Origin of the sequence: Rahnella sp. ATs2 (assembly GCF_051851855.1) — a bacterium.
Lineage (GTDB): Bacteria > Pseudomonadota > Gammaproteobacteria > Enterobacterales > Enterobacteriaceae > Rahnella > Rahnella variigena.
This window is the reverse complement of record NZ_JBLYPL010000002.1, coordinates 1-114,202: the sequence shown is the minus strand read 5'-3', so window position 1 is coordinate 114,202 and position 114,202 is coordinate 1. Positions and strand designations below refer to the sequence as shown.

Annotated in this window: 105 protein-coding genes, 6 tRNA genes and 4 pseudogenes (1 of these 115 cut by a window edge); 48 read left to right on the top strand and 67 right to left on the bottom strand. The window is 53.0% G+C overall.

The window, feature by feature from the left end; genetic code table 11:
• The 12 genes from ACJY2G_RS02225 to mdtD all read right to left on the bottom strand — a co-directional run.
• On the bottom strand, positions 1-918 hold the 5' portion of the coding sequence (locus tag ACJY2G_RS02225; RefSeq protein ID WP_430320342.1) for an MFS transporter. The gene continues 372 nt to the left of window position 1, outside the view; the window shows 918 of its 1,290 coding nt (coding positions 1-918); it begins with the start codon at positions 916-918; the stop codon falls past the left edge of the window.
• A gap of 122 nt (positions 919-1,040) precedes the next feature.
• A complete protein-coding gene (locus ACJY2G_RS02220) occupies positions 1,041-2,054 on the bottom strand; it encodes a Zn-dependent oxidoreductase (protein ID WP_430320343.1) in 1,014 nt (337 codons plus the stop codon).
• A gap of 10 nt (positions 2,055-2,064) precedes the next feature.
• Positions 2,065-3,279, bottom strand: coding sequence for a D-mannonate dehydratase ManD (manD, locus tag ACJY2G_RS02215; RefSeq protein WP_430320344.1), 1,215 nt, complete (start codon positions 3,277-3,279; stop codon positions 2,065-2,067).
• A 290-nt stretch (positions 3,280-3,569) separates the two neighbouring features.
• Complete coding sequence (locus tag ACJY2G_RS02210) at positions 3,570-4,097, bottom strand: hypothetical protein (protein WP_120161577.1); 528 nt, start codon at positions 4,095-4,097, stop codon at positions 3,570-3,572.
• A 201-nt stretch (positions 4,098-4,298) separates the two neighbouring features.
• Positions 4,299-5,312, bottom strand: a complete 1,014-nt coding sequence (gene yiaK, locus ACJY2G_RS02205) for a 3-dehydro-L-gulonate 2-dehydrogenase (protein ID WP_430320345.1) — start codon at positions 5,310-5,312, stop codon at positions 4,299-4,301.
• Positions 5,299-6,861 carry an MFS transporter gene (locus tag ACJY2G_RS02200; RefSeq protein WP_439291147.1) on the bottom strand — a complete coding sequence of 521 codons (1,563 nt, stop codon included), beginning with the start codon at positions 6,859-6,861 and terminating at the stop codon, positions 5,299-5,301. The genes yiaK and ACJY2G_RS02200 overlap by 14 nt, the downstream gene beginning before the upstream one ends.
• 241 nt (positions 6,862-7,102) lie before the next feature.
• Positions 7,103-7,993 (bottom strand): lipid kinase YegS, encoded by an 891-nt coding sequence (gene yegS / locus ACJY2G_RS02195; RefSeq protein WP_279918986.1) that lies wholly within the window; start codon positions 7,991-7,993, stop codon positions 7,103-7,105.
• A 386-nt stretch (positions 7,994-8,379) separates the two neighbouring features.
• Positions 8,380-9,765, bottom strand: a complete 1,386-nt coding sequence (trhP, locus tag ACJY2G_RS02190) for a prephenate-dependent tRNA uridine(34) hydroxylase TrhP (RefSeq protein ID WP_113876006.1) — start codon at positions 9,763-9,765, stop codon at positions 8,380-8,382.
• Between the two features lie 190 nt (positions 9,766-9,955).
• Positions 9,956-10,294: a YegP family protein gene (locus ACJY2G_RS02185; protein WP_112288965.1), complete on the bottom strand. Its 339-nt coding sequence runs from the start codon at positions 10,292-10,294 to the stop codon at positions 9,956-9,958.
• 217 nt (positions 10,295-10,511) lie between these two features.
• Positions 10,512-11,231: a two-component system response regulator BaeR gene (baeR, locus tag ACJY2G_RS02180; protein WP_112288895.1), complete on the bottom strand. Its 720-nt coding sequence runs from the start codon at positions 11,229-11,231 to the stop codon at positions 10,512-10,514.
• On the bottom strand, positions 11,232-12,617 hold the full coding sequence (baeS, locus tag ACJY2G_RS02175; RefSeq protein ID WP_112288894.1) for a two-component system sensor histidine kinase BaeS: 1,386 nt from the start codon (positions 12,615-12,617) through the stop codon (positions 11,232-11,234).
• Positions 12,614-14,089 (bottom strand): multidrug transporter subunit MdtD, encoded by a 1,476-nt coding sequence (gene mdtD, locus ACJY2G_RS02170; protein ID WP_113876008.1) that lies wholly within the window; start codon positions 14,087-14,089, stop codon positions 12,614-12,616. Before mdtD ends, baeS begins: the two co-directional genes overlap by 4 nt.
• Positions 14,090-14,351: 262 nt before the next feature.
• Here mdtD and ACJY2G_RS02165 point away from each other — a divergent pair, with 262 nt between their 5' ends.
• The gene (locus ACJY2G_RS02165; protein WP_113876009.1) at positions 14,352-15,305 is read left to right on the top strand and encodes an aldo/keto reductase; all 954 of its coding nucleotides are present in this window, start codon (positions 14,352-14,354) and stop codon (positions 15,303-15,305) included.
• A gap of 75 nt (positions 15,306-15,380) precedes the next feature.
• Here ACJY2G_RS02165 and yegD read toward each other — a convergent pair whose 3' ends face one another.
• The 3 genes from yegD to tal all read right to left on the bottom strand — a co-directional run bounded on the left by yegD (position 15,381) and on the right by tal (position 19,926).
• Positions 15,381-16,733: a molecular chaperone gene (gene yegD, locus ACJY2G_RS02160; RefSeq protein WP_112288891.1), complete on the bottom strand. Its 1,353-nt coding sequence runs from the start codon at positions 16,731-16,733 to the stop codon at positions 15,381-15,383.
• A gap of 138 nt (positions 16,734-16,871) precedes the next feature.
• A complete protein-coding gene (gene tkt, locus ACJY2G_RS02155) occupies positions 16,872-18,866 on the bottom strand; it encodes a transketolase (RefSeq protein WP_112288890.1) in 1,995 nt (664 codons plus the stop codon).
• A gap of 109 nt (positions 18,867-18,975) precedes the next feature.
• Positions 18,976-19,926: a transaldolase gene (gene tal / locus ACJY2G_RS02150; protein WP_120161592.1), complete on the bottom strand. Its 951-nt coding sequence runs from the start codon at positions 19,924-19,926 to the stop codon at positions 18,976-18,978.
• A 386-nt stretch (positions 19,927-20,312) separates the two neighbouring features.
• Here tal and maeB point away from each other — a divergent pair, with 386 nt between their 5' ends.
• On the top strand, positions 20,313-22,592 hold the full coding sequence (gene maeB, locus ACJY2G_RS02145) for an NADP-dependent oxaloacetate-decarboxylating malate dehydrogenase (protein ID WP_113876010.1): 2,280 nt from the start codon (positions 20,313-20,315) through the stop codon (positions 22,590-22,592).
• An 89-nt stretch (positions 22,593-22,681) separates the two neighbouring features.
• Here maeB and uriH read toward each other — a convergent pair whose 3' ends face one another.
• The 4 genes from uriH to amiA form a co-directional block, all read right to left on the bottom strand.
• A complete protein-coding gene (gene uriH / locus ACJY2G_RS02140; protein ID WP_439291143.1) occupies positions 22,682-23,629 on the bottom strand; it encodes a uridine-preferring nucleoside hydrolase UriH in 948 nt (315 codons plus the stop codon).
• Between the two features lie 54 nt (positions 23,630-23,683).
• Entirely contained in the window at positions 23,684-24,133 is a 450-nt protein-coding gene (locus ACJY2G_RS02135) for a YaiI/YqxD family protein (protein ID WP_112288886.1), read from the bottom strand.
• Complete coding sequence (gene hemF / locus ACJY2G_RS02130) at positions 24,133-25,083, bottom strand: oxygen-dependent coproporphyrinogen oxidase (protein WP_430320349.1); 951 nt, start codon at positions 25,081-25,083, stop codon at positions 24,133-24,135. Before hemF ends, ACJY2G_RS02135 begins: the two co-directional genes overlap by 1 nt.
• A 134-nt stretch (positions 25,084-25,217) precedes the next feature.
• Positions 25,218-26,102: an N-acetylmuramoyl-L-alanine amidase AmiA gene (gene amiA, locus ACJY2G_RS02125; protein ID WP_120131685.1), complete on the bottom strand. Its 885-nt coding sequence runs from the start codon at positions 26,100-26,102 to the stop codon at positions 25,218-25,220.
• A gap of 275 nt (positions 26,103-26,377) precedes the next feature.
• Here amiA and ACJY2G_RS02120 point away from each other — a divergent pair, with 275 nt between their 5' ends.
• On the top strand, positions 26,378-26,803 hold the full coding sequence (locus ACJY2G_RS02120; RefSeq protein ID WP_013574419.1) for a GNAT family acetyltransferase: 426 nt from the start codon (positions 26,378-26,380) through the stop codon (positions 26,801-26,803).
• Between the two features lie 72 nt (positions 26,804-26,875).
• Here ACJY2G_RS02120 and ACJY2G_RS02115 read toward each other — a convergent pair whose 3' ends face one another.
• The gene (locus tag ACJY2G_RS02115) at positions 26,876-27,274 is read right to left on the bottom strand and encodes a YgiW/YdeI family stress tolerance OB fold protein (protein ID WP_181955542.1); all 399 of its coding nucleotides are present in this window, start codon (positions 27,272-27,274) and stop codon (positions 26,876-26,878) included.
• A gap of 203 nt (positions 27,275-27,477) precedes the next feature.
• Between ACJY2G_RS02115 and ACJY2G_RS02110 the strand changes: the two genes are divergently transcribed.
• The 10 genes from ACJY2G_RS02110 to ACJY2G_RS02065 all read left to right on the top strand — a co-directional run bounded on the left by ACJY2G_RS02110 (position 27,478) and on the right by ACJY2G_RS02065 (position 37,001).
• The gene (locus ACJY2G_RS02110) at positions 27,478-27,921 is read left to right on the top strand and encodes a DUF2919 domain-containing protein (protein ID WP_430320350.1); all 444 of its coding nucleotides are present in this window, start codon (positions 27,478-27,480) and stop codon (positions 27,919-27,921) included.
• Between the two features lie 144 nt (positions 27,922-28,065).
• On the top strand, positions 28,066-28,695 hold the full coding sequence (locus ACJY2G_RS02105) for an RpoE-regulated lipoprotein (RefSeq protein WP_430320351.1): 630 nt from the start codon (positions 28,066-28,068) through the stop codon (positions 28,693-28,695).
• A 105-nt stretch (positions 28,696-28,800) separates the two neighbouring features.
• A complete protein-coding gene (locus tag ACJY2G_RS02100) occupies positions 28,801-29,700 on the top strand; it encodes a Dyp-type peroxidase (RefSeq protein ID WP_112290696.1) in 900 nt (299 codons plus the stop codon).
• Between the two features lie 211 nt (positions 29,701-29,911).
• On the top strand, positions 29,912-30,934 hold the full coding sequence (gene cysP / locus ACJY2G_RS02095; protein ID WP_120161606.1) for a thiosulfate ABC transporter substrate-binding protein CysP: 1,023 nt from the start codon (positions 29,912-29,914) through the stop codon (positions 30,932-30,934).
• Positions 30,934-31,764, top strand: coding sequence for a sulfate/thiosulfate ABC transporter permease CysT (cysT, locus tag ACJY2G_RS02090; protein ID WP_112290699.1), 831 nt, complete (start codon positions 30,934-30,936; stop codon positions 31,762-31,764). The genes cysP and cysT overlap by 1 nt, the downstream gene beginning before the upstream one ends.
• Positions 31,764-32,639: a sulfate/thiosulfate ABC transporter permease CysW gene (gene cysW / locus ACJY2G_RS02085; RefSeq protein WP_430320353.1), complete on the top strand. Its 876-nt coding sequence runs from the start codon at positions 31,764-31,766 to the stop codon at positions 32,637-32,639. Before cysT ends, cysW begins: the two co-directional genes overlap by 1 nt.
• Positions 32,629-33,723: a sulfate/thiosulfate ABC transporter ATP-binding protein CysA gene (gene cysA, locus ACJY2G_RS02080; protein ID WP_430320354.1), complete on the top strand. Its 1,095-nt coding sequence runs from the start codon at positions 32,629-32,631 to the stop codon at positions 33,721-33,723. The genes cysW and cysA overlap by 11 nt, the downstream gene beginning before the upstream one ends.
• A 115-nt stretch (positions 33,724-33,838) precedes the next feature.
• Positions 33,839-34,723, top strand: a complete 885-nt coding sequence (gene cysM, locus ACJY2G_RS02075) for a cysteine synthase CysM (protein WP_430320355.1) — start codon at positions 33,839-33,841, stop codon at positions 34,721-34,723.
• A gap of 258 nt (positions 34,724-34,981) precedes the next feature.
• Entirely contained in the window at positions 34,982-35,665 is a 684-nt protein-coding gene (locus tag ACJY2G_RS02070; protein ID WP_101076260.1) for a response regulator transcription factor, read from the top strand.
• Between the two features lie 4 nt (positions 35,666-35,669).
• Entirely contained in the window at positions 35,670-37,001 is a 1,332-nt protein-coding gene (locus ACJY2G_RS02065) for a HAMP domain-containing sensor histidine kinase (protein ID WP_181955541.1), read from the top strand.
• A 191-nt stretch (positions 37,002-37,192) separates the two neighbouring features.
• On the opposite strand, the gene crr is transcribed toward ACJY2G_RS02065, so the two are convergent.
• From crr to cysZ, 5 genes and pseudogenes are all read right to left on the bottom strand, one after another.
• Positions 37,193-37,702 (bottom strand): PTS glucose transporter subunit IIA, encoded by a 510-nt coding sequence (gene crr / locus ACJY2G_RS02060; RefSeq protein WP_112290707.1) that lies wholly within the window; start codon positions 37,700-37,702, stop codon positions 37,193-37,195.
• A pseudogene (gene ptsI, locus ACJY2G_RS02055) lies at positions 37,681-39,478 on the bottom strand (phosphoenolpyruvate-protein phosphotransferase PtsI). Before ptsI ends, crr begins: the two are co-directional and overlap by 22 nt.
• A gap of 50 nt (positions 39,479-39,528) precedes the next feature.
• The gene (gene ptsH, locus ACJY2G_RS02050) at positions 39,529-39,786 is read right to left on the bottom strand and encodes a phosphocarrier protein Hpr (RefSeq protein ID WP_013574433.1); all 258 of its coding nucleotides are present in this window, start codon (positions 39,784-39,786) and stop codon (positions 39,529-39,531) included.
• A 401-nt stretch (positions 39,787-40,187) separates the two neighbouring features.
• A complete protein-coding gene (cysK, locus tag ACJY2G_RS02045; protein WP_112290710.1) occupies positions 40,188-41,153 on the bottom strand; it encodes a cysteine synthase A in 966 nt (321 codons plus the stop codon).
• A 210-nt stretch (positions 41,154-41,363) separates the two neighbouring features.
• The gene (cysZ, locus tag ACJY2G_RS02040; protein ID WP_430320356.1) at positions 41,364-42,149 is read right to left on the bottom strand and encodes a sulfate transporter CysZ; all 786 of its coding nucleotides are present in this window, start codon (positions 42,147-42,149) and stop codon (positions 41,364-41,366) included.
• Positions 42,150-42,372: 223 nt separating this feature from the next.
• Here cysZ and zipA point away from each other — a divergent pair, with 223 nt between their 5' ends.
• The 3 genes from zipA (at position 42,373) to ACJY2G_RS02025 (ending at position 45,710) form a co-directional block, all read left to right on the top strand.
• Entirely contained in the window at positions 42,373-43,371 is a 999-nt protein-coding gene (zipA, locus tag ACJY2G_RS02035) for a cell division protein ZipA (protein WP_430320357.1), read from the top strand.
• Between the two features lie 71 nt (positions 43,372-43,442).
• Complete coding sequence (gene ligA / locus ACJY2G_RS02030) at positions 43,443-45,464, top strand: NAD-dependent DNA ligase LigA (protein ID WP_430320358.1); 2,022 nt, start codon at positions 43,443-43,445, stop codon at positions 45,462-45,464.
• 3 nt (positions 45,465-45,467) lie between these two features.
• A complete protein-coding gene (locus tag ACJY2G_RS02025; RefSeq protein WP_112290716.1) occupies positions 45,468-45,710 on the top strand; it encodes a DUF3820 family protein in 243 nt (80 codons plus the stop codon).
• Between the two features lie 79 nt (positions 45,711-45,789).
• On the opposite strand, the gene ACJY2G_RS02020 is transcribed toward ACJY2G_RS02025, so the two are convergent.
• Entirely contained in the window at positions 45,790-46,779 is a 990-nt protein-coding gene (locus ACJY2G_RS02020) for a bile acid:sodium symporter family protein (RefSeq protein ID WP_113876022.1), read from the bottom strand.
• A 97-nt stretch (positions 46,780-46,876) separates the two neighbouring features.
• Here ACJY2G_RS02020 and ACJY2G_RS02015 point away from each other — a divergent pair, with 97 nt between their 5' ends.
• On the top strand, positions 46,877-47,803 hold the full coding sequence (locus ACJY2G_RS02015; RefSeq protein ID WP_120161617.1) for a LysR family transcriptional regulator: 927 nt from the start codon (positions 46,877-46,879) through the stop codon (positions 47,801-47,803).
• 47 nt (positions 47,804-47,850) lie between these two features.
• On the opposite strand, the gene ACJY2G_RS02010 is transcribed toward ACJY2G_RS02015, so the two are convergent.
• Together ACJY2G_RS02010 and ACJY2G_RS02005 are read right to left on the bottom strand one after the other, a co-directional pair.
• Entirely contained in the window at positions 47,851-48,192 is a 342-nt protein-coding gene (locus ACJY2G_RS02010; protein ID WP_112290722.1) for a FlxA-like family protein, read from the bottom strand.
• A 97-nt stretch (positions 48,193-48,289) separates the two neighbouring features.
• Positions 48,290-48,865 (bottom strand): nucleotidyltransferase family protein, encoded by a 576-nt coding sequence (locus ACJY2G_RS02005; protein ID WP_113876246.1) that lies wholly within the window; start codon positions 48,863-48,865, stop codon positions 48,290-48,292.
• Positions 48,866-49,235: 370 nt separating this feature from the next.
• Between ACJY2G_RS02005 and ACJY2G_RS02000 the strand changes: the two genes are divergently transcribed.
• Complete coding sequence (locus ACJY2G_RS02000) at positions 49,236-50,618, top strand: ethanolamine ammonia-lyase subunit EutB (RefSeq protein WP_430320359.1); 1,383 nt, start codon at positions 49,236-49,238, stop codon at positions 50,616-50,618.
• A gap of 11 nt (positions 50,619-50,629) precedes the next feature.
• Complete coding sequence (eutC, locus tag ACJY2G_RS01995; RefSeq protein ID WP_113876025.1) at positions 50,630-51,439, top strand: ethanolamine ammonia-lyase subunit EutC; 810 nt, start codon at positions 50,630-50,632, stop codon at positions 51,437-51,439.
• A 101-nt stretch (positions 51,440-51,540) separates the two neighbouring features.
• Here the strand turns inward: eutC and ACJY2G_RS01990 are convergent.
• The 4 genes from ACJY2G_RS01990 to ACJY2G_RS01975 all read right to left on the bottom strand — a co-directional run bounded on the left by ACJY2G_RS01990 (position 51,541) and on the right by ACJY2G_RS01975 (position 51,940).
• Positions 51,541-51,616, bottom strand: a tRNA-Lys gene (locus ACJY2G_RS01990).
• A 7-nt stretch (positions 51,617-51,623) separates the two neighbouring features.
• A tRNA-Val gene (locus ACJY2G_RS01985) sits at positions 51,624-51,699 on the bottom strand.
• Between the two features lie 43 nt (positions 51,700-51,742).
• Positions 51,743-51,818: transfer RNA gene (locus tag ACJY2G_RS01980), tRNA-Val, on the bottom strand.
• A gap of 46 nt (positions 51,819-51,864) precedes the next feature.
• Positions 51,865-51,940, bottom strand: a tRNA-Val gene (locus ACJY2G_RS01975).
• 263 nt (positions 51,941-52,203) lie between these two features.
• Here ACJY2G_RS01975 and gltX point away from each other — a divergent pair.
• Complete coding sequence (gene gltX, locus ACJY2G_RS01970; RefSeq protein WP_120161621.1) at positions 52,204-53,622, top strand: glutamate--tRNA ligase; 1,419 nt, start codon at positions 52,204-52,206, stop codon at positions 53,620-53,622.
• Between the two features lie 88 nt (positions 53,623-53,710).
• On the opposite strand, the gene ACJY2G_RS01965 is transcribed toward gltX, so the two are convergent.
• On the bottom strand, positions 53,711-54,502 hold the full coding sequence (locus ACJY2G_RS01965; RefSeq protein WP_113876956.1) for a formate/nitrite transporter family protein: 792 nt from the start codon (positions 54,500-54,502) through the stop codon (positions 53,711-53,713).
• 353 nt (positions 54,503-54,855) lie between these two features.
• Between ACJY2G_RS01965 and ACJY2G_RS01960 the strand changes: the two genes are divergently transcribed.
• Together ACJY2G_RS01960 and ACJY2G_RS01955 are read left to right on the top strand one after the other, a co-directional pair.
• Positions 54,856-54,931: transfer RNA gene (locus ACJY2G_RS01960), tRNA-Ala, on the top strand.
• A gap of 75 nt (positions 54,932-55,006) precedes the next feature.
• Positions 55,007-55,082, top strand: a tRNA-Ala gene (locus ACJY2G_RS01955).
• Between the two features lie 138 nt (positions 55,083-55,220).
• On the opposite strand, the gene ACJY2G_RS01950 is transcribed toward ACJY2G_RS01955, so the two are convergent.
• On the bottom strand, positions 55,221-56,408 hold the full coding sequence (locus ACJY2G_RS01950; protein ID WP_112290733.1) for a NupC/NupG family nucleoside CNT transporter: 1,188 nt from the start codon (positions 56,406-56,408) through the stop codon (positions 55,221-55,223).
• 416 nt (positions 56,409-56,824) lie between these two features.
• On the opposite strand from ACJY2G_RS01950, the gene ACJY2G_RS01945 reads away from it, so the two are divergent.
• Positions 56,825-58,054, top strand: coding sequence for an Nramp family divalent metal transporter (locus tag ACJY2G_RS01945; RefSeq protein WP_120161626.1), 1,230 nt, complete (start codon positions 56,825-56,827; stop codon positions 58,052-58,054).
• Positions 58,055-58,128: 74 nt separating this feature from the next.
• Here the strand turns inward: ACJY2G_RS01945 and ACJY2G_RS01940 are convergent, their stop codons facing one another.
• Complete coding sequence (locus ACJY2G_RS01940) at positions 58,129-58,560, bottom strand: DUF2502 domain-containing protein (RefSeq protein ID WP_430320360.1); 432 nt, start codon at positions 58,558-58,560, stop codon at positions 58,129-58,131.
• A gap of 159 nt (positions 58,561-58,719) precedes the next feature.
• Complete coding sequence (mgrA, locus tag ACJY2G_RS01935) at positions 58,720-59,709, bottom strand: L-glyceraldehyde 3-phosphate reductase (protein ID WP_113876960.1); 990 nt, start codon at positions 59,707-59,709, stop codon at positions 58,720-58,722.
• Between the two features lie 328 nt (positions 59,710-60,037).
• Here mgrA and ACJY2G_RS01930 point away from each other — a divergent pair, with 328 nt between their 5' ends.
• Positions 60,038-61,696, top strand: a complete 1,659-nt coding sequence (locus tag ACJY2G_RS01930; protein WP_439291134.1) for an alpha-keto acid decarboxylase family protein — start codon at positions 60,038-60,040, stop codon at positions 61,694-61,696.
• On the opposite strand, the gene ACJY2G_RS01925 is transcribed toward ACJY2G_RS01930, so the two are convergent.
• On the bottom strand, positions 61,685-62,572 hold the full coding sequence (locus tag ACJY2G_RS01925; RefSeq protein ID WP_430320361.1) for a LysR family transcriptional regulator: 888 nt from the start codon (positions 62,570-62,572) through the stop codon (positions 61,685-61,687). The two genes, ACJY2G_RS01930 and ACJY2G_RS01925, sit on opposite strands and share 12 nt — an antisense overlap.
• Before the next feature lie 143 nt (positions 62,573-62,715).
• Between ACJY2G_RS01925 and ACJY2G_RS01920 the strand changes: the two genes are divergently transcribed.
• Both ACJY2G_RS01920 and ACJY2G_RS01915 read left to right on the top strand, forming a co-directional pair.
• Positions 62,716-63,189: a multidrug/biocide efflux PACE transporter gene (locus ACJY2G_RS01920; protein WP_120161630.1), complete on the top strand. Its 474-nt coding sequence runs from the start codon at positions 62,716-62,718 to the stop codon at positions 63,187-63,189.
• 105 nt (positions 63,190-63,294) lie between these two features.
• Complete coding sequence (locus tag ACJY2G_RS01915) at positions 63,295-63,993, top strand: aspartate/glutamate racemase family protein (RefSeq protein ID WP_430320362.1); 699 nt, start codon at positions 63,295-63,297, stop codon at positions 63,991-63,993.
• Here the strand turns inward: ACJY2G_RS01915 and ACJY2G_RS01910 are convergent.
• Entirely contained in the window at positions 63,990-65,252 is a 1,263-nt protein-coding gene (locus ACJY2G_RS01910; RefSeq protein ID WP_439291131.1) for an ion channel protein, read from the bottom strand. The two genes, ACJY2G_RS01915 and ACJY2G_RS01910, sit on opposite strands and share 4 nt — an antisense overlap.
• 303 nt (positions 65,253-65,555) lie before the next feature.
• Between ACJY2G_RS01910 and glk the strand changes: the two genes are divergently transcribed.
• Positions 65,556-66,521 carry a glucokinase gene (glk, locus tag ACJY2G_RS01905; RefSeq protein WP_120161635.1) on the top strand — a complete coding sequence of 322 codons (966 nt, stop codon included), beginning with the start codon at positions 65,556-65,558 and terminating at the stop codon, positions 66,519-66,521.
• A gap of 165 nt (positions 66,522-66,686) precedes the next feature.
• On the opposite strand, the gene uraH is transcribed toward glk, so the two are convergent.
• The 4 genes and pseudogenes from uraH to ACJY2G_RS01885 all read right to left on the bottom strand — a co-directional run bounded on the left by uraH (position 66,687) and on the right by ACJY2G_RS01885 (position 69,891).
• Entirely contained in the window at positions 66,687-67,094 is a 408-nt protein-coding gene (gene uraH, locus ACJY2G_RS01900) for a hydroxyisourate hydrolase (protein WP_112290748.1), read from the bottom strand.
• A 228-nt stretch (positions 67,095-67,322) separates the two neighbouring features.
• Positions 67,323-67,649 (bottom strand): annotated as a pseudogene (locus ACJY2G_RS01895) (LytTR family DNA-binding domain-containing protein); the annotation flags it as partial.
• 86 nt (positions 67,650-67,735) lie between these two features.
• Positions 67,736-68,093, bottom strand: a pseudogene (locus ACJY2G_RS01890) (response regulator); the annotation flags it as partial.
• A gap of 64 nt (positions 68,094-68,157) precedes the next feature.
• Positions 68,158-69,891 (bottom strand): sensor histidine kinase, encoded by a 1,734-nt coding sequence (locus tag ACJY2G_RS01885; RefSeq protein ID WP_120161639.1) that lies wholly within the window; start codon positions 69,889-69,891, stop codon positions 68,158-68,160.
• Between the two features lie 113 nt (positions 69,892-70,004).
• On the opposite strand from ACJY2G_RS01885, the gene ACJY2G_RS01880 reads away from it, so the two are divergent.
• The 3 genes from ACJY2G_RS01880 to ACJY2G_RS01870 all read left to right on the top strand — a co-directional run bounded on the left by ACJY2G_RS01880 (position 70,005) and on the right by ACJY2G_RS01870 (position 72,604).
• Positions 70,005-70,541 (top strand): GNAT family N-acetyltransferase, encoded by a 537-nt coding sequence (locus ACJY2G_RS01880; RefSeq protein WP_430320363.1) that lies wholly within the window; start codon positions 70,005-70,007, stop codon positions 70,539-70,541.
• Between the two features lie 115 nt (positions 70,542-70,656).
• Positions 70,657-71,916 (top strand): alanine transaminase, encoded by a 1,260-nt coding sequence (gene alaC / locus ACJY2G_RS01875; protein ID WP_439291128.1) that lies wholly within the window; start codon positions 70,657-70,659, stop codon positions 71,914-71,916.
• Between the two features lie 169 nt (positions 71,917-72,085).
• Complete coding sequence (locus tag ACJY2G_RS01870) at positions 72,086-72,604, top strand: cytochrome b (RefSeq protein WP_430320365.1); 519 nt, start codon at positions 72,086-72,088, stop codon at positions 72,602-72,604.
• A 45-nt stretch (positions 72,605-72,649) separates the two neighbouring features.
• Here ACJY2G_RS01870 and ACJY2G_RS01865 read toward each other — a convergent pair whose 3' ends face one another.
• Entirely contained in the window at positions 72,650-74,287 is a 1,638-nt protein-coding gene (locus ACJY2G_RS01865; RefSeq protein ID WP_430320366.1) for a DUF4153 domain-containing protein, read from the bottom strand.
• A 356-nt stretch (positions 74,288-74,643) separates the two neighbouring features.
• Between ACJY2G_RS01865 and ACJY2G_RS01860 the strand changes: the two genes are divergently transcribed.
• Positions 74,644-75,102, top strand: a complete 459-nt coding sequence (locus ACJY2G_RS01860; RefSeq protein WP_112290768.1) for a nuclear transport factor 2 family protein — start codon at positions 74,644-74,646, stop codon at positions 75,100-75,102.
• Positions 75,103-75,172: 70 nt separating this feature from the next.
• Here the strand turns inward: ACJY2G_RS01860 and csgG are convergent, their stop codons facing one another.
• Genes csgG through csgD form a run of 4 tightly spaced genes read right to left on the bottom strand, consistent with a single transcriptional unit; the run spans position 75,173 to position 77,542 of the window.
• A complete protein-coding gene (csgG, locus tag ACJY2G_RS01855) occupies positions 75,173-76,006 on the bottom strand; it encodes a curli production assembly/transport protein CsgG (protein ID WP_113876971.1) in 834 nt (277 codons plus the stop codon).
• A 32-nt stretch (positions 76,007-76,038) separates the two neighbouring features.
• Positions 76,039-76,431, bottom strand: a complete 393-nt coding sequence (gene csgF, locus ACJY2G_RS01850) for a curli production assembly/transport protein CsgF (RefSeq protein WP_120161714.1) — start codon at positions 76,429-76,431, stop codon at positions 76,039-76,041.
• Positions 76,432-76,491: 60 nt separating this feature from the next.
• Positions 76,492-76,911: a curli production assembly/transport protein CsgE gene (csgE, locus tag ACJY2G_RS01845; RefSeq protein ID WP_430320367.1), complete on the bottom strand. Its 420-nt coding sequence runs from the start codon at positions 76,909-76,911 to the stop codon at positions 76,492-76,494.
• Entirely contained in the window at positions 76,892-77,542 is a 651-nt protein-coding gene (gene csgD, locus ACJY2G_RS01840; RefSeq protein WP_120161646.1) for a biofilm master transcriptional regulator CsgD, read from the bottom strand. Before csgD ends, csgE begins: the two co-directional genes overlap by 20 nt.
• Positions 77,543-78,414: 872 nt before the next feature.
• Here csgD and ACJY2G_RS01835 point away from each other — a divergent pair.
• The 3 genes from ACJY2G_RS01835 to csgC all read left to right on the top strand — a co-directional run bounded on the left by ACJY2G_RS01835 (position 78,415) and on the right by csgC (position 79,973).
• Complete coding sequence (locus ACJY2G_RS01835; protein WP_120161648.1) at positions 78,415-78,903, top strand: curlin; 489 nt, start codon at positions 78,415-78,417, stop codon at positions 78,901-78,903.
• A 171-nt stretch (positions 78,904-79,074) separates the two neighbouring features.
• Positions 79,075-79,554, top strand: a complete 480-nt coding sequence (csgA, locus tag ACJY2G_RS01830; protein WP_113876974.1) for a curli major subunit CsgA — start codon at positions 79,075-79,077, stop codon at positions 79,552-79,554.
• Positions 79,555-79,643: 89 nt separating this feature from the next.
• Positions 79,644-79,973, top strand: a complete 330-nt coding sequence (csgC, locus tag ACJY2G_RS01825) for a curli assembly chaperone CsgC (RefSeq protein ID WP_113876975.1) — start codon at positions 79,644-79,646, stop codon at positions 79,971-79,973.
• Positions 79,974-79,985: 12 nt separating this feature from the next.
• Here the strand turns inward: csgC and ACJY2G_RS01820 are convergent, their stop codons facing one another.
• From ACJY2G_RS01820 to hycA, 13 genes are all read right to left on the bottom strand, one after another.
• A complete protein-coding gene (locus ACJY2G_RS01820; protein WP_120161650.1) occupies positions 79,986-81,011 on the bottom strand; it encodes a HoxN/HupN/NixA family nickel/cobalt transporter in 1,026 nt (341 codons plus the stop codon).
• A complete protein-coding gene (hypF, locus tag ACJY2G_RS01815) occupies positions 81,004-83,334 on the bottom strand; it encodes a carbamoyltransferase HypF (RefSeq protein WP_430320368.1) in 2,331 nt (776 codons plus the stop codon). Before hypF ends, ACJY2G_RS01820 begins: the two co-directional genes overlap by 8 nt.
• 251 nt (positions 83,335-83,585) lie before the next feature.
• Positions 83,586-85,757, bottom strand: coding sequence for a formate dehydrogenase subunit alpha (gene fdhF / locus ACJY2G_RS01810; protein ID WP_439291124.1), 2,172 nt, complete (start codon positions 85,755-85,757; stop codon positions 83,586-83,588).
• 23 nt (positions 85,758-85,780) lie between these two features.
• Positions 85,781-86,326, bottom strand: coding sequence for an electron transport protein HydN (gene hydN / locus ACJY2G_RS01805; protein ID WP_112290053.1), 546 nt, complete (start codon positions 86,324-86,326; stop codon positions 85,781-85,783).
• Positions 86,327-86,493: 167 nt separating this feature from the next.
• Positions 86,494-86,985 (bottom strand): hydrogenase maturation peptidase HycI, encoded by a 492-nt coding sequence (hycI, locus tag ACJY2G_RS01800; protein WP_430320369.1) that lies wholly within the window; start codon positions 86,983-86,985, stop codon positions 86,494-86,496.
• Positions 86,978-87,457: a formate hydrogenlyase maturation HycH family protein gene (locus tag ACJY2G_RS01795; protein ID WP_113876980.1), complete on the bottom strand. Its 480-nt coding sequence runs from the start codon at positions 87,455-87,457 to the stop codon at positions 86,978-86,980. Before ACJY2G_RS01795 ends, hycI begins: the two co-directional genes overlap by 8 nt.
• Positions 87,457-88,254: an NADH-quinone oxidoreductase subunit B family protein gene (locus ACJY2G_RS01790; protein WP_113876981.1), complete on the bottom strand. Its 798-nt coding sequence runs from the start codon at positions 88,252-88,254 to the stop codon at positions 87,457-87,459. The genes ACJY2G_RS01795 and ACJY2G_RS01790 overlap by 1 nt, the downstream gene beginning before the upstream one ends.
• The gene (locus ACJY2G_RS01785; protein ID WP_120161658.1) at positions 88,254-88,808 is read right to left on the bottom strand and encodes a formate hydrogenlyase complex iron-sulfur subunit; all 555 of its coding nucleotides are present in this window, start codon (positions 88,806-88,808) and stop codon (positions 88,254-88,256) included. The genes ACJY2G_RS01790 and ACJY2G_RS01785 overlap by 1 nt, the downstream gene beginning before the upstream one ends.
• Positions 88,809-88,823: 15 nt before the next feature.
• Positions 88,824-90,548, bottom strand: coding sequence for a hydrogenase large subunit (locus tag ACJY2G_RS01780; protein WP_113876983.1), 1,725 nt, complete (start codon positions 90,546-90,548; stop codon positions 88,824-88,826).
• 44 nt (positions 90,549-90,592) lie between these two features.
• Entirely contained in the window at positions 90,593-91,546 is a 954-nt protein-coding gene (locus ACJY2G_RS01775) for a respiratory chain complex I subunit 1 family protein (RefSeq protein ID WP_430320370.1), read from the bottom strand.
• Positions 91,547-91,556: 10 nt separating this feature from the next.
• Entirely contained in the window at positions 91,557-93,461 is a 1,905-nt protein-coding gene (locus ACJY2G_RS01770) for a proton-conducting transporter transmembrane domain-containing protein (protein ID WP_439291122.1), read from the bottom strand.
• Positions 93,461-94,069 (bottom strand): 4Fe-4S dicluster domain-containing protein, encoded by a 609-nt coding sequence (locus tag ACJY2G_RS01765; protein WP_430320392.1) that lies wholly within the window; start codon positions 94,067-94,069, stop codon positions 93,461-93,463. The genes ACJY2G_RS01770 and ACJY2G_RS01765 overlap by 1 nt, the downstream gene beginning before the upstream one ends.
• 170 nt (positions 94,070-94,239) lie before the next feature.
• Complete coding sequence (hycA, locus tag ACJY2G_RS01760) at positions 94,240-94,710, bottom strand: formate hydrogenlyase regulator HycA (RefSeq protein WP_113876986.1); 471 nt, start codon at positions 94,708-94,710, stop codon at positions 94,240-94,242.
• Positions 94,711-95,038: 328 nt separating this feature from the next.
• On the opposite strand from hycA, the gene hypA reads away from it, so the two are divergent.
• From hypA to flhA, 6 genes are all read left to right on the top strand, one after another.
• Positions 95,039-95,383 carry a hydrogenase maturation nickel metallochaperone HypA gene (gene hypA / locus ACJY2G_RS01755; RefSeq protein ID WP_430320371.1) on the top strand — a complete coding sequence of 115 codons (345 nt, stop codon included), beginning with the start codon at positions 95,039-95,041 and terminating at the stop codon, positions 95,381-95,383.
• A gap of 29 nt (positions 95,384-95,412) precedes the next feature.
• Positions 95,413-96,207: a hydrogenase nickel incorporation protein HypB gene (gene hypB / locus ACJY2G_RS01750; protein ID WP_430320372.1), complete on the top strand. Its 795-nt coding sequence runs from the start codon at positions 95,413-95,415 to the stop codon at positions 96,205-96,207.
• The gene (hypC, locus tag ACJY2G_RS01745) at positions 96,198-96,476 is read left to right on the top strand and encodes a HypC/HybG/HupF family hydrogenase formation chaperone (protein ID WP_120161670.1); all 279 of its coding nucleotides are present in this window, start codon (positions 96,198-96,200) and stop codon (positions 96,474-96,476) included. The genes hypB and hypC overlap by 10 nt, the downstream gene beginning before the upstream one ends.
• Positions 96,476-97,633, top strand: a complete 1,158-nt coding sequence (gene hypD / locus ACJY2G_RS01740) for a hydrogenase formation protein HypD (RefSeq protein WP_430320373.1) — start codon at positions 96,476-96,478, stop codon at positions 97,631-97,633. Before hypC ends, hypD begins: the two co-directional genes overlap by 1 nt.
• Positions 97,626-98,648 carry a hydrogenase expression/formation protein HypE gene (gene hypE, locus ACJY2G_RS01735; RefSeq protein WP_430320374.1) on the top strand — a complete coding sequence of 341 codons (1,023 nt, stop codon included), beginning with the start codon at positions 97,626-97,628 and terminating at the stop codon, positions 98,646-98,648. The genes hypD and hypE overlap by 8 nt, the downstream gene beginning before the upstream one ends.
• Positions 98,649-98,753: 105 nt before the next feature.
• Positions 98,754-100,838 carry a formate hydrogenlyase transcriptional activator FlhA gene (gene flhA, locus ACJY2G_RS01730; protein ID WP_430320375.1) on the top strand — a complete coding sequence of 695 codons (2,085 nt, stop codon included), beginning with the start codon at positions 98,754-98,756 and terminating at the stop codon, positions 100,836-100,838.
• A 1-nt stretch (position 100,839) separates the two neighbouring features.
• On the opposite strand, the gene ACJY2G_RS01725 is transcribed toward flhA, so the two are convergent.
• The 3 genes from ACJY2G_RS01725 to ACJY2G_RS01715 are packed head-to-tail and all read right to left on the bottom strand — an operon-like array spanning position 100,840 to position 102,142.
• Positions 100,840-101,385, bottom strand: coding sequence for a DUF4865 family protein (locus tag ACJY2G_RS01725; protein ID WP_430320376.1), 546 nt, complete (start codon positions 101,383-101,385; stop codon positions 100,840-100,842).
• Complete coding sequence (locus ACJY2G_RS01720) at positions 101,382-101,789, bottom strand: tautomerase family protein (RefSeq protein ID WP_120161675.1); 408 nt, start codon at positions 101,787-101,789, stop codon at positions 101,382-101,384. The genes ACJY2G_RS01725 and ACJY2G_RS01720 overlap by 4 nt, the downstream gene beginning before the upstream one ends.
• A gap of 29 nt (positions 101,790-101,818) precedes the next feature.
• Positions 101,819-102,142, bottom strand: coding sequence for a carboxymuconolactone decarboxylase family protein (locus ACJY2G_RS01715; protein ID WP_120161676.1), 324 nt, complete (start codon positions 102,140-102,142; stop codon positions 101,819-101,821).
• 105 nt (positions 102,143-102,247) lie between these two features.
• Here ACJY2G_RS01715 and ACJY2G_RS01710 point away from each other — a divergent pair, with 105 nt between their 5' ends.
• Positions 102,248-103,129: a LysR substrate-binding domain-containing protein gene (locus ACJY2G_RS01710; protein WP_430320377.1), complete on the top strand. Its 882-nt coding sequence runs from the start codon at positions 102,248-102,250 to the stop codon at positions 103,127-103,129.
• Between the two features lie 26 nt (positions 103,130-103,155).
• On the opposite strand, the gene ACJY2G_RS01705 is transcribed toward ACJY2G_RS01710, so the two are convergent.
• A complete protein-coding gene (locus ACJY2G_RS01705; RefSeq protein ID WP_112290086.1) occupies positions 103,156-103,356 on the bottom strand; it encodes a DNA polymerase III subunit theta in 201 nt (66 codons plus the stop codon).
• A gap of 153 nt (positions 103,357-103,509) precedes the next feature.
• Here ACJY2G_RS01705 and yghX point away from each other — a divergent pair.
• A pseudogene (yghX, locus tag ACJY2G_RS01700) lies at positions 103,510-104,416 on the top strand (YghX family hydrolase).
• Between the two features lie 91 nt (positions 104,417-104,507).
• Here yghX and yghU read toward each other — a convergent pair.
• On the bottom strand, positions 104,508-105,353 hold the full coding sequence (yghU, locus tag ACJY2G_RS01695) for a glutathione-dependent disulfide-bond oxidoreductase (protein ID WP_120161679.1): 846 nt from the start codon (positions 105,351-105,353) through the stop codon (positions 104,508-104,510).
• A gap of 94 nt (positions 105,354-105,447) precedes the next feature.
• Positions 105,448-106,509, bottom strand: a complete 1,062-nt coding sequence (locus ACJY2G_RS01690) for a LacI family DNA-binding transcriptional regulator (RefSeq protein WP_120161680.1) — start codon at positions 106,507-106,509, stop codon at positions 105,448-105,450.
• A gap of 284 nt (positions 106,510-106,793) precedes the next feature.
• Here ACJY2G_RS01690 and ACJY2G_RS01685 point away from each other — a divergent pair, with 284 nt between their 5' ends.
• The 4 genes from ACJY2G_RS01685 to ACJY2G_RS01670 are packed head-to-tail and all read left to right on the top strand — an operon-like array spanning position 106,794 to position 111,655.
• The gene (locus ACJY2G_RS01685) at positions 106,794-107,969 is read left to right on the top strand and encodes a Gfo/Idh/MocA family protein (RefSeq protein ID WP_430320379.1); all 1,176 of its coding nucleotides are present in this window, start codon (positions 106,794-106,796) and stop codon (positions 107,967-107,969) included.
• 2 nt (positions 107,970-107,971) lie between these two features.
• On the top strand, positions 107,972-109,039 hold the full coding sequence (locus ACJY2G_RS01680) for a Gfo/Idh/MocA family protein (protein ID WP_430320380.1): 1,068 nt from the start codon (positions 107,972-107,974) through the stop codon (positions 109,037-109,039).
• Positions 109,040-109,053: 14 nt separating this feature from the next.
• The gene (locus ACJY2G_RS01675; RefSeq protein ID WP_430320381.1) at positions 109,054-110,076 is read left to right on the top strand and encodes a Gfo/Idh/MocA family protein; all 1,023 of its coding nucleotides are present in this window, start codon (positions 109,054-109,056) and stop codon (positions 110,074-110,076) included.
• Positions 110,077-110,116: 40 nt separating this feature from the next.
• On the top strand, positions 110,117-111,655 hold the full coding sequence (locus ACJY2G_RS01670; protein WP_430320382.1) for an MFS transporter: 1,539 nt from the start codon (positions 110,117-110,119) through the stop codon (positions 111,653-111,655).
• A 43-nt stretch (positions 111,656-111,698) separates the two neighbouring features.
• On the opposite strand, the gene ACJY2G_RS01665 is transcribed toward ACJY2G_RS01670, so the two are convergent.
• Entirely contained in the window at positions 111,699-112,226 is a 528-nt protein-coding gene (locus ACJY2G_RS01665; protein ID WP_430320383.1) for an N-acetyltransferase family protein, read from the bottom strand.
• 97 nt (positions 112,227-112,323) lie between these two features.
• Here ACJY2G_RS01665 and ACJY2G_RS01660 point away from each other — a divergent pair, with 97 nt between their 5' ends.
• Together ACJY2G_RS01660 and nlpA are read left to right on the top strand one after the other, a co-directional pair.
• The gene (locus tag ACJY2G_RS01660; protein ID WP_430320384.1) at positions 112,324-113,202 is read left to right on the top strand and encodes a LysR family transcriptional regulator; all 879 of its coding nucleotides are present in this window, start codon (positions 112,324-112,326) and stop codon (positions 113,200-113,202) included.
• 135 nt (positions 113,203-113,337) lie between these two features.
• Positions 113,338-114,156, top strand: a complete 819-nt coding sequence (gene nlpA / locus ACJY2G_RS01655; protein ID WP_120161687.1) for a lipoprotein NlpA — start codon at positions 113,338-113,340, stop codon at positions 114,154-114,156.
• The last annotated feature ends 46 nt before the right edge of the window (positions 114,157-114,202 follow it).

Below are 114,202 nucleotides of genomic sequence, written 5' to 3'. Positions count from 1 at the left end.
TATAATTTTACGTGACAGTAATAAACGGCCAGTGATATTAAAAATCTTATCTGAAATATATCCGCCCAGTGCCAGACCGACGAATCCGACAATCCATGGAATAACCGTTGTCAGGCTCATTTCTTTAATGTTAAGACCATGCGCCTGTACCAGATATGCCGGGAACCAGCTGAGAAAGAAGAATAAAATATAGTTGTAGCAGAAGAAGGCAAAAGCCGTCACCAGGATAATCGGCTGGCGTAAATAATAGCCCAGACCATGCGCGGCCTGTGCCAGATCTTCTTCTTCACTGATATTTTCATTCTTTATCTGATCAACTAAACGTAATTCTTCCGGTGAAATGCGTTTGCTTTTCAACGGATTGTCCGCAACGGTGAAGAACCAGACCGCCATCCAGACAATCCCGATGGCTGCGATCACCATAAAGGCAGGTCGCCAGCCGAAGGAAATCGCCAGATACCCGACAATAGGCCCGGCAACAGCGCCGCCGAGAGGTGAACCGGCGCTGAGCAGTCCCATCGCGGTGGCCGCCTGTTTCTTCGGGAACCAGCCGTTGATCATCTTATTTGCCGAGGCACAAATCGGCCCTTCGGCCATACCGAATAATACCCGCAGAATCAACATGGAATAAAAGCCGGTTGCGATAGCGGTCATGCCACAAAATACCGACCATAATCCGACGGCTAATCCCATCACCAGCGTCGGGCCAAATTTATCCACGGCCAGGCCGCCGATAAAGTTAAATATCGCGTAACCGAAGAAGAAACTGCCAAATATCATGCCGAATTGTTCGGGATTAATGGTCAGCTCTTTTTCTATCATCGGGACAGTAATCGACAGCGCTACGCGGTCGAGGTAATTGATCATGTAAACCAGGAACAGCAGGAATACGATGACCCAGCGTAAGTTCTTGAACATAGGTGCTCCACTTGTCGGTGTTGTTTTAATAGTGTTGCGTTTTTTTGTAGGTAGAATATGAGGTACTGCGGGCGGGAGGATATTTAAATATCCTCCCGTCATTTTTCAAAAAATGCCAAATATCAGAATGTCAGTAAAACCTTGCAGCAGGAACGCTGATCTTTCTCAAACAGCGTTAATGCAGCTTCAACTTCGCTGGCAGGCATCCAGTGCGTCACCAGCTTTTCGGGCGCGATTTTCCCTTGCTCCATCCATTCAATCACCTGCGGGAACCGGTGGCTGTTCAGGCGCGATGAAAACAGTGAAATCTCCTTGCTGGTAATACTTTGTTGGGTGACCGAACTTGGCTCACCGGAAAAACCCATCATGCCGATACGTGCGGCGGGCGAGGCCAGCAAAATCGCTTCCTGCAAAATGGCCGGGTGGCAGGCGGCATCGACAATAAGCGTCGGGCGTACACCTTCGGCAGCCAGTTCATCTGCCACGCTGCGCTCGCTGTTGTTGATGATCCAGTCCGCGCCACTGGCCTGCGCCATCTGCAACCGCTCGTCGATACGGTCGGCGACAATCACTTTCTGCACGCCGTACACGCCTTTCAGTACCTGGATCACCGTCAGTCCCATCGGGCCAGCGCCGTAGATCAGCGCAGTGTCCTGAGGTGTCGGTTTGAGAAATGCGGTGATATTGGCCGCGATAGTAAAGGGTTCAACCATGCTGGCGAGTTTGTCCGGGATAGCGGCCGGTACCACGTAGGCATTTTTCGCCGGCGCGCAGGCATAATCACTAAAACCGCCATCGCGGTGGACGCCGATCACCTGCAATTGGGCGCACACATTCGGGCGGCCAATCGAGCACGGATAGCAATGTCCGCAGCTGACGACCGGATCGACCACCACGCGTTCCCCGATGCGTGAAGCCTCTACGCCTTCGCCGACGCTGTCGATGTGGCCGAAAAATTCATGACCAATCACCCGCGGGTATTTCGCGAACGGATTATGACCGTGGTAGATATGCACATCGGATCCGCAGATACCGGCGTAACTGACCCGAACTCGTACTTCACCGGCGGCAGGTACCGGCAAAGCACGTTGCTCGATGACTAATTTTCCGGGTTCTTGTATAACGACACTGTTCATTTTTGTTCCCTCACCAGTTCCACAAAGTACCGTCTTCCAGACGGGCTACCGGCAGATAGGCCGGTTCATACGGATATTTCGCGGCCAGTTTTTCGTCGAACTCAATACCCAGCCCTGGTTTTTCGCCCGGATGCATATAGCCGTTGTCGAACGTCCAGTTATGAGGGAAGACTTCCAGCATCTGCTCGGAATATCCCATGTATTCCTGCACGCCAAAGTTCGGCACCCACAGGTCGAAGTGCAAGGCAGCGGCCATGCAAATGGGTGAGAGGTCAGAAGGCCCGTGTGAGCCGGTACGTACCTGATACAGCGAGGCAAAATCAGCAATACGACGCATACCGGTAATCCCCCCCGCATGAGTAATCGTGGTGCGGATATAGTCGATAAGTTGCTCTTCAATCAGCTGTTTGCAATCCCAGATGCTGTTGAACACTTCGCCGACCGCAATTGGCGTCACCGTGTGCTGGCGGATCAAACGGAAGCTTTCCTGATTCTCAGCCGGTGTCGGATCTTCCATCCAGAACAGGCGATATTCTTCGATGCTTTTGCCAAAGCGCGCGGCTTCAATTGGCGTCAGGCGGTGGTGCATGTCATGCAGAAGATGTTCATCAAAACCGAATTTATTGCGTACGGCCTCAAACAGTTTTGGTGTGAAATCGAGGTATTTTTCGGTTGACCACAATTGTTCCTCCGGCCAGTTACCTTTCGTTGCCGGTTCGTAAGCCAGGCCTTTGCCTTTCGCCATACCGTACGTTGTTTTCATGCCCGGCACGCCGCATTGCGCGCGAATGGCCTTGAACCCAAGCTCTTTATGTTTGGCGTAATCATCGAGTACTTCATCAATGGAATGGCCGGTGGTATGGCAGTAAACCATCACGCCGGTGCGCGATGCGCCACCCAGCAACTGATACAGCGGCATATTGGCGGCTTTAGCTTTGATGTCCCACAGCGCCATATCGACGGCAGAAATGGCCGACATGGTAACCGGCCCGCGCCGCCAGTAAGCGCCTTTGTAGAAGAATTGCCAGATGTCCTCGATCTGATGCGCATCGCGGCCGATCAGTTGCGGACAAACGTGATCTTTCAGATAGGAAGCGACCGGCAATTCGCGGCCATTCAGCGTGGCATCCCCGATACCGGTCAGCCCACTTTCAGTAGTAATTTTCAACGTAACAAAGTTGCGCCCCGGGCAAGTGACAAAGACTTCAGCATTCACGATTTTCATCGGTTAAGACCTTCTGCAGTAAAAGTAGGATGCATTTTCTATGGTTATAAATACGCCATATGCAAACTACCATACAAGTATGCAAAACGTTTTTTGCCGGAGAAGATCACACTTTACGAGGTGAAAAGTGAACGTATGCAGAGGGGCTGGGGGGCAGGGGAGCAGGAAACTTTAGCGGGTAATAAAAAGCCTCCATGTCAGGAGGCTGTGTGATTTATGCCGTTTTTTGGTATTTCTCGATGAGTTTGAAACAAATCTCAAGAGTCTTTAATTTATCGGCTCGGTTACGTTCAAAGTCCTTTTGTGTTTGGCGTTTTGTAATACTTTGTTTTAATAACATAATAGCCTCCTCCATCTGAATGCGTTGATAACACCAGTTCGCTTTTTGAGCGAAAAACAAGCCGATCATACGCTTTTTGGTGCGACGACGTATAGGCGTTAAAAAAAATAATCTCCGGCTTTACGTCGCAGATATAATTTCCGATAACGGCGCTTAAACCATCAAAAAACCTCAGATAGTTTGCCCGGCTAAGCAGTTTTTGCGGAAACAACTTATCGAACACTGATTTGCCATTGCGCTTATCTGCGGGTATGTCATCCCATGCCGTGTCGTAAAACGTCACGATATGTCCGTGTCTATCTTTTCCGGACTCACCGGTGATTTCCGCCATCCGCTGAAAAGTATCCGTTGAAGCGCAGGAAAAATGAAGAAACAAAACTCTGAAAACTTTGATCTCTTCGCAGGGAAGGGTGAACTGAATATCGTAAAAGCTTAAATCTGCCTGATGTGAAAAATTGATAACCTGATAATAATCCATGGAATATCAGCGCGTTTTGTAAGGTGGCGCTTTTATATCATGCGTTTTTACTCTCAATACTTATCGTTTTTGAATTCAGGAATATGCCTTCCAAAATAGTTTTGGTTTACATTGCAGGCAGTAGTTTTTATGAATCAACCTCGCATTTTTACGCCCGCATTTTGGCGGGCGTTTTTGATGCTCTTTGTCTTCTGAAGCAACTTATTCCGCCAGCCGCATCACTTCATCCCATACCGTTTCATCTGCCGGGATCCCCAGACGGCGGTTTTCCTCGCGGTTGGCGGCGGCTGTCTGGCCGGGATAACGGACATCGCGGCTGTTTTCAGCCGGTTCTGACTGATTCACGTAGTCCGCGACGCTGTCCGCCATGCGTTCAGTGAATTCAGCGCCACCTAACTGCGTCGGGTCGAATACCATGAAAATCTGGCTGGCGCCGGTGCAGCTCCCTTTGCCGATTTTGTCTATTTCATTGGTGGGCGAGCCCGCTGAAAGCAACGCGGCCATGGCGTCCAGCACAATTGCCAGCCCCGAGCCTTTCCAGTAACCGGTGGGTAAAATGCGCATGGAGGCTTCGATCGGGCCCGGATCATCCGTCAGATTTCCTTCTTTATCGTAGCCGCCGGGGAAGGGCAGTTTTTCGTTTTTCAGCCGCGTAACCTGCAATTTGCCGTAGGAATACTGTGACATTGCCATGTCCAGCACAATCGGACCTTTGGTTCTTGGTACCGCCATGACAAACGGGTTATTGCCGACGCGGGTGTTTTTTCCGCCCCAGGCGGGCATGCAGGATTCCGTATTGGTCCAGCACATCGCCGCCATGCCTTGTTGTGCCGCATGCCAGCCATAACTGCCGCCGCGCATCCAGTGACTGCTGTTTTTCAGCGCCACGATCCCCACGCCATACTCTTTCGCCATTTCGGTGGCTTTCTCCACGGCGAACAGGGCGTTGGTAATGCCGATACCGCGGTTGCCGTTGTAGATGGCGATGGCGCCGAGGGATTTTTCCAGTTCCGGTTTGGCGTGGATATCAATCCAGCCCTTATGAACATAATCGACAAAACGCGCTACCCGGTTGAGGCCATGTGATGCAATACCGTCACAACTGGATTCTGTATGGATCCGCGCACAGGTCCGTGCATCTCTCTCAGCAAGTCCCGCTTTTTGCAGGGCACGCTGGATGGTTTGTTGCATCAGGCTGAATTCAATTCTTTGCATGGTCGGCTCCGGTTGAAAGCTCTGTGGACGTCAGGGGAAGATTCTCTTCGGTCTGACTAAGAATATTGTTATCGCCCCATAATTTTTCATAGGGCCAGCCGGTGAGTTGCTCGGCGATTAAGCGCGTTTCCGGTGTGACGTCATATTTACTGCCACCGGCTTTAAGGCGTTCAATTTCATTTACAAGCAGGGCATGGTTATGGCGGGTGAGGCGGAATTTCATTGAGCTATATAATCCCACCAGCAGGAAGATGACCGATCCCGCGCCAAATACCAGTGTGATACCGTAAACGGCTTCGGCAGGTTGCGTGGCACTTTTCGGTGTGAATCCGTAATGCTGTAATAACAGGCCTACACCAAATAACGCCACCGCCTGAACAGCTTTACGCACGAAAGTCATAACGCCGGCAAAAATACCTTCGCGTCGTTTTCCTGTCAGCATTTCATCCACATCTGGGATAAAACTGTAAATATTCCAGCAAACATAACTGGTACCGGAACGACCCACGCCCATTAAAATAACGGAGAGATAAAGCAGCGCCATATTAAAGGGTAGTTGTAATAAATGGATGGCTAAAAATAAACCGACACTGGCCAGCATAAATAATTGTGCAATACGATATGACGCGCCATTGCCTAATTTCATACACAGGAAAATAAACAGGGCAACGCAGATGAACTGCACCAGGGTCATTAATGTCATCGCATTAGAAGCAGTAACGGTATTCTGGCCGAGAACAAAAATAATATAATACGCCAGCACAGCGCCAAGGACGTCGAGCGCCACATAGCCTCCCAGGTACATCCCGACATGCTGGCGGAAGGTGCGCACTCTCATGGTCGACACCAGCGATCTGAGCAGATGCTTCATATCGCGGCGGAAAGAGAGTTTTGGCGTGGCGACATCAACCGGGATAGGCCGTTCCCAGGTGTAGAAATAAAGCATCAGGATTACCACGGCAAACAACACGCCGAAAATTACCCCCATAATCAGGAAAGATGAGGAGGAGTCTTCACCGAGATAAGCAATAATGCGCCCCGGCAACCAGGCTGCTAATATTGCGGCGCCGGTTGAGAAAAACATCCTGACACCGGTCAGTTTAGTACGCATTTTAAAGCTGGAGGTCATTTCGGCTGCCAGCGTTTCATAAGGTACAATCGCCAGCGTGTAAGCGGCGTAGAATAAAATATAGGTAAACAGGTAGTACCAGAACCCCATTCCGCTGACCCACATAATAATGTAAGTCACCATAATTAATGGTGCGCCGAATAAGAAGAAGAAGCCACGCCGTCCGTATTTTTTGCCCAGAGGATTGCGGTAAAAATTATCCGTGACATAACCCATCAGTGGATCGAAAAAAGCATCCAGCAGGCGGGCGGTCGCAATAACAGCACCGGCCTCTGCCGGACTTAATCCGGCATAAGTGGTGTAGAAATACATTATCCACAGACCCAGTACTGCAAAACAGCCACCGCCGAAGAAATCCCCCCCGCCGTAGGCCAGCATATTTTTTACCGATATCGGTCTTTCTTTATGATGATTAATCATACTACCCCTGGTTTCCGTCACCGGATTAATAAGAGTCGTCAAAAGAAATGCGTCATTTGTGCCCGCAGAAATTCAGAAATGAATTATTCAGCGACATCGGCAGAGTAAAATTAGGCAATGCACATCTACCATACAAGTATGCGGATAAGCTTTTAGCGGAGAAGATCACAAAAATAACGGCAGATTTGCTCTGTACTGCAAGACGGATCACAGTACAGAGAATGAACAGAAGAAGAGAAAGTTAGCCTAAAAGTTCGCAGTGAGGGGGCAAACGACACTGGATTGCAGAGGAAAGAACTTCAATTTTGAACTGTTTACCGGTGAGCGGTTCGCCGTCGAGATTGAACGTCATATCGTGCGGTGCGGTGATTTCGAGCCAGGGCAGACTGGCGGACACAATATTTTTGTTCTCTTCATTATTGAGCAAGCTGCGCAGGAATGACGGCAGCAGCTCCTCTGAGGTCAGCAGACGTAATTGCAGCAGACCATCGTTAATCAGCGCATCCGGGCATATTTGTTGCCCGCCACCTGCCTGGCGGCCATTACCAATACCGATTACCAGCGCATCGCCTTCCCAGCGAAAATCCGGGCCTCTGATTTCACAGCGGTCAGCTTTCAGCGTATCCAGACGTAAGAGACCGTGGATGAAATAGGACACGCCGCCAAGCGCTGCTTTGAGTTTTTCTGGCGTTTCGGTTGTGATACGCGTGCCGAATCCCCCGGTCGCCATGTTGATAAAGAAATGCTGGTCATTCACTTTGGCCAGATCGATATCGACCGCACGGCCTTTGACCGCCAGCTGTAACGCCTGCTCTGGCTCGAGGGGAATATTGCAGGCCGTTGCGAAATCATTTGCGGTGCCCAGCGGCACGATGCCGAGCACGGGGCGTCGTTGTCCCTCGTATTGTGCCAGTGCACCCGCCACTTCATTAATGGTGCCGTCGCCGCCACCGGCAATCACGGTTTCGCAGCCCAGTTCAATGGCTTCGTCCACATATCGCGCGGCGTCTCCGTACTCCCAGGTGACACGCACATTGAGATCTTCGCCCTCTTTGCGTAGCGCGCCGATGGCTATCCGCAGCTCTTCGTTGCCTGCGCCTTTTCCATTTAAAATCAGCATTGCTGTGGTCATGTACGCTCCTTTTTTCTACTTACACCAACAATAGATGAAAGTAGTGGTATTTGGCTATCGGATAAATCAGCGAAAAGTTGACAATGAGGTTAAATAATTGTGCTGATATTAATTAGAAAGGACGTTTATATTTCAGAAACGTATTTATTTAAAAACATGACATCACGTTATTAAGGTGAATAACTGAAGAGGATTAGTTAAATATGACGGATTTTCGTTTAATGAATACAAAAAGAAAAGCCAGCTCAAGGGAGATTGAGCTGGCCAAGGAGGTGGTTCCTGGTATAGTCCGGTGCTTTATTTTGCATTCGAAGTAAATTGCGAATGCATATTATCCAGCCCGGTCAGAAATAGATGTGATCGAATTCTTGTTTTCGACCAAAACATTATTTCGAATGCGGATTACGGGTGTCCGTGTCTTCCAGATTACGCAGTAAAATGGCGAACTCCAGATTGACGTCTTCCGGCAGTGCGACATACACCATATGCCCGTTACCCGGCGCCACGTCGGTTGGCTGGCCTTTCTTATTGCGCAGGGCTTCCAGTTTGAACTGGACGTTGCCCTGCGGCGTCATCATTTCCACACTGTCACCGACGCAGAATTTATTCTTCACATCGATTTCTGCCCAGCCATCCATACGATTACCGGTGAATTCGCCGACAAACTGCTGGCGGTCGCTGACAGAGAAACCATATTCGTAGTTCTGCTGCGCATCGTGAGTATGGCGACGCAGGAAACCTTCGGTGTATCCGCGATGCGCCAGACCTTCCAGCGTGGAAAGCAGCGTCGGATCAAAAGGCTTACCGGCGACGGCATCGTCAATGGCCCGGCGATAAACCTGTGCCGTGCGCGCGCAATAATAGAAGGATTTTGTACGTCCCTCGATTTTAAGCGAATGCACGCCCATTTTTGTCAGAGTTTCCACATGCTGAATGGCGCGCAGATCCTTAGAATTCATAATATACGTGCCGTGTTCGTCTTCAAACGCGCTCATGTATTCGCCAGGGCGCAGGGCTTCTTCGAGCATAAAGACTTTATCTGTCGGCTGACCGATGCCTAATGTGGGCTCGGCGGCTTCCACCTGCTGAACCGGGATCGGCTCGTACTGATGCACGATATTACCGATGGCGTCTTCTTTGCCTTCCTGAACTTTATATTCCCAGCGACAGGCGTTGGTACAGGTTCCCTGATTCGGGTCACGCTTGTTGATGTAGCCGGAAAGCAGGCAACGGCCGGAATACGCCATGCACAGCGCACCGTGAACGAAGATTTCGATTTCCATATCCGGCACCTGTGCGCGGATCTCGGCGATTTCTTCCAGCGAAAGCTCGCGCGATAAAATCACACGCGTCAGCCCCATTTGTTTCCAGAATTTCACCGTCGCCCAGTTCACGGCGTTAGCCTGCACCGAAAGATGAATGTCCATCTGCGGGAAGGCTTCACGCACCATCATGATAAGACCCGGATCCGACATGATCAGGGCATCGGGCCCCATGTCGATCACCGGTTGCAGATCACGGATGAAGGTTTTCAGCTTGGCGTTATGCGGGGCAATATTCACCACCACATAGAATTTTTTCCCCAGAGCATGGGCTTCATTGATGCCGATTTCCAGATTCTGGTGGTTAAATTCGTTATTACGAACGCGCAGGCTGTAACGTGGCTGACCGGCATAAACCGCATCTGCACCGTAAGCGAAGGCGTAACGCATATTTTTCAGGGAGCCGGCAGGGGAAAGCAGTTCCGGAACAAAAGAATCGCGGGTAAACATAGTCAATCTCAGTCTGATCACAGGTCAGGGCCGTCCCGGATGCGGGGCGACGAAAGGTCAGAATTGTAACGTCTGAGTTGATCAAAAGCAGCCATTTCGTGTGGGTATAACAACGCTATTTAGACTATTCAGGAGCCAGATCAATTTCCTCCTCTGCTCCTGAATAGCTAAAAACAGAAATCATTGAGAACTACTGCGTCAAATCGCGGATATCAGTGCTTGCGCCGTTTTTCACCACTGACTGAACACCTTTTTTCGATGCACTTTCCGTGGTGTACATTTCGCTGATACCAATCACCTGATGGTTTTTCGCTTTCAGCACAAAGTAAAACTGGCCGTCTTTCGAAGGCTTGATTTCGTACTGCGCTTCCTCAGGGGAGTTGGTCTGAACCGATGAAATCCCGTTTTCTGCTGACGCTTTACTGGCATACATTTCACTGGTGAGAATAATCTCTCCGTTCCCGGCCTTCAGGTTAAAGTGAAACTGTCCATTCTTCGCTTTTTTCAGATCATAGTGACCAGTAGCCATAAAGGTAATCTCCATCAGAGGGGTTATTTTCCAGAGATAAGTGTAGTTAATGGAAACAGTTTCGCGGCGGGAGGAAAGATTTAAGACATGAAATGTGAACTGGCCGACAGACTTTCAGAAACTTTACAAAACTGAATTGCCGGCCAGTTATGCGTTATTCGTTATTCGTTATTCGTTATTCGTTATTCGTTATTCGTTATTCGCTGTGAGTCATGCGTTATGCCAAATGACAGGGTTCCGCTTCCCAGCGATAGCCCACGCCATAGACGGCGCGGATAAACGCCTTTTCTCCGTCCAGAGATTCGAGTTTACGGCGCAGGTTCTTGATATGACTGTCGATGGTACGGTCAGTGACGACGCGGTAGTCATCATAGAGATTATTGAGCAGCACTTCGCGGGTAAACACGTAACCCGGTTTGACGGACAGCGTTTTCAGCAGGCGGAATTCTGCCGGTGTCAGTTCAAGTTCATGCCCCTGGAATGTGGCCTGAAAGCGCGCTTCATCAATGTGCAGACCGTTATCTCTCGGCACATTGTCTTCCTGACGCACGCAGCGGCGCAAAATAACCTTCACGCGGGCCACAACTTCACGCGGGCTGTAAGGTTTGCAGATGTAATCATCAGCACCGATTTCCAGCCCGAGCAGGCGATCAATCTCTTCCGTTTTTGCCGTCACCATCATAATCGGTACATCGGAAAACTGGCGAATGTCTCGGCAAATGGATAATCCGCTGCTGCCTGGCAGCATCAGATCTAACAAAATCAGTGCCGGCGGCTGGTGCTTCACCTGCGAGATGACGTCATGTCCGTCCGCCAGCCATTGGGTGGCATAGCCTGCGGCTTCAAGATAGTCGATTAACAGCTGAGCAAGTTTAGGCTCGTCTTCTACAATCAGAATTTTTAACGGCGCCGGGCCGGACAATACAGAGTCGTTCATTCAGTTTCTCGGGCCTGATGTTACAGAGAGCGGCAGGACGATCGTAATACGAACGCCACCCGCCGGAGAGTGGCTGGCGCTGATCTGCCCGCCGTGCGCTTCGACAATATTCTGGCAAATGGCCAGACCTAACCCCGAACCGCCACTGGCGCGGTTGCGCGAGCCTTCGGTACGATAAAACCGTTCAAAAATACGGCCAAGCTGTTCATCGCTGATGCCCGGCGCGCTGTCCTGGAACATCAGGTAAAGTGATTTATCCCGTATTTCGCCCCGGATCTCCAGACCGCCATTCGGGTCAGTATAGCGCAGACTGTTTTCCAGCAGATTGTTGAACAGCTGCGAAAGACGCTGGGGATCGCCAAACACTTCAGCGCTTTCCGGAAGGTGGCTGGTCAGGGTGAGTTGCTTGGCATGGAAACGGTCACGCGAACCGGCTTCCGCCAGCTGCACCAGATGTACGACGTCGGTGTCCACCTTGCGGTATGCCAGTGCACCGGCATCGGAAAGCGAAAGCTGATGCAAATCGTCCACCAGTTTGGTCAGAATCGACACTTCAGATTGCAGTGATTCCAGCGATCCAACCGTCATTTTACGCACGCCATCCTGCATGGCTTCCAGCTCACCACGCAGAACGGCCAGCGGCGTGCGCAACTCATGGGAAATATCCGCCATAAACGCCCGGCGCATCTGCTCATTTTTTTCCAGCGTCATCGCCAGCTGATTAAAATCCTGCGCCAGTTTGCCGAGTTCATCTTCACTGTCGACTTCAACCCGTGTGCTGAAATTCCCCGCAGCCAGCTGATGCGTACCGTTCACCAGCCGTTTTACCGGCGCGAGCATTCCGCGGGACAACATCCAGGTGACGGCAGCGGCCAGCAGCGCGGTAAAGGCGACAATCATCCAGCTGGTGCGGCTTTGCTGGCGTTCGAAATTAATATCAGCATCGCGGGTCAGGCGTTCGGCAGGCGTCGAAATCACCGATCCGATGACCACACCATTAACGGTCATCACGCGGCGCGGACCTTGTAAATCCGGTGGGACCGGCTGATCGTAACCGCCGATCCGATGATCGTGGCTGTCGAGGATCCAGAACTTCGTGCGCCATCCCTGCGGCGGCATTCTCGGGCTGCTGTTTTGTTCAAATGAACGCATGATCTGATAGATCAACCGGTCATTGGTTTCCAGAAATTCCCAGCTGCCGTGTTGTTTGTACTGCTCCTGCAAGGTGTCAGCCAGCAGTTCGACGCGCTGTTCGTTGCTCTGACGGATGTAGTCGATAAAGCCCCGTTCAAAGCTCATCCTCACGCCCCAGTTCATGGTGATCAGCACCAGTGCGCAGGTACAAAAAATGGCCATAAACAACTTGGCGGTAATACCAGGTTTCATGATTTTCTCATCGGATCAGGGGAGCCGGCCGCAGCGCGACGACGGTCGATAATGGCATTTTTCTGCGTATCAGGTGGCACTTTGGAAAATACCCAGGCTGGCAGGGCGATCACCAGCGCCATCGACATATAACAATACAGGAACGCGGTGTGCATGGTGGCGCTGTCCGGTGTAATGGCCTGCTGATGGGCGAACACTCCAATCAGCAAACCGGCGACACTGACGCCCAGACTCATCGACAACTGCATGATCATCGACAGCAAACTGTTGCCGCTGCTGGCAAGGCGCGACGGCAGATCTTTCAGCGTCAGCGTATTCATCGACGAGAAGCGCAGGGAGTTCACCATGCCCTGGAAGAACAATACAATCGGGATCATCCAGACCGCACCGTAAATCGCCACCAGCGGGAAAATCAGCGTGATCAGCGCCAGCAGCAAGGTCGCGCTGACCAGTGCCTTCCGGTAGCCGAGCTGATTGACCAGCCGGACCACCACGCGTTTCATCCCCATACTGCCGAGCACCATCGGGATCATCATCAGTCCGGCATGGAAAGGCGTAAAGCCCATACCGAGTTGCAGAAATACTGGCGTCATGAACGGCAACATGCCGCTGCCGATACGCCCGAGCAGACTGCCGAGCAGGCCAATTTTAAAGGTCGGGGTATGGAACAGACGCAGTGAAAACAGCGCAGAAAGATTGCCGCGCGCATGCATCCAGTAAACACCCAGCGCGCCGCCACCGACGACGACCAGCAGGAAAATTTCCAGCACGCTCAGCCCCATACTGCGGCTGCCTTCCAGCGCCAGGGTTAGCGTCGCCATGCACACGGCCAGCATCACAAACCCGCTGATATCAAAGCGGCGGGTCTGCATTTTGTAATTGGGCATAATCATTAAAGTGGCGATACAACCGGCCAGACCGACCGGCAGATTAATCAGGAAGATCCAGTGCCAGCTGGCGTATTGCACCAGAAAACCGCCCAGCGCCGGGCCCAGAAGCGGACCGACCTGGCCGGGTAACGTGACCATGGTCATCGCCGCCATGTACTCGCTTCGCGGGACAATTTTCAGCACCGTCAGCCGCCCGACCGGCACCATCATCGCACCGCCAATCCCCTGAACGATGCGCGACATCACCAGTTCACGCAGACTTTCCGATTGCGCGCATAACAGCGAGCCAAGCGTAAACAGCACAATGGCCGAAAAGAATACCCATTTCACACCGACCTTATCCGCCAGCCAGCCACTGGCAGGCAGCATCACGGCGACCGTCAGCACATAAGCCACAACCACCGAATGCATGTGCAGCGGGTTTTCACCCAGACTGCGTGCCATCGAAGGCAGTGCAGTATTCACAATCGTGGTGTCGAGGGCCTGCATAAAAAAGCCGAAGGCGACAATCCACAGCTGCCAGCGCACCGAAGGCGGCAGGGGTGCAGAAGGCGGTAAGGTGTCAGTGTTTTCAGATTTCATGGGTTATCGCATCAGCACAATCATTGTCGCGGCATTTCAGGAGGGAGATCCACCTTAAAACCAGGCTCACAGTGTAGCCAGAATGTTTCAGCAGAAAATGGAGGAAATAAGGAGAGTCTTTCCCATTTTTTGACAATTCTTCTGACAATAAAGAATAGCTTTCAGCCTGACATTTTATATCAAAATGCTATGGTTGACCTTTGATCGCAAATCGTTCGCATGCAAAGTAAGTTAAATCTGACCTTATGAAAGGGAGAGAATAATGAGCAAAAGAGAACTGGGTCGTTCAGGTATTCAGGTGCCGTTGCTGACGTTTGGCGGCAACGTATTCGGCTGGACGGTCGATCAGGCGGCTTCCTTTAACCTGCTCGATGCCTTACTGGATCATAAACTGAATTTTATCGACACCGCCGATGTGTATTCAAGCTGGGTTGAAGGCAACAAAGGGGGCGAATCGGAAACCATTATCGGCAACTGGCTGAAAAAAACCGGTAAGCGTGACCAGATTATTCTGGCGACCAAAGTCGGCAAACCGATGGGCGAAGGCAAAGTGGGTTTATCGCCACGCTATATTAAAGAAGCGGTCGAAGCCTCGCTGAAACGCCTGCAAACGGATTATATCGATTTATATCAGTCGCATGATGATGATGCCGATACGCCGCTGGCCGAAACCATGGCGGCATTCGATGCGCTGATTAAAGAAGGTAAAGTGCGTGCCGTTGGCGCTTCAAACTACAGCGCACCACGCCTGGCCGAAGCGCTGAAAGTCAGTCAGGAAAACGGGCTGGCGCGTTATGAAACGCTGCAACCGCAGTACAATTTGTACGACCGCAAAGTGTATGAAGAAGCACTTGAAAAAGTCGTCAGGGATAACGGTTTAGGCGTGATCAACTTCTATGGTCTGGCCGCCGGGTTCCTGACCGGGAAATACCGTACCAAAGCGGATGCCGGTAAAAGTAAGCGCGGTGAAAGCGTGATCGCACGTTGCCTGAATGAACGTGGCCTGAAAGTGCTGGCGGGGCTGGATCAGGTGGCTGAGAAGCACGGCGCACAGCCAGGACAAGTTGCACTGGCCTGGCAGATTGCCCGCCCGAGTATTACCTCGCCGATTGTCAGCGCGACGTCACTGCAACAACTGAATGAGCTGGCGCAGGCAGCCACCCTCAAACTGGATGATGCGGATATTAAGACCTTAAACGACGCCAGCGCCTGGTAAACACTAAATCTGAGCCATAAAAAAACCGCCTTCAATTCAAATCAGGCGGTTTTTGTTTATCTGCATCTTTAAAACTTAACGGAACAACGTTTGTGCCCAGCGGGCCAGGCCAGCGGTGACCGAGCCGAAATCATTGCCACCGACCAGCGGAATACCCGGTAACTGCGTCTGTAATGCAGCACGCAGCAGCGGCGAACGCGCACTGCCGCCGGTCAGGTAAATTACGTCAGGTTTAATTTCGCTGCTGGCCAGTGCCAGACTGACCTGTTCCTGAATGCGTTCCAGCGGCTGAGAAATCGCGTCACTCAGTTGCTGCTGGCTGATGGTTTCCGCCAGACCGGATTCAATAAAGTCCATCGCAGCCGTAACGCTTTCACGTTCAGAAAGTGCAATTTTACTTTCTTCTGCGGCACGCACCAGACGATAACTCAGACGCTGTTGCTGGACTTTCAGCAGGCGTTTGATCAGATCCGGTTGCGCGGCATCGCGGATCAGATCCCGCAACATACGGCCATTCGCCACGCTGTAGAAATCTAACTGTGCAGGAACATCGTTGGTCGCCACTGCATTCCAGTAAGGCAGAGCCGGGATAGCGATCCCTTTTTGCGTTTCGCTGCCCATACCAAACTGCGGTGTGAGCTGTTTGAACGCAGTCATGATGTCCAGATCATTACCGCCAACGCGACAACCACTGTGACCGAGCAGGCTGTTCTGACGCTCTGCTTTATCGCGCCACTGCGGGCCCATCAGCAAGACAGAACAGTCCGTGGTACCGCCGCCGATATCGACGACCAGCACGGTTTTCTCTTCCGTCAGTGTCGCTTCGAAATCCAGACCTGCGGCGACCGGTTCAAACTGGAACGCAATATCGCGGAAACCGGCGCGCTCAGCGGCACGTTGTAAAATACCCTGCGCCTGAGCATTGGCCTCTTCACCACCCATACCCTGAAAGTTGATCGGGCGGCCGATCACGGTCTGTTCAATACTTTCCTGCAAGACGGATTCGGCCTGACGCTTAATGTGGTACATCATTGCGCAGACCAGATCTTCAAACAGGGCAATCTGTTGAGGTTTCAGGCCGTTCGCACCCAGGAAGGATTTCGGAGAGCGGACAAAGTACACCTCTTCCGGATCTTCCATATAGGTCGAAAGCGCCTGCAAACCGAAATGCACGCTGTTGGCATTAACCGGAATATCTTCCTCGCGGTTAAAGCTGATGCTGCGGCGCAACAGTGCCAGATTCTCATCACTGCCTGCCGGAACCTGTCCGTGACGGTTCAGCCATTCGCTGACCGCTTCACGTGTCGGTGCACAAAGCATGGAGGGTAAATAAGGATCGTTATTTTCTAACGCCAGCAGGTGGGCGTTATTATCGCGCATTACTGCAACTGAGCAATTCGCTGTACCGTAGTCAAATCCAATAAACATCATTGTTCCCCATGCCAAAGAAGGGACGGGACTTTACCGGAGAGAGGCAGATTCATCAAGTCAGCGGGGCGGAAATAGAAGGAATTCCCTCTCCTGAGATGAAGAGGGAATAAACTGCACAGAATTACTTCATGTCTTTTACTTCAGCAGCGCCTGCGCTTTTGCGACAACGTTATCAACCGTAAAACCAAACTCTTTAAACAGTTGCTCTGCTGGTGCAGATTCCCCGAAAGAGGTCATGCCGACAATTGCACCGTTGAGGCCGACGTATTTGTACCAGTAATCGGCGATACCGGCTTCCACCGCCACGCGCGCAGTCACGGCTTTCGGCAGCACAGATTCGCGGTAAGCCTCGTCCTGTTTGTCGAACACATCAGTAGAAGGCAGAGAGACTACCCGCACTTTAGTACCCGCTGCAGCCAGTTTGTCCGCGGCTTCTACCGTAATACCTACTTCGGACCCGGTGGCAATCAGAATCACATCCGGCGTGCCGTCTGAGTCTTTCAGCACATAACCACCGCGTGCGACGTTTGCCAGTTGCTCAGCGGTACGCGGTTGCTGGGTCAGGTTCTGACGCGAGAAGATAAGTGCAACCGGACCGTCGTTGCGCTCGATGGCATATTTCCATGCCACGGCAGATTCGACCTGATCAGCCGGACGCCACAGGCTCATGTTTGGCGTCACACGCAGGCTGGCCATTTGCTCAACCGGCTGGTGCGTCGGACCGTCTTCCCCCAGACCAATCGAATCGTGGGTATACACGAAGACGTTGCGTATTTTCATCAGCGCCGCCAGACGTACCGCGTTACGGGCATATTCAACGAACATCAGGAAGGTCGCAGAATAAGGCAGGAAACCGCCGTGCAGCGCGAGACCGTTGGAGATGGCCGTCATGCCGAACTCACGCACGCCGTAGTGGATGTAGTTACCGGCGTGGTCTTCAATCAGTGATTTTGAGCCCGACCACATGGTCAGGTTACTTGGCGCAAGGTCTGCGGAACCGCCGAGGAATTCAGGCAAAATTTTGCCAAACTCTTCCAGAGTATTTTGTGAGGCTTTACGGCTGGCGATATTCGCAGGTTTGGCCTGCAAACCTTCGATGAATGCCTGTGCTTTGGATTCCCAGTCCGCAGGTAATTTGCCATTAACGCGGCGGTCAAATTCAGCGGCCAGCTCAGGATAGGCTTTGGCATAAGCGGCGAATTTATCGTTCCAGGCTTTTTCTTTGGCTTTGCCCGCTTCTTTGGCATCCCAGGCGTCATAAATATCTTGCGGGATTTCAAAGGCCGGATAGTTCCAGCCCAGCGCCTTGCGGGTGGCGGCGACTTCGTCGGCACCCAGTGCGGCACCATGTGCTTCATGAGTCCCGGCTTTGTGCGGCGAACCGAAACCAATCACTGTTTTGCACATCAGCAGGGAAGGGCGGTCAGTGACTTTATGAGATTCTTCGATTGCCGCTTTTATGGCGTCGGAGTTTTGGCCGTCAATTCCACGGATGACATGCCAGCCGTAAGCTTCGAAACGTTTGGCCGTATCATCGGTAAACCAGCCTTCGACGTGTCCGTCAATGGAGATACCGTTGTCATCATAAAACGCGGTCAGTTTGCCGAGTTTCAGGGTACCGGCCAGCGAGCAGGCTTCGTGGGAAATCCCTTCCATCATGCAGCCATCCCCTAAGAAAACGTAGGTGTGATGGTTGACGATTTCGTGATTTTCACGGTTAAACTGCGCGCCTAACGTACGTTCAGCAATCGCAAAACCCACAGCGTTGGCAACGCCCTGACCCAGCGGACCGGTGGTGGTTTCCACACCCGGCGTATAACCGTATTCAGGATGTCCTGGTGTTTTAGAATGCAACTGGCGGAAGTTTTCCAGTTCGCTCATTGGCAGGTCGTAACCGGTCAGGTGCAGCAGACTGTATTGCAGCATCGAGCCGTGGCCGTTGGACATCAGGAAGCGGTCGCGATCGGCCCATTTCGGGTTGGTCGGGTTGTGATTCATGTAATCGCGCCACAAGACTTCGGCGATATCGGCCATCCCCATCGGGGCGCCGGGGTGTCCGGAATTCGCTTTCTGGACGGCATCCATGCTAAGCGCACGGATAGCATTCGCTAGTTCTCTACGAGAAGGCATATTTTTCTCCGGATGGGTCACTTTGCTGAGCCAGATGACAAAAGTGCGGAGTTGCCACCGGTCTGCCAGGTGACTCAGCTGAGGTTAGATTTTTAAACTACGGTTGAAACTAAAGCTGTGCTGAAAGCATATCTTCGAGTTTCTTCTGATCGACGGCGAATGCGCGGATACCTTCCGCCAGTTTTTCAACGGCCATGGCGTCCTGATGGTGTTCCCAGAGGAATTCAGCCTGCGTCAGAGGAGCGGGTTTTTTTCCACCTTTGCCGGAAGGCTGTAATTTACGTTCAACCGGTTCATTGCTGGCTTTCAGTTCTTCCAGGAGGTTAGGAGAAATGGTCAGGCGATCACAGCCTGCCAGCGCCAGGATTTGTTCCACTTTACGGAAGCTGGCACCCATGATGACGGTCGGGTAATCGTGAGATTTGTAGTAGTCGTAGATGTCGCGAACCGATTTAACGCCCGGATCTTTTTCCACGTCATACGTTGCGTTCGGCTCTTTGGCTTTGTACCAGTCGTAAATACGGCCAACGAACGGAGAAATCAGGTAGACACCGGCTTCTGCACAGGCGCGTGCCTGTGCGAATGAGAACAGCAGGGTCAGGTTACAGTTGATGCCTTCTTTTTCCAGTTTCTCTGCGGCTTTGATCCCTTCCCAGGTGGAAGCGAGTTTGATCAGAATACGGGATTTATCAATGCCCTGATCCTGATACAGGCCAATCAGTTTACGGGCCTTTTCGATACACAATTCACTGTTGAAAGACAGGCGTGCATCGACTTCAGTCGAGATACGGCCCGGCACGCTCTTCAGGATTTCCACCCCGATATTAACGGCCAGTTTATCTGTGGCATTGATCACCTGAGTCTCTTTGCTGCCGCCTTGTTTACGGGCATAGTCCAGCGCGTCTTTAATCAGGTTTTGGTATTGCGGCAGGTCGGCTGCTTTGAGGATCAGCGAAGGATTGGTGGTCGCATCCTGAGGCTCGAAATGACGGATAGATTCAATGTCACCGCTGTCGGCAACGACGGTGGTGATTTTTTTTAGTGCGTCTAACTGGTTCATCTCTTAGCTCCTTAGCGAGAAAAAACGATACAGCAATAAGGTCGTCTGACTCTGGTTTGCAGGGCTCCTACCCTGCATCATTCTGTTAACAAACTGAATGCGCTTTTTCTGATTACTGCAATGGGTCTCAACAATGGCGGCCTTTGTTGCTGCTTAAACTGGGCGTCTGACGAGAAAAGCGCAAGGACAAACTTTAAGCTTAGTTGATTTTTACGAGACGTATTCCATGAATGAAAAGCAAACAATGTAACGGTCAATTTTTAGTCGTTATTCACCCTTCGTCGTGGCAGGGTTATCTATACTGGTCAGCGGGAAAACCTGATGGTGATGTTTACCCGTACCCTGTTGTCTCTGCAAAAAATAAGAAACAAGAAAAGGACCCTACGATGGACGAACAACTCAAGCAAAGTGCGCTCGATTTTCATGAATTCCCGGTGCCCGGAAAAATTCAGGTCTCGCCCACCAAACCCCTCGCCACACAACGTGATCTGGCGCTGGCTTATTCACCCGGTGTTGCCGCTCCCTGTCTGGAGATCGCCAGAGATCCGCAGGCCGCTTACAAATACACGGCTCGTGGCAATCTGGTGGCTGTTATCTCGAACGGAACGGCGGTTCTCGGACTGGGTAATATCGGCGCGCTGGCCGGTAAACCGGTGATGGAAGGGAAGGGCGTATTGTTCAAAAAATTCGCGGGTATCGACGTGTTTGATATCGAAGTCGATGAAAACGATCCGGATAAACTGATCGACGTGATTGCCGCGCTGGAGCCGACATTCGGCGGCATCAACCTTGAAGACATCAAAGCGCCGGAATGTTTTTACATCGAGAAAAAGCTGCGTGAACGCATGAAGATCCCGGTATTTCATGACGATCAGCACGGCACCGCGATTATCTGTACGGCGGCGGTACTCAACGGTTTACGCGTGGTGGGCAAAAATATTTCGGATGTCCGGCTGGTGGTGTCCGGCGCGGGGGCTTCTGCTATTGCCTGTCTGAATCTGCTGGTCGCGCTCGGACTTAAGCGCCACAACATTACGGCCTGTGATTCCCGTGGCGTTATCTATAAAGGCCGCGAAGAAAATATGGCCGAAACCAAAGCAGCGTATGCCATTGACGACAACGGGCAGCGCACGCTGGGCGATGCCATTCCGCAAGCTGATATCTTCCTCGGCTGTTCCGGCCCCGGCGTTTTGACGCAGGAGATGGTGGTAACCATGGCGAAGGATCCGCTGATCCTGGCGCTTGCCAATCCTGAACCGGAGATTCTGCCACCGCTGGCGAAAGCGGTTCGCCCTGATGCCATCATCTGTACAGGTCGCTCGGATTATCCCAATCAGGTCAATAACGTGCTGTGTTTCCCGTTCATTTTCCGTGGCGCGCTGGACGTAGGTGCAACCACCATCAATGAAGAAATGAAACTGGCTTGTGTTCATGCGATTGCCGATCTGGCGATGGCAGAACAAAGTGATGTGGTGGCTTCTGCCTATGGAGAAGAAGAGTTGTCTTTCGGCCCGGACTACATCATTCCGAAACCCTTTGACCCGCGGCTGATTGTAAAAATTGCACCGGCGGTTGCCAAAGCGGCAATGGATTCTGGTGTGGCGATGCGCCCTATTGAAGACCTGGATGCGTACGCCGAAAAGCTGACGGAATTCGTCTATAAAACCAATTTGTTTATGAAGCCCATTTTCTCGCAGGCGAAGAAAGATGCCCGGCGCGTGGTGATGGCGGAAGGTGAAGAAGAACGCGTATTACAGGCTACGCAGGAGTTAATTTCCCTTGGGCTGGCCAAACCTATTCTGGTCGGGCGGCCAAGCGTTATCGCCATGCGAATTAAAAAGCTGGGGCTGCAACTGGAAGCTGGCCGCGATTTTGAAGTGGTGAATAACGAATCTGATCCGCGCTTCAATGAGTACTGGCGCGAATATTATGAGCTGATGAAACGACGCGGTGTGTCGCAGGAGCAGGCGCGGCGGGCGGTGATTGGTAATCCGACACTGATTTCCGCCATCATGCTGTTGCGTGGTGAAGCTGATGCGATGATTTGCGGCACGGTCGGCACCTATCATGAGCATTACGACATCGTGGAGAAAGTGTTTGGTTTTCGCGAAGGTGCGCACGTTGCCGGCGCGATGAATGCGTTGCTGCTGCCAAGCGGCAATACGTTTATTGCAGACACTTACGTTAACGACGATCCGACGCCGGAACAGCTGGCAGAAATCACCCTTATGGCGGCAGAAACGGTGCGGCGTTTTGGTATTGAGCCAAAGGTTGCATTGCTTTCGCATTCGAGTTTTGGCACGTCAGACAGTCCGGCGGCGCTGAAAATGCGACGTACGCTGGAGCTGGTAAACGAGCTTGATCCAGAGCTGGAAATCGACGGCGAGATGCATGGCGATGCGGCGCTGGTGGAAAGCATACGTCAGGACATCATGCCGGACAGCCCGCTGAAAGGTTCGGCCAATATCCTGATTATGCCGAATATGGAATCGGCGCGTATCAGCTACAACCTGCTGCGGGTATCGTGCTCTGAAGGCGTGACTGTCGGACCAGTGCTGATGGGGGTGTCGAAACCGGTACATATTCTGACACCGATTGCTTCGGTACGCAGGATTGTGAATATGGTGGCTTTAGCCGTGGTGGAGGCACAAACCGAGCCTCTTTAACTCTAACTCTTTAACCCTGACTCTTTGAACCTGCCTGCTTAAACCTGAAAGGGCGCAGCAACGCGCGCCCTTTTAATCAAATGACGGGCTCAGTATTTCACTTCGCCGATCCGCTCCAGCGCATCGACGATAAGATCCCAGAAACGCTGATGATCGAGTTTTACCGCGACCTGCGTGTGGCAATCTGGCGGCGGTGGGGCGCGGAAATCGGCAACCGTCATGCCCAGCGTCAGCGTGCCGGTCAGCTCAATATCAACCGGTACTTTTTGCACCGTCATCACGTTCGGATCAATCACGTAAGCCACGGCGCACGGGTCGTGAACCGGCGGGGAATTAAAGCCCTGACGATCTTTGTAGCTCAGACCGAAGAAATCGAGCAGCTCACCGACAAATTTGGCAGGCTGTGTGCCGACCGCAGCAATGCGCGCAGCGACTTCCGGCGTGGCAAGTGCCTGATGGGTGAGATCCAACCCGACCATGGTCAGCGGCCATTTTTCGTTGAACACGATATGGGCGGCTTCCGGGTCAATCTTGATATTAAACTCGGCAACTGCGCTCCAGTTACCCACATGATAACCGCCGCCCATCAGCACCACTTCTTTCACACGGTCAGCAATGCGCGGCTCTTTACGTACCGCCATCGCAATATTGGTCAGCCCGCCGGTGGGCACCAGCGTGATCGTTTTCGGTGGATGGGACATGATCAAATCAATGATCAGGTCGATGGCGTGAACCGGCTCCAGCGTAATGGCGGCTTCCGGCAGCACCGGTCCGTCAAGACCTGATTCGCCGTGGATTTCATCAGCCACTTCAATCTGACGCACCAGCGGACGTGTTGCGCCCGCCGCAAATGGCACTCCGGTCAGGTTAATCACACGAGCAACGGCAAGTGCGTTGCGGGTGACTTTTTCCAGTGTCTGATTACCGACTACCGTGGTAACAGCCAGCAGTTCGATGTCGGGGTTACCGTGAGCCAGTAACATCGCGATAGCGTCGTCGTGCCCCGGATCGCAATCAAGGATGATCTTTTTGACCATTTCTTATTCCTTTAATTAATGTAGTGGTACTTCGGTTTCGACAGCCAGACCGGATTATTTTTTGGCTTGTTGCAGCCACTTATCCAGTTCATTGGCAAATTGCTGGCGGTCGCGCTGATTAAGCGCAGGCGGTCCGCCGGTCTGCACGCCGCTGGCGCGCATGGTGTCCATAAAATCACGCATATTCAGGCGCTCTTTGATGGTTTCAGTGGTGTACCGCTCGCCGCGAGGGTTGAGCGCTACACCGCCTTTTTCAATCACTTCCGCCGCGAGAGGAATATCTGCGGTGATCACCAGATCGCCGGGCTCGGTGCGTTTAACGATTTCGTTATCCGCGACGTCAAAACCGGCTTCCACGCGCAAAGTACGCAGGAATTTCGACGGCGGTGTGCGGATGATTTGGTTAGCCACAAGTGTCACCATCATGCCGGTGCGCTCAGCGGCGCGGAACAGCACTTCCTTGATGACATTCGGACAGGCGTCGGCATCAACCCAGATTTGCATTAACTTGCCTCTCCATTTACAGAAGATCCTTTTTCAGCCAGCCAGTCGCGAACCGGCAGGAAATCGCTGTACAGCGCGGCTTCCGGGCTGCCAGCTTCTGGCTGATAGCCATATTCCCAGCGCACCAGCGGCGGCATCGACATCAAAATAGATTCTGTACGCCCGCCGGTTTGCAGGCCAAACAGTGTTCCGCGATCCCACACCAGATTGAATTCGACGTAGCGGCCACGGCGGTAAAGCTGGAACTGACGCTCACGTTCGCCCCACGGCAGGGCTTTGCGTTGTTCCACGATGGGCAGATAGGCGTCAGTGAAGCCGTTGCCGACGGCCTGCATAAAGCTGAAACAGGTATCGAAATCTGGCGAGTTCAGATCGTCAAAGAACAAACCGCCGATGCCGCGCGCTTCATTGCGGTGTTTGATAAAGAAGTAATCGTCACACCATTTTTTATATTTCGGATACACGTCATCGCCGAATGGCTGGCAAAGCTGCTGCGCGGTGAGGTGCCAGTGGCGGGCATCTTCTTCAAAACCATAATACGGTGTGAGATCGAAACCCCCACCGAACCACCAGACCGGCGCTTCACCCGGCTTTTCGGCAATGAAGAAACGCACATTGGCATGGCTGGTCGGAATGTAAGGGCTCAGCGGATGAATGACCAGTGAGACGCCCATGGCCTGAAAACTACGCCCGGCAAGTTCAGGGCGATGTGCCGTGGCAGAAGCCGGAAGGGTAGCGCCGGAAACATGTGAGAAGTTCACACCAGCCTGTTCGAACACTGCGCCATGGGTCATAACCCGGCTCTGACCGCCACCGCCTTCTTCGCGAACCCACTGGTCTTCAGCAAAATGACCTTTGCCATCGGCAGCGGCCAGTTGCAGGCAAATGTGGTCCTGAAGCTTGAGCAGGAAGGTTTTGACTTGCTGGATGTCGGGAATGGATTGGCTCACAGGCTAACTCGCAGACGTTGACTGAAAAGACATTCAGCGCCTTGCGGGCGCTGAATGATAGAAAAGTGGACGTTATTATATACCCAAAACCCTGCGGGTCACCAAAGGCGGCTGCTTTGGGTGTGGGGAAAACGTTATCGGGGCTTGCGCTCGTTGGCGTCGAAGTAACTGAAAAAGTTCACGATACCCTGGGAAATCGCCTGAGCAATTTCACGGCGGAACGCTGTTGTGCTGAGCAACTGTTCTTCCTGATGGTTGGTGATAAACGATGTTTCCACCAGAATTGACGGGATCGACGGGGATTTCAGAACGGCAAATGCGGCCTGTTCAGTTTGCTGGCTGTGCAGGTGATGGATAGGCCGGATCCTGTCGAGCACGTGATGCCCCAGCGTCAGGCTGTTTTTAATGGTGTCAGTCTGCACCAGATCGAATAACACCTGCTGCAGATAATTGTTGTCTTCTTTGGCGTATTTCGCTCCGGCAACCAGGTCGGCGTCATTTTCTTTTTTCGACATATATCGCGCCATGGCGCTGCTGGCACCGCGGTTGGAAAGTGCAAAAACCGACGCACCGGAGGCCGTCGGGCTGGTGTAACCATCGGCGTGAATGGAAACGAACAGATCTGCCTGATGCTGATGTGCCAGTTCAACACGCTGATAAAGTGGAATAAAGTGGTCGGAATCGCGGGTCAGTTTGACTTCAATATGGCTTTGCTCGCCTAGGAATTCCCGCACATAGTTGGCGATTTCCAGCACCACGTGCTTTTCTTCCGAACCCTCATGACCGACAGCGCCGGAATCAATACCGCCGTGGCCGGGATCGATCATCACCAGTTTCTTCGCGCCAGGCGGCTTAGGTGCCGGGGCGGATTTGGTGATGTGTTCCTGCTGCGCTGCGCTGGCAGAGCGGGAACCAAAGGCGGCAATCGCTAAACCGAGTCCGGAAAGCAGTAACTGGCGGCGTGTGGCGGCAGCAGGAAGCGGCTGGAAATGCAGAAATTTGTTCAGGGGGTTTAACATCAGTCCGTAACCGTCAGAAAAAAGGCAGAATGCTCTATGTTATAGAGTATCTTTTTTATAGTTTCGATCTGAGAACTATTACTTTTTATGAATATTGTGTCGCGGATGAAATCAGGGCCGAATAAATGTCCGGTGATAGGCAGGAATATCTTCTTCAGATGTTGAATTTGCGGTTTAAATTCATTCATAAAGCAGACAATCTGTGATTTTGATGTTGCGTATCAAACAGATCACGCGATAATCAAGTAAACCCCTATTAACAGCGGCGAACAGTGATGGAAATTCGCGTATACCGTCAAGAAGATTTTGAGGAAGTACTGACCTTATGGGAGCGTTGCGATCTGCTGCGCCCGTGGAACGATCCTGAGCTGGATATCGAACGTAAAATTAACCACAGCCCGGAGTTTTTCCTGGTGGCAGAAGTCGGCGGTGAAGTGGTCGGCACCCTGATGGGCGGCTACGACGGCCATCGCGGTTCGGCTAACTATCTCGGCGTACATCCGGATTATCGCGGACGAGGCATCGCTAACGCGCTGGTTAATCGTCTGGAGAAAAAACTGATTGCCCGCGGCTGCCCGAAAATGAATTTAATGGTGCGTGCAGAAAACGATGCCGTGGTCAGCATGTACGAAAAACTGGGTTATGAAATTTCGGATACGCTTTTACTGGGTAAGCGGCTGATCGAAGATCAGGAATATTAATCTACCCGTTGTTCTTCATTGAATAAAAAAGCCCCGGCAAATCACATCTGCCGGGGCTTTTTACATCATGAATTACTTGATGATTTTAACGCTCTTCACGTCAACTTCCACAGAGTTCCAGTCTTTATCGACTTTACCTTCGATGCGGATTTTATCTTTCGGCGATACGTTCTGTCCCTGCCAGCGCTTGCCGTCAATTTCTACATTGAGGGTGCCGGTGTTATCGCGGAAAATGTATTTATCGTGGTCGATACGCTGATCGATAAAACCTTCCAGCATGATCCATTGATCGTCTTTCATGGTTTGCGCGTCTTTCACGGTGCTCAGCGCCGTGGTACCGGTAAAACCGCCCTGTGCTGCAGGCTGTGTTTGCGTTTCCTGTGCTGACGGACCGTTAAAGCCGCCGGTTTGCTGGGCAAACGCCGTCGCTGAACAAAGTGCAATGAGGGTTGCCAGAGTGATCTTCTTCATCATAATAGGTCTTCCTTAATTTAACGTTTCCGGAGTAACGACAACTATGACATCGTTTCGGATGTCTTGCCGTGCTGGAGACCATTAAAGCAGACTGTTCTTAACAGTTTCTTAAGCGCATACCCGGCATACTTCAAATTATTTTGGATGTGTCCTTGAGGATTGTTAACTTTCACCTTATTTGCAGGAACGTTGTTCTTTTTATGAACCCGGATGATTATAACGACCACGGTATGTTGCGATTGCCGCTGTGGTTCTGGACGATTTTAATTTTGCAGGCACGAACCTGGTTGTTGTTTGTGATGGCGGGTGCTTCCCGCCAGCAGGGAAGTGATTTGCTGACGCTGTTTTACCCCGATCAGCAAAGTTTCTGGTCCGGGATGTTGCTGGGGGTGCCGCCCGCGCTGGTGTTTTTGCTCAGTGGTCGTCGCCATGTCTGGCCGCGTATCTGGCAGGCCGGGTACTGGTTACTTCTTGCCGGGATGTTTGTCACTTTTGCGTTGCAGGCTCTTGGATTATGGCAAAGTACTGACATGATTTCTGGTGTGGATATCGTGCTGGCATTACTGGATGCGGCAGCACTGGCGTATTGGTTATTGAGTCGCCGTTTGCGCGCCTGTTTTGATGCCTCACACCGTCTGGCCTGAAGCATATTCCCCTTTGGGCTGAACTTTTTTGCCAGAAATGCACTCGAACTGGCGCTTAACAATAATTGTTAAAATATTAATTCACTGTCGGTTTGTCCGCCAGGCCGCGCCGGCCAACGGGAACGGGCAGAAAAGGAGTATGGAATGACTGTTCGCTTGCGGGTTCGCCCCCTGTTGCTGGTGCTGCCACTGATGCTGACTGGCTGTTCGTCGATGTCTAACATGTCGTGGCCAAGTGTTTCCTGGTCGAGCATGAATCCGCTCAACTGGTTTGGCAGCAGCCTGACGGTCAGCGATAAAGGAGTAGGCGGGATAACAAGCAGCACGGCGCTGACAGAAACGGCCATTAAAGATGCGCTGGACGGCGATTATACCTTGCGCAGTGGCATGTCGATGAGCGGCGGAAAAATGCTGAGCTTCTTCCAGGCGATGGACGGCAAGGACGTGAAAATGTCGATCAGCGGCGAGCCGAAAGGCAACGTTCAGCGTGTTGACGTGGTGGATCCTAAAGTAGAAAGCGAATGGGGCGTTAAAATCGGCACGTCATTCAGCAGCCTTTACAGCAAAGCCTTCGATGTGTGTGTAAAAGGCGAGGGAGATGATGCGCAGAACGTCGAGTGTAAAGCGCCGCAAAGTTCTCACGTCACCTATGTCTTCAGCGGGGTCTGGCATGGCCCGGAATCGCTGATGCCTTCGGATGACGCGCTGAAAGACTGGAAGGTAAGCAAAATTATCTGGCGGGCTAATCCGGCTCAGGCTTCCACAGCTCAGTAAAACCTGTTTCTCAGCTTATTAACTCCTCAATGCCTTGCCTTCGCGCAAGGCATTTTTATTGACATCCGGTATGATGTTGCCGGTCAAATTAACGAGGATGAGAAGATGACTCAGGTTCAGAGCGGCATTTTGCCCGAACATTGCCGTTTCGCGATTTACATCGAAGCGAAAGCTCAGGGTGACCTGGATGCGCTCCGGCAGGGCTGCCGTGCATTTGTGGCTGTACTGGAAGACATGCAGAAAAAATTTCCCACCGAACATCTTGGTGCGGTCGTGGCCTTTGGCAACGATGTGTGGCGTGATTTATCCGGCAATCAGGGTGCGGATGAACTGAAATCTTTCCAACCGCTGGGCAAAGGTCTGGCACCTGCTACGCAGCGCGATATGCTGTTGCATATACAGTCCCTTCGTCATGACGTTAACTTTGCGCTGGCACAGGCGGCACTGAAAGCGTTCGGCAGTTCCATTGTCGTTGAAGAAGAAACCCACGGGTTCCGTGCGATCGAAGAACGTGATCTGAGCGGTTTTGTTGACGGCACTGAAAATCCGAAAGCAGAAGCCCGCGCACAGGTGGCGATTATTCCTGAAGGCAGCGTCGATGCTGGCGGCAGCTACGTGATGGTTCAGCGCTGGAAACATAATCTGGTGCAATGGGAGCGCTTCTCCGTGCAGCAGCAGGAAGATGTCATCGGGCGTACCAAAGACACCGATGAAGAGCTGGATTCAGAAACTCGCCCGGATACTTCCCACGTCAGTCGTGTTGATCTGAAAGAAGACGGCAAAGGCCTGAAAATTCTGCGCCAGAGCCTGCCTTATGGCACAGCAAGCGGCGAACACGGTTTGTATTTCATCAGCTATTGCGCCCGTCTGTGGAACATCGAAAAACAACTGCTGAGCATGTTTGGCGATCTCGATGGTAAACGTGATGCGATGCTGCGTTTCACCCGTCCGGTGACCGGCAGCTATTATTTCGCCCCATCACTGACACGTCTTTTAGCGCTTTAAGTTCCTTCAGCGCGTTCCTTCACGGACGCGCTGCCTCTTCCCCTTCTGTTATTCCCCCTGCGTTTGTTAATGCCTTATAGCTTTTCATGCTTGAAAATCACCAAATGGTATATAAAACCGTTACAGCCTGACCCTCAGTTATAAATACACTGTGTGATATTGAGCGGCATTTATCAGCGTCGCATATCGGTTCACTCACCTAAGGCTAAGCATGAAAACACTCGGATTTACAGGCAGCGTGCTGAAAGGTTCCGTTGCGGCACTGCTGCTGGCCAGCGGCGCGGCTTCGGCGACTGAATTGCTCAACAGTTCTTATGATGTGTCCCGTGAACTTTTTGCTGCACTGAACCCGCCATTCCAGAAACAGTGGGCTGATCAAAACGACGGCGACAAACTTGATATTAAACAATCCCATGCCGGTTCTTCCAAGCAGGCACTGGCGATTTTGCAGGGTCTGAAAGCGGATGTCGTCACTTACAATCAGGTGACCGATGTGCAGATTTTGCATGACCGCGGCAATCTGATCCCTGCCGACTGGCAAAGTCGTTTGCCTAACAACAGTTCGCCGTTTTATTCCACCATGGCGTTTCTGGTCCGCAAGGGTAATCCAAAGAACATTCACAGCTGGGACGATTTAGCGCGTCCGGGCGTGAGCCTGGTGTTTCCGAATCCCAAAACCTCCGGCAATGGCCGATATACCTATCTGGGTGCCTGGGGAGCGTTCAATCTGGAAGACAATAAAAACCAGACGAAAACCCGCGAGAAAATGGCGAGTTTCCTGAAAAACGTTCAGGTGTTTGATACCGGCGGCCGTGGCGCGACAACCACATTTGTGGAACGCGGACTGGGTGATGTGCTGATCAGTTTCGAATCTGAAGTGAACAATATCCGTAAGCAGTACGGTGACGATAAATACGAAGTGATTGTGCCGAAAGTGGACATTCTGGCTGAGTTCCCGGTGGCCTGGGTGGACAAAAACGTCGAGAAAAATGGCACAGAAAAAGCCGCAAAAGATTACCTGAATTATTTGTGGAGCCCGCAGGCGCAGAAAATTATCACCAGTTTTAACTACCGTGTGTATGACAAAACGGCGATGGCAGCGGCTAAGGGGCAGTTCCCGGATACCAAATTGTTCAAAGTTGAAGATCAGTTCGGTGGCTGGCCACAAGTGATGGAAACCCATTTCAGTACCGGCGGTGAGCTGGACAAACTGTTAGAGCAAGGTCACAAGTAATGTTGTTGTCGAGCAAACGCGTATTACCCGGATTCACCCTGAGCCTCGGCAGCAGCCTGCTGTTCGTCTGCCTGGTGTTATTGCTGCCGCTGAGTGCGCTGGTGATGCAGTTGTCACAAATGACGCTGGCGCAATACTGGGATGTGATCACCAACGGTCAGGTTGTAGCTGCTTATAAAGTGACGCTGCTGGCGGCGGGTGTGGCGAGTATTTTTAACTGTTTCTTCGGCATGTTGATGGCGTGGATCCTGACCCGTTACGAATTCCCCGGTAAAAGCCTGGTGGACGGGCTGATGGATTTGCCGTTTGCCTTGCCGACCGCCGTGGCCGGTTTAACGCTGGCAGGCCTGTTTTCTACCACCGGGTTTTACGGTCAGTGGCTGGCGCACTTTGATATCAAAGTGGCGTACACCTGGCTTGGTATTGCGGTGGCGATGGCCTTTACCAGCATTCCGTTTGTGGTTCGTACCGTGCAGCCGGTGCTGGAAGAATTAGGTCCGGAATATGAAGAAGCCGCTGAAACGCTGGGCGCTTCGCGCTGGCAGAGTTTCCGTCGCGTGGTATTGCCGGAAGTCATGCCTTCTTTGATGGCGGGCACGGCGCTGTCCTTTACCCGCAGCCTGGGCGAATTCGGTGCGGTGATTTTCATTGCCGGTAACATTGCGTGGAAAACTGAAGTGACCTCGCTGATGATTTTCATCCGCTTGCAGGAATTTGATTATCCGGCAGCCAGCGCGATTGCATCGGTTATTCTCGCCGCCTCGCTGCTGTTGCTGTTTGCGATTAACACTTTACAGAGCCGTTATGGCCGTCGTCTGGGAGGCCAGTAATGTCTGATATTCCGGCTTTTGCAGGCGAAAAACACCAGCGTATCGACTGGGTAAAATGGTCGCTGATCGGCACCGGTTTACTGATTTGTATTTTGCTGCTGGTGATCCCGATGATCAGCATTTTCGTGCTGGCCTTTTCCGACGGGATTGCTGCTGTTTGGAAGAACCTGTCTGATTCTGACATGTTGCATTCCATCTGGCTGACCGTGCTGATGGCGCTGATCACCGTGCCGGTGAACCTGATTTTCGGCACGCTGCTGGCCTGGCTGGTGGCGCGCTTTAATTTCCCGGGGCGTCAGCTGTTACTGACGCTGATCGACATCCCGTTCGCGGTTTCGCCGGTGGTTGCCGGTCTGTTGTATCTGCTGTTTTACGGCACCAACGGCCCGATTGGCGGCTGGCTGGATGCGCATAATATTCAGTTTATGTTCGCCTGGCCGGGCATGGTGATGGTAACGGTATTCGTTACTTGTCCGTTTGTTATCCGTGAGCTGGTGCCGGTGATGTTGAGTCAGGGCAGCCATGAAGATGAAGCGGCGGTCTTACTGGGCGCGTCAGGCTGGCAGATGTTCCGCCGCGTGACCTTGCCGAATATCCGCTGGGCATTACTGTACGGCGTGGTGCTGACCAATGCCCGTGCGATCGGGGAGTTTGGTGCGGTGTCTGTCGTTTCTGGTTCTATCCGCGGCGAAACTTACACGCTGCCATTACAAGTTGAATTACTGCATCAGGACTACAACACCGCAGGCGCGTTTACTGCCGCTGCATTGCTGACCCTGATGGCGATTGTCACACTGTTTCTGAAAAGCGGCCTGCAATGGCGTCTGAAACGCCATAACGACCGTCTTGAGCGGGAGGAAAGTCATGAGCATTGAAATTAACGGTATCAACAAATATTTTGGCCGCACGAAAGTGCTCAATGATATCTCGCTCGATATTGCTTCCGGAGAGATGGTGGCGCTGCTCGGGCCTTCAGGTTCCGGTAAAACCACGCTGCTGCGCATTATCGCCGGGCTGGAAAACCAGAGCGCCGGACATCTGAGTTTTCACGGTAAAGACGTGACGCGTCTCCACGCCCGTGACCGTCAGGTCGGTTTCGTGTTTCAGCATTACGCGCTGTTCCGCCATATGACGGTATTCGACAACATCGCCTTTGGCCTGACGGTGCTGCCGCGCCGCGAGCGTCCGAACGCCGAAGCGATTAAACAGAAAGTCACTAAACTGCTGGAGATGGTGCAGTTAGCCCATCTGGCCAACCGTTATCCGGCACAGCTTTCTGGTGGTCAGAAACAGCGTGTAGCACTGGCCCGTGCGCTGGCGGTCGAACCCCAAATTTTGCTGCTGGATGAGCCTTTCGGTGCGCTGGATGCGCAGGTACGTAAAGAGCTGCGCCGCTGGCTGCGTCAGTTACATGAAGAGCTGAAATTCACCAGCGTGTTCGTGACCCACGATCAGGAAGAAGCGATGGAAGTCGCCGACCGCGTGGTCGTCATGAGCCAGGGTAATATCGAACAGGTGGGCGCGCCGGAAGAAATCTGGCGTGAGCCGGCGACCCGCTTCGTGCTGGAGTTTATGGGTGAAGTGAATAAAATCGGCGGTGAAATTCGCGGTTCTCAGTTGTATGTCGGCGCGCATCACTGGCCGCTGGAGAACCCGCCGCTACATCAGGGCGCGGTCGATTTGTTCCTGCGTCCATGGGAAATGGAAATTACCGCGCACATTACTGCGCGCTGCCCGTTGCCGGTAAAAGTGCTGGAGGTCAGCCCGCGTGGTCATTTCTGGCAGCTTATCGTGCAGGCGGAAGGCTGGCACGATGAACCGCTTTCCGTGGTGCTTTCTGAAGCTCACGGTAATAGCGCACCTCAGCGCGGCGATCGGTTTTATGTCGGCGGGCTGAATGGCCGCTTGTATGCCGGTGATCAACAGCTACAACCCGTTGCGTTAGCGAAGAGCGCCTGATATTTTTTAATCAGCATGTTTCTCAGGGCGGTCTCCGAGCCGCCCTTTTTATCGTCTGATATCTGTTTATGTGTTTTTTATCAGTCAATATACCTTTTTAATATAAGGCAAGCCCGTGAGTACGCTTGAACACTACATCGGTAATACACCTCTGGTGAAATTACAGCGTCTGACCGAGGGACTCGACAGCGAGATCTGGGTCAAACTGGAAGGCAATAATCCCGCGGGCTCAGTAAAAGACCGTGCAGCGCTGTTCATGATTGAGCAGGCGGAAAAGCGCGGTGAAATTCATCCCGGTGACACGCTGATCGAAGCCACCAGTGGTAATACCGGTATTGCGCTGGCGATGATTGCGGCACTGAAAGGTTATAAGCTGAAATTGCTGATGCCGGAAAATATGAGCCTCGAGCGTCAGGCATCAATGCGCGCTTACGGCGCTGAATTATTGCTGGTCAGCCGCGCGCAGGGGATGGAAGGTGCGAGGGACCTGGCGCAGGAAATGGAACAACAGGGGCAGGGGAAAGTGCTGGATCAGTTCAATAATCCGGACAACCCGCTCGCGCACTTTACGACTACCGGCCCGGAAATCTGGCAGCAGACGCAAGGGCGTATTACGCATTTTGTGTCGAGTATGGGGACAACCGGCACCATCACGGGTGTCAGTCGCTTTCTGCGCAGTCAGCACGCGGGGGTGCAAATTGTCGGATTGCAACCTTCTGAAGGCAGCAGCATTCCGGGTATACGCCGCTGGCCGCAGGAATATCTGCCGGGTATTTTCAGCCCTGAACTGGTCGATGAAGTGATGGATATGGGGCAGGGCGAAGCGGAAGACACCATGCGGGCTCTTGCGCGGGAAGAAGGTATCTTCTGTGGAGTGAGTTCCGGCGGCGCTGTTGCGGGCGCATTGCGTGTCGCCAGAAGCCATCCCGGCAGTGTGATTGTGGCAATTGTCTGCGATCGCGGTGACCGTTACCTTTCGACTGGTGTATTTTCTGATTAAGAACTCGCAGCGATAAACGCGGTCACATGATAAAGGCAGGCCTTTGCGCCTGCCTTTTGCTTTCTGAATGACGCTAACAGATTGATTTTAATCTTCTATAATAGGAATAGTGTTAAACACGACAACTTTGTTCCTTACACTGCGCTTTAAGCGATATGAAATTCTGTCAGAGACTGTGTAAAAAAAGAGTAAAAGCGGCTGCGTAATGCAGGGTTAGTGGTAAAAATGACCAAAATTTTAGCCAGGCGGAAATAAAGAATGAAAATTTTATTAGTCGATGACGATCTCGAATTAGGAACCATGCTCAGCGAATATCTGATTGCAGAAGGTTTTGACGCTTCTCTGGTACTGACCGGCAAAGCGGGCGTGGAAGGGGCGATGTCCGGCGAATACACCGCGATGATCCTCGACATTATGCTGCCGGATATGAGTGGTATTGATGTACTGCGCCAGGTGCGTAAAAACAGTCGTCTGCCGATCATCATGCTGACCGCTAAGGGCGACAATATCGATCGCGTTATCGGCCTGGAAATGGGTGCCGATGATTACATGCCAAAACCTTGCTACCCGCGCGAACTGGTTGCGCGTCTGCGTGCAGTATTGCGCCGTGTGGAAGAGCAGCAGGAATCGCACTCTGATTCTTCATCCGTTAACTACGGTGACCTGACGCTGAATCCGGCTACCCGCAGCAGCGAATGGCGTGGGGTTCCTTTTGACCTGACGGCGTCTGAATTCAATCTGCTGGAGCTGTTACTGCGGTCTCCTGAACGTGTGGTATCAAAAGATGAGTTGTCAGAAAAAGGCCTCGGGCGTCCGCGTGAAGCTTATGATCGCAGTATTGATGTTCACATCAGTAATATCCGCCAAAAACTGGGGTCACTGGAAGGTGGCGATATCCTGACTATTGAAACGGTGCGCAGCATTGGCTATCGCATACGCTAAACGAATGCGCGGAAAACTGTTCTGGAAAATCCTGCTGGGATTCTGGTTCACTTTTGTGGCGATCACTCAGGGACTTTGGGTGGTTTTTGCTTTTTATAATCCGCACGAACCGCCGGAAAGCGGCATTGCACGACGCTTTGTAAAACTGCAAATTACGTCAGCGGTGTCAACGCTGCACAACGGCGGTATGCCTGCACTTAATGCGATGATGGCCGACTGGCCGGATGATGACAGGCAGTTTTTCTCCGTAACACCTTCGTTGCTGCCCGCCAAAGGCAATACGATTAAGGATCTGGAACCCGGTAAAATCCCGCATGAAGTCGTGCAGTTTGTGCAGGGGCCTGACGGGCAGGGCTACCGGCTGAAATATGATGTAGACGGGCTGATGCATGAATATCGCCCGAGACGTCACAGGGACTGGCTGAATATGCCTCCGCCATTGTTATGGCTGGGCGGACTGGGCGGATTACTGTTCAGCGCGATGCTGGCGTGGAACCTGACCCGACCTATGCTGCAAATGCGTAAAGCCTTCGGACGGGTGGCGCAGGGCGATTTATCGGTACGCCTGTTTACCAGCATGGGCAAGCGGCATGATGAGCTGTCAGAAGTGGCACGCGATTTCGACTCGATGGCTGAACGTTTGCAGGTTCTGGTGAAGGCGCGTGAAGAACTTCTGCATGATGTTTCTCACGAGCTGCGTTCTCCATTGGCGCGGTTGCAGCTGGCCATCGGCCTGGCGCGACAGAATCCTTCAAATGTTGAAAGCTCGCTGAGTCGCATTGAACATGAAGCGGGACGTCTGGATAAGATGATCGGGGAACTGCTGGCGCTGTCGCGAACTGAAAGCAGTGAAATCCCGGATGAAGAGTACTTCGATCTGTACGGCCTGGTGGAAGCGGTGGTGAACGACGCGCGCTATGAGGCGCAGTTACCGGGCGTGGAGATTGCGCTCTTTCCCGAATCAGCGGATGACCTGGATTACACCGTGAAAGGCAATGCTGAGCTGATGCGACGCGCTGTCGATAACGTGGTACGCAATGCACTGCGTTTTTCTGCGCGCGGGCAAACAATCACAGTTTCACTGGCACAAGTTGAAGAGTATCTGCAAATTGAAGTGGCCGATCAGGGGCCGGGTGTGGAAGAAGATAAGTTGTCGAGTATCTTCGACCCGTTCGTGCGAGTGAAATCGCCGCTGTCAGGCAAAGGCTATGGTCTGGGGCTGGCCATCACCCGCAAAGTGATGTTAGCGCATGAAGGTAAAGTGGATGCCCGTAACGCGCAGCCACATGGCTTAATCATCAGCCTTCAAGTTCCGCACTGGAAATCCGCTTCATAATCCGAGCCGCAGATGCGCTGGCTACTCTCAGCCACCCGAATCACTTACTTTTGTAAGCTCATCGGGATGGCTTCGTTTGCTGCCTTTCTGCGACTCGAATTATTTTGTGGATAGCTGTTTTTACAGGCAATAAAAAACGGCGCTGATTAGGCGCCGTTTTTAACTTCTTGCTTTACAACTCGCTGAGCGAATTACTTCTTGATGCGGATGATTGGGGTTTCGCCCACAGTCACGCTACCTGTCAGTTTAATCAGCTCTTTGATCTCGTCCATGTTAGAGATAACAACCGGAGTCAGGGTAGACTTCGCTTTCTCTTCCAGCAGAGGCAGATCAAACTCGATAACCAAATCGCCTTTCTTAACACGTTGGCCTTCTTCAGCGATGCGTTTGAAGCCTTCGCCTTTCAGTTCAACGGTGTCGATACCGAAGTGTACGAACAGCTCAATGCCACTGTCGGATTCGATTGAGAAAGCATGGTTAGTTTCGAAGATTTTACCGATAGTGCCATCAACCGGAGCAACCATTTTGTTGCCAGATGGTTTGATAGCAATACCGTCACCTACGATTTTCTCAGCGAAAACAACGTCAGGCACGTCTTCAATGTTGACAATCTCACCAGAGATCGGCGCTACGATTTCAATAGTGCCAACGTCTTTTTTATCATCAGAAACCAATGATTTCAGTTTATCGAACAAACCCATGATCTTCTCCTAAGCATTAATTTGGGCAGCTTTACCAGCATCGCGCAATTAGCAGAGTGTTTTTTCTTCAATGAACTTGTTTACCAGGTTCATCAACTCTTGCGCCGTAGGTTGGGCCAGGGCCTGATCTGCCAGCGCTTTCACATCTTCGAAGTTTGTATTGCGAATAATTTTCTTGATGCGTGGGATAGAGATAGCGCTCATGCTGAACTCATCTAACCCCATGCCCAATAGAAGAAGTGTAGCACGTTCGTCACCGGCTAGCTCGCCGCACATCCCTGTCCATTTACCGGCAGCATGAGATGCGTCAATAACTTGCTTAATTAAACCAAGTACTGACGGAGACATTGGGTTGTACAGATGAGAAATCAGTTCGTTACCGCGATCCACAGCCAAAGTATACTGGGTAAGATCGTTTGTACCAATACTGAAGAAATCGACTTCTTTTGCCAGGTGATGAGCAATCACTGCAGCAGCCGGGGTTTCAACCATCACGCCTACTTCGATAGTTTCATCGAATGCCTGGCCTTTTTCACGCAGCTGAGCTTTCAGCATTTCCAGTTCTGCTTTCAGTTCACGCACTTCTTCAACAGAAATGATCATCGGGAACATAATGCGCAGTTTACCGAACGCAGAAGCACGCAGAATACCTTTCAGCTGGTCGTGAAGAATTTCTTTACGGTCCAGACAGATACGGATTGCACGCCAGCCCAGGAACGGGTTTTCTTCTTTTGGCAGGTTCATGTACGGCAGGTCTTTATCACCGCCGATGTCCATGGTACGGACGATAACTGCCTGTGAGCCCATCGCTTCAGCAACGGCTTTATACGCCTGGAATTGCTCTTCTTCGGTAGGCAGGCTGTCACGGTCCATGAACAGGAATTCTGTACGATACAGGCCGACACCTTCAGCGCCATTGCGCTCTGCACCGGCGACGTCGCGCACGGTACCGATGTTGGCACAAACTTCAACCTGATGACCATCCAGCGTGATAGCCGGCAAATCTTTCAGTTTAGTCAGTTCGTCTTTTTCTGAGATGTACTGGTTCTGAACGGCTTTCAGCTCGTCAATAACGTCTGCTGTCGGGTTGACATAGATTTTATTGTTCACAGCGTCGAGGATCAGGTAGTCATCATTTTTGACTTGTTTGGTCACGTCGCTGGTACCCACGATTGCAGGTAATTCCAGGGAACGCGCCATGATTGAGGTGTGAGAAGTACGGCCACCCAAATCAGTAATGAAACCCAGAACCTTGTTCAGGTTCAGCTGAGCCGTTTCTGACGGCGTCAGATCGGTCGCAACCAGGATAACTTCGTCCTGGATGGAGCTCAGATCAACGATGGTCATGTCGAGAATGTTGCGCAGAAGACGTTTACCGATATCACGCACGTCAGCCGCACGTTCTTTCAGGTATTCATCATCAAGCTCTTCCAGGGCTTTCGCCTGACCTTCAATGACAGAGAAAGCAGCAGCGTCAGCAGAAGCATGCTCGTCTTTGATAAGGGCTATGATTTCCTGTTCAAGCTCTTCGTCTTCCAACAACATGATGTGGCCTTCGAAGATGGCTTCTTTCTCTTCACCGAAGGTCTCACCGGCTTTGGTCTTGATCACTTCCAGCTGAGCTGAGGCTTTCGCACGGCCAGCGAGGAAACGTTCAACTTCCTGATCAACCTGATCAGGAGAGATTTTTTTCCGGTTGATGACAATTTCATCTTCTTTCAACAGAAGTGCTTTGCCGAAAGCGATACCGGGAGATACTAAAATGCCTGAAATCATAACCCTACCTTTCTCTTGACTGGTTTAAACGATATAAGAGCGGCTGAGTGTTACTCGAGCTCTGCCATCAGTTTTACCAAGTGTTCAACGGCTTTCTGCTCGTCTTCACCTTCAGCTGAGAGGGTCACAACGGTACCTTGGGTCAGGCCCAGAGTTTGCAGTTTAAACAGGCTTTTCGCACTGGCGCTTTTGCCATTTGAAGTCACGGTGATGTCAGAAGCGAAACCTTTAGCTTCTTTCACGAACTGTGCAGCAGGGCGAGTGTGCAGACCATTAGGAGCGGTAATTGTAACTTCTTGCTGGAACATTGTTGTTTCCCCAACTTATTAAAGTAATGTTGTGGAGCTAAAGTTTAGCTTATGCGCTGCACTTTAGCCTGTAGAGATTAGCGCCTGACTATGGTTCAGGGGCAGGTTCAGATGCAACAGAAAAGAGAAAATAACGCACTCAGCGATAAAACTCTTTGCCCTAGATCTAGGCTTTTCTGTTATTTCTCCATTATGCCGTGATTTTCCCTCTTGTAACAAATCGGTAAATCGATTCAGCGGGCGGGTTCATGGAGGCGATTAATTTCGCGCATCGAAATAATTGACCGGTTAAATACTAAACCTGGCGGGTAAAATCAATGACAGAGTGGTGTAAACTTTGATGTAGCCCACAAAAAAGCACCCCGAAAGGTGCTTTTTTATCCGCTTTTAGGGATGTGGCATTATTGTTGCAATTCTTTTTCAGTAAACAAATCTGCAAACAATGCGGTACTCAGATAGCGTTCGCCGGAAGATGGCAGGATAACCACGATGGTTTTATCCGCAAACTCAGGTTCTTTGGATAATTTTACCGCAGCTTCAACTGCAGCACCGGAAGAAATCCCCGCCAGAATGCCTTCTTCTTCCATCAGACGACGTGCCATCTGAATGGATTCATCGTTAGTGATCAGCGTGACGCGATCCAGCAGTTCCAGATCCAGGTTGCCCGGAATGAAACCAGCACCGATGCCCTGAATTTTGTGCGGGCCCGGTTTCACTTCTTCGCCATTCAGCGTCTGAGTAATCACCGGCGAATCCGTTGGCTCAACGGCCACCAGCTTCACGCTGCTTTTTTTGCTTTTCAGATAACGACCCGTACCGGTGATGGTACCGCCCGTACCCACGCCTGCAATCAGCACATCGACTGCGCCATCGGTGTCTTCCCAGATTTCCGGACCGGTGGTTTGCTCATGGATAGCCGGGTTGGCCGGGTTGCTGAACTGCTGAAGGATAAGATAACGGGAAGGATCGCTGGCCTGAATTTCTTCGGCTTTTGCAATTGCGCCTTTCATACCTTTCGCGCCTTCGGTCAGCACCAGATTGGCGCCGAGGGCTTTCAGCAGTTTACGACGCTCAACGCTCATGGTTTCCGGCATGGTCAGCGTCAGTTTATAACCGCGCGCGGCAGCGACGTAGGCCAGTGCAATACCTGTGTTTCCGCTGGTCGGTTCAACCAGTTCGATATCTTTGGTCAGGATGCCTTTCTTTTCAGCGTCCCAGATCATGTTCGCACCGATACGGCATTTCACGCTGAAGCTCGGGTTACGTGACTCGACCTTAGCCAGAATACGACCATTACCGATACGGTTCAGGCGAACCAGTGGCGTATGGCCGATTGTTAATGAATTGTCTTCATAGATCTTGCTCATAACCCGTCCTTTAACTGTATGAAATATTCACGGTGTGAAGCTTTCAACACTATGAAATTAGTGGGAATCGAGAAAGCATACGCGAACCGCTTTCCCAGTGAAGTAAGGTTTTGGTATTTGGTATATCGATACGTTATTAAGAAATAAGTTTGAGGACGAAAAGTCAAGCATAGCAGGCAGCCGCCCGCAGGCGGCTGTGAAGAAAAAACGTTATGCGCGGGTGGAATTCACGTCAACATTGTTTTTAACGTAAACATGCCGATAGCGGTCGCACCACATAGCGGTAGCACCGCACACCGCGACAGGCAGGATCACCAGATTGAGCACCGGGATCATCGTAAACAGGCTGACCAGCGAACCAAACTGCATATTGTCGATTTTGTTGCTGCCGAGCGAGCGGTGCATATCCGCAAAACTCACTTTGTGATTATCGAACGGATAATCGCAATACTGGATAACCACCATCCAGGCGCTGAAGAAAAACCACAGCACCGGCGCGGCGGTCTGGCCAATCACCGGAATAAAGTAGAGCGCAAATAAGACGATGGCTCGCGGCAGGTAATAGGCCAGTTTCTGCCATTCGCGTTTCATGATGCGCGGCAGGTCTTTCATGATGCCCCAGATACCGGTATCCGGCAGCGGTTTACCGGTCAGTCGCGATTCGAGTTGTTCGGCGAGCAATCCGCTAAACGGTGCGGCGATCCAGTTGGCAATAGTGCTGAAGAAATAGCTGAACACCAGCACCACGGAAAGTACCGCTACCGGCCAGATGAGATAATCCAGCCAGCTCAGCCAGGCCGGCACCTTACTCATCATGGCGGGGATCCATTCTCCCAGTTTGGTGAACAGCCACCAAAACGCGCCGCCCATCAGCAATACGTTGACCGCCAGCGGTAAAATCACAAAACGTCGTATCCCTGGTAAGGAAATGAGCATCCAGCCCTGTTTGAAATAATGCACGCCGTTTTCTTGTCTGGCGCTTTGCGATGAAGTCATAAACGAAATTTTCTCTCTGAGTTGAATGACATGGGCTATCATATCGGTATGATTTTCCACTGGCTACCAGTGGATTGGCTGAAAAAACAGCAAAAAAAGGTGCAACTGCCCTATTTATTAGCAGAAAGTAGAGTCCAGACTTGCACTTATCTACGTGGGCAAATAGAGTTAATATTGTGAATGTTTGCCGTGGTGGCAATGTATTAGAACAACAGAGATAGCAATGATGCAGGATTTGCGTCTGATATTAATCGTTGTTGGCGCGATCGCCATAATAGCGTTGTTGTTACACGGTTTGTGGACCAGCCGTAAAGAACGCTCTTCGCTGTTTCGCGATCGTCCAGCTAAACGTGTGAAAAAAGAACGGGAACAATCTCCGCCTGACGATTTCGTCGATGGAGTGGGGGAAGTGCGCGTGCGTCCTGCTTATCCTCAGGATGAACCGACTTTTGGTCAGTATGATGAACCAGAACAGACTGCACCGCCACGTCAGCCGCAGGGTCAACCTGTGCAGCCAGCGCCAGCACCTGTTGCTCGTCCCCAGCCACCGGCTCAGCCACAGCATCATGCTGTGCAGGATGATCCGTTGCTGAGTGGTTATTCAGCCGCTGAACCCGCAGTTGCACCGCGACGCGAACCTGTTGCTGATTTTGCACCGCAGGAATATGCGCCTGAACCTAAAGCGCAAGCACCGGTTCCGCCGCAGGAAATTCATGCGGACGCGGCACCGGCTGCCAAAGCTGAACCTCAGCCTGCGCCTTTTGCTCCGGCAGAAGAAGCCCCGGCAGAGAAAGCTAAACTGAAAGAAACGGTGCTGGTGCTGCACGTTGCAGCGCATCAGGGCGGCGTTATCGGGGGTGAAGTCCTGTTAAACAGCGTGCTTCAGTCCGGCTTCCAGTTTGGCGCAATGAATATTTTCCATCGTCACGTTAGCCCGGCGGGCAGCGGTCCGGTGTTGTTCAGTCTGGCAAATATGGTCAAACCGGGTTCTTTTGACCCTGACAATATGTCCGACTTCTCTACACCAGGTGTGACGTTGTTCATGATGGTGCCTTGCTATGGCGACGCGCATCAGAACTTCAAACTGCTGTTGCAGTCTGCCCAGCGTATTGCCGATGATGTCGGTGCGATGGTGCTTGACGATGAGCGTCGTATGATTACGCCGCAGAAGCTGGAAACGTACAAAGCGCGGATCCGCGAGGTCCTCGAAGCGACCGCCTGATTCTGGCGTTCGTGAAATACCCTTTCCCCAAACCCCCGCTTGCCGGGGGTTTTTTATCTCCACGGTGAGTCATGGCCACTATCGAAGAACAAATCAATCACTTACGCACTCAGCTGCGCCATCATGAATATCAGTATCATGTTCTGGACGCACCGGAAGTGCCTGATGCCGAATATGACCGTCTTATGCGTGAATTGCGGGAACTGGAAACCGCGCATCCAACGCTGATCACTGCGGATTCTCCCACGCAGCGCGTGGGCGCCGCGCCGCTTTCTGCTTTCGAACAGGTAAAACATCAGGTGCCGATGTTGTCGCTGGACAACGTATTTGATGAAGAAAGCTATCTGGCGTTTTACAAGCGTGTGCAGGACCGGCTGAAAACTACTGAACCGCTGACGTTCTGCTGTGAGCTGAAACTCGATGGTCTGGCGGTAAGCCTGCTGTATGAGAATGGCGAACTGGTGCAGGCGGCCACGCGTGGCGACGGCACGACCGGTGAGAACATCACCGCTAACGTGCGTACCATTCGCGCCATTCCTCTGCGTCTGCATGGCGACAATATTCCTGCACGTCTCGAAGTGCGTGGCGAAGTGTTTATGCCGCAACCGGGCTTTGAGGCGATGAATGACGAAGCGCGCCGCAGCGGGGGCAAAGTGTTTGCCAACCCGCGTAATGCCGCTGCCGGTTCATTGCGACAGCTGGATCCGCGTATTACCGCCAAACGTCCGCTGACCTTCTTCTGTTACGGCGTGGGACTGCTGGAAGGCGGTGAACTGCCTCGCAGCCACTATGAACGTCTGCAACAATTTAAGGCCTGGGGTTTGCCGGTCAGCGATCGCGTACGCGTTTGTACAGGCAGCGACGACGTGCTGGCGTTCTATCGTCAGGTCGAAGCCGACCGTCCGTCACTGGGCTTTGATATCGACGGCGTGGTAGTGAAAATTGACTCGCTGGATATTCAGGAAACGCTGGGCTTTGTGGCGCGTGCGCCGCGCTGGGCAACAGCCTTCAAATTCCCGGCGCAGGAACAAATTACGCTGGTGAAAGACGTCGAGTTTCAGGTAGGGCGCACCGGTGCGATCACGCCGGTGGCACGTCTGGAGCCGGTTCTGGTGGCGGGCGTGATGGTCAGCAATGCCACGCTGCATAACGCCGATGAAATCGAGCGTCTTGGCCTGCGCATCGGCGATACCGTGATAGTGCGCCGTGCCGGTGATGTTATCCCGCAGGTAGTCGGCGTGGTGCTGGATGAACGTCCGGAAAATGCCCGCGAAGTGGTATTCCCGACGCAGTGCCCGGTCTGTCATTCTGATGTTGAACGTGTCGAAGGCGAAGCCGTGGCGCGTTGCACCGCTGGCCTGATATGCGGCGCACAGCGCAAAGAAGCGCTGAAGCATTTTGTCTCCCGCCGCGCGCTGGACGTTGACGGCATGGGCGATAAAATCATCGACCAGCTGGTTGAGAAAGAATATGTCAAAACGCCGGCTGACCTGTTCCGTCTGACGGCAGGCAAGCTCACTGGTCTGGATCGCATGGGGCCGAAATCGGCGCAAAACGTGGTGAATGCGCTGGAGAAAGCCAAAGAAACCACGCTGGCACGATTCCTCTACGCTCTGGGTATTCGTGAAGTGGGCGAGGCCACGGCGGCCAATCTGGCCGCGCATTACGGTTCAGTGGAAGCGCTGAGAGCGGCGGATATCGAATCACTGAAAACCGTCCAGGACGTTGGTGAAGTGGTCGCCAAACACGTGGTGAATTTCCTGTCGGAAGAACATAACCAGCAGGTGATTGACGAGCTGTTAAGCCCAGAAATCAACATTCACTGGCCTGACGTGCAGGTCATTGTACCGGAAGAAATCGACAGTCCGTTTGCCGGTAAAACCGTGGTATTAACCGGATCACTGTCGATCCTTTCCCGCGATGAAGCCAAAGATCGTCTGACTGCGCTGGGCGCGAAAGTATCCGGCAGCGTGTCGAAGAAAACCGATCTGGTGATTGCCGGTGAAGCCGCGGGTTCCAAACTGGCGAAAGCGCAGGAACTGGGGATCGACGTGATCGACGAAGCGGAGATGATCCGCCTGCTGGGTGAATAAAAGATGGAAAAAGAAGATCTGATCCAGATTGCCAATGTGGTGATGCCGTTCGGTAAATATGCCGGACGGGTGCTGATCGACTTGCCGGAAGAATATTTGCTGTGGTTCGCCCGTAAAGACGAATTTCCGCAGGGAAAACTGGGTGAACTGATGCAGCTGACGCTGGCGATTAAAACGGAAGGGCTGCAAAGCCTGATCAATCCGCTGCGCCGTAATGGCCCCGGATTGAGCGGTACCGACGAATAAGCGCTGTTCAGAACGAGTCACTTCTCTAAAACAAAGGCGCTGAACTCAGCGCCTTTTTTCTGCCTGCTATCCAGCCAGCTTATTCAGTCACAGGCTTTTGTTTCAGCGCCGCTTCCCGCTGTTTTTTCTGGTAACGCTTCGCCAGAACCGCACAGGTCATCAGCTGCACCTGATGGAAAATCATCAGCGGCAGCACCATCATGCCAATCGCGCTGACCGGGAACAGAATGTTCGCCATCGGGATACCGTTCGCCAGGCTTTTCTTCGAACCGCAGAACACAATGGTGATTTCGTCCGGTTTGCTAAAGCCCATCCAGCGCGCCATGTAGGTGTTGATCACCAGAATAAAGGCCAGCAGCACCAGACTGAACACCACGATAAACAGTAGCGAACCGAGGCCTACCTGATGCCAGATCCCCTGTGTGACCGCTTCGCTGAAAGCGGAGTAGACTACCAGCAGAATCGATGTCTGGTCAGTCTTACCGATCATTTTACGGTGACGTTCTACAAAGCCGCCAATCACCGGACGCAACAAATGTCCGGCGATAAACGGCACCAGCAGTTGCAACACGATATGCCCGACCTGCGCCAGACCATTGCCGGTTTCGCCCTGCACATGCATCAGCAAACTGACCAGCAGCGGCGACACAAATATTCCCAGCAGACTGGATGCGGAAGCGCTGCACACCGCGGCAGCCACATTACCGCCCGCCAGTGAGGTAAACGCAATCGCCGACTGCACGGTGGCAGGCAGAATACACAGATAGACAAAGCCGCTGTAAATCTGCGGGCTGACATCTACCGGATGCCACCACTGGAATAGCAGGCCAAGGATCGGGAACAGAATGAAGGTGCTGAACATTACCCACAAATGCAGCCGCCAGTTGTTACTGCCCTGAAAAATCGCTTCACGCGAAAGTTTGGCGCCGTGCATGAAAAACAGCAGGCCGATGGCGAAAATCGTCAGGTTATTGAAGAACGCCACAAACATGCCGCTGGCCGGAAAGAAGGTGGCCAGCAGGACGACGGCGATAAGTGTCAGGGTAAAGCGATCGGGTAAGAAGCGCATAACAAGTCTCGAATAGTTGTTTCTGAATGCGGCTATTCTGTGCCTTTGCGATACAATTAAAAAATTGATTTATTTAATCCATTAATGCAGAAAATTCATGAATTATTCTCTCCGACAGCTTCGCGTATTTGTGGCGGTTTCACGCTACGGCAGCTTCAGCCGGGCTGGTGAGTCCATTGGTTTAAGTCAGTCGGCGGTCAGCCATAGCATGAAGGAACTGGAAGCTGAAATGGGCGTGCGGTTGCTGGACAGAACCACGCGTGAAGTCGCGCTGACTGACGCCGGTCTGCGGCTGGCGAACCGTGTCGAACCGCTGCTCGATGAACTCCACGCTATGCTCCTCGATACCCGCAGTTTCGGTACACAGCACAATGGTCGCGTGCGTATCGCTTCCAGCCAGACGATTTCCGCGCAACTGATGCCGCAATGTATCGCCAGCGGTGCGCTGCAATATCCTGATATCCGCGTGTTACTGCGCGACCAGGCTCAGCAACTGGTGCTTAACAGTGTGAGAAACGCGGAAGTAGATTTCGGGATTGTGATTGATCCCGGTGAGAATACTGATCTGGATTGCGAACCGATTTTGCATGAACCGTTTTTGATGATGTGCCGCGAAGATCATGCTCTGGCTGCGCTGCCGGTGGTTAAATGGCAGGCGCTGAATGGTCAGAAACTGGTGCTGCAGGATTACGCCTCAGGCAGCCGGATCCTGATCGACGGCGCACTGAAGACGCAGAAAGTGAAGGCGGAGATTGTCCAGGAAATAGGGCATCCGGCTACGTTATTCCCGATGGTGGAAGCCGGGATTGGCATCAGCGTTATCCCGGCGCTGGCGTTGCCCGGACCGGAAGGGAGCAAGCTGGTGGTTAAAAGTCTGGTGCCGGAAATCAACCGCGTACTGATGCTGGTGAAACGTAAAAACCGGTCTTTATCGCCCGCGGCGCAGGCTATCTGGCAGGTAGTCAAAGAGCAGGCGGTATTGCTGAGTGAAAAACGCAGCCAGCAGGGCGTGTTTGGATCCTGACGTCTTGCCGGCTGTTTCATGCATTAACTGCGATGACACGTATGTTATTAGACGTAAATATCGATGGCGTTGGTGTCCGAAGGTTTATTCACACCCTCTTCTTTTTTCGCTTCGGCCGCGGCTTGCTGTTGTTGCTGCTGCTGAAGTGCCTTCTGAGCCTGCTGCTGTTCGATTTGAGCAATCTGTTGTTGCAGCATCTCGATTTGCTGTTGCAGAAGTTCCTGCTGCTGCTGAACGTCTTCAGAGCTGCCGCCTGAGCTGCTCAGGTTTTTCACCTGCTCAGTCAGTTTGGCAATCTGTTTAGTCAGCTGAGCAATCTGGCTGGCACTGCCGGAGTCACTGGTGGACGCCGTGCTCACCGAACTGCTGGTGGCGCTGATAGTCGTCATAAAAGCCTCACTTTGTGGGAATCAAATTTTTTGCACGTACCGGTGCTTAACTGGTATCGGCATCGCACTGTGAGGCTTTACCTGCTTTTCATATTCCTTACAGATTTAACGATTTTCTTTCGTTCAAACCCTGCACTTTTAGCTTCGGCCAGCGTTCCAGCCAGCCTTTACTGCTGACGCGTCCGGCAAAAACGCTCGCAATCGCATGGCGCGGATTGGGCGTGATGGTGAAGGTAAACAGGGTATCCAGCCCGAGCGGAGCGTTAAGCTCAATTTGTCCGCCGGCATTCATCCTTGCGCCGATGGCGGTTTCCACCTCAACCCAATGACTTATGGCCTCTGCACTGGAAACATAAGGCGCGTGTCCGTGGCGTTCATGCATGCGTGCCTGATTTTTTACCGACCAGGGCAAGTCTGGAGATTTTTCCTGCAGAAGTTGCTCGTAGCGCTCATCTGCTTCTGCCGAACAATCCTCAGGATTGAAATACACCACGTCGATATCGTTAAGCGGCGTGGCATTTTCATAACCGTGCAGCCGGTCCCACACCAGATTGCGGACAAATCCTGCCGCCAGCCAGGCATCGTTCAGCCCCAGTTCGCTGGCCTGCATCAGCGCCCGCAGGTGCAACGGTTCTTCCCTGAGCCAGGTGATAATTTGCAGTTCCCGGTTGATCACGTGCAGTACTCCTTTTTTGGCGATGCCGAATTGTAACGCGATTTTGTGACGTTTTTTAGCGCACCGTTTCGGGTTCGCCGCTCCCGGAGCCCGCGCCAAAATGAAGCAGACAGTCCGTGAATATGGCGCCAGGCCGCGGCGGTTCTGGGTTTCTCAAGTGGTACAGCCTTTGCAACAGTCTGCCTGATGGCTATGATTTACTACATACCTTACTGTTTCTGATCTTCGTCGCCATGATGTTGCTGGCCAATGTCAGGTCCCCGTCACCCATCAGGCGCGGGCGGACGCCGCAGAAGATCTGCAACTACGCGGCCTGCGACCGGTGCGCGAAAAAAGTGGTAAATAATCCGGTGAGCTAAGGAGTGTTATGTTTCAGACGACATTAAGTCACCGCAGTTATCAGTTTAAGGATTTACGCGAACTGATGGCAAAGGCCTCGCCCGCGCGCTCGGGAGACTATCTGGCTGAAGTGGCTGCCTCGAGCGCAGAAGAACGCATGGCGGCGAAAATGGCGCTGGCCGACGTGCCGCTCAAAACGTTCCTGCAGCAGTTGCTGGTGCCCTATGAAGACGATGAGGTCACGCGGCTGATTGTTGATACCCACGATGTCGCGGCGTTTGCCGCGATTTCACATCTGACCGTCGGGGATTTTCGTGACTGGCTGTTGAGTGAGAAAACCGACAGTCATGTGCTGGCGGCTGTCGCCCGTGGGATCACGCCGGAAATGGCCGCTGCGGTCAGCAAACTGATGCGCAATCAGGATCTGATCCTGGTGGCGAAGAAATGCCGGGTGATCACCAAATTTCGCAATACCATCGGGTTGCCGGGACACATGAGTGTGCGCCTGCAACCGAATCATCCGACGGATAATTTGCAGGGCATTGCCGCCAGTATGCTCGACGGTTTGCTGTACGGTTCCGGCGATGCGGTGATCGGCATTAATCCCGCCAGCGACAGTCTGCCGCTGCTGGAAAATCTGAATTACATGCTGGATGACATCATCACGCGTTTTGAAATTCCCACGCAATCCTGCGTGCTGACGCATGTCACCAACACCATCAAACTGGTGGAACGTGGCGCGCCGGTCGATCTGGTGTTTCAGTCGATTGCAGGAACCGAAGCGGCGAACAGCGGTTTTGGTATCAATCTGGCGCTGCTGGCGGAAGCACAACAGGCGGCTCTCAGCCTGAAACGCGGCACGCTGGGCGATAACGTAATGTATTTCGAAACCGGGCAGGGCAGTTGTTTATCCGCCAATGCGCATTTCGGGGTCGATCAGCAAACCTGTGAGGCGCGCGCGTATGCCATCGCACGGCATTTTTCGCCGCTGCTGATCAATACCGTGGTCGGTTTTATCGGCCCGGAATATCTGTATGACGGTAAACAAATCATTCGTGCCGGGCTGGAAGATCATTTCTGCGGCAAATTACTCGGCGTGCCGCTGGGCTGCGATGTGTGTTACACCAACCATGCTGAAGCGGATCAGGATGATATGGACACTTTGCTGACGCTGCTCGGCACCGCCGGACTGACGTTCCTGATTGGCGTACCGGGTGCGGATGACATCATGCTCAATTATCAGAGCACGTCTTTCCACGATGCGTTGTACATCCGTGAATTACTCGGGCTGAAACATGCGCCGGAATTTGCCGTCTGGCTGGAGAAAATGAAAATAATCGATCCGCAGGGCGCATTGCAGGACACCCGGGCGTCCCATCCGTTACTGCGTCAGTTGCCGCAACTGAGCTGAGGTCTGTACTGATGAATAAAGAAAAAGGGCAGGAGCTGTCGCCTCTGGTGCATAACAACCCGTGGGAAACGCTGCGCCAGTTTACCGCCGCACGTATTGCGCTGGGGCGCACCGGTTCGAGTCTGCCGACGGACGAGCTGCTGCGCTTTGGTTTAGCCCATGCGCAGGCGCGTGACGCAGTGCATCAGCCATTCGACAGTCAGTCCCTTGAGCCTGAATTATTCGCGCTCGGGCTGGATACCCTGACTGTGGCCAGCGCAGCGCCTGACAGGGCGACCTATTTGTGCCGTCCTGATCTCGGACGCAAATTATCTGAACAAAGCCGTCAGGCATTACAACGGCTGACGCCGGAGCCTGCTGACGTGGTGCTGGTCATCGCCGACGGTTTGTCATCGAAAGCGGTACACCGGCAGGCTGTGCCGCTGATTGCGGCGTTATTGCCTTATCTGCGCACGCTGGAGCTGAAAATCGGGCCGGTAGTGCTGGCGCATCAGTCGCGGGTTGCGCTGGGCGATGATATTGCGCAGGCGATGAAAGCCAGAGCGGTGGCGATTTTGATCGGCGAGCGTCCGGGATTGTCATCTCCCGACAGTTTAGGGATTTACATGACCTGGGGGCCGCACACCAAAAGGCTGGAATCAGAACGAAATTGTATTTCGAATGTGCGTCCGGAAGGGCTGAACTATCCGCAGGCGGCTTTTAAGCTGGCGTGGCTGCTCGAACAATCTTTCCAGCGGAAATTGTCGGGAGTGAATCTGAAGGATGAAAGCGATAACCCGGCGCTGCACAATAAAGTCGTGCCGATGTTTAAGCTGGAGTAGGGGGAGGGGAAAAATAGAACCAGCAGCTGGTTCGCCTCCATCACGGATTTTCTCCGGAGTACAGATGCGAAAAAAGCGCCTAAAGGCGCTTTTCTCTGAATTGGTGGGCCGTGCTGGATTCGAACCAGCGACCAATTGATTAAAAGTCAACTGCTCTACCAACTGAGCTAACGGCCCGCAGAAGTGGTGGGCGATGACGGGCTCGAACCGCCGACCCCCTCCGTGTAAAGGAGATGCTCTACCAACTGAGCTAATCGCCCACTTCTGGGTACTTCCCCATGTAAGAAGAAACTTGCTGAGAAATGGTGGGCGATGACGGGCTCGAACCGCCGACCCCCTCCGTGTAAAGGAGATGCTCTACCAACTGAGCTAATCGCCCATTTCTCAATTCTTCCTACTTATCACAACGCGGCACTCTTAAAGAGTGGTGGGCGATGACGGGCTCGAACCGCCGACCCCCTCCGTGTAAAGGAGATGCTCTACCAACTGAGCTAATCGCCCCCGTCGTGATGGAGTCGCATTATAGGGATACTTGAAATTACGTCAACGCTTTTTAAAAACAAAAATGATCGTTCGGCTTATTTTTAGACAACATGACGCGTTTCTCGCCCGTGTAGTCGATTCTTTACGCATTCATGGCCTTAAACCATAGGACTGCCCGTGGTTGTGCGTTGAGGAATCAGGGCAGAGTGGTAGAATGTCAGCCACTTTTTGTTAATTGATAGCAACGTTTTTCGGCGTTGCGTTATTAAGGTTGCACCCAGATGAAAATCAAAACCCGTTTTGCCCCAAGCCCGACCGGCTATCTGCACGTCGGTGGCGCCCGTACCGCGCTTTATTCCTGGCTCTTTGCCCGCAACCTGGGCGGCGAGTTTGTGCTGCGTATCGAAGATACCGATCTCGAGCGTTCCACTCAGGAAGCAATCGACGCGATTATGGATGGCATGAACTGGCTGAATCTGGACTGGGATGAAGGCCCGTATTTCCAGACCAAACGTTTTGACCGCTACAATGCAGTTATTGATGAGATGCTGGAAAACGGCACCGCGTATAAATGCTATTGCTCTAAAGAACGTCTGGAAGCGCTGCGTGAAGAACAAATGGCCAATAACGAGAAGCCTCGTTATGACGGTCGTTGCCGCGACAGCCACGAACATCACGCTGCGGATGAGCCGTGCGTGGTGCGTTTTCGTAACCCGCAGGAAGGTTCTGTCATCTTTGATGACCAGATCCGAGGCCCGATCGAATTCAGCAATGACGAGCTCGATGATCTGATCATCCGCCGTACCGACGGTTCCCCGACCTATAACTTCTGTGTTGTGGTTGATGACTGGGATATGGAAATCACTCACGTTATCCGTGGCGAAGACCATATCAACAATACCCCGCGTCAGATTAACATCCTGAAAGCGCTGGGCGCACCGGTACCGGTTTACGCGCACGTTTCCATGATTCTGGGCGACGACGGTAAAAAACTGTCTAAACGCCACGGCGCGGTCGGTGTAATGCAATACCGCGACGACGGCTATCTGCCGGAAGCGCTGCTGAACTATCTGGTGCGTCTGGGCTGGTCTCATGGCGATCAGGAAATATTCAGCCGCGACGAAATGAAAGCGCTGTTCTCACTGGAGAACGTCAGCAAATCTGCCAGTGCGTTTAACACTGAAAAACTGCAATGGCTGAACCATCACTACATCAATACGATGGATCCGCATTACGTGGCGACCCATCTGCTGTGGCATGTGGAGCAGGCCGGTATCGAAACCCGTAACGGCCCGCAGTTGTTCGAAATCGTGACCCTGCTGGGCGAGCGCTGCAAGACGCTGAAAGAGATGGCAGAATCCTGCCGTTACTTCTACGAAGACTTTGCAGAGTTTGATGCCGATGCGGCGAAGAAACACTTACGTCCGGTTGCGCGTCAGCCGCTGGAAGTCGTTCGCGCCAAACTGGCTGCGATCACTGACTGGACTGCTGAGAACATTCACCACGCTATTCAGGGCACGGCGGATGAACTGGAAGTCGGGATGGGTAAAGTCGGCATGCCACTGCGTGTTGCGGTAACAGGCGCAGGTCAGTCTCCGGGTGTTGACGTGACCGTCCACGCTATTGGCCAGAGCCGTGTGCTGGCGCGTATCGATATGGCGTTAGCCTTTATTGCTGAGCGCGAAACACAAGCTCAGTAATCGCTGTTAAAAAGCGATAAAAAAGCCAGCTCGGGAAACCGGCTGGCTTTTTTGCTTTCTGCGAAACGCTCGCGTGAAAACGTCTTAATTAACGTTGTTCAGTTGCAGGAGCCTGAGCGGTAGGGCGGTAGGCGAGGAAGTACATCAGCCCGACGAAACCCGCGCCACCGACAGCGTTACCGAGGAATACGGCCACGAAGTTCGGGAAATACTGAGACCAGCTCAGCGCACCAGCAAAAATAGCGGCTGGAACGATGAACATATTCGCCACCACGTGCTGGAAGCCGATGGCCACGAACGCCATGACCGGGAACCACATACCGATCACTTTGCCGCCGACTTCTTTACTGGCGAAGGCCAGCCAGATTGCCAGACACACCAGCCAGTTACAGCCGATACCGGAAATGAATGCGTGCATGAAATCAGCATTCACTTTCGCGGTGGCAGTGGCCACGGTTTTGCTCAGGAAGGCGCCTTCCGTCAGACCCAGAACGTGGCCGAAGAAATAGGCCACTGCCAGGCTGCCCAGCAGGTTAGCGAGGGTCACCCAGAACCAGTTACGCAGAACGGCGTAAAGACTGATCTGACGCGCGAACCAGGCGATAGGCAAGGTCATCATGTTACCGGTCAGCAGTTCTCCCCCTGCTAATACCGTCAGTATGATGCCCACCGGGAAGACTGCCGCGCCCAGCAAGTTACTGAATGAACCCCAGGATGCAGGTAACGTCCCTATTACGTGCAGATCCAGCAGGAATCCGGTGGCGATAAATGCGCCAGCCAGGAAGCCCAAAATTAACAAATTCAACACGGAAGCATGGCTTTTATTAACGCCCGCCGTGACAGCGATGGATGCGATTTCTTTAGGTGAATACAAGGACATGGGAGTGCTCGAATGTAGTGAGTTATGATTATTGCGCGAGCAGTCTATTCTGAGATTTATCTCAAAACAAGACGATTTTCATAGTCTGCTAACATTCCATTAATCATTCAGACATAGATGTTAAGAAAATGCGTAGCGAGATCAGAAAGCTAGGAAAAACGCCGGCTGGCGGCCAAATTGTAAAACAATGCATCCGGCTAAAAATTTGCGTCAGGTCAGCGTATTTTTCCCTGCGAAATGGGGTATTTGGCGGCTTTTTCAGCGCTTGAATTCAGAAACGGATTTAGCCGTTGACAGGGGTAGCGACGTTTCATATTATGCGCCCCGTTCACCCGTTTTTACGGGCATGAATTGGGGGTATAGCTCAGCTGGGAGAGCGCTTGCATGGCATGCAAGAGGTCAGCGGTTCGATCCCGCTTATCTCCACCAACTTCCTTTCCAGAGCAAGTTGGCTGTTTCCTTACAAGGGGAAACAAAAGAAGTAAAATGTGGACTACCTCGTGTGGGGGTATAGCTCAGCTGGGAGAGCGCTTGCATGGCATGCAAGAGGTCAGCGGTTCGATCCCGCTTATCTCCACCAAATATTAAAGAAACCCGCTTCGGCGGGTTTTTTGCTTTCTGCGATCCGGTGATTTCCTCACGTTCCGTTTATCCCTGAATTACCGCCATAAAAAAACCCGCCGAAGCGGGTTTCTTTGTCTTTCAGTCGTTTGCTTGCTTACGCCAGTACCAGACCCGCGATAGAAGCAGACAACACGCTAACCAGCGTTGAGCCGTACAGCAGTTTCAGGCCGAAGCGTGAAACCACGTTGCCCTGGTGCTCGTTCAGGCCTTTGATTGCGCCGGCAACGATACCGATAGAAGAGAAGTTTGCGAAAGACACCAGGAACACGGACAAGATGCCCACGCCGCGTGGTGACAGTTCGGTCGCAACTTTCTGCAGATCCAACATCGCAACGAATTCATTGGAAACCAGTTTGGTTGCCATGATGCTGCCTACCTGCAAGGCTTCGTGGCTCGGTACGCCCATCATCCATGCGAATGGATAGAAGACATAACCCAGCACGCCCTGGAAGCTGATGCCGAATACGACGTCGAACAACGCATTCAGGCAGGAAATCAATGCGATGAAACCAATCAACATGGCTGCAACGATGATAGCCACTTTGAAACCGGCCAGGATGTATTCACCCAGCATTTCAAAGAAACTCTGACCCTGGTGCGTGTTACCGATTTGCAGGTCTTCTTCTGAATCAACTTTATAAGGGTTGATCAACGACAGTACGATGAAAGTACTGAACATGTTGAGCACCAGCGCAGCAACAACAAAGCGCGGTTCCAGCATGGTCATGTACGCACCCACAATCGACATAGAAACCGTCGACATGGCTGTGGCTGCCATGGTGTACATACGTTTTTCAGACATTTTGCTCAGAATATCTTTATACGCGATAAAGTTTTCTGACTGACCCAAAATCAGGGAGCTGATGGCGTTGAAAGATTCCAGTTTTCCCATGCCATTAATTTTCGACAGAACCGTACCGATAATACGGATGACGAAAGGCAGTACGCGAATGTGCTGTAAAATACCGATCAGTGCAGAGATAAACACGATCGGACACAAGACTTTCAAGAAGAAGAACGCTAATCCTTTATCGCTCATGCCTCCAAATACGAAGCCGGTCCCTTCCGCAGCGAATCCTAATAATTTCTCAAACAAGTCTGAGAAGCCTTTCACAAAACCTAAACCTATTGAAGAGTTCAGGAAGAAATAGGCTAATAAGACTTCGATGACCAAAAGCTGAACAATGAAACGTAAACGGATATTCTTCCGGTCACGGCTCACCAGTAAAGCGAGTGCAGCGACAACGGCCAACGCTAATACAAAGTGCAATATTCGGGACATGGGTGCTCCAAATTAGAGGCAGGCTATATTTCGACGGACATTTTATGTAACGCGTACATTTAAAACGTGAAGTCGATTGCAAATATAGAAATTACAAACACGAATTGCAACAAATCGCGGCCTATCACACAAAAAATCAAGATGTTAATAAAACTAAGCACAATTAGCTTTCCTGTGCTAGTTTTATCATGTGCCGTAATGCGTTCTGAATCTGGCCTGTAAATGTCTGTTTTAGGAAAGTGCGCTGCGTCTGGCTTTCTGAAGTCGGGTGAGCGATTCACCTTTCAGTTATCACCCTCTCGCTTACTGCTACTGCCTATCAGAGTAATTACTCAGATCATTCTAAATGCACTTGATAATCATTATCAATTAGATATGATTGATGTAAGCGTAATAATTGTAAGGGTTAACTAACTATGCTGAACAGCCGGGCCGAATCCTCAGGCCGCGCGTCCAGAAAGATGAAGCTTTCACTGATGGGGCCAGCCTTTATTGCCGCCATCGGCTATATCGATCCGGGCAACTTTGCGACTAACATTCAGGCCGGTGCCTCTTATGGCTATCAGTTGCTATGGGTGGTGGTCTGGGCCAACGTCATGGCGATGTTGATCCAGCTGTTGTCTGCCAAACTCGGTATTGCGACCAGTAAAAACCTCGCTGAACATATCCGCGACCGCTTCCCGCGCCCGGCTGTCTGGGCTTACTGGGTACAGGCGGAAATCATCGCCATGGCCACCGATCTCGCTGAATTCATTGGCGCGGCGATCGGCTTCAAATTGCTTCTCGGCGTCTCGCTGTTACAAGGCGCAGTGCTGACCGGGATTGCCACCTTTATTATCCTCGGGCTGCAAAAGCGTGGGCAAAAGCCGCTGGAACTGGTGATCGCCGGTTTACTGCTGTTTGTCGCAGCGGCTTATATTGTCGAATTGTTCTTCTCGCAGCCAAGCATGATGGCGCTCGGTAAAGGGATGCTGATCCCCTCTCTGCCGACGGCGGATTCCGTCTATCTGGCTGCCGGTGTGCTCGGTGCGACCATCATGCCGCACGTCATTTATCTGCACTCTTCGCTGACCCAGCGGGGCGGTGAGGCATCTAAAGCGCAGCGTTATTCCGCCACCAAGCTGGACGTCGGTATTGCGATGACCATTGCCGGTTTCGTGAATCTGGCGATGATGGCAACCGCTGCTGCCGCGTTCCATTTCAGCGGACACAGCGGGATCAGTGAACTCGATGAAGCCTATCTGACCCTGCAACCCTTGCTCGGTCACGCCGCTGCGACCACTTTTGGTCTGAGCCTGGTGGCTGCCGGTTTATCGTCGACCGTAGTGGGCACACTGGCCGGACAGGTGGTGATGCAGGGCTTTGTGAAATTCTACATTCCGCTGTGGGTGCGCCGTACGGTCACCATGATGCCGTCATTTATTGTAATTTTGATGGGATTAGACGCCACACGTATTCTGGTGATGAGTCAGGTATTGCTGAGCTTCGGGATTGCGCTGGCGCTGTTGCCGCTGCTGGCCTTTACCGGTAACCGCAGCCTGATGGGCGACATGGTCAACACCAAAACCGTGCAGTGGGCGGGGCGGCTGATTGTGCTGATAGTCGTCAGCCTCAACCTTTATCTGCTGATTGGCATGCTGAAATAGAGTCCTGAAAACGTCAGGCAATAAAAAACGGGACAGTTTGCGCTGTCCCGTTTTCTTTTCTGTCATTCATTTGATTAATGACGGTGATCGCCATGCCCGCCACGGTGATCGTCGTGGCCGCGTCCTTTGTCATGTCCGTGACCGTGACCGTGACCGCGCCCGTGGTCATTATGCGGACGCCCATGGTCGCCATGATAATAATGCGGCGGTGGCATCGGGCGACGCGGCGGATGGCGCTGATCCCACCAGCCCTGATCGCGCCAGCGGTAACCATCCCAGTAATGACCACGCGGCCCACGGTAACCATAATGATGACCGCGATAGCTATTCCACCAGCCAGGATTACGCCAGTCATAGCCGTCCCAGTAATAACCCCGGTTATCACGGTCACCGATATTGATAGAAAGGCCTGGCGTATTCAGGCTGAAGCTGCTGGCCTGCACGGTGTGTACCGCCGCAGGGAGCAGGGCAAAGAACAATGTGGCGAATAATACTGGCTTTAACATGAGCGGCCCCAGATTCCTTATAATTTATGCTGACAGTTATAAGGTGAAGCGGGCACGGGTTCTATTGCTTACAATCCTGTTTTGAATGATTTACGCGCCTTAACGCAAAGCTTACACACTCTCCATAAAGGCGCTTTTTTTTCTCATTCGGGTAAGCGTTTACACCAGAATGCCTTCGATTGATGCCAGCTCTTCTGCGCTGAACTGACGGTTGGCGATCATGCCCACCGCATCATCAATCTGGCTGGTTTTACTGGCACCAATCAGCACGGAGGTCACGCGGTCGCCGCGCAGAACCCACGCCAGTGCCATCTGCGAAAGTTTCTGACCGCGCGCCTGCGCAATCTCATTAAGCTTACGCACTTTCTCCAGCTTTTCTTCGGTCAGCTGATCGGTGGTCAGGAATTTACTGTCGCTGGCGGCTCGTGAATCTTGCGGAATGCCTGCCAGATATCGGTCTGTCAGTACGCCGCCCGCCAGTGGCGAGAAGGCGATTGAACCCACACCATTATCCGCCAGCGTATCCAGCAGATCCGCTTCTACCCAGCGCTCAAACATGGAATATTTCGGCTGATGAATCAGGCACGGCGTGCCGAGATCTTTCAGGATGTCGAAGGCTTTTTTGGCGCGCTCAGCCGGATAATTCGATAAACCGACATACAGCGCTTTGCCCTGACGCACGATCAAATCCAGCGCTGCCATGGTTTCTTCCAGCGGCGTATCCGGATCCGGGCGGTGATGATAGAAGATATCCACGTACTCCAGACCCATGCGTTTCAGGCTCTGGTTCAGACTGGCGACCAGATATTTTTTCGAACCCCAGTCACCGTAAGGGCCGTCCCACATGGTGTAACCGGCTTTGGAAGAGATGATCAGCTCATCGCGATAAGGCAGTAAATCTTCCTGCAGGATGCGGCCAAAATGCTGTTCCGCAGATCCCGGAGGCGGGCCGTAGTTATTGGCGAGGTCAAAATGAGTGATCCCGTGGTCGAAAGCATGGCGGATCAGTTTCCGGCCATTCTCAAAATGGGCGTTATCGCCGAAGTTATGCCACAGGCCGAGTGAAACGACAGGCAGTTTTAAACCGCTCTGGCCGCAGCGACGGTATTCCATATTTTCGTAACGGGTTGGACTGGCTTGATACACCATGTGAGTCCTTATAATAAATTCAGGAGTGAACAGAAGGGTAACAATGTCATAAAAAAACGATTTTAGTGTATGCGCTTTCACAAGCATTTCCAGCTATTCAGATCACATCCGGAACAATCCTTAAGCTCATGGCGGTTGATCACCGTGACTATTCTTCCTGCGTATTACCGTAACTGCTGAATAAAACGCCCTGCGTTAATCCGGTGCAGGGCTGTAACTCTGCGTTTCCAGCACCTGTTTCGGATAATAAATATCCTATTTCCCCAAGTAGAGTAATACTTCAGTTAGTGGGATTAACTGTTTACACAATTTTTAACAGAGGATCGTCATGGAAAATGAATACACCGTAGGTGACTATCTTTTAGACCGCTTGTCATTTAGCGGGATCTCCGAACTGTTTGGCGTGCCGGGTGATTACAATCTGAAATTCCTCGACAGCGTCATTAACCATCAGCAAATCACCTGGATCGGCTGCACTAATGAATTAAATGCTGCTTATGGCGCAGATGGCTATGCGCGTACCAAAGGGATTGCGGCATTGCTGACCACCTTCGGTGTCGGCGAGCTGAGTGCGCTGAACGGCATTGCTGGCAGTTACGCCGAATATGTGCCGGTGGTGCATATCGTCGGCGCACCGGCGCTGACGTCACAGCGTAAAGGCGAGTTGCTGCATCACACGCTGGGCGATGGCGAATTTAGCCACTTTATGGGGATGTCAGAACCGGTCAGCGTGGCGCAGGCTTCCCTGACGCCGGAAAATGCGCTGACCGAAATCGACCGCGTTATCGAAGAAGTGATGTACACCTCACGTCCGGGTTATCTGTTGCTGCCAAGCGACGTCGCCGCGCTGCCGGTCAGCACCAGAGCACATCCGCAGCCTGCAAGACAGCCACCTTTCTCGCCTTCCTCTCTTGAAGCATTTGTTGCCGCAGCGGAAAAGCATCTGCGGGGCGCAAACCGTGTTTCACTACTGGCGGATTTTCTGGCAGACCGTTTCAAAGTGAAAAAGGCGCTGGAACAATGGATGGAAGACGTGCCGCTCGCGCATTCCACATTGCTGATGGGCAAAGGTTTATTCAACGAACAGCAGGCGCACTTTGCCGGGACTTATTCGGGAGCCGCCAGCGCGCCATCAACCAAAGAAGCGATTGAAGGAGCGGACCTGGTGATTACCGTCGGCGTGAAATTCACCGACACCATTACTGCCGGTTTTACCCAGCAGCTTCCGCCCGGTAAATGCATCGACCTCCAGCCCTTTTTTGCCCGTGTAGGTGACCAGATCTTCCACCAGTTGCCGCTCGCAAAAACGGTAAGCGTGATGCACCGGCTTACCGCCGAACTGGGTTGCGGATCAGTGCCATACACCGTTAAACGCAACACCCTGCCTTTGTCGCACGATAACAGCCTCGGGCAGTATGCCTTCTGGCAACAAATTCAGGATTTACTGCAACCGGGCGACGTGCTGGTTGCTGAGCAGGGCACCGCCTGTTTCGGTGCAGCGGCGCTGAGTCTGCCACAAGATTGCCAGTTCGTTGTCCAGCCGTTGTGGGGTTCCATTGGCTTTACGCTGCCTGCCGCGTTTGGTGTACAGATTGCTGTACCGGATCGCCGCGTGGTGCTGCTGATCGGCGACGGTTCTGCGCAACTGACCCTTCAGGGATTAGGTGCCGCCATCCGTTACGGTCTGCCCCCGATTGTTTTTGTGATTAATAACGACGGCTACACCGTCGAGCGGGCGATCCACGGCGAAACCCAGCGTTATAACGACATCGCGCAGTGGAACTGGACCCAGTTCCCGGCGGCATTTGGCGGCAAAGAGGTGTTCAGCGCGCGGGCAGATTCGCCGCAGGCTCTGAAGGACGCGATAGAAAAGGCTACCGCGCAGCGTCAGATGGCCTGGATAGAAGTGGTTCTGCCGAAAATGGATATTCCTGAGCTGCTGAATTCCGTCACCAAATCGCTGGCGAAGCGTAACTCAGGACAGTAAATCGGTTTCCGGTAACGGCGGATCAATGAGCTGGTCGATGAACCATGACCCCGCCGGTCCGGGCTGATTGTTCTTACTCCACACCGCATCCACCGAAATCTGTTTCGGCCAGCCGCGCATCGGCAGGCTGACCAGTTTGTCATGTCCGAACTGCTTCACCAGCCAGTGCGGCAACGTCGCCCAGCCAAATCCCTGTTCCGCCATTTCCAGCAGCATCAGATAACTGGGTGCTGACCAGATTTGCCCCTGTGCGCGGGGCATTTCCCGGCGGCTGTAAGGTTGCAGACAGAGCTGGCGAAAGGTGTTTAATTGCTCCGGTTGCAGGTCAGTCATTTTTGCCAGCGGATGCTCGCGGCTGCAAAAAATCGACATATCCGTTTGCTCCGGCAGGCGCGCCACACCGATATCCGGCGGATAACTCGCCTGCACTTCCACCATGCCAATATGCGCACGGCCGGACTGCAACAGGTCGATCACGTCCTGATCTTCAGCAATCTGACACTCAAATTCAATATCCGGATACCGGCGCTCAAAGCGGCGCAGCAGCGCTTCGTGATGGGTCGGCTGATAAGTGTCGGACAGCACAAACGTCAGGCGGGTTTCCACCTGCGTTGATAAGCGTACCGCCAGTTCATCGAGCCGTTCGCTGGCGGCCAGAATGGCCTGAACGTGGCTCAGCACGCGCTGTCCGGCAGGAGTCAGCACCGGATGCCGGCTCTGGCGGTCAAATAATGTGACGCCTAAATCTACTTCCAGATTGGCAATTGCCGTGCTGACGGTGGACTGACTTTTGCGCAGCTTACGCCCTGCCGCTGAAAACGATCCGGCATCGGCGGCTTCGACAAAGGCTATCAGGGCTTCCGGGGAATAACGCATAAGATGATCCTTTGAATTCAATCCATCTATTTTATAGATACTTTCTATCTTTTACCTATCTCATTTAGTGATGATAATGACCGCCTGTGACAGCCGTCACGTAGCATTTAACGTAACAACAATCAGGAATCAGGCAGGTTTTTATGTCTAAGCAAACACGGAATATCTCTCAGAAAACATTCGGCGAACGCATCTTCCATGCGGTAGGTTTTGAAACCCTCGCCGTGCTGATTTCAGCGCCGGCCGCCGCCTGGGCGCTGAACAAACCGGTCTGGGAAATGGGCGCACTGGCTATCATGTTATCGACGACAGCAATGGTCTGGAACATCGTCTATAACAGCCTGTTTGACAAATTCTGGCCGGTTTCCCGTGTGGTGCGGACATTTAAAATCCGCGTAGCGCACGCGCTGGGCTTCGAAGGCGGATTTATCATAATGGGTCTGCCGATTGCCGCGCTGTGGCTGGGCATCGGATTGCTGGACGCCTTTATGCTGGAAATCGGGTTCTTCCTGTTCTTCCTGCCGTATACCGTGGCGTACAACTGGGTGTACGACACGCTCCGTCAGCGCTGGATGAACCGTCGTCTGGCAGCAGAGGATTGCCCGGCTAAACAGTAATTCTCATTTCTGTAAAGCAGCACAAAAAAGCCCGCCGACATTTTCTTTGTCCGCGGGCTTTTTGTCGGTTATGGTTTTGGCATCCGGAAAATACAGGGCGTCAAGATGAAAACGTTAGGGCTGATTGGCGGTATGAGCTGGGAATCCACCGTACCGTATTACCGCATGATCAATGAGCATGTGAAACAGCAACTGGGTGGCCTGCATTCGGCCAAACTGTTTCTCTACAGCGTAGATTTTTATGAAATCGAAAAGCTGCAAATGGCGGGTGACTGGCAGCAGGCGGGTGAAATTCTCGGTAACGCCGCCAATTCACTGGCGCGTGCAGGCGCGGACGTTATCGTCGTGTGCACCAACACCATGCATAAAGTGGCGGACGATATCGAACGCATCGGCGGCCTGCCGCTGCTGCATATCGCCGATGCGACGGCTGAAAAAATCAAAGGGCAGGGGCTGCGTAAAATCGGCCTGCTCGGCACGCGTTTCACCATGGAACAGGATTTCTACCGCGGACGTTTGCAGGAAAAGCATCAGATTGACGTGGTGACGCCGGACGAAGCCGACCGGGCGATTGTCCACCGCATCATTTACGAAGAGCTGTGTCTGGGCATGATTAAGGAGGATTCCCGCGAGGAATATCGCCGGATTATTAGTAAATTAGAACAGCAGGGCGTGGAAGGGATCATTCTTGGATGTACCGAAATCACCCTGCTGGTCGGTGCAGAAGACGCGAGCGTACCGGTCTTCGACACCACCGCCATTCATGCACTGGCGGCGGCGGAATTTGCGTTAAAACAGGGTTAATCTTCTTCTGTAATCTCCCGGTTCAGCCGCTGTTTTGCAACCTGCATCAGTGGCTTACCGGCCAGCATCAGCCAGGCTGGCAGCATGACAATGCACAGCAATGGCAACAGTTTCAGCCCCGGTACCACGGCGGCCGCCATAAACAGACTCAGCCAGCCGTCGCGTGTCACCACCAGCACCATCCCCATCACAGCACAGGAAACTGTCACGGCTGCAGGCACATCCGGTGCGTACTGATGCAACATCAACCCGAGCGATACCCCGACAAACACTGCCGGGAAAATGCGCCCGCCACGAAAACCACAGGCGGCAGCGACCACTAACGCCGCGAGTTTGGTGAGCGTAATCGCCAGCAGAGGTCCCATCTCAAACAGCTGATTGGAATGTGCCAGCTCTTTCATTTCATCCAGACCTTTGAACAGCGTGATTTCTCCGCCGATCAGCGCCAGCAGACCCAGCACAAAACCGCCCAGCCCGAGACGTAATATCGGATTCTGGATCGTATTGAACAGCCGGTGCATATGCGGGAACAGCCATACGGCGATCATCCCCAGCGCGATGGCGATCAGCACCACGACGGAACCGCTGAAAATGTCGATCAGGCTGGACGAATCATAAGAAGGAATGCTGAGCGAGAAATCCGGCTGGAAGAACTGATCGGTGGTCAGCGCACCGGCACCGGCGGCAAGCAAAGGCGCAAACAGGCGATCCCATAACGGGACATCTTTATTGGTACCGAGGGTTTGCGAGAAAATCAGCGCCGCCGCGACCGGCGTGCCAAACAGTGCGCCGATAGTCCCGGCTGCCGCCAGGATCACCCAGTCAGTGGTCGGCACTTTAGGCATCAGACGTCCACCCAGCCACGCCACCAGTGCGATATTAATCACCGTGACCGGATGTTCCGGCCCGAGGTTGACGCCGCCGGCCAGTCCGACCATCAGCGCCAGCGCCAGACCCGGTAATGCGTTAACCGCCACCGGCGCGCCAATCAGCGATTCAGTGGCCGGATCCGGCCCCGCGTGGCCTGGCATATACTTGATAATCGCGCCAACACCGATGCCGGTCAGCGTCAGCATAAACAGTGTCCAGCTGGCAGACTCCGTATTCACCTGTAAAACGGCGGGAATGTGTTGCCACAGCAGGTTTTGCAATGCACCGGCGATCATCATGAGAAAGACCAGAATCAGGCTGGACAGCACCCCGATAATGACGGCGGGCAGGGCGAAAGCCAGCATAATTCTGGCGCGAGGATGAAACATGCAAGAATTTCCTTATTTATCGTTATCGCTTTGTTTGCCCTAATAGCTTAGATGAATCCTGGCGAAGTCTGTTTGCGGGCGCTCAACATTATTTTGTGTGACATACCGCATAAATGTGCGCGGGTTCAAAACTGCGTTGCAGCGTATAGCAATTACCGCTATTTTGCCCACACGAAACTGTAAGCTTTGCCCCACGGGCGGGGTTTCGCCAGTCGCTTTAATTGATGAAGACAACTTACATCTGCGTGTCTGGCAGCGTACTCTTTAGCGCAGCATAACGAATTTACTTTTGCGGAGATTAACATGACCAAATACTCCCTGGTGGGCGATGTCGGGGGCACTAACTGCCGTCTGGCGCTTTGTGCGCTGGACAGCGGCGAGATTTCGCAGGCGAAGACCTTCTCCGGGCTGGAATATGACAGCCTCGAAGCCACAGTCCGTGAGTATCTTACTGAGCAAAAACAGGAAATTGAAGATGCCTGCATCGCCATTGCCTGTCCGATCACCGGCGACTGGGTGGCAATGACTAACCACACCTGGGCATTCTCCATTGCAGAAATGAAGAAAAGTTTAGGTCTGCAACATCTGGAAGTGATCAACGATTTCACCGCCGTCTCGATGGCGATCCCGATGTTGAAAGAAGAGGATTTATTGCAGTTCGGCGGTAAAAAAGCGCATGACGGAAAACCGGCTGTGATCTATGGCGCCGGTACCGGTCTGGGTGTCGCACATCTGATCCACGCTAACAAGCAGTGGCTTAGCCTGCCGGGCGAGGGCGGTCATGTTGATTTCGCACCGAACAGCGAAGAAGAAGACATTATTCTTGAGCAGTTGCGTACCGAAATGGGCCACGTATCTGCCGAGCGGATCCTTTCCGGTCCGGGGCTGGTGAATCTTTATCGCGCTATCGTGAAATCGGACGACCGCGTGCCGGAAAACTTCAAACCGAAAGACGTGACCGAACTGGCACTGTCTGATGAGAACGTCGACTGCCGCCGCGCGCTGTCGCTGTTCTGTGTGATCATGGGACGTTTCGGTGGCAATCTGGCGCTGAACATGGGCACGTTTGGCGGTGTATACATCGCCGGCGGCATCGTTCCGCGCTTCCTCGAATTCTTCAAAGCGTCCGGTTTCCGCGCCGCATTTGAAGATAAAGGCCGCTTCAAAGATTACCTGATGGATATTCCGGTATTCCTGATCACCCACGATCAGCCAGGGTTGCTGGGTGCAGGTGCGTACTTACGTCAGTCAATTGGTATGACGATCTAAGTTTTAGCTCGTTCCTGTGCGCAGAGGATGAAGTCTGGTTCGATCTGCTCCCTCCCCTGCGAAGGGGAGGGTTGGGGTGGGGTATTAATGCTGAATCAATAAGTTGAAGCGTGCTTTAACAAAGTTTTAGCCCTTAAAACTCCCATCATTATTGCTGTGCTGACTTTAATTCCCGCGGTAAGTCGAGAAGCCGTAAGGACTGACAAGCAGAGGAATGTGATAGTGAGGCACTGAGCCATCCGCTTTAAAAATAACGGGGATTTCCGGGAAAAATGAAGCGGTATGGTGCTTTTCAAACCATTCGCCGGTTTTGAACGTTACCCGATAATTCCCTTTCTCCATCACATTTTCATTGGGATACAGCGCCGGAATTCTTCCCTGTTCGTTGGTCACTCCGCTGCTCAACTGCACCCATTTGTTACCTTCCTGCTTCTCGAGCGATACGCTTACACCCTGTGATGGCAGCCCGTTTTGCAGGTTCAGAACGTGGACGCTAAGAGGGTTTGCTGCATACGCAGATGTCAGACACAGAGCATTGATAATACCGGCGAGTAATAATTTCTTTTTAAACATATGTTCGTCCTTTTGAACTCAATGTTATTTGTTAATAACGCAGAAAATTTTGCAGAGCTATATTTAGGTTTTTCTCATCACAGACATGAGAAAGTACGAAATATCCTCTGTCTCGACGAAACAAAGTCTACTTATTACTGGCTAAACTGAGGATGACGGGTTGATGACATTTTTGTAATAATTCAGAGTCACACGCCAGCTGATAACACTCTCCGCCTCAAAACCCCATCAGAACCGCATTAACTGCCTGAATTCTTTCACCTTGCTGCGACTCACCGGTACTTCGAAATCTAAATCGCTTAAGCGCAAAATATAGGTGTTGTTGAACCAGGGTACGATCTCGCGGATTTTTGACAGGTTCACGCAATATGAACGATGACAGCGGAAAAAATGCTCCTCCGGCAGACGGTTGCACAATTCGGTGATATTCATCGGCATGGTGAATTCTTCTTTGCGGGTATAGACCTGCGTCACCTTTTCCTGCGCGGCGGCGTAATAAATATCGTTGATATCCGTGACAATAATCCGCTCGTCTTTGATCAGATTAATACTGTGACTGACCCGCTGCGCGTTGCCGGTTACAGGCGGGATCCCTTCCTGTTTCTCTCCGGCCTCTTTACCAGCCAGTTCTTTATCACGGCGAAAATGCGACTCCAGCTTTTGCAGCATAGTGACAATGCGTGACTCGTGATAAGGCTTGAGAATGTAATCAAACGCTTCGATTTCAAAGGCTTCTGCAGCGTGTTCTTTATAGGCGGTGATGAAAACGATATAAGGTTTATGGGCAAATTTACTGATATTTTGCGCCAGCAAAACGCCGTCGAGCGACGGAATACTGATATCGAGAAAAATCGCATCCACTTCATGCGATTGCAGGTATTTAAGCACGTCCAGTCCGTCGTCAAATATCGCTTCGACCTGGATGCTGCTGTGCGTATTGATCAGATAACTCAGCTCTTCCTGAGCCGGTACTTCATCTTCGACGATAATTGCTTTCACTGAATTATCTCCCTGGTGCGGTGGCCCGAAAGGCGGGCGGGTAAAACGAAAAACGCCCTGCGGATCAGGCCATCTGGCTCTGTATGGCCGCCGTGACTTTCGCAGGAGCGTGAGTAATAACAAAAGAAATATCGGTGCCCGGCTCCAGTCGCCGGATGGTCAGACCCTGCCCGTATAACAACGAAACGCGGTGATGCACATTCAGCAGGCCGATTTTATTGCCGGGCATTTCATTGCGTGCCACGCGGTCAATGGTTTCCTGATTAATGCCATGGCCGGTGTCTTTGACGGAAACTTTAATCCCCTCAGCCTGATGCTTAACTGAAATCACCACCACGCCTTTTCCGCTGCATTTCTGAATGCCGTGAACAATCGCGTTTTCTACCAGTGGCTGGATCAGCAGACTGGGGATTTTCACCGAAATATCGTCATCAATGTCATAAATCACCGTCAGTTTGCTGCCAAAACGCGCCTGTTCGATGGCGATGTAATCCTGTACCTGATGCAGTTCTTTGCGCAGGTCGATCAGCTCGTCATTCAGTTCCAGGTTGTAGCGCAGATAACGGGAAAGATTGATGATCAGCTGACGCGCCACGTCAGGGCGGGCGCGGATCGACGATGAAATCGCATTCAGCGCGTTAAACAGGAAATGCGGGTTTATCTTGCTCTGCAATGCGCGCATTTCCGCTTTATTGGCCATCTCGCGCAGTTGTTCAGTGCGTGAGACTTCCATCTGCGTGGACATAATTTGCGACAGCCCGATAGCCATCACTTTCAGCGAATACGTAATACGGTGCGGGTCACAATAATAAATTTTCAGCGAGCCGGTCACTTCGCCTTTTTCCCACAGGGGAATAATAATCAGCGAGTGGATCTGCGGCGTGCGATCCATTTCATCATTGTTTCTGACCGTGATCTCGCCGCTTTCCAGTGTGGCTTTGGTCATCTCACTCAGCGATTCATGACCGATATTGTATTCATCCGCGCCCACGCCGACGTATGCCAGTATGTTTTTAGTATCTGTGATAGCCACCGCATCGGCATCGATATCCTCGCGGATAATGCGGCAGATGCTGGCCAGGGATTCGGCGTTGATATTTCGGCCTTCGATATTACGGCCGTCTATATTACGGAAATAGGGCAGCGTTTTATTGGCGATATCCAGTGCCAGCCGCGCCTGTCGTGCGGCGATGACTTCCTTTTCATCTTCGACGCTTTGTACCAGTAACACAATCAGGCCGATGGAACTGGCACCGAGGATCAGCGGTGCGGCGATATTCATGACGATATCCAGCCCGAGCGAAAATGGGCGTGCCATCAGCAGAATCAGCACCATGGTCAGTGTTTCGCACAGCATTCCGGCGATGATCCCGACTTTCCAGTGCAGCGCTTTTTTGACGTTTTTATTGATGTAACCGGAAAGGAAACCGGCAGTAATACTGGTGATCAGGCACGGAATCGACGTCGGCCCGTGAATGTCGATGAGAAAACGGTGCGTGCCTGAAATCAGGCCGGTGATAATCCCGACCCAGGGGCCGAACAAGATCCCGCCGGACATAATGGCGATGGTGCGTACGTTTATCAGCGAGCCTTCGACGTTGATCCCGGAAAGCGTACCGAAAATCGCAAACAGCGAGAAAATGGCGGTCACCGCCGCCAGCTCCAGCGGCGTGTGGCTCTCGTTTTCTTTATGCAGCAGTTTACGGAACAGCGGGGTACGCGTGAGGAAAAACAGACAAATGAGCATCAGCGCCGCGCGGTCAAAGACCGCCAGCAACATATCGAAAATGTGAGGCATAGCAGATTAACTCTTTGCGCGCTGTAAAGATAAGCGTGCCAAATGGATTCAGCCGTTATTATATGTAAAAGGTCAGACTTTCACCATCGGCAGACACAGGAGAGCCAACCTAGATGATTTCGTTATCCACGCCGCGGCTGATTATGCAGCCCATCCAGGCTGACGACTGGGCATTTTTCTTGCGGTTGTACCAGACGCCGGAGGTGATGCGTTTTATCGGCGATATCGAGATGCCCGCTCAGGTTCATACCCGTTTTGAACAGCGGCTGGGCAACTGGGACCGCTATTGCGACTTTTGGTTATGCTTGCTGATCCGCGAAAAAGAGACCGGCGCCGCCGTGGGGCTGACCGGATTCTTCCCGGACTGGCGACCTTACAAACAGGGGGAAGTGGGATTTATTCTCGCGCCCGAGCATCAGCGTAAAGGCTACGCGGTGGAATCCCTGCGTGAAGTGCTGAACTTTGCTTTTGACCACTGCGGATTTCACCGCCTGCAGGCCAACGTACTGGAAGGCAATAACGGTTCGCGCCGCGTGCTGGAGAAATGCGGTTTTCAGATGGAAGGGCGTTTGCGCGACAGTTACCGCATTGGCGACGAGTGGAAGAACGACTGGCTGCTGGGGCTGCTGGCAACTGATCCGCGTCCGTAAAAAAAAACGCTCAGTATCTCGACAGCTGTTTTTCTCTGCGTTATGTTCGTTGAAGGCCGCAACGCGGCCAGCGTCGCTCGGACGGTCCGGGCGCTTACGTATCCCAGAGGAAATTATGGCTGATTCCAGTTCACCACGTCGTTTTTCACGTATTGATCGTCTTCCCCCTTATGTTTTCAATATCACCGCTGAACTGAAAATGGCCGCACGCCATCGCGGCGAAGACATTATTGATTTCAGCATGGGCAACCCTGACGGCCCGACACCGCCGCATATTGTGGAAAAAATGGTGCAGGTTGCGCAGCGCGAAGACACCCACGGTTACTCAACGTCACGCGGTATTCCGCGTCTGCGTCGTGCGATTTCCCGCTGGTACGCCGATCGTTATCAGGTGGACATCGACCCGGAAAGCGAAGCTATCGTCACCATCGGTTCGAAAGAAGGTCTGGCGCATCTGATGCTGGCCACACTCGATCATGGCGATACTGTTCTGGTGCCAAACCCAAGTTATCCGATCCACATTTACGGCGCAGTGATCGCCGGTGCTCAGGTGCGATCCGTGCCGCTGGCAGAAGGTGTGGATTTCTTTGCTGAACTGGAAAAAGCCATTCGCGAAACCATTCCCCGTCCGAAAATGATGATCCTCGGCTTCCCGTCCAACCCGACGGCGCAATGTGTAGAGCTGGACTTCTTCGAACGCGTGGTCGCGCTGGCCAAACAATACAACGTGCTGGTTATTCACGATCTGGCTTACGCCGATATCGTGTATGACGGCTGGAAAGCGCCGTCGATCATGCAAGTGCCGGGCGCGAAAGATATCGCGGTGGAATTCTTTACCCTGTCGAAAAGTTACAACATGGCGGGCTGGCGTATCGGCTTTATGGTCGGCAATCCTGAGCTGGTCAGCGCGCTGGCGCGTATCAAAAGTTATCACGATTACGGGACGTTCACGCCGTTACAGGTTGCTGCGATTGCCGCGCTGGAAGGCGATCAGCAATGTGTGAAAGACATCGCCGAGCAATACCGTCAGCGTCGTAATGTGCTGGTGCGCGGGCTGCATGAAGCGGGCTGGATGGTGGAAAACCCGAAAGCGTCGATGTATGTCTGGGCAAAAATCCCGCCAGCGTATGCGCATTTAGGTTCGCTGGAGTTCGCCAAACGTCTGCTGTCTGACGCGAAAGTCTGCGTGTCCCCGGGCATCGGTTTTGGTGATTACGGTGATACGCACGTCCGTTTCGCGCTGATCGAAAATCAGGATCGTATCCGTCAGGCCATTCGCGGTATCAAAGCGATGTTCCGTGCTGACGGTTTACTGGCCCCGAAAAAAGCCAGCAGTGAACCGCCGGTTGGGCCGGACACTTCTGTCGGCGTATAAGTCGCCTCAGCAAATCAGACCGGGCTTTGGCCCGGTTTTTTTATAACAGTACTTTAACTTCTTTATCCTTATCGCCCGGCCTTATCCACAAAGTCTGCGTAATTCCTCTCTATACTCACTCTGTCACTTTTGATTTCGCGTTTAATATCCTCCGGCCAGGAAATTGCTCATGAAAAACCGTTATTCGCTGTCGCAGATAAGCCTGCACTGGGCAACCTTACTGATGATTATTCTGACGTATACCGCGATGCTGACCCGCGACTATTTTCCGGAAGATAACCAGCCGCTGGTGCGTTTACTGCATTTTAATTTCGGGATTTGCGTCTGGCTGCTGATGTGGGTGCGTGTGTTCCTGCGTACCCGTTATGCCACGCCCGTCATCACGCCGCCTTTGCCACGCTGGCAGATTGCGGCATCGCACGCGGTACATGGCGTGTTGTATCTGTTATTTCTCTCGCTGCCGGTGCTGGGTGTGCTGACGCTGGAATTTGGCGGACGTGACTGGGTATTGTTTGGCTGGCAGGTGCCGCAGTTCGTGACGCCGGATCCCTCCGTGCGCAGCACGGTGAAACAGACTCATGTGTTTCTGGCGAACTGCGGTTATTACCTGATTGGCTTACATGCGCTGGCGGCGATTTATCATCATTACTTCCGTAAAGATGACACCCTGTTACGCATGACACCTTAACGGCGGGTTCACCGGCAGAAATCCTGCCGGTGACGGGCGGATAAATCAGTTTTCATCCTGCTGGTAATGCACCACGCGACGTTTCCCTTCGATCTGGATATCCGCCCATTTACGCGGCGCGGGTTTAACTTCACCGTTGCGCAGTGCCTGGATCAGCGTCTCTTTACCTTTTTCCTGATACAGATAAAGTTCGCCACTTTGCGTCCATTGTCCGGCCTGCTTCGTGTAAACCCGGCAGTTGACTGAAGGCGCATCGAGCGTATTACAGAGCAGGATTTCTTTCTGTTTGTCATTGTTGAGATCCAGCGTGTTGACGATACACACGCCCTGAACGCTCAGACAATCGCGCAGTGTGTTGCGGTATTGTTCCAGCGCAGGAAGACCTTTCCACCAGCCGTCATCCGGCTGCACTGCGCCTTTCGCCAGCGTGATCATCTTCTTCGCCTCCTCAACACGATAATTTTTAACCAGCGCATCGGCCTCTTTATCATTGTATGAGCCCCAGCGTGAGGTCAGCGCCAGGGTGTTTTTCACCGTGGCAAGCAGGCGCGGATCAGCGGTAAACGCAGGATGTTGCTGCAGTTTCGCCAGCGCCTCATTGCCACGACGGCCGGTTTCAAAGCGCAGTAATTTAAGATCAAAATCTTTCGCCTGTGTTTTACCGCTGTCGAGCCGCGCAATCTGACTGTTGACGCTGATACGGTAAGGATCGAGCAGCGGGCTGTTGACCGCGATAACCAGCAATACAACTAACAATGACAGCGGTTTATTGAACTGATTCAGACGTGACAGCCAGTCCGGGCGTTTATCGAAAACGGAAGAACTGTAGCAAAGCGACGCTGTCAGCGTGACCGCAATAATCACCACCGCCCACAGGCGCTGCGGCGTCCAGCCGTATTGCGAGACGCGAAGACCGGTAGAATACAGCGCCAGCGCGGCATACACCGGCAGCAGCAGGATGGCTGCATTGACCAGCCAGCGGACAGCCTGCGGATAAGGTTTCACTCCGCTGTCCGTTTCGCGCACGACGTTCACCAGCACCAGCAGACTCAGCGCCATAATGGTCAGCAGACTGGCGGCGGACCAGGTTTTCGACAGCGCCGTCAGGCCGGTGAACGGCAGGGCGAACAGGAAGATCAGCGCAACGAACGCCACCAGAGGCAGCAGGCCTTTGAGAATGAAACGGATAATATTGCGGGTGGTGTTCATCAGCGCCGGTTGTGTGCGGCAGGTGATGATGCTTATCCCCAGCAGCAGCCCGAAAACCAGATGCATAAACAGTGGCGTATCGAAAAACAGCGCGTGGAAGTATTCAATGCCAATCACCCGGAACAGGGCAGCGCACAGCGCCAGCACGCCGACGGTCAGCAGCATCAGCAGGAAAGTGAGCATCGCACACAGCATATTCTGGCTGTAGCAGGCGGCAAGATGGGCGTACCGGTAACGGTTGTGCGCCGGGAACGTCTGCACCTGTAACCAGGGCAGCACAAAAAATACCATCACCACCAGCGAAAGGTTAAACGGCACCATCACCGAATCTGCCGGTGTGCCGGTCACATTACTTTTCACCCACGTTGCCAGCCCTGCCAGCAGCAAGGTAATCAACGCCATTGCGCCCCAGAACCGGCGGTCATTCAGCCGTACCAGCGACAACGAAATCAGCACCGGTAATGTGAATGCCATAGTCTGGCCGTAAATATTGTGGGAGAAAGCCGACCGCGTGACCGCCTGGCTGTCTGAGAAAAAGTAATACAGCAAAAGTCCCTGCAGCAGGCAGACAACCATAATAAGCCAGCGGGAGGGAACGGGCAGTGGGGGCAAACTGAGGCCGGCCCGATTGAACTGAGACATCCGTGACTCTCCGAAAATGTAAGAGGAAGTAAGGGTAAAAACGTACGCCAGTGTAATGGGTTCCGTGTTCCGGTGCAGAAAACTCTTTTCCGGGGCAGGGTGCGCATTTTGTGAGCATCACCACATAACTGGCAAAATCAGCCGCAGTCACTAGGCTTAGGTATTGGATGGAGAATTTCGAGGTGAAAATGTCAGAACACGAACTGAAAGAAAAACGCATTGAAATCGTTAAGAATTTCTACGCCAAACTGGATCAGGCAGATTCGACTTTGCTGGATCTCTTTGCTGAAGATGTGGTGCTGTTTTTTCCGAAATTTGGCACCGCGCAGGGGAAGTCATCCCTGGGAGAACTGGGTAAACGCTTCGCCCTGGAAATCGACAAGATCCAGCATATTCAGGATGCTTTCCGGTTTCTCAGCGATGGCGACACCATTGTGCTGGAAGGGCAGATGCGTGGCGTGATGCAAAATGGCGACCGCTGGCCGACCTCGGAAGCCGGCAGCCATCATTTCTGTACGGTGTTTGCATTTGACGATTTACTGATCAAACGGCTGAGTATTTATCTCGATCCGGACTTTAATCTCGAGGACAAAAAGCGGGTGAATAATTACCGTCAGGCGGTGAAAAGCGAAGAGAATAAAACCTGATGTTTGCTTAAATGCTTAAAAAAGAAGGGAAGGGGTGTCAACCCACCCCTTCCCTTCGCCAACTGCCCTATCAGGATTCGGCAGGGACAACGCTGTTTTTGTAGCGTTGCAGTATCGGTGAATTCGCTTCCGATGGATTCTGCAATTGCCACAGATTACGGTCGATACCGTCATTGACCAGATAAATAACCCCGGATTCAATGGCCGACATCAGGCACAACATCACTGGCTCGTTGGTGGTATAGCCCAGTTCGCCTTCCAGCAGACGCTGATAGTCGATAAAGCGGAACACCCCGGCCTGCACTTCATACGACAAAATCGTCTTGCTGGTATTCACAGACGACAGAACTTCCCCGGTATTGACGTCGACAGCACGCAGGTTCACGGCTATCTGGTCCAACTGGTACTGCGTACTGGCACCGATACCGAAGTAACGCGCCCCTATGCCGCCCGATTTCACATTGCTTTCATAGCCGATAATCGAGCCTTCAATCAAAATATTTGCCGCCACTAAAGAAGAAAGCGGACGCTGGTTATTGATAGCGACGCTACCGTTTTCCTGAGCCGCACGGATAATTTTGCGTTCATTGAGCAGGTTTTGCAGTCCCTGACGTTCCAGCGGAATAAACCATTTCGAGTCTTTTAACGCTGAGACCAGCATCGCCGTGGCGCTTTGCGGCACCGCGGTCGAGAAGTTACTCGCCGGATACGGTTTGAACTGACCGGTTTCATCCTGAATATTATAAACGGAGACAAATACACGTCCCTTCGGTGCCGGGAGATGAGTCAGGTCGGTATAACTCGGTGCCCGTGGCAATAATGTCGGTCTGGCGGCTTCTTTCGGGGGCGCTGTGAGACACCCGCTCAACACAAAAACTGCGATGAGTAATAAATAGCTGCGCATGATGTTGTTCCTGTTTTTATTTGTCGTCGGAATCAGTTGGTAGTGGCAGACAGGCCCTGAACCTGAATGGTGGAAATCTTGCCTGTTTTACGATCGGTAACGTTCATCACCAGTTGCCCGTCGGTATTCTGGATATCCACAATAAAGTCCTGCGTCACCAGTCGACCCGGTTTGCCCTGATTCACGTTGCCCATCAGACTGCCCAGCAGCTGCGACTGAATCGATGCGGTGAAGTTATCCAGCGCAGAGGTGCCGGTGGAACCGAAATCGTATGAATCCGGATCCTTATAGGAGTTTTGCGCCTGGGCTTCATTGAGCAGGAACGCGCCATTATTCGGGTTGCCGCCGAAATTCGGGTTAATGAACTGGAAAACCATGTTGCCTCCCCAGGAAACCGGGGACGCCGTCAGTAATGCCAGCAGCATGACTGAACGCGAAGCAGAGACTGGAATATTCACGATGCTCTCCTTAAAAGAGGCTGTGCATTAAAATTCGTCATGGGCAAGATCCCCGGTGCCAAGTAACGCTTTGTCCAGCTGACGTCGTGATAATGCCTCCGTCACGCCAGCCAGTGCGGTATCGACGTCCTTCTCAAAGTTGTGACGGTTAGGAAACAACAGAGTTTGATAAAGGGTGTCCTGACCTATTTTTATGGTGATCCAACTGCCCCAGCGGGCGCTGGGTCTTTCTGAAATCGTGATGGTTTCAGGGTAGTTCTGTTCCCATTTGGCGGTGAAGCTGCGATAAAAATCGTGTCCCACCGACGTCACTGTCCGGTCGGTAATCAGCCCCGGGTCTTTGATATCCGCAGCCTCTACGTGCAGGCAGGTGGCGCAGAGCAGCGCCAGCCAGAGCCAGAAGGTCCTGATGCAAATAGTCATGATGTCAGCGCTTGAGATTGTCATTCGCCCAGGACGCCGCCTGAGTACGGTTTTTTACCGAGATTTTCCTAAATAAATTATAAAGATGCGTCTTGACCGTGTTCTCACTGATAAACAAAAGCTTTGCGATTTCCGTGTTGGACGCACCCACACGTAACTTATTGAGGATCTCTTTTTCGCGATGAGTCAGGCCGGTATCTTCTGAATGCATGTGCCGGAAGGCACCGGACTGATTGATCAGATAGCTGGCGAAACCCTGAGAGAAGTAGCATTCTCCGCGGATCACGCTGCGGATCCCTTCCACCAGATGTTCTTCATCAGTAGAAAGATAAAAAACAGCGCTTATTCGCGGCCAGGTTTCTATTTCCCGAAAATGGTAATTATCGGGCGTATTTAATAATAATAACTTCACACTCTCGTGATAACGGTTAATGGCGGATTGCCAGACTTCAATAGTCCGCCGGTCAGCTTCCATCATGTCGAAAAGAATAAGTGTCTGATGAAGATACTGATCCTCAAGTGTTTTATGAATGCTGTGTAACCGGGTATTGACACAAAGTTGCTGTTTTAATTGCTGCAATAAAGCACTGGCTTGTAATGATGGTTTAGTCACTAATAAAAGAATATTATTATTGATTGCTGCTTCATTACTCATAATGAAACCCTGCCCTGATTTTTATAGCCACAGCCTGCTGCGTCTTTGTATAAACAGACCGGTAATAGACTGAGATATTATGTGCTAAATCTATAGCTTTATATTTGCTGTGCATATCTGAAAGTAGCAAATAAACGCAGTGTGAGGCGCACAATATTTTAAGTCGCTCTATGTGCGGTACAGACTCAATTTAGCTTTTGGATGACCTTACGCAAGGCTTATTTATGTTTCAAAATGTAACGTAAAATGTATAAAATTTTCTTAATGTATTTCCGTTAGCATGAGACGTGCATGTTAAATAAACCTTAAGTAATGGATTTACACTATCTTAACGTTTGACCTTGTTATGACAGCACATTTAAATAAATGCCGGCCTGAATAATCCACGGGATACAGCAGTCTGGCGCATGATTCCCCTTTAATAACTCAAATAACTGCTTCCTGTATAATCGATTTCACTTAGGTTAGGCCGTTTTAAGACCTGAATATGCCTGCGTAAAGCGCCCGGCGGGCACCCTAAATACCGTGAAAGCCGGAATGATAAGGGGTGGAAATGTGGCGGCGATCTCTTTTAAGGCCATTTTTAAACCGCAAGGGGATTAGGAATAGTTGCATTTGTGTGATTATTTGCGCCGGAGTTTCCTGGCACTTTAGGATTAATGCCATGGGGTCGATTAGCGTCACTGACGTATTACTGAAACATTCTGGTCAATCCGCATGAGAAGTGACATCTCATACTTTTTAATGAAGTTAAAAATTAAAATACGACGTGCGGGTGAGTTTCTTATTTCCGCCAAACATCATAATCAATTCGTCAACAGCAATAACCCGGTGAGCTAATACACAGTCGCCGGAGATATACAGGTGACGAAATGAAAAAGACTTTACTGACCCTGGCGTTACTTTCAGTCTCCTGGGTCGTTCACGCTCAGCAGTTTGATATGGCTTATTCGGAAATGAGTAGTGACAGTCCGGAACAAGTCTTCGCTGGCGCGAGGAATTCATCGGGGAATTCATCAACGATTTACCAGAACGGTAATAGTAATCTGGCTGCAAATAATCAGGCGGGGTACGGCAATTCCAGCGTCATCCGTCAGTCAGGGTCAGAAAATACTGCGGTGGTAAATCAGCGAGGTAATGGAAATAACGCCGATATATCCCAAAGCGGCAGCGATAACTTTGCTTATATTTCGCAAAGCGGCGGCGGGGATGCATCCATTACGCAACAGAATTTTGGCAATACGGCTTACATTCTGCAAAAAGGCCGGAGTGTGACGGAAATTCGCCAGAATGGTACGAACCAGAGCAGCGGTGTCGTACAAAACTCGTCAGGAATGGCGATTAGAGTGACACAGCATTAATACAAAATCATACCCAAAATAGTTTGAGGTGCAGGAAGGCGGCAAGGTCGGAAATCACCGGGAGCTTAGATAACTAAGCGACGGGTGTGAGCGAGCGCAGCCAACGCATCTGCAACTCGAAATATGAAGGGTAAAACATGACATCCGATATTAAACCAATGGGGTAGCATCATGAAACTTTGGAAAATTGTGGCAGTCTCCGCTTTAGTCGTCAGTGGCAGTGCGTTTGCAACCGGTTCAAATCATGGCGGCGGCGGTGGTTCTACACCTCCGACAACGACACCTCCTTCAACGGTTCCGACATTCACTGCGACTCAGTGGAATTCTGAAATTCAGATTTACCAACAGGGTACCTCAAACCTGGCGAATGCCACTCAGACTGGCGCTCAAAAATCGCTGACAGCGGTTAATCAGGATGGCTACAGAAACAGCTCCAGCACCAATCAGACCGGTGATGGCAGCCTGATCAGCGTAGTGCAAAAGGGTGATTACAACGGTGCCAACGTGGCGCAGAGCGCAAACGGCAGTAAAGTGCTTGTCTCCCAGAATGGTTCAGGCAACTACGCTCAGGCGTCACAAAGCGCCAATGGCTCTCTGACCAGCATTACTCAGGTCGGTACAGCTAACCTGGCGTATGCGTCACAAAACTGATAACGCTCCCTCTCCTGCGAAGGGGAGGATCACAGCAAAACAGGGCACTAGCCCTGTTTTTTTTCGAATGAACTCTGAGGATAAACGCCATGCATTTGCTCCTGATTGCCGCCGTGATGTCCAACCAGCTGTGGTTCGACACCCACAACGACGCGCAGACCTATGTCATTACCCCGATGGTCAGTCTCACTAAAGCCTGCGCCTGTCAGGTGGCGGTTTCCGTTTCACAGGAAGGTGTGTCCGGCAGCAGCACCAGCCGCCAGAGCAGCAATGTCAATCTGACCGCTAACCAGCCACAACCGCTGGGCCGTATGCGTTTCTCCGTTCAGCCGGGCAGTAAAACCCAAATTATGATCACGGTGACGGACGGCGGATCGCTGCGTCTGGAAAAACAGATCACCTTGCCGAATGACGCCTGATTTTAAAGACGATCACACTGCCAGATTGTCGTAGCCTTTACGGCGGTAATTGAGCGCAGAGATGCCCCAGAACACCAGGAAAATCGCCACGGCGGCGTATCCGACGCTGCCCATATTGTCATTAAGACGTTCAACAATGGTCCATAACCCGCCGTGCAAATCGAGTTTGTCGGCCAGCAGTCCGAGAGCTTCCAGTCCGCCGATAAACAGGGCGATCACCACGCTGGTGGCGGTAATGGTCATGTTGTAATAGAGCTTGCGTACCGGTTTATCAAACGCCCAGCCGTAGGCACCGACCATCACAAAGTTATCCAGCGAATCGACCAGCGCCATGCCGCTGGCAAACAGCGCCGGAAACACCAGAATGCTCCACACCGACATGCCGGAAGACGCACCTGCGGCAGAAATACCCAGCAGGCCGATTTCAGTCGCGGTATCAAAACCCAGCCCGAATAAAAATCCCACCAGATACATCTGCCAGCTTTTATTCACCAGATTAAAGGCGAAGCTGAAGATCCGGCTCATCACACCGCCTTGTACCACGTGCAGTTCTTCTTTGGCGGTAAAGCTTTTTCCCTGTTTCACTTTCTGAAAACGACGGTAAACGTCCCGCAAGATCAGCGCATTCAGCAGCGCCATCAGCAGTAAAAACAGCGCGGAAACCAGCGTGCCGATGGTGCTGCCGTAATCATGCAGCCAGCCGATTTTATTGCCGAAGACCAGCGAGGTGGCGGCAATCGCCACGCAGGCCAGCACCACAATGCTGGAATGTCCAAGGGAGAAAAATGCCCCGACGGCGACCGGCCGCTGACCCTGTTGCATCAGCTTGCGCGTCACGTTATCGATAGCCGCAATATGATCGGCATCGACCGCGTGACGCAGTCCGTAGCTGTAAGCCAGTAATGACGCGGCGATCAGCGCCGCGTTGTGACGAAACACCGCCAGTGCCCATCCCCAGGCGAGTAAATTCACGGCCACCAGTCCGGCCAGCAGCCAGAAAGCGCGACGGTTCGAAGAGAAAAATTGACGGTTAATCATGGAGATCCTTATTTTTAAAACCAGAAGAAATCTGAGCAGAAGTATGTTGCAGACGGGCACAGGCAATGAGGGCCTGGCCCAGCGCCAGACCGCCATCACCGGCGGGAATGTTTTGTGGCATCAGCACATTCAGGGGCGCTAAGTAGCGATGTAAAAGCTGGCGCAGTAAACGGTTATGCAGCACGCCGCCGCCGGTAGCGACGGTGCGAATGCCGGTTCTGACCGCGTGATAACGGGCGAGGGCGGCGAAGCCCTGGGCGAGTGCGTCATGAAAAGCAAAGGCCCGTGCGGCGGGCGATGCCTGCCAGTCCAGCCATTGGTGCCAGAACGTCGCCAGATCCAGCAACGTGCCGCTTTCGGTATGCCGCAGCGGCATTGTGACGGGATGTGAAATGCCGTACGCCTGATGCGCCAGTGCTTCCAGCCGGCTGGCGGCTTCGCCTTCCCAGCTCAGTTGCGGCGGCGCACAGCCCAGCGCGGCGGCGACGGCATCAAATAAACGTCCGCAGGAAGACGCCAGCGGAGAATTGATCCCGGCAGCAATGGCTTTTGACAGCGGCTGCCACGGTTGTGAAAGAAGTGATTGCGCTTGCGGACGCGTTTGCCAGTCCGGCACGAACGCCTGCCAGTGCGCCAGTAAATTACGCCACGGCTCGCGTGCGGCAAGGTCGCCACCGGGCAGGGCGACGGCAGGCAATCCGCCCAAATGGTCGCAATGCAGATAACCGGCCAGTAAACATTCACCGCCCCACAGACTGTTTTTTTCGCCATAACCGAGGCCGTCCAGCGCCAGACCAATCACCTTTGTGCCATCCAGCGGCCAGTGATGTTCCGCCAGACAGGCGGCGATATGCGCGTGATGATGAAAGACATCTACTGTCCGCATTGCGTGGTGCTCAGCCTGCTGGTGACTGACATAACCCGGATGCGCATCGCGGGCGACAGCCACCGGTGTGCAGTCATAAAGTTGCTGAAAATGTTCAATCGCCTGCTGCTGTTGCTCCGCGATATCACTGTGCGTCAGCGAGCCCAAATGCATGCTGAGAATGGCCTGATGACCGCGCACCAGACAAAACGTATTTTTCTGATCGCCGCCCAGCGCCAGCAACGGTGGCTGAAAAGCAAAACCCGGCGGCAACGGCAGCGCATCCGGCACGTAACCGCGCGCACGACGCAATACCTCCGTTCCCTGCGCCGTCAGACGCACCAGCGAATCATCGGCCCGCTGAACGATATCGCGGTTATGCAGCAACCACAGATCGGCAATACCTTTCAGTTGTTTAAGCGCCTCAGAATTCGTTAGCGCCGGAGCGCATCCGGTGGCATTACCGGAGGTCATCACCAGCGGCGTCTGATATTCCTGCATCAGCAAATGATGTAATGGCGTGAAAGGCAACATCAGGCCGACTTCATTAAGCTCCGGCGCAATGGCGGCACACAGCGGTGACATCGCGCTTTTCGTCGCCAGCACAACCGGCGCTGCGGGGGATTCAAGCAGTTCACGCAGCGCAAACTGGGGACTGTCATCGCTGCATCGCGCCAGCCAGCTGACATCCGGCAGCATCACTGCCAGCGGTTTTGACGGCCGGTATTTCCGCTCACGCAGCCGCATCACCGCGTCCTGCTGCGTGGCATCGCAGGCCAGATGAAAACCGCCCAGCCCTTTGATGGCGACGATGTTTCCCGCCCGTAATGCGGCAACGGCGAGTGCCAGCGCGGCCTGATCCTGCGCCTGAATTTTGCCATCCTGAAATGTGGCGCTCAGCTGCGGACCGCAGTGCTGACAGGCCACCGGCTGAGCGTGAAAACGCCGGTCGGCAGGATTGTCATATTCCTGCTGGCAAGCCGGACACAGTACGAACTGCGCCATGCTGGTGGAAGGGCGATCGTAGGGCATCGCGCGGATCAGCGTAAATCGCGGACCGCAATGGGTGCAGTTGGTAAAGGCATAGCCGAAACGACGATCGCCCGCGCGCGTGATCTCTTTCAGGCATTCAGGGCAGGTCGCTGCATCTGGCGCCACCTGCGTGTCCATCTGGCTCTGGCGACTTGGCGTGATGGTGAAATCTTTCGGCGGTGTTTGCCATTCAAAAGGGTCGAAACTGATGCTGTCGATACGAGCCAGCGGCGGGCAGTCGCGTTGTAACTGGCCGATAAAGGTTTCGATATTAACCGGTGCAAGCAGCCTGATTTCGACACCGGCGCTGTCATTGCACACTTCGCCGCAAAGCTGCAGACGATCGGCCAGTTGCCAGACAAAAGGCCGGAAACCGACGCCCTGGACTTTGCCGCAGATGCGAATGAGCAGACCGGAATCAGACATAAATACCTCATAAATCTCAAGGGTGGTTTTGGTCCCTGCGAAGGGGAGGGAGAAGAATGGGTTCAAAGCTCCTCCCCCTGCGAAGGGGGAGGCTGGGAGGGGGTATTAATGGCAACTTCATATTCAGAGTTGCTCCTGATACCCCACCCCAACCCTCCCCTTCGCAGGGGAGGGAGCAAAACTAAAACCCAATTTCCACCCCTCAGGCAGGAGCTTAAAACCCCTTCTTTTTGGCGAGGAGCTAAATCAAACTAAACCTCAACCACCGGGATCACATCTTCGACGGCACTGCGCAGGCGCGCTTTCATGTCGCTGTAGGTTTGCTGTGCGTAATTTTCTGCCCAGCGCTGATCGGCAATCTGTTCTATTTTTACCGCGCAGTATTTGGTTTCCGGCGTTTTGGAAATCGGATCGAGATTGTCCTGCGTCAGCTCATTACAGGCACCGATCCACCACTGATACGTCATGTACACGGCACCGGCGTTGATGCGTTCGTTGTAGTTGGCGCGTGAAATGACTTTGCCGCGGCGAGATGCCACCCAGACCAGTTGCTGGTCGCGGATACCCAGTGCCTGTGCATCCACCGGGTTCATCTGGACAAAGCCCGGCTCGTCGGCCAGTGTTTGCAGTGCGGCACAGTTACCGGTCATCGAGCGACACGAGTAGTGACCGACTTCGCGCACGGTACACAGCACCAGCGGATAATCGCCGTCCGGCACTTCGGCAGGCGCACGCCACGGGGCGGCAAACAGCTGGCCTTTTCCGGTTGGCGTATCGAAGTGATTATCGGCGTAAAGGAACTGTGTCCCCGGACTTTCCAGCGTGGTACAAGGCCACTGAACGTGTCCGAGTTCGCCCATTTTTTCGTAGGTTGCGCCGTAGAACAGCGGGCAAAGGCTGCGCATTTCGTCCCAGATTTCCTGGTTATCCTGATAAAGCATCGGATAACCCATCTCCGTTGCCAGCAGGCTGATAATGTCCCAGTCGCGTTTGACGTTATATTTCGGCTCGATAGCTTTCTCGAAACGCTGGAAACCGCGATCCGCGCAGGAGAACACGCCGCCGTGCTCACCCCAGGAGGTGGCCGGTAAAATCACATCCGCCTGTTCAGCGGTTTTGGTCATGAAGATGTCCTGCACTACCACGAATTCCAGTGCCTCGAACCCTTTGCGTACCAGTCCTAAATCGGCTTCGGTCTGCAACGGATCTTCGCCCATGATGTAATAGGCTTTGACCTTACCTTCAATTGCCAGATGCGGGATTTCAGTAATGCGCAGGCCGACTTCGGTGTCCATCTGGTTGACGTCGATACCCCAGGCATCGGCGAATTTTGCGCGGACTTTCGGATCAGTGACCGACTGATAGCCGGGGAATTCGTTAGGCAACACGCCCATGTCGCACGCGCCCTGCACGTTATTCTGACCGCGCACCGGACCGACGCCGACGTTGGCACGTCCGAGGTTGCCGGTCAGCAATGCCAGACCTGCCAGCCCTTTGACTACGTCTACCGCCTGACCAAACTGCGTGACACCCATGCCCCACATAATGGTGGCGGAAGGCGCGGCGGCATAGGTGCGCATTGCCTGACGGATTTGTTGCGCAGAAACGCCGGTCTGTTCTTCAACAGCTTCCGGCGAGTAATCCGCGACGTTTTTGCGATACTCCTCGAAGCCTTCGGTGTATTTGGCGACATAATCGTGGTCATACAGATTTTCTTCGATCAGCACATGGGCGAAAGCATTCACCAGTGCCATGTTGCAGCCGTTTTTGATTTGCAGATGCTGATCGGCAATACGCGCTGTTTCGATGCGGCGCGGATCGCAGACGATAATCTGTGCGCCTTTTTCTTTGGCTTTGATCACGCGGCGGGCGACGATCGGATGGGAATCAGCGCAGTTATAGCCGATCACCAGCAGACATTTTGAGTTCTCGATATCGCCGATGGAATTACTCATTGCGCCGTTACCGAGCGTGGCCTGTAAACCGGCGACTGACGGGCCGTGACACACGCGGGCACAGCAGTCGACGTTGTTGGTGCCGATCACCGCACGGGCAAATTTCTGCATCACGTAGTTGGTTTCATTGCCGGTACCGCGGGAAGAACCGGTGGTCATGATGGCGCGCGGGCCATGTTTTTGTTTGATTTCTTTCAGGCGCTGCGCGGTGTAACGGATGGCTTCATCCCAGCTCACGGCTTCGAATTTGCCGCCTTTCTGACGGCGGATCATCGGCTGCGTCAGACGTGGTGTCAGCAGTTTGGTGTCATTGAGAAAATCCCAGCCGTAATAGCCTTTCAGGCACAGTTCGCCCTGATTGGTCACGCCGTTCGCGGCTTCGGCGCGAATGATTTTTCCGTTATCCACCACCAGATTCAGTTTGCATCCGGCGCCGCAATACGGGCAGACAGTAGTAACTTTTTTCATTGAATGACTTCCTCTATCCGGGGTTAAAACAGCAAGGGTGAGGTGCTGTCGAGCGCAGCGCGGCGGCGTTTTTCTGCGTTCATTTCCTGTAACTGGTTGCGGTCGATGGCGAAGAGCGCATTGGTCGGGCAGATTTCCATGCAGGCCGGGCCTTCGCTGCGCAAATAGCACAGGTCGCATTTATGTGCTTCGGCTTTATCGGAGGTCGCGACCATCGCCGCGCCGTTCTGGCGGAAAATCGGTTTTGTGACCACTTCCATCGCGCCATACGGGCAGGCGACGACGCAGGTTTTGCAGCCGATGCAGCGTTCCTGCATCACCTGAACGTGGTCGCCGGTGCGGGCAATCGCGCCGTTCGGGCAGACATTGGCGCAGGGTGCGTCTTCGCACTGACGGCACATGACGGGAGTGCTGAGATTAACGCCTTTGATCACATGTAAACGTGGCGCGAAGGTCTCGGCATTGAGCAGCGAGATATCCTGCGAATCGCTGTGCGCCATCACGCAGGCAATTTCACAGGTACGGCAGCCGATGCATTTTTTAGGGTCGGCGATGATGAACCGGTTCATGATGATTTAATTCCTAAGTCATTGGTTTCAGGTACTGGCTATACATAAAGCGTGCCAGTTCCTGTTCTTAATTTTTAATCATTAAATTCAGCAGGTTAAATTTACCCGATGCGCCGCTGACGAAATTTTCCCCTGACGTCATATTTGCGTCGTCACCGTATCGACAGTTATGTCGAAACAGTAAAAGGGGCGATTCCCAGACCGGTTTCCAGTCGCGGTAACAACTGATGCAGGCGTCTGACCGCCTGTTCCACGGCGGTGCTCATCGGGTAATAAAACGCGACAACGTCGGGCTGAATGCCGACAAACGTGATCTGCGGGATATCCTCACGCAGTTGCTGCATGAGAAAAGTCAGCGGCAGATTGTGGGTGGTCATCATGAACATGTCGGCGATATCTTCCTCGGCGATAATGCGCATTTCGCCGGCAGCCAGCCCCATATCGGTAGCGTCGGCAATCACCAGATGCTGCGGACGCAGCTCGCGTAAAAAGCCGATGTCGTTTTCGGGTGCTGCACCGCCGTCCACCACTGTCCAGCCGGGCAGCGGTTTTTCCGCGCACAGTTCAGCCAGACGGGGGCCTGCGCCATCGTCGCCCATCATGCTGTTGCCCACGCACAACAGTGCGTAGCGGGGGAGATTCTCAGGATAATCAGGCATCGTATCTCCTGACCATCAGGTACATGGCGGGATCGTGTTCAATTTGCGAGAGCAGGGCGATAAGCTGATCGCTCCAGACTTGCTGTTCAGCATTCATCTGCGGACGCGCATCGCGCAGCGCCAGTGCCAGCAAATGCGTGTGGCTGCTGTCGATATTGATCTCGCCAAAACGCTGGACACCGGCCAGTTTGCGGCGCGCTTCGCTGTTTTCCGCCAGGCAGTTAATCCAGCCGAGATAGCCGTCGAGCGGGCATTCGAGGCGCGATTGCAGACAGTCGATTACCCCGAGGTGATGGCCGATAGCCAGGCTGTAATAAATCACTTCCTGCGCTTTCTGCGAGCTGCGTTTCTGTGCGCTTTTCTCATCGACGAACTTGCTGCTCAGCGAATAGAAAACCACTTTGTTTTTGTCAGGCGTATGACCGGCATAAGGCTGATGGCGCGCGTAGCGCTGGTCGTTGACGGAAGTCATCACAGACGCACCTCGCCACGCAGCACCTGCTGATATATGTGTTGCAGATTGCCGACGATTTCGCTCAGGCGCAGGTCACCCTGTTCCGCCAGATAAGTCGCAACGCGCTGTTCCACCGGCTGTAAACCGGGGGCAGCGACGAGTTCGATAAACTGATCGGCTATCTGGCGACCATAGCGGTAACCTGCCATCCGGCGTGCTTCACGATCCAGCAGCACGCGCAGCGGCTGCGGCAAATCCGGATGCAATAAAGCAGCCGGTTCTGCGGCGGCCACGTCGTGCTGCTGGCCTTTGATTTTTTGATCCAGCAAACCCAGCGCCATCGCGAACCCGTAAATGGTGGCGGCCGGTGTCGGCGGGCAGCCGGGAATGTAAACATCCACGGGCACGATTTTGTCGGTGCCGCCCCAGACGCAATAAAGGTCGTGGAAAATACCGCCGCTGTTACCGCATGCGCCGTAGGAAATACAGATTTTCGGGTCCGGCGCGGAATCCCAGGCGCGCAAAGCGGGCATACGCATGGCGCGGGTGACGGCACCGGTGAACAGTAAAATGTCCGCGTGGCGCGGCGACGGAACGACTTTGATGCCAAAGCGTTCGGCGTCGAAAAGCGGCGAAATAGCAGCGAAAATCTCAATCTCACAGCCGTTACAGCCGCCACAGTCCACGCGATAAACGTAGGCGGAGCGGCGGATGTTGTTGAGTAATGTCGATTTCAGCGCGGCGATACTTTCATCAAGCGTAACGGGCACCGGCAGGCCATTCTCGTCACGCGGCGCAATCGGGTTATGGCTCATCAGCGGGCCTCCGTAGTCATATGGCGGCCAATATCAATGCGGTCGCTGGAAGAGAGACCGTGCATTTTTTTGCACGCCGGACAGGTTTCATACTGCAGGCGGCGATCGTCTGTCTGCCGGTCGCTCAGCGCGGCGCTTTCCTGTAACAGGCTGAGCGCAAAGTCGATTTCTTTTTGGACGGCGTAAGGTTTGCCGCATTCCCGGCAATGGCAGACAGGGAAATCTGCGGTTTCATACAGGTCTTCTTTGCGCCAGACCGCCAGTTCGAACTCCTGAGACAATTTGATCGCCGCCGTCGGGCAGACTTCCTCGCAGCGGGCGCAGAAAATGCAGCGCCCTAAAAACAGCTGCCAGCGGATCGTTTCGCCGTCTTCTGCCGTGGTCATGGTCAGCGCGTTCGACGGACAGGCATTGGCGCAGGCGCCGCAGGCGATGCACTGTTGCGCGGTGTATTGCGGCTTACCTCGAAAATTGGGCGCTAAATCCAGCGGTTCGAACGGATATCCCACCGTTGCCGTGCCGGTTTTGAGCACTTTTTTAATCAGTTTCAGCATGATTTGAGCGGCTCCTTAAAGCGGCGAATTTTTGCGTTCGATGCCGTAACGTTCGATCTCTTTGTAAGGCACGACGATGGACGTTTTCTTGCGTACATCGACCACCGTCATGCGGTCGGTGCAGGAATAGCAAGGGTCGAGACTGCCGATAATCAGCGGTGCGTCGGAGACGGTATTGCCGCGCAACATGTAGCGCAGCGTCGGCCAGTTGGCGTAGGTCGCCGCACGGCAGCGCCAGCGGAACAGCTTCTGATTGTCACCGGTCATGCTCCAGTGAATGTCGTCACCGCGTGGCGCTTCGGCAAAACCGAGCGCGAAACGGTGCGGAATATAATTAAAGCCTTCCACTGCCAGCGGGCCGCCGGGCAGGCTTTGCAGGCCAAACTCGATCATATTCAGGGAGTTAAAGACTTCGTGAATACGCACTTTCAGGCGGGAATAAACGTCGTTACCGGTTTCGCTGTAAAGTTCAAACGGCAGTTTGGCGTAACCGGCGTAAGGGTGATCCTGTCGCATGTCGCGGCGGTGACCGCTGCCGCGCACCATCGGGCCGACGTTGCTGAAATCGCGCGCCACCTGTGGATCCAGAATGCCAACGCCCATGCTGCGTTGTTCGGTATTGGCGGTACTCAGCAGAATATCCACCAGCTCATTCAGGTCACGGCGCATGCCGCCCGCCAGCGCAATCGTGGCAATCATGTCGTCTTTTAAGATGTCGCGACGGATGCCGCCGATCAGATTCATGCCGTAGGTTTTACGCGCGCCGGTCAGGATTTCCGCCATCTTCATCGACTGCTCACGAATGCGGAAAAACTGCATGAAACCGGAGTCAAAACCGACAAAGTGACAGGCCAGCCCGAGGTTCAGCAGGTGGCTGTGCAGGCGTTCCACTTCCAGCAAAATGGAGCGGATCATCTGGGCGCGTTCCGGCACTACAATCCCCATCGCGTTTTCGACCGACGAGGTATACGCCACGCTGTGAGTAAAGCCGCAAATGCCGCACACGCGGTCAGACAGGAACGTCACTTCGTTATAGCCCATGCGGGTTTCGGCCAGTTTTTCCATGCCGCGATGCACATAGAACAAACGGTAATCCGCGTCGATAATGTCTTCGCCATCGACAAACAGACGAAAGTGTCCGGGTTCGTCAGAAGTGACGTGCAGCGGGCCAATTGGCACAATTTTGCTGCCCTCTTTGGCCTCAGAAATAAACGGATAGGTTTCTTCATCCGTGGTCGGAGCAGGGCGCTGGCGGTAATCCATCGCGTCTTTGCGCAGCGGATATAAATCGTCAGGCCAGTCATCCGGCAACACCAGACGGCGTTCGTCCGGCAGCCCTACCGGACGCAAACCATACATATCACGCACTTCACGCTCACCCCAGACCGCCGCCGGTACGCGCGGTGTCACGGACGGGAATTCCAGTGAAATCGGATCCACCTCGGCGCGCACAGTTATCCAGCACTTCACGCCTTTCTCCATCGACAGCACGTAATACAGCGCGTAGTTGCCGCACAGCGTGCGTTCGTCGTTACCGAACAGTACGGAAAGCCAGCCGCCCTGCTGGTAATACAGCCATTCGACCACTTCCGGCAGCCAGTTCAGCCTGATGGTGACGGTCGCCTGCGTGTCGGTCTGCCATTCGCTGCCCAGAATCGCCGACGGAAACTGTTTTGCCAGCGCAGCCAGATACTCTTTGCCGACCGGGTTTTGATTTAATGCGGTGTTGAACTCACTCATTGCAAAGCCTCTTCCCGCCTCAGCGGGACAAGAAAAATGTCAGGTCAGCCTGCGACCAGCCAGGAAACCAGCGCCAGAAACGCCAGACCGAATCCCGCCCACGTAGTGCGGGAGGTTTTAAGAAAGCGCAGACGGGCGACGCTGTTTTCGATAAGCGCGACCACAAACACCGCGATCAGCAGTTTCAGCAAACACAACACCACGGCGATCAGCAGCGTCAGCGGCGTAATGTGTTCTGCCAGTCCAAACGGGAAGAACAGACCGAGAAACAGTTGCAACACCACCAGCTGTTTCAGGCTGATGCCGATTTTCACCACGCCTAATGCTGCGCCGGAATATTCGGTCAGCGGACCTTCCTGTAACTCCTGCTCGGCTTCGGCCATATCAAACGGCAGCTTGCCCATTTCGATATAGGTGGCGAACGCACAGGCCAGACAGGCCAGAATCAGGGTTAATGAAGAGGAAACCGGCCAGTGCAGTATCCGCGCCGCAATCGCGCCGAGTGATGTGGAACCGGCGACCAGCGCCGCCACCCAAAGGCCGAGCAGCAAAATGGGCTCAACCAAAACGCCGAGTACCGCTTCACGGCTGGCGCCTATGCTGGTGAAAGTGCTGCCGGTGTCGAGTCCGGCGATGGCAAACACAAAACGCACTACCGCAAACAGATAGATAACGGTGATCAGATCACCCGCCGCGCCCATCGGCGATGTCAGCGTCACCACAGGCAGGGCAGTGGCGATGACCAGTAAACCGCCGGTCAGCAGATACGGCATACTGCGAAACGCCATGCCTGCCGCCGCGGGCGCGACACTCTGTCGCCGGAGTAATTTGGCGATATCACGGTATTCCTGTAATACGCCGGGTCCGCGCCGGTTGTGCATCCGCGCACGCATCACGCGGCTGAATCCGGCAAATAACGGAGCGACAGCCAGCAATGCCGCCGCCTGAATCAGCGCCAGCGGCCACAGCGAACCGGCCAGCAGGGAAGGAAAGTTCATAGTCAGTTCCTCAGGCAAAAGCCACGACCAGTAATACGGCCAGTTCGATGAACGCCAGACGACGGCAGAACGCCCCCAGCCAGCCACGGTGCAAGGCTGAAACCAGTGACGCCGGTGTCGCATGGCTGCGCAGACGGTAAAGCGGGGCAAACATCACGCGCAGCGGCTGGGCGAAACCGGTCGCCGTCACCACCATGTCGGCGGAGTGCGCGTAACCACAGGCCCAGGCATCGCCACGCGAACGGTTTGGCAGCCGTGCGCCGCGCAGAACTGCGGCGATAAGCCACGGCACTAACGGCATTCCCAGCAGCAAAATGGCCACCATCGGGGCAGACACCGCAGACGCCGGCGAGAACGCCACGCCATGCTGAGCAGCCAGCAGAACCGGCGTGTTCAGTACGGAGGCTGCGACAGCAGAGAATTGCGGAATAATCCACGGGGAAGCTATGCCGGAAATCACGCACAACAACACCAGTAATACGGTGCTGAACGTCATGGCGCGTGGTGCCGGTGTGGCGTCTGCGGCAGCCTGACTGCGCGGTGTACCCAGGAACGTGACGCCAAAAACTTTGGCAATACACATCAGCGCCAGCGCGCCGGTCAGTGCCAGACCGACCGCCAGCAGCGGCCCCATCAGGCGGGCGATAAAGACGTGGCTGCTGCTCAGCTGGAACAGCGACTGGTACAGCAGCCATTCACTGGCGAAACCGTTTAACGGCGGCAGCGCGGCCATCGACATTAATGCGATCAGCATCGCTGCCGCTGTCCACGGCATCAGACGGGCGATACCGCCGAGTTTTTCCATGTCCTTTATGCCGGTCTGCATTTCAATTTCACCGGCACCGAGGAACAGCGCCGTTTTAAACAGTCCGTGGTTGAACAGATGGAACAGACCCGCCAGCAGCGCAAGGGAAGCCAGCACCGGCTGGTTCAGCGCCACGCCGGTCATTGCCCCGCCAATACCGAGCAAAATAATCCCGACGTTTTCCAGCGTGTGATAGGCCAGCAGACGGCGGATATCATGCTCCATCAGCGCATACAACCCGCCGATAAACGCGGTCAGGATTGCCAGAAGCAATACCATCAGGCCCCACCAGAGTGGCGGTGCGCCCAGCAGATCCAGACCGACTTTTACGATGCCGATAATGCCGATTTTCATCAGGGCAGAAGAGAACAGGGCGGCGGCGTGAGCAGGCGCGCTGGAATGCGACTGCGGCACCCAGGCGTGCAGCGGGATAATCCCGGCGTACAGCCCGAAACCGGCCAGCGCCAGCAGGAAGGTCACCGATTTAATGCCCGGCGTGAACGCCGCATGGCGCAGCACCTCAAAATTGACGCTGCCGCTGGCGTGATGCAGCAGGGCGAAGGCCAGGATCAGACACAGTGTGCCGAGGCGGCCGGATAAAAACTGATTCAGACCGGCACGGCGGCTTTTCACATCGTCAGCCTGAACAATCATGAAATAGGCGCACAGGGCAGCCAGTTCCATCATCAGGATCAGTTCCACGGCACTGGCCGACATCGCCGCCGCTGTCAGTGCGGCCATCAGCAGATTGCACATCAGACCGGTGCGGGCGCGCTTAGGGGATCTCACATTCGCCAGCCACGCACAGGCATACAGGCTGCACATCAGCGCGGTGACGGACATCGCCAGCAGGATTAAGGCATTCAGCGCAGTCAGTTCAGCGTGAAAAGGCACCACCGGCAGCACGGCCTGAACCGCCACACCGCCCTGTAAAATCTGTAACGCCGCCGCGATAACGCACAGCGCCGCTGCCATCCCGCCTGCGCCAAAAATCAGGCTGCTGATTTTCGTCATGGACGCCAGAAGCCAGCCACCAAGGCCGCTCAGCACCCAAATCAGCAGCGCCAGCGCCAGTAACGACGCCGGTTCACCGGTAAATAGAGTCGTCATTATTTAGCCTCCGTATCAGGGGCGTTCAGTGAAGTCAGTCCGGCGGGGAAAACGTTCATGGCATTGAGGCGTTTTTGCTGGCTGGAATATTCAGACAGGCTGGCGGTAACCAGCGTGATGGCCTGGGTCGGACAGGTTTTGATGCACGCCGGACCTTCCGGGCTGAAGCTGCATAAATCGCATTTCACTGCCACGGCGCGAAGCCCCGGCACGCAGTCGAGAAACGGGCTGACTGCACGTGGCGCACGCGGTGCGGGCAGTGCTTTTGAGGTATTGCAGTCACGTGGGATATCGACAGGAGTGCTGGCGGAAAACGTTATCGCCCCGAACGGACAGGCGATGCCGCACAGTTTGCAGCTCACACACAGGCTCTCGTTAAGATGAATGGCGTCTTTTTCACGGGTGATGGCGTTCACCGGACAGACCTGCGCGCACGGCGCGTCTTCGCACTGGTGACACATCACCGGCGCAGAATCCAGCCGGTTGCGCATCACCTGCAAGCGGGGTTCGGATTGCAGGCCGTGAAGCTGGTGCTCTTGCGAACAACTCGCCATGCAGGTATTGCAGCCGATACAAAGTTTGGGGTCCGCGATCACATACTGATTCATGGCGGCCATATTGCGCATGAAGTCTCCTTGGTATTTCGTCAAAGGTGACGAAATCGGCACTTAAATTGACATTTCGACATTTATGTCGGCATTAGATCTGCAAAAAACCGGTCAATATTGTCGGTGAAAAGATTATTCCCACCTGACCGTAAAATAATGTTTTAGGTTTTTTATCCGGCGTGGCCGAGTAATTTCTCAAGTTGCGGATGAACCGGCTGATTACTGTGCAGGGAATCAAACAGGCACTGATAAATAGCGGAGATTTTATTCAGATAATGTTCCAGCACGGCGTTCTTATCATGGATGTCCACCGTGCCGTCCACGCGGCCATCTTCACTTAATCTGGCCTGCGCGAAGGCTCTGAAATCCACCTCTTCCTGGCCTTGCGCCATGTTCAGGCTGTAGATGATCTCCTGACTGTAAAAGTCATCGCCCTGATGAATACTCACCACAAAATGATTGAACAGCACAAAGCGGATGTCCTGTTCCTCTCCACAGTTAAACTCATGATTTATCTTTTTATTTGATGTGGTGACGGCCTTTATCAGGCTGTTCTGATAGGTATGCCACTGTGATTTCATCTGGCTGTTTTTGCTGGCGATATAGTCGGCTTTAGTAGTCAGTTCGCTGAGAGTGCTCATGTTCATTATCCGTTGTTAATTGATATGTCGGGTGACGACGAAAATACGACGTATAACTCTCTGTTGGCATAAAGCGTGCCAGTTTCTGAATTATTCTGATAAATGCTTGTGAATTAACGGGTTAGAAGGGTTTTGGCTTTGATTCTGTTTCAGCGAAGGAAATAAATGACATGTCGATGACACCTTATTTCGACAATTATGACGGGCGGTGACGGCTTATTTTTGCACCTCATTGGCTGAGGATGTTTTTGCATAAAGGCAATGTGTCGAAATTTCTGGCACCAATATTGCAGCCTGTCTTAATTGTTCTCCTGAGGGAGGGGAAATAATGCACGAAATAACGTTATGCCAGAATGCCGTGGAAATAGTGGAGCAGTTCGCACGGCAAAATAATGCGCGGAAAATTACCGCGGTATGGATGGAAATCGGCGCGTTTTCCTGCGTCGAACCGGAGGCCGTGCAGTTTTGTTTTGAGCTGGCGTGTCGCGAAACGCTGGCGCAGGGATGCGAATTACATCTGGACACACCGGCGGCAGAAAGCTGGTGCCGCACCTGTCAGCAGGATATCGCGCTGCTCAGCCCAAACGTGCTGATTTGCCCGCAGTGTGGCGGACGCGATTTGCGGGTGATTGCCGGTGACGGCATGAAAATTAAACGTATCGAAATCGAATAACGGGCGTTCTTTTGCCCGGGGAGAAAGCTATGTGCAGTACCTGTGGTTGTGCCAGCGGCGAACTTCGTATTGAAGGTGTCAGCAGCGGGCACGCTCATCATTCTCATGACCCTTCGCACGACCATCATCACGATCATTCCCATGCCCATTCCCACGGCCTGCCATTTGCAGCGCGTCGTCTGGTGGATATCGAAATGGATGTGCTGGCGAAGAACAATCACATTGCCGCCCACAACCGCGAGCATTTTGCTGCGGCGGGCATTCTGGCGCTGAATCTGGTGTCCAGTCCCGGTTCCGGCAAAACCACCTTACTGACCAGCACCCTGACCCGGCTGGCCCCGTATTTCGACTGCGCGGTAATTGAAGGTGATCAGCAAACCACCAATGACGCCGACCGGATCCGCGCCACCGGCGTTCCGGCCATTCAGGTCAATACCGGCAAAGGCTGCCATCTGGACGCGCAAATGGTTCACGATGCGCTGCATCAGTTATCGCCAAACAACAACAGCCTGCTGTTTATCGAAAACGTCGGCAATCTGGTGTGTCCGGCCAGTTTTGATCTCGGCGAACTGCACAAAGTCGCGGTGCTTTCCGTGACCGAAGGCGAAGACAAACCGCTGAAATATCCGCATATGTTTGCCGCTTCCCGCCTGATGATCCTCAACAAAATCGATTTGCTGCCTTACGTCAGTTTTGACGTTGAGACCTGTATCGCCAATGCACGTCAGGTGAATCCGCAGATTGAAGTGATTCAGCTTTCCGCCACCACCGGCGAAGGCATGGATCAGTGGCTGCACTGGCTGGAGCAGCAACGATGTGCATAGGCATTCCGGGACAAATCGTCGCGTTGCATGAAAATCAGCCCGATCACGCCTGGGCACAGGTATGCGGATTGCGACGGGAGGTTAATATCGCGCTGGTGTGTGAAGGCGAACGCGAAGCGCTGATCGGCTGCTGGGTATTAATCCACGTCGGTTTTGCCCTGAGCCGGCTCGATGAGCACGAAGCGCTGGACACGCTGGCCGCGCTGCATGCGATGGAAGAAGTGGAAGCCGACGTCGCCTTATTTTTGGGTGCGGGAGAATCAAGGTAATGCGTTTTGTTGATGAGTTTCGGGATCCGAAACTGGCGAGAACATTAATCCAGCGCCTGCATCAGCGGGCGGCACATCTGCCTTTCAGCGCAGAAAAGCCGATGCAAATTATGGAAGTGTGCGGCGGTCATACCCATGCCATTTTCAAATTCGGGCTGGATAAACTGCTGCCCCCGCAACTGGAATTTATCCACGGCCCGGGATGTCCGGTATGCGTGCTGCCGATGGGGCGAATTGATGCCTGCTGCGAAATCGCCGCACATGACGGGGTGATTTTTTGCACCTTTGGCGATGCGCTGCGCGTGCCGGGAAAACAGGGTTCGCTGTTGCAGGCGCGCGAACGCGGCGCGGATGTGCGGGTGGTTTATTCCCCGCTGGATGCGCTGAAGCTGGCGCGTGAAAATCCGCAGTCTCAGGTGGTGTTTTTTGCGCTCGGTTTTGAAACCACGTTGCCGGTGACCGCAGTCACGCTGCAACAGGCACGGCGGGAAGGCCTGAATAATTTTACCGTCTTCTGCCAGCACATCAGCCTGATGCCCACATTGCGCAGCCTCCTGCAACAGGACGATGTGCGCATCGACGCCTTTCTGGCACCCGGTCATGTCAGCATGGTGACCGGCACAGCACCGTATCATTTCATCAATGAAGAATTCGGTAAGCCGCTGGTGATCAGCGGTTTCGAGCCACTGGATATGCTGCAAAGCGTGCTGATGCTGGTGGAACAAGTTTGCGAGGCATCGTGTAAAACAGAAAACCAGTACCGGCGCGTTGTGCCGCAAGAGGGTAATCTGCTGGCACAGGAAGCCATGCGCGAGGTGTTCCGGCTTTCCGGTAGCAGCGAATGGCGCGGGCTTGGGATTATCGAAGACTCCGGTATTTCCCTGAGCCGGGCTTACGCAACGTTTGATGCGGAAATTCGTTTCAGACCGCAGGCGCAGCCGGTAGCGGATGATCCGCGTTCCCGTTGCGGCGAGGTGCTGACCGGCCGTTGCAAGCCGCATGAATGCCCGCTGTTTGGCACCGGTTGTACACCGCACAATGCGTTTGGTGCGCTGATGGTGTCATCCGAAGGCGCCTGCGCCGCGTGGTATCAGTACCGGCATCAGGAAACCGCAGCACAAGAAAGAACAACAGAAGGTGTGGGACAGGATGAGTGAGCATAAAGAAGTCGTCACCATGGCGCACGGCAGCGGCGGGCGGGCGATGCAGCAGATGATCGAACGCCTGTTCCTGAGTGCTTTCGATAACCCGTGGCTCAGTGAGCGCGAAGATGCAGCACGTTTGTCGATTGCCCACCTGAGTGCGCAGGGCGACCGGCTGGCGTTCACCACGGACAGCTATGTCATCGATCCGGTATTTTTCCCCGGCGGTAATATCGGCAAGCTGGCGGTGTGCGGAACGGCGAATGACCTGGCCGTCAGCGGCGCAATACCGGCATATCTTTCCTGCGGATTTATTCTCGAAGAAGGGCTGCCGCTGGAAGACTTGCGCAAGATTGTGAATGCGATGGCACAGACCGCCCGCGAGGCCGGGATTGCCATTGTCACCGGCGATACCAAAGTGGTGCAGCGCGGCGCAGCGGACAAGATTTTTATTAATACGGCGGGGATCGGCGTCATCCCGGCGGATGTCCGCTGGGCTGCCCGCCATATTCAGGCCGGAGACAAAGTGATCGTCAGCGGTACGTTGGGCGATCACGGTGCCACTATCCTCAATCTCCGCGAACAGTTAGGAATGACGCTGGAAGTCGAAAGCGACTGCGCCGTGCTGGCGCCGATGATCGCTCCGCTGCGCGCACTTTCGGGTGTCCGCGCCTTGCGCGATGCCACGCGGGGCGGGGTCAATGCGATCCTTCATGAATTCAGCGCCGCCAGCGGGTTCGGAATTTGCATCGACGAAACGGCTATCCCGGTGAAACCGGCGGTACGCGGAATTTGCGAACTGCTCGGTCTGGAGCCGCTCAATTTTGCCAACGAGGGAAAACTGGTGGTGGTGGTCTCCGCGCAGGAAGAAAACGCGGTGCTGAAACTATTGCGCAGCCACCCGCTGGGTGCCGACGCCGCGACGATAGGTGAAGTAACCGAAAATCCCCGGGTGTGTTTGCGGGGTGCGCTGGGGGTTTCACGCCAGCTAATGTTGCCCCATGCGGAGCCATTACCCCGCATTTGTTGATCTCGTCAGGGGAGAGCGCCGCTATGAAGGCGTAAACTTTCGGAATAGTTTCTTCAAAAACGCTTTGAATCAAAAGCCAGAGTTAACGCTATGCAGAGTGCAACAATGAGCATTACCAAACACAAAGGATTGCTGGAACTGACGCGCACATTGCTGCTGCAACAGACCATGACATCGCTGCTGGAAACTCTCACTCAGGTAGCGCAGGGCGCGGGTATTGCGGATACCGTGACGCTGGTGTTGTTCGACAACAACAGCGAACGCGTCTGTTTTTATGGTATCGATCCCCATCATCAGCCGGTCAGCTATGAAGATGAAACGTTGCTGGCGACCGGTCCGGTACATGCCCTGCTGAATAACCCGCAAACTCAGGTCTGGCGCAGCGATGCTCTGCATCTGCGTTATCCGCAATTAAGCGCACTGAATCTGTATCCGCCGTTTAACGGATATTGTCTGGTGCCATTGCTGGCTTCATCCGGTTTACTGGGGGGCTGTGAGTTTACCCGCCAGAATGCAACGCCGTTCAGCGAAGAAGACAAAAACGGTCTGCACGAACTTTGTATGCTGGCTGCCATTGCGGTTGAACAAATCCAGCTGCGTGAAAATGCATTGTTTCAGCAATCTCAGCTGCGTCACGAGCGGGACGATTTCCGCATTCTGGTCGATATCACTAACGCGGTTCTCTCAAAGCTGGATCTTGATGAGCTGACCGGTGAAATTGCCAAAACTATTCATCATTTTTTCCACATCAATGCCATCAGTATTGTGCTGTGCGATGCGGACAAAGACAGCGAACAGGCCAGTGTTTACGCCACTCATTACGTACAAACTCACGTTGCGGAACGCGAACAGTCGCGCATGATGCTGAACGGTTCCCTTGAGCAACAGGTGATGAAAAGCGGCGAAATGCTGCTGACCAATGTCCGGCCAGCAGAAGAATTCGGGAGTGATGAGAGCACGCTGTTTCAGCTGCTGTGGCGCGATCAGACCAAAACGCTGTGTATCCTGCCGTTACGTTTTGGTCACAAAACGCTGGGTGTGCTGAAACTGGCGCAATGTCAGCCGGATAATTTCAATACGGCGAATTTGCATGTTTTACAGCAAATTGCAGAACGTATTGCGATTGCGGTAGATAACGCGCTGGCCTATCAGGAAATCAAAAGCCTGAAGGAAAAATTGCAGCACGAAAACCTGTATCTTACCGAGCAAATCAACAGCAATAACCCGGATTTCAGCGACATTGTCGGGCGCAGTCCTTCCATGTCTGCGGTGCTGAAACAGGTCGAGATCGTGGCGAAAAGTGACTGCTCGGTACTGATCCTCGGTGAAACCGGAACCGGCAAAGAACTGATCGCCCGCGCTATTCATAATCTGGGCGATCGTCGTGATCAGCGCATGGTGAAAATGAACTGTGCGGCGATGCCGGCGGGCCTGATGGAAAGCGATCTGTTCGGTCATGAAAAAGGCTCTTTCACCGGCGCTACGGCGCAGCGCATGGGGCGTTTCGAACTGGCCGACAAAGGCACGTTATTCCTCGATGAAGTGGGTGAAATCCCGATTGAACTGCAACCCAAGTTGCTGCGTATTTTGCAGGAACAGGAGTTTGAGCGTGTCGGCGGCAATAAACTGATTTCAGTGGATGTGCGGATGATCGCGGCGACTAACCGTGACCTGCGCCAGATGGTGGCCGACAAAGAATTTCGCAGTGACCTGTATTACCGGCTGAACGTGTTCCCGATTGTCATTCCGCCGCTGCGTGAGCGTCCGGAAGATATTCCGCAGCTGGTGAAATTCCTGACCTATAAAATCGCCAAACGCATGAAGCGCACCATCGACAGTATTCCCGCCGAAACCCTGCGTCTGCTGAGCCGTATGCCGTGGCCGGGCAACGTGCGCGAGCTGGAAAATGTCATCGAGAGAGCGGTATTGCTGACGCGCGGAACGGTGCTGGATTTGCAACTGCCTGAGCTGAATTATCCGTTACCGATGGCACCGGTCGTCACGCCTTCTGTGCGCGAAAGCACGCCCGTACCGCAACTGAGTGAAGACGACGAGCGGGCGCGCATTTTGCAGGTGCTGAAAGAAACCAACGGCGTGGTGGCCGGACCCCGTGGCGCGGCTCAGCGGCTGGGATTAAAACGCACCACGCTGTTATCGCGAATGAAAAAACTGGGGATTGCTGCGCACTGATTTAATCCGTTTCCATTACCGCATCGGACAAGGAAATATGGCCGATGCGGTAATGCTGCCCGTCTCCTTCCTGCGGGTTTCTTCCCGCAGTAAAATGTATTTTCTTCCAGTTTGTCGTGTCCCAGGCGGTCACCTCGATAAGTGTGTCACTGACCGTTTGCTGATCAGGTGGCGCAAGGTCACTGAAAGGTGCAATGTCAGTAACCTCTCTTTTGGCAAAAACAGCTGCCGCAACGTCTGCGCTGACGTGCGCTGCCAGCACCGGATAAACCCGGACAGGCGGCCAGCCGAAGGCTCTGGCGACGCCTTGAAAACCGGCACCTGAAATAAAGCGATTCATACTTTGCACGTCATGCCACAGGTAAAACGGCGCATACAGATTTTCTGCGCTGCCGGTTTGCGAGCAGTCGCGGCGGGCGTAAAGATAAGTTTTGAAGATAAGCCCGGCAAAGCCATCCATCAGATGGCCGTTATCAGCAATGCGCTTTTCGATAATGCCCATGTCGTAATCGGCAGGCAGCGTAAAGGTGTATTGCATGGCAATCATAAGAACACTCCTTGTGGGAGTTTGAACATCTCACCATGACTGAACGACCAGTCTTCCGGTTGGGTAAAGCTCACCACCACCATCACATCCGCCGGAGAAATCCCCAGCGCAACGTGCAGTTTTTCAGTCAGATGACGGAACAGTTCCTGCTTCTGGTAACTGTTCCGCGGTTTGCCTGCAGTGATGTGAAACAGCAAAAAATCCTCTGAGCGGTGATGATTTTCCCCGGCAAGATAAGTCGGATTGATCACTCTCTGGCGGCGGCTGGCCGGTTCGAACAGCTGAAAACAGTCATCTTTAGGCACAGAAAAATGATCAACCAGTGTGTTCTGCAATATGGCTGAAATGGCATCCTGCCAGGTATCTGCGCGGTGATCGGGTAAGGAAATTCGGGTAAAAGGCATCGGTTGTTCCTCCGGTTACGGGGCGCGGTTTACTGCTCGCTGAGCGCGGAGAAGCGCGTCAGGGCGGATGCCGCAGCGGGCCAGCCGGCATAAAACGCCAGATGAGTGATCACTTCCGCCAGTTCGGTTTGAGTGACACCATTTTTCACCGCCAGACTCAGATGAAAGGGCAACTGCTCGCCGCGGTTCAGGGCAATCAGTGCGGCAACGGTGATCAGGCTGCGGTCGCGCGGTGACAGTTCTTCTCTTTTCCACAGATCGCCGAACAGTACCTGTTCCGTCAGTTCTGCAAATTTAGGCGTCAGGCGTGACATCGCGTCCAGCGTCTGCGTTTGTGAGGAAGTTGTGCTCATATCAGGCTCCTTTTTTTGGGTGTGAGAAGGAGCATAAGGCGTTATGATTATCCTTAATATCGAAAATTTCAGCAGCATTAATCCGTAAAAACAGGATGATTTGTCATGGCGAAAAGACCGGTGACTTTTGATGCAGAGGCGTTGCGCAGTTTTGTGACCGGTATTGAGCTGGGCAGTTTTGTGCTGGCTGCCGACCGGCTGGGGCGCTCGACTTCTGCGGTCAGCGCACAGTTGAAAAAGCTGGAGCAGCAGGCAGGTACGGAGCTGGTGCAAAAATCAGGGCGGCACCTGATCCTGACGGAACGCGGCGAAGTGATGCTGAGCTATGCGCGGCGGATCCTCAGCCTCAACGATGAAGCCAGCGCCATCATGCTCGCCAGCGCCCTGAGTGGCAGTCTGAATCTGGGCATGCAGGAAGATTTCGGCGAAGCGCTTTTACCGGCGCTCCTCGGCACATTTACCCGCGCACATCCGCAGGTGCAAGTCTCCGCCAGCATTACCCGCAACCAGCAATTGCTCGACGGGATCCGCCATAACGAGTTTGATCTTGCGGTGTGCTGGCAGGCCGATGAAGCGCCGCTCTTTCCATCCAGCCGGTCGCTGGGGCGTATACCGATGCGCTGGATAGGCCCTGAAAACTTCGACCTGAAACATTATCAGCAAACCGGCGAACCGCTGCCGTTACTGGTGTTTGAAGCGCCATGCCTGATGCGAAATGCCGCCACAACGGCGCTGGATAAAGCGGGTATTCCGTGGCGTATCGCGTTTACCAGCCGCAGCCTGAGCGGGATCTGGGCCGCGATGTCGGCGGGATTAGGCGTCACCGTGCGTACCGATTTCGGCAGGCCGCAGACGGTCAGAATGTTAAATGAGTTGCCCGAACCGGGCGAAGTGGGGATCAGCCTGCATCAGGGGCAGACGCCACCCGGTGAGGCGGCGGGGTATCTGATTCAGGCGATAAGCGATTTCTTCGCGGTGCGCCGGTAAATCTGTACGTGTATAAATCGCGGCGGTTACTTCTTTGCGGGTTGCTGGCGATAGTGCGCCAGACGCTCGCGGAAATACGCCCGGAGATGCTCCGGTTGTTCCATTTCAACTTCGTCTGCATTCACCGGCAGATTATTGCGCTCACGCACCGCGACCGTCCCGGCGGCCAGTCCGGCACTCACTTTGTCCATTTCTTCTTTACTCAGCCCTGCGAGATTGTTGTTCATAGCGTCTCCTTTTAATTCCACGGAGTTTAGCATTCTCAGCCCGCAAATGGTTCTGAGCATGGCGTCATTGGCATTCAATTTCACAATCGGTTTACAAAATCGCCAAAAGCAGGCCATTATTTATCCTTCTTTTGCATGGAACGGAGCCTGAAAATGACGCGAATGACAGCCAAAGATTTCCCTCCTGAACTCCTCGAATATTTTGATTTCTACGTACACGGCAAAATGACCAAGCGTGAGTTTCTCGATCTGTCTGCCAAATTTGTGGCGGGGGGATTGTCGCTGGCAGCGCTGACCACGCTGATGACGCCCAATTACGCCTACGCCGAACAGGTGGAATTCACCGATCCGGATATTGTGGCGGAATATATTCAGTACCCGTCGCCGCAGGGGCACGGCAGCGTGCGGGCGTATCTGGTGCGTCCGGCCAAATTAGCCGGTAAAGCGCCCGGCGTAGTGGTGGTGCATGAAAATCGCGGGCTGAATCCGTATCATAGAAGACGTGGCGCGGCGGGTGGCGAAAGCCGGATTTGTCGCACTGGCGCCGGACGGTCTGAGTTCTGTCGGCGGGTATCCGGGTAACGATGAAAAAGGGCGCGAGCTGCAACAAAAGGTCGATCCGGCCAAACTGATGAACGACTTTTTTGCTGCGGTTGAATTTCTGATGCATCACCAAACGGCCACCGGCAAAGTCGGGATCACCGGTTTTTGTTACGGTGGCGGCGTAGCCAATGCGGCGGCAGTGGCGTATCCGGAACTGGCGGCCGCTGTGCCGTTCTACGGGCGTCAGCCGAAAGCCGAAGATGTGCCGAAAATCAAAGCGCCGTTATTGCTGCATTACGCCGAACTGGATAAACCGATTACCGAGGGCTGGCCTGCGTATGAGGCGGCGCTGAAGGCCAACAATAAAGTCTATGAGGCGCATATTTATCCCGGCGTGAACCACGGTTTCCACAATGATTCGACACCGCGCTATGACAAAGCCGCAGCGGATCTCGCCTGGGAAAGAACCATTGCCTGGTTCAAAAAGTACCTGGAACCGCAAACAGAAAGCGCATAAAAGAAAAGGGCGGGATCGCAAAATCCCGCCCTTTTAGTCTCTAAGCAATGCCGCCTTCTGCGACGGCGGATTTTTACCTGCTGTCAGTCCGTTACGACTTCAGTACGCCATCAAAATCGGATGCATCGTGGCGTTCTTCCAGCTGTTCGTCACCCCAGGTGCGGTTGACGATACGGCCACGTTTCACCGCCGGACGGCTGGCAATATCAGCGGCCCAGCGCTGGAAATGCTTGTAGGATTTGATGTCGAGGAATTCGGCGGATTCGTACAAGCCGCCCTGCGCCAGACTGCCGTACCAGGTGAAAATAGCGATATCGGCAATGGTGTATTCTTCACCGGCGATGAAACGGTGCTCTGCCAGCTGGCGATCCAGCACATCCAGCTGACGTTTGGCTTCCATCGTGAAGCGGTTAATGGCGTATTCGATTTTCACCGGCGCATAATGATAAAAATGTCCGAAGCCGCCGCCCAGATAGGGCGCGGAACCTTGCAGCCAGAACAACCAGTTCAGAGTTTCGGTGCGACCGGCGAGATCTTGCGGCAGGAACTTACCGAATTTTTCGGCCAGATACAGCAGGATATTGCCGGATTCAAACACGCGGATCGGCGGCGTAGCAGAGTTATCCAGCAGTGCCGGGATTTTCGAGTTCGGGTTAACGTCAATAAAGCCGCTGGAGAACTGATCGCCTTCGTTGATGCGGATAATAAACGCATCGTATTCCGCACCGCTGACACCCTGTTCCAGCAATTCTTCCAGCAGGATCGTCACTTTCTGGCCGTTTGGTGTGCCCAGCGAATAAAGCTGAAGCGGGTGTTTACCGACCGGCAGCGTTTTCTCATGTGTCGGGCCCGCTATCGGGCGGTTGATGTTCGAGAACTTGCTGACTTCGTCTTTATTCCAGGTCCAGACTTTTGGTGGCTGATACTGTTCTGACATGACATTCTCCGCATCTTTTTTTGAGGTTAAGACTCAAAAGTCTAGCAGGAGATGATCAACGATGACGCTGAGAATGTGCCTTCAGTCAATGCGGCTAACTGGCCGCAGGATATAACCCTTTGCGCTTCCATTTCACATCTGCTACCGACTGGCCGGTGTGATTTTTTCCCTGTAACAACAGGTTGAATTTAGCGCCGGTTGCCCGCATCAGGCGGCTTTGCAGAATATACACCGCCTCGATGCCCAACTCACGGCAGGGCAGATGTACAGCAGTAAAACTTTGTGCAACGGATGTTTTCATGTCGTGCGCGAAATCGATACTCATCACCGATATATCTTCCGGGACTTTAAAGCCGTGTTTGTTCAGTGCATCTACGGTGGCCTGTGCGATCTGGTCACCTCCGCAGACGATGGCCGACGGCATGTTTTCCCGTTTATGCTCACGAAGATACTTCTCAATGCTTTCCCTCGCCTGTTCCCCACCGCTCCCATGATTGACCAGCAAATGCATGGCTTCATCAAACACCACATGGTGTTCCAGACAGGCGCGTTTAAAACCGTCGAGCCGTTGCATCATGGTTTCCCGACGCAGATCGGTGAACAACAAAACGGGGCGGTGGCCTCTGACAAACAGAAAGTTAGCGGCACTGTATCCGATGGAATAATGATCGGCTGAAACACAGTCGAGGCGCATTTCGCTGTCTTTCGCATTAATCATCACCACCGGTTTGTTGGATTCCGCGGCAAGGCGATACAGCATCACGTCATCAATGCCGATGATGATGATTCCATCAACATCCCCCTGACTGAGCGCCTGCATAAAAACGGCGATATCTGGATCATTGACCGTTAGCGCACATTTGCGGACATGAATATCATAACGGCCCACTTCCGCCGTAATTTCCTGAATGACTTCATGATAATAACGATCTTCATGGGGGGTAAATGCTGCCGGTGGCGCACAGATTAACAGCGTATTCATCAACAGACGGCTGGCAGGTATATCACGTAAAATACCCATTGTCCTTGCATGGCTAAATACTTTTTCTTTTGCCTGCGGACTGACATTCGATTTTCCGGCTAATACCCTGGAAACGGTACTGGGAGAAAGCCCGGTTAACTCGGCTATTTGCCGGATTTTTAATTTTCCTGTCATTTTGTGATCAACGCCTCATTAGCTCATGGACTTATTACCACGGTTAACTTTATGTAATTAATGAACTATTCAGCATGATAGCAAATTCTGATTGCCGCGCTGCAATTCCTGTCACAAATAACGGTTGTTGGAAAAAAAAGCCATTACTATCCTCCCGAATATAAGAGATTCAGCCAAAAGTAAGAGGTTTGTTCATGCCATTTTTCATTAATGTGAAATTAAATCATTAATTAATTCAGTGGGATGATCATGCCTTTACATCGGTTCCACGTCGGGAGAGTAAAATGCTAAAAATAGCAATTATTGGTACGGGTAATATTTCCCATAATCATATTCAGGGATATTTAGAGTTTGCTGATCGTTGCCAGATTGTTGCGCTGGTAGATATTTATCCTGAAAAGGCGGAAGAGAAAAAACGTCATTATGGCCTGACCAATGCGAAGGTGTATGCCAGCCATGAGGAAATCCTCGGCGATACTGAGATCGACGTTTTTGACGTGTGTACGCCACCGTATGTCCATGCCGAAATTTCTATCAACGCCCTGAATGCGGGCAAGCATGTGCTGTGTGAAAAGCCAATGGCAGCATCGTTGCAGGAATGCGATGCCATGATCAGTGCAGCAAAAGAGAGTGGTAAAACGCTGTCAATTATTGCGCAGAACCGCTTTACCGACGCATTCTGGCGCTTAAAGAAAGTGCTGGATTCCGGCGAAACCGGCAAAGTCTGCCATGCGCAGGTCGATTCATTCTGGTGGCGTGGTTATTCCTATTACGATTTGTGGTGGCGCGGCACCTGGGAAAAAGAGGCGGGCGGTTGCACGCTGAATCACGCGGTTCATCATATTGATGCTATCCAGTGGATGCTCGGTTTCCCGTCTGAAGTGGTGTCGATGATCACTAATGCCGCGCACGATAACGCCGAAGTGGAAGATCTCTCGGCAGCCATTTTCAAATATGACTCCGGTGCGCTGACTCAGCTGACGGCCTCGGTAGTGCATCATGGTGAAGATCAGAAGATTGTCATTCAGGGCGAGAAAGCGCGAATTTCTGCCCCGTGGGATAAATACGCCAGCATTTCTGCGCCGAACGGCTTCCCGATAGATGAACGCGATACCGATCGTGAAAATCAACTCGAAGACATTTACCAGTCGATCCCTAAACTCACTTATACATTGCATATCGGCCAGATTGACAATTTCCTCACTGCGCTGGAAACCGGCACCGCGCCGCTGATCGACGGCGTGCAGGGCAAGCGTTCGCTCGAACTTATCGCCGCCATTTATAAATCCGCCATCACCCGCAGCATTGTGACCCTCCCGCTGGCTTCCACCGACCCGTTCTATCAGACCGGCGGACTGGTTTCGCTCGCCCCGCACTTTTATGAGAAATCTGCATCGGTGGAAAACTTCGCCAATGAAGACGCGATCCCGCTCGGTAAAAACATGGATAAAGGAGCCTGAACATGAGCAACAAAGACGGTATGAATTATGCGCCGGTAGGCAAACCGCAGCCGGTGGTAAAACCGGGTGAATTCGTGATTGCCGCCGCCGCGCTGGATCACGGGCACATCTACGGCATGTGTAACGGATTGATTGAAGCAGGAGCCAGCCTGAAATGGGTTTACGATCCTGACCCTGCAAAAGTAGAGAAGTTTGTTGCGCAGTATCCGCAGGTGAAGGTCGCGAAATCGTTGCAAACCCTTCTCGATGATAAAGAAGTGCAACTGGTGGCAGGTGCGGGCATTCCGTCTGAACGCTGTGCATTGGGGCTGAAAGTGATGGCGGCCGGGAAAGATTATTTCACCGATAAAGCGCCATTGACCACACTGGAACAACTGGCAGCGGCGAAGGCAAAAGTAGCCGAAACCGGGCGTAAATTTGCGGTGTATTACAGCGAGCGTCTGCACGTCGAAAGTGCGGTATTTACCGGCCAGTTAGTGCAGGAAGGGGCGATCGGGCGTGTGATCCAGACGCTCGGCACCGGTCCGCATCGCGAAGGCGAAGGACGACCAGACTGGTTTTATGAGAAAGAGCAGTTTGGCGGCATTCTCTGTGATATCGGCAGCCATCAGATTGAACAGTTCCTGTTTTACACCGGCAACAGCAATGCTCACGTGGTAGCGGCTCAGGCACTGAATTTCAATCATCCGCAATATCCGAACTTTGAAGATTTTGGCGACACCATGCTTGAAGGCGAAAACGGCGCGCGCGGTTATTTCCGCTGCGACTGGTTTACGCCGGAAGGGCTGAGCACATGGGGCGACGGGCGTCTGACGCTGCTTGGTACTGAAGGGTATATCGAGATCCGCAAATATGTCGATCTCACACGCGGCGAGCAGGACGTGGTGTATCTGGTGAACCGGGAGGGGGAGTTCCGTTATCCGGTTTCCGGCAACGTCGGCTTCCCGTTCTTCGGACAGCTGATACTGGATTGCCTTAACCGCACCGAAAAAGCCATGACGCAGGAACATGCGTTTAAGGCCGCCGAACTGTGCGTGCGGGCGCAGATGCTGGCTAACGAAACCCACTGAATCGGGAGCGGATCATGAAAACTCTTGGGGCTGCGGTAATCGGTTGTGGTGCCATCCATACCTGCCATGTCACGGCGATTCAGCATGAGCCAGAATGTCAGTTACGGGCCATTGCTGAGTGCAATATTGGCAAAGGCAGGGCGCTGGCGCTGGAATATGGCTGTGATTTTTATACTGATTATCACGAAATGTTATCTGATCCGCTGATTGACGTGGTGCATATCTGTTTGCCGCATCATTTACATCTGGAAGCGATTCTCGCCGCGCTGGCGGCGGGAAAGCATGTTTTCACCGAGAAACCGGTGGCGCTGAATATCGGTGAGGTCAGCGCCATTAAATGGTCAGAGGCGCAGGCTGACGGAGTGCTTGGCGTGTGTTATCAGAACCGCCTGAATCCTTCCAGTCAGAAAATCAAAGCACTGCTGGACAGCGGGCAGCTGGGCAACATGTTGAGCATCAAAGCCATCCTGACCTGGTCACGCGGCGGGGCGTATTACAGTGAAAGCCTGTGGCGCGGGCGTTTTGCCACCGAAGGCGGCAGCCTGCTGATCAATCAGGCGATCCACACGCTGGATTTAATGCAGTGGCTTAGCGGCGGCGTGCTGGCGCTGAAGGGCGTGGTGGAAAGAACGTTTCTCAGTGATCTGACTGAAAATGAAGATACCGCGATGGCCAGTCTGAAAATGGGTAACGGTGCGCGGGGATTGTTTTACGCAACCAATTGTCACAGCACCGACTCGCCGTTGCTGCTGGAAATTCATTGTGAAAAAGGACTGCTGCAGTTACATCACAACGCGCTGTGGCTGATTGAAGGAGAAAATAAAACGCTGCTGGTCAGCGATGACAGTCCGTCAGGAACAACCAAAAGCTACTGGGGCGACAGTCATCGTCAGGCAGTATCAAATTTCTATTATTCCATTCGTCATCCTGAAGAAAAAAATTATATCTCTGTTTCACAGGCCGAAGTGTCTCTGAATATTGTCGGGGCGATTTACCGCTCATCACAATCAGGGAAATGGATAACTCTGGCTGATTAAATAATTTTAATAATAACTTTACCTTCACAGGATAATAATAATGAAACCTACTGAGCGCAGAGTCGGTTACGGCACGGCTATAGGCTATGGCGTAACTGACTTATTTGGTGGCGGTGCATTCGCCGTTATCGGTACCTGGCTTTTATTCTTCTATACCATGTATTGTGGATTGACTGTTTTAGAAGCGGGTTCTATTTTCGCTATCGCCCGAGTGATTGACGCGGTATTAAGTCCCATCATGGGTTATATTACCGACCACTTTGGTAATACCTGGCTGGGTAAACGGTTTGGCCGCCGTCGCTTTTTCCTGCTGATCAGTTCGCCGCTGATGTTCCTGTATGCGCTGGTCTGGGTCAAGGACATGGGCTACTGGTATTATCTCGGAACGTATTTGTCGATTGAATTACTGTCGGCGATGGTGCTGGTGCCGTGGGAAACACTGGCCGCAGAGATGACCAACCGTTTCGGCGAACGTACCCGCCTGGCCGGTGTACGCATGATTTGCTCGCAGCTTGGCGGTTTTCTTGCCGTGTCTGTACCGGGCGTGATCATGATGTTTACCGGTAAAGATAATCCGATGACGTATACCTACACGGGGATGTTCTTCGCCACAGTATTTTGTATCGCCGTGTTTACCACCTGGTTATGTACCTGGGAGGCGAAGGATGTGCGGGATCCGAATGAGCCTGAACCGGAAATGGAATCCGGCGGCAGCCTCTGGCATCATCTGAAAAGTCTGGTGCTGGATTTTATTTCGTCCTTTAATATCCGCATGTTCCGTCAGCATATTATTATTTATATCGCTTCATTCACCGCAATGGACGTATTTGGTGCCGTCTTTACCTATTATGTGGTTTATGGCCTGCATCAGGATGTAGGGGCGGTTTCGGGATATTTAAGCGTCGCAGCTTTTGTTTCCGTACCCTCGACCATTGTTTATATGATGGTCATGGAAAGGTTGAATGTTTCGCCTTCCGCTGCGTTGCGGATAGCGTATGGCTGTATCTTCTTTGTGCTGGCTGCTCTGTTTTATATTTATATTACCAACACAGCGGTGCCGCTAATTCTCTTTACTTCCATTTTTGTTGTTTTAGGCTTTGGTCGTTCAGGGCTCTATTATATTCCGTGGAATATTTACAGCTTTATTCCGGACGTCGATGAGATAGTCACCAAAAAACGCCGCGAGGGGATTTTTGCCGGTGTCATGGTATTTACCCGTAAAAGTACTGTTGCGATTGCCATTATGATTGTAGGTCTGGTGCTGGAAGAAAGCGGATTTGTGAAAGGGCAGGGCGCGCAGCCGCTCAGCGCGTTAAACGCGATTATAGGACTGATGATCTTTGCCACCGGGGCATTGCTGGCAATCAGTTTCTATATGACTTTCAAATTCAAGCTGACGCGGGACACGCATAAAATTCTGATCAAAGAAACTGCTCGCCTGAAATTGGGCGGCGCCCAGGAAGATTGCGACGAAGCATCTCGCAAGGTGATTAAAGACCTGACGGGTTACGAATACAATGAGGTGTGGGGCGGCAGCGCAACGCAAAAAAATACCAGGGAAAAATTAGCGATAGAATAATCAGTTAAATGCGGGCAGATATTCTGCCCGCTTTCATTTCCGGTCAGCTCTCCTGCGCAGGCAAGGTCTGGTTCCCGTTACCCAGCGCACGCTGCATAAACACCGTATCCAGCCAGCGGCCATGCTTGAAACCGACAGAATGCATGGTGCCTTTCACCTGAAAACCAGCAGCGAGGTGCAGATTAATCGACGCCATGTTTTCGCTGTCGCCGATATTCCCCACCAGCTGGCGAAAACCGTGCATTTCCGCCCAGTCAATCGCCCGGCGAAGTAGCGCTTTACCCGCGCCGCGTTTCTGAAAACCGGGATCGATATAAATCGAATCCTCCAGCGTATAGCGGTAAGCAAAACGCTCGCGGTAGCGGCCCAGATAGCAATACCCTTTAACTTCCCCTTCATGCAAAACCACCAGCCACAGCAAACCAGCTTCCTGAATTTTTTTCAGGCGCAGTGCCATTTCATGTTCATCAGGTGGCTGAGTTTCGAACGAGGCCGTCCCATGCAAAACATGCCAGGCATAAATTTTCTGCATGGCAGGGATATGTTGTTTGTCTGCTTCAATAATTTCCATTTTTTCGGTCTCGTGGGTGATTTCGCTATAGCCTACTCTTTCCCAAAACGAGCTGGGAGGGCAAACTGTTTATCACCGGTATAAGGAAAACTTTGAGATGCCCAGCCTTAATCTTGATCACCTGACCACATTCAAACTGGTCGCCAGCCGGAAAAGCTTTTCCGGTGCTGCTGACGCGCTCGGGCTTTCGCAACCCGCCGTCAGCCTGCAAATCCGCCAGCTAGAACAAACTCTGCAGGCGCGTCTGGTTGAGCGCACGGGCAGGGGGATCCGCCTGACAGCCGCCGGGAAAACATTATTGTCACATATCGGGCCTGTCGAACAGGCCGTGAGTGCCGCGATGCTTTCGGTGGCGGCAACCACACAGGAAGTCAGCGGAACGGTAACTCTTGGAACGGGCGCAACGGCATGTATCCATCTGCTGCCGCCGCTTTTAGAGCAACTGCGCACTGAGCATCCGTTGTTAACCGTGCGCGTCAGAACGGGAAATACGCAGGAAATTTTGCAGGCGGTGGAAGATAACCGCGTTGATATTGGCCTCGTCACGATGCCTGCGGCGGGTCGTAATCTGCATGTCAGCCCGGTCACCCAGGATGATTTCAAAGTCATCATGAAAAAGGATGACAATGCAACGGACAGAAGCATGACGGCGGCAGAGCTTCAGACATTACCGTTGATCGTTTCTGAATACGGCAGCGGAACCCGCGCATTAATCGACGGCTGGTTTCAGGCAGAAGGGATTGCCGTGCAGCCAGTGATGGAGCTCGGCAACATCGAGGCGATTAAAAAAATGGTGCAGGCCGGTCTGGGCTACAGCATCGTGCCCGGAATGTCGGTAGCCAGCCCGCAGGACAGGGTTGGGTTGAGTGTGATGGCATTGCAGCCGGTTCTCCGCCGGCCGCAGGGGATTGTGATGCGACAGGATAAGACGCTGACGAAAGGCATGGCGGAGTTGCTGAAGTTAATCGGGGGATGATCCTCTGCAACCCTGATGTTCCGGCTTATATGCTTTTTTCTTCTTAGCAGTGCTTTATTGGTTTTTTAAACCGCGACAATCCTCCTGTTATAGTCATTTCATTACGCATTAGCGGTTATTTTTTAAGGAAAAAAAGTGAAACTGACGTTCCCTCATTTACGTACTGGTGCTGTGGTTTTGCTGGCGGGATTACTGCTGGCGGGCTGTGATCAAAAAAGCGGTGATGCTAAACATATCAAAGTTGGCGTGATTAACGGCGCCGAGCAGGATGTGGCGGAAGTCGCGAAAAAAGTCGCCAAAGACAAATACGGTCTGGACGTAGAACTGGTTGGTTTCAGCGGCTCATTACTGCCGAATGACGCAACCGAACACGGCGACCTGGATGCCAACGTGTTCCAGCACCGCCCGTTCCTCGATCAGGATAACAAAGCTCATGGCTATCATCTGGTGGCGGTCGGCAACACCTTTGTGTTCCCGATGGCGGGTTACTCGAAAAAGATTAAAACCGTTGATCAGCTTAAAGACGGCGCCACCGTGGCGATCCCCAACGATCCGACCAACTTAGGCCGCGCGCTTCTGCTGCTGCAAAAAGAGAAACTGATCACCCTGAAAGACGGCAAAGGCCTGTTGCCGACGACGCTGGATATCACTGAAAACCCGCATCACCTGAACATTATGGAACTGGAAGGCGCGCAACTGCCGCGCGTGCTCGACGACCCGAAAGTCGATGTTGCCATTATCAGCACCACCTATATCCAGCAAACCGGATTATCGCCGGTGCATGACAGCGTATTTATCGAAGATAAAAATTCGCCGTACGTGAATCTTCTGGTTTCACGCCCGGACAATAAAGATGCGGAAAACGTGCAGGAGTTTCTGAAATCGTATCAGTCTCCCGAAGTGGCGAAGGCAGCCGAGAAAATCTTTAACGGCGGGGCGGTTCCGGGCTGGTGATGATATTTGCATGACAAAATCTGCTATTTTCAGAAGCCCGCTTAAT

Bases quoted from the DNA above. Each gene is read 5' to 3' on its own strand.
- ACJY2G_RS02220 (WP_430320343.1), bottom strand. From the start codon at position 2,054: ATGAACAGTGTCGTTATACAAGAACCCGGAAAATTAGTCATCGAGCAA.
- manD (WP_430320344.1), bottom strand. From the start codon at position 3,279: ATGAAAATCGTGAATGCTGAAGTCTTTGTCACTTGCCCGGGGCGCAAC.
- ACJY2G_RS02210 (WP_120161577.1), bottom strand. From the start codon at position 4,097: ATGGATTATTATCAGGTTATCAATTTTTCACATCAGGCAGATTTAAGC.
- yiaK (WP_430320345.1), bottom strand. From the start codon at position 5,312: ATGCAAAGAATTGAATTCAGCCTGATGCAACAAACCATCCAGCGTGCC.
- ACJY2G_RS02200 (WP_439291147.1), bottom strand. From the start codon at position 6,861: ATGATTAATCATCATAAAGAAAGACCGATATCGGTAAAAAATATGCTG.
- yegS (WP_279918986.1), bottom strand. From the start codon at position 7,993: ATGACCACAGCAATGCTGATTTTAAATGGAAAAGGCGCAGGCAACGAA.
- trhP (WP_113876006.1), bottom strand. From the start codon at position 9,765: ATGTTTACCCGCGATTCTTTTGTTCCGGAACTGCTTTCCCCTGCCGGC.
- ACJY2G_RS02185 (WP_112288965.1), bottom strand. From the start codon at position 10,294: ATGGCTACTGGTCACTATGATCTGAAAAAAGCGAAGAATGGACAGTTT.
- baeR (WP_112288895.1), bottom strand. From the start codon at position 11,231: ATGAACGACTCTGTATTGTCCGGCCCGGCGCCGTTAAAAATTCTGATT.
- baeS (WP_112288894.1), bottom strand. From the start codon at position 12,617: ATGAAACCTGGTATTACCGCCAAGTTGTTTATGGCCATTTTTTGTACC.
- mdtD (WP_113876008.1), bottom strand. From the start codon at position 14,089: ATGAAATCTGAAAACACTGACACCTTACCGCCTTCTGCACCCCTGCCG.
- ACJY2G_RS02165 (WP_113876009.1), top strand. From the start codon at position 14,352: ATGAGCAAAAGAGAACTGGGTCGTTCAGGTATTCAGGTGCCGTTGCTG.
- yegD (WP_112288891.1), bottom strand. From the start codon at position 16,733: ATGTTTATTGGATTTGACTACGGTACAGCGAATTGCTCAGTTGCAGTA.
- tkt (WP_112288890.1), bottom strand. From the start codon at position 18,866: ATGCCTTCTCGTAGAGAACTAGCGAATGCTATCCGTGCGCTTAGCATG.
- tal (WP_120161592.1), bottom strand. From the start codon at position 19,926: ATGAACCAGTTAGACGCACTAAAAAAAATCACCACCGTCGTTGCCGAC.
- maeB (WP_113876010.1), top strand. From the start codon at position 20,313: ATGGACGAACAACTCAAGCAAAGTGCGCTCGATTTTCATGAATTCCCG.
- uriH (WP_439291143.1), bottom strand. From the start codon at position 23,629: ATGGTCAAAAAGATCATCCTTGATTGCGATCCGGGGCACGACGACGCT.
- ACJY2G_RS02135 (WP_112288886.1), bottom strand. From the start codon at position 24,133: ATGCAAATCTGGGTTGATGCCGACGCCTGTCCGAATGTCATCAAGGAA.
- amiA (WP_120131685.1), bottom strand. From the start codon at position 26,102: ATGTTAAACCCCCTGAACAAATTTCTGCATTTCCAGCCGCTTCCTGCT.
- ACJY2G_RS02120 (WP_013574419.1), top strand. From the start codon at position 26,378: ATGGAAATTCGCGTATACCGTCAAGAAGATTTTGAGGAAGTACTGACC.
- ACJY2G_RS02115 (WP_181955542.1), bottom strand. From the start codon at position 27,274: ATGAAGAAGATCACTCTGGCAACCCTCATTGCACTTTGTTCAGCGACG.
- ACJY2G_RS02110 (WP_430320350.1), top strand. From the start codon at position 27,478: ATGAACCCGGATGATTATAACGACCACGGTATGTTGCGATTGCCGCTG.
- ACJY2G_RS02105 (WP_430320351.1), top strand. From the start codon at position 28,066: ATGACTGTTCGCTTGCGGGTTCGCCCCCTGTTGCTGGTGCTGCCACTG.
- ACJY2G_RS02100 (WP_112290696.1), top strand. From the start codon at position 28,801: ATGACTCAGGTTCAGAGCGGCATTTTGCCCGAACATTGCCGTTTCGCG.
- cysP (WP_120161606.1), top strand. From the start codon at position 29,912: ATGAAAACACTCGGATTTACAGGCAGCGTGCTGAAAGGTTCCGTTGCG.
- cysT (WP_112290699.1), top strand. From the start codon at position 30,934: ATGTTGTTGTCGAGCAAACGCGTATTACCCGGATTCACCCTGAGCCTC.
- cysW (WP_430320353.1), top strand. From the start codon at position 31,764: ATGTCTGATATTCCGGCTTTTGCAGGCGAAAAACACCAGCGTATCGAC.
- cysA (WP_430320354.1), top strand. From the start codon at position 32,629: ATGAGCATTGAAATTAACGGTATCAACAAATATTTTGGCCGCACGAAA.
- ACJY2G_RS02070 (WP_101076260.1), top strand. From the start codon at position 34,982: ATGAAAATTTTATTAGTCGATGACGATCTCGAATTAGGAACCATGCTC.
- ACJY2G_RS02065 (WP_181955541.1), top strand. From the start codon at position 35,670: ATGCGCGGAAAACTGTTCTGGAAAATCCTGCTGGGATTCTGGTTCACT.
- crr (WP_112290707.1), bottom strand. From the start codon at position 37,702: ATGGGTTTGTTCGATAAACTGAAATCATTGGTTTCTGATGATAAAAAA.
- ptsH (WP_013574433.1), bottom strand. From the start codon at position 39,786: ATGTTCCAGCAAGAAGTTACAATTACCGCTCCTAATGGTCTGCACACT.
- cysK (WP_112290710.1), bottom strand. From the start codon at position 41,153: ATGAGCAAGATCTATGAAGACAATTCATTAACAATCGGCCATACGCCA.
- cysZ (WP_430320356.1), bottom strand. From the start codon at position 42,149: ATGACTTCATCGCAAAGCGCCAGACAAGAAAACGGCGTGCATTATTTC.
- zipA (WP_430320357.1), top strand. From the start codon at position 42,373: ATGATGCAGGATTTGCGTCTGATATTAATCGTTGTTGGCGCGATCGCC.
- ligA (WP_430320358.1), top strand. From the start codon at position 43,443: ATGGCCACTATCGAAGAACAAATCAATCACTTACGCACTCAGCTGCGC.
- ACJY2G_RS02025 (WP_112290716.1), top strand. From the start codon at position 45,468: ATGGAAAAAGAAGATCTGATCCAGATTGCCAATGTGGTGATGCCGTTC.
- ACJY2G_RS02020 (WP_113876022.1), bottom strand. From the start codon at position 46,779: ATGCGCTTCTTACCCGATCGCTTTACCCTGACACTTATCGCCGTCGTC.
- ACJY2G_RS02015 (WP_120161617.1), top strand. From the start codon at position 46,877: ATGAATTATTCTCTCCGACAGCTTCGCGTATTTGTGGCGGTTTCACGC.
- ACJY2G_RS02010 (WP_112290722.1), bottom strand. From the start codon at position 48,192: ATGACGACTATCAGCGCCACCAGCAGTTCGGTGAGCACGGCGTCCACC.
- ACJY2G_RS02000 (WP_430320359.1), top strand. From the start codon at position 49,236: ATGTTTCAGACGACATTAAGTCACCGCAGTTATCAGTTTAAGGATTTA.
- eutC (WP_113876025.1), top strand. From the start codon at position 50,630: ATGAATAAAGAAAAAGGGCAGGAGCTGTCGCCTCTGGTGCATAACAAC.
- gltX (WP_120161621.1), top strand. From the start codon at position 52,204: ATGAAAATCAAAACCCGTTTTGCCCCAAGCCCGACCGGCTATCTGCAC.
- ACJY2G_RS01965 (WP_113876956.1), bottom strand. From the start codon at position 54,502: ATGTCCTTGTATTCACCTAAAGAAATCGCATCCATCGCTGTCACGGCG.
- ACJY2G_RS01950 (WP_112290733.1), bottom strand. From the start codon at position 56,408: ATGTCCCGAATATTGCACTTTGTATTAGCGTTGGCCGTTGTCGCTGCA.
- ACJY2G_RS01945 (WP_120161626.1), top strand. From the start codon at position 56,825: ATGCTGAACAGCCGGGCCGAATCCTCAGGCCGCGCGTCCAGAAAGATG.
- ACJY2G_RS01940 (WP_430320360.1), bottom strand. From the start codon at position 58,560: ATGTTAAAGCCAGTATTATTCGCCACATTGTTCTTTGCCCTGCTCCCT.
- mgrA (WP_113876960.1), bottom strand. From the start codon at position 59,709: ATGGTGTATCAAGCCAGTCCAACCCGTTACGAAAATATGGAATACCGT.
- ACJY2G_RS01930 (WP_439291134.1), top strand. From the start codon at position 60,038: ATGGAAAATGAATACACCGTAGGTGACTATCTTTTAGACCGCTTGTCA.
- ACJY2G_RS01925 (WP_430320361.1), bottom strand. From the start codon at position 62,572: ATGCGTTATTCCCCGGAAGCCCTGATAGCCTTTGTCGAAGCCGCCGAT.
- ACJY2G_RS01920 (WP_120161630.1), top strand. From the start codon at position 62,716: ATGTCTAAGCAAACACGGAATATCTCTCAGAAAACATTCGGCGAACGC.
- ACJY2G_RS01915 (WP_430320362.1), top strand. From the start codon at position 63,295: ATGAAAACGTTAGGGCTGATTGGCGGTATGAGCTGGGAATCCACCGTA.
- ACJY2G_RS01910 (WP_439291131.1), bottom strand. From the start codon at position 65,252: ATGTTTCATCCTCGCGCCAGAATTATGCTGGCTTTCGCCCTGCCCGCC.
- glk (WP_120161635.1), top strand. From the start codon at position 65,556: ATGACCAAATACTCCCTGGTGGGCGATGTCGGGGGCACTAACTGCCGT.
- uraH (WP_112290748.1), bottom strand. From the start codon at position 67,094: ATGTTTAAAAAGAAATTATTACTCGCCGGTATTATCAATGCTCTGTGT.
- ACJY2G_RS01885 (WP_120161639.1), bottom strand. From the start codon at position 69,891: ATGCCTCACATTTTCGATATGTTGCTGGCGGTCTTTGACCGCGCGGCG.
- ACJY2G_RS01880 (WP_430320363.1), top strand. From the start codon at position 70,005: ATGATTTCGTTATCCACGCCGCGGCTGATTATGCAGCCCATCCAGGCT.
- alaC (WP_439291128.1), top strand. From the start codon at position 70,657: ATGGCTGATTCCAGTTCACCACGTCGTTTTTCACGTATTGATCGTCTT.
- ACJY2G_RS01870 (WP_430320365.1), top strand. From the start codon at position 72,086: ATGAAAAACCGTTATTCGCTGTCGCAGATAAGCCTGCACTGGGCAACC.
- ACJY2G_RS01865 (WP_430320366.1), bottom strand. From the start codon at position 74,287: ATGGCATTCACATTACCGGTGCTGATTTCGTTGTCGCTGGTACGGCTG.
- ACJY2G_RS01860 (WP_112290768.1), top strand. From the start codon at position 74,644: ATGTCAGAACACGAACTGAAAGAAAAACGCATTGAAATCGTTAAGAAT.
- csgG (WP_113876971.1), bottom strand. From the start codon at position 76,006: ATGCGCAGCTATTTATTACTCATCGCAGTTTTTGTGTTGAGCGGGTGT.
- csgF (WP_120161714.1), bottom strand. From the start codon at position 76,431: ATGCTGCTGGCATTACTGACGGCGTCCCCGGTTTCCTGGGGAGGCAAC.
- csgE (WP_430320367.1), bottom strand. From the start codon at position 76,911: ATGACAATCTCAAGCGCTGACATCATGACTATTTGCATCAGGACCTTC.
- csgD (WP_120161646.1), bottom strand. From the start codon at position 77,542: ATGAGTAATGAAGCAGCAATCAATAATAATATTCTTTTATTAGTGACT.
- ACJY2G_RS01835 (WP_120161648.1), top strand. From the start codon at position 78,415: ATGAAAAAGACTTTACTGACCCTGGCGTTACTTTCAGTCTCCTGGGTC.
- csgA (WP_113876974.1), top strand. From the start codon at position 79,075: ATGAAACTTTGGAAAATTGTGGCAGTCTCCGCTTTAGTCGTCAGTGGC.
- csgC (WP_113876975.1), top strand. From the start codon at position 79,644: ATGCATTTGCTCCTGATTGCCGCCGTGATGTCCAACCAGCTGTGGTTC.
- ACJY2G_RS01820 (WP_120161650.1), bottom strand. From the start codon at position 81,011: ATGATTAACCGTCAATTTTTCTCTTCGAACCGTCGCGCTTTCTGGCTG.
- hypF (WP_430320368.1), bottom strand. From the start codon at position 83,334: ATGTCTGATTCCGGTCTGCTCATTCGCATCTGCGGCAAAGTCCAGGGC.
- fdhF (WP_439291124.1), bottom strand. From the start codon at position 85,757: ATGAAAAAAGTTACTACTGTCTGCCCGTATTGCGGCGCCGGATGCAAA.
- hydN (WP_112290053.1), bottom strand. From the start codon at position 86,326: ATGAACCGGTTCATCATCGCCGACCCTAAAAAATGCATCGGCTGCCGT.
- hycI (WP_430320369.1), bottom strand. From the start codon at position 86,985: ATGCCTGATTATCCTGAGAATCTCCCCCGCTACGCACTGTTGTGCGTG.
- ACJY2G_RS01795 (WP_113876980.1), bottom strand. From the start codon at position 87,457: ATGACTTCCGTCAACGACCAGCGCTACGCGCGCCATCAGCCTTATGCC.
- ACJY2G_RS01790 (WP_113876981.1), bottom strand. From the start codon at position 88,254: ATGAGCCATAACCCGATTGCGCCGCGTGACGAGAATGGCCTGCCGGTG.
- ACJY2G_RS01785 (WP_120161658.1), bottom strand. From the start codon at position 88,808: ATGCTGAAACTGATTAAAAAAGTGCTCAAAACCGGCACGGCAACGGTG.
- ACJY2G_RS01780 (WP_113876983.1), bottom strand. From the start codon at position 90,548: ATGAGTGAGTTCAACACCGCATTAAATCAAAACCCGGTCGGCAAAGAG.
- ACJY2G_RS01775 (WP_430320370.1), bottom strand. From the start codon at position 91,546: ATGAACTTTCCTTCCCTGCTGGCCGGTTCGCTGTGGCCGCTGGCGCTG.
- ACJY2G_RS01770 (WP_439291122.1), bottom strand. From the start codon at position 93,461: ATGACGACTCTATTTACCGGTGAACCGGCGTCGTTACTGGCGCTGGCG.
- ACJY2G_RS01765 (WP_430320392.1), bottom strand. From the start codon at position 94,069: ATGAATCAGTATGTGATCGCGGACCCCAAACTTTGTATCGGCTGCAAT.
- hycA (WP_113876986.1), bottom strand. From the start codon at position 94,710: ATGAGCACTCTCAGCGAACTGACTACTAAAGCCGACTATATCGCCAGC.
- hypA (WP_430320371.1), top strand. From the start codon at position 95,039: ATGCACGAAATAACGTTATGCCAGAATGCCGTGGAAATAGTGGAGCAG.
- hypB (WP_430320372.1), top strand. From the start codon at position 95,413: ATGTGCAGTACCTGTGGTTGTGCCAGCGGCGAACTTCGTATTGAAGGT.
- hypC (WP_120161670.1), top strand. From the start codon at position 96,198: ATGTGCATAGGCATTCCGGGACAAATCGTCGCGTTGCATGAAAATCAG.
- hypD (WP_430320373.1), top strand. From the start codon at position 96,476: ATGCGTTTTGTTGATGAGTTTCGGGATCCGAAACTGGCGAGAACATTA.
- hypE (WP_430320374.1), top strand. From the start codon at position 97,626: ATGAGTGAGCATAAAGAAGTCGTCACCATGGCGCACGGCAGCGGCGGG.
- flhA (WP_430320375.1), top strand. From the start codon at position 98,754: ATGAGCATTACCAAACACAAAGGATTGCTGGAACTGACGCGCACATTG.
- ACJY2G_RS01725 (WP_430320376.1), bottom strand. From the start codon at position 101,385: ATGATTGCCATGCAATACACCTTTACGCTGCCTGCCGATTACGACATG.
- ACJY2G_RS01720 (WP_120161675.1), bottom strand. From the start codon at position 101,789: ATGCCTTTTACCCGAATTTCCTTACCCGATCACCGCGCAGATACCTGG.
- ACJY2G_RS01715 (WP_120161676.1), bottom strand. From the start codon at position 102,142: ATGAGCACAACTTCCTCACAAACGCAGACGCTGGACGCGATGTCACGC.
- ACJY2G_RS01710 (WP_430320377.1), top strand. From the start codon at position 102,248: ATGGCGAAAAGACCGGTGACTTTTGATGCAGAGGCGTTGCGCAGTTTT.
- ACJY2G_RS01705 (WP_112290086.1), bottom strand. From the start codon at position 103,356: ATGAACAACAATCTCGCAGGGCTGAGTAAAGAAGAAATGGACAAAGTG.
- yghU (WP_120161679.1), bottom strand. From the start codon at position 105,353: ATGTCAGAACAGTATCAGCCACCAAAAGTCTGGACCTGGAATAAAGAC.
- ACJY2G_RS01690 (WP_120161680.1), bottom strand. From the start codon at position 106,509: ATGACAGGAAAATTAAAAATCCGGCAAATAGCCGAGTTAACCGGGCTT.
- ACJY2G_RS01685 (WP_430320379.1), top strand. From the start codon at position 106,794: ATGCTAAAAATAGCAATTATTGGTACGGGTAATATTTCCCATAATCAT.
- ACJY2G_RS01680 (WP_430320380.1), top strand. From the start codon at position 107,972: ATGAGCAACAAAGACGGTATGAATTATGCGCCGGTAGGCAAACCGCAG.
- ACJY2G_RS01675 (WP_430320381.1), top strand. From the start codon at position 109,054: ATGAAAACTCTTGGGGCTGCGGTAATCGGTTGTGGTGCCATCCATACC.
- ACJY2G_RS01670 (WP_430320382.1), top strand. From the start codon at position 110,117: ATGAAACCTACTGAGCGCAGAGTCGGTTACGGCACGGCTATAGGCTAT.
- ACJY2G_RS01665 (WP_430320383.1), bottom strand. From the start codon at position 112,226: ATGGAAATTATTGAAGCAGACAAACAACATATCCCTGCCATGCAGAAA.
- ACJY2G_RS01660 (WP_430320384.1), top strand. From the start codon at position 112,324: ATGCCCAGCCTTAATCTTGATCACCTGACCACATTCAAACTGGTCGCC.